This window comes from Paenibacillus sp. Root444D2 (assembly GCF_001426375.1).
GTDB lineage: Bacteria > Bacillota > Bacilli > Paenibacillales > NBRC-103111 > Paenibacillus_E.
This window is the reverse complement of sequence record NZ_LMEO01000001.1, coordinates 115343-230685: the sequence shown is the minus strand read 5'-3', so window position 1 is coordinate 230685 and position 115343 is coordinate 115343. Positions and strand designations below refer to the sequence as shown.

Annotated in this window: 115 protein-coding genes and 1 riboswitch (2 of these 116 running past the window's edge); of the genes, 101 read left to right on the top strand and 14 right to left on the bottom strand. The window is 43.9% G+C overall.

The genetic code is table 11. The annotated features are described in order from the left end of the window. The 15 genes from pgsA to ASD40_RS01015 form a co-directional block, all read left to right on the top strand. Positions 1 to 425 carry the 3' portion of a CDP-diacylglycerol--glycerol-3-phosphate 3-phosphatidyltransferase gene (gene pgsA, locus ASD40_RS01085; protein ID WP_057301502.1) on the top strand. Its footprint begins 163 nt before the window's first position, so only the last 425 of its 588 coding nucleotides appear in the window; its start codon lies off the left edge, out of view; it ends in the stop codon at positions 423 to 425. 304 nt (positions 426 to 729) lie between these two features. After that, positions 730 to 1980, top strand: coding sequence for a competence/damage-inducible protein A (locus ASD40_RS01080; protein ID WP_057301501.1), 1251 nt, complete (start codon positions 730 to 732; stop codon positions 1978 to 1980). Positions 1981 to 2155: 175 nt separating this feature from the next. Further along, entirely contained in the window at positions 2156 to 3199 is a 1044-nt protein-coding gene (recA, locus tag ASD40_RS01075) for a recombinase RecA (RefSeq protein ID WP_056832791.1), read from the top strand. A 76-nt stretch (positions 3200 to 3275) separates the two neighbouring features. Further along, positions 3276 to 3968: a regulatory protein RecX gene (locus tag ASD40_RS01070; RefSeq protein ID WP_057301500.1), complete on the top strand. Its 693-nt coding sequence runs from the start codon at positions 3276 to 3278 to the stop codon at positions 3966 to 3968. A 385-nt stretch (positions 3969 to 4353) separates the two neighbouring features. Further along, the gene (rny, locus tag ASD40_RS01065) at positions 4354 to 5895 is read left to right on the top strand and encodes a ribonuclease Y (protein ID WP_057301499.1); all 1542 of its coding nucleotides are present in this window, start codon (positions 4354 to 4356) and stop codon (positions 5893 to 5895) included. Between the two features lie 117 nt (positions 5896 to 6012). After that, positions 6013 to 6807, top strand: coding sequence for a TIGR00282 family metallophosphoesterase (locus ASD40_RS01060; RefSeq protein WP_057301498.1), 795 nt, complete (start codon positions 6013 to 6015; stop codon positions 6805 to 6807). Positions 6808 to 6921: 114 nt separating this feature from the next. Then, the gene (locus ASD40_RS01055; RefSeq protein ID WP_028558349.1) at positions 6922 to 7182 is read left to right on the top strand and encodes a stage V sporulation protein S; all 261 of its coding nucleotides are present in this window, start codon (positions 6922 to 6924) and stop codon (positions 7180 to 7182) included. A 124-nt stretch (positions 7183 to 7306) separates the two neighbouring features. After that, positions 7307 to 8248: a dipeptidase gene (locus ASD40_RS01050; RefSeq protein ID WP_057301497.1), complete on the top strand. Its 942-nt coding sequence runs from the start codon at positions 7307 to 7309 to the stop codon at positions 8246 to 8248. A gap of 204 nt (positions 8249 to 8452) precedes the next feature. Then, on the top strand, positions 8453 to 10201 hold the full coding sequence (locus tag ASD40_RS01045) for a 2-oxoacid:acceptor oxidoreductase subunit alpha (protein WP_057301496.1): 1749 nt from the start codon (positions 8453 to 8455) through the stop codon (positions 10199 to 10201). Further along, complete coding sequence (locus ASD40_RS01040) at positions 10189 to 11055, top strand: 2-oxoacid:ferredoxin oxidoreductase subunit beta (protein ID WP_057301495.1); 867 nt, start codon at positions 10189 to 10191, stop codon at positions 11053 to 11055. The genes ASD40_RS01045 and ASD40_RS01040 overlap by 13 nt, the downstream gene beginning before the upstream one ends. A 95-nt stretch (positions 11056 to 11150) precedes the next feature. Then, positions 11151 to 11720 carry a phosphate propanoyltransferase gene (gene pduL, locus ASD40_RS01035; RefSeq protein ID WP_057301494.1) on the top strand — a complete coding sequence of 190 codons (570 nt, stop codon included), beginning with the start codon at positions 11151 to 11153 and terminating at the stop codon, positions 11718 to 11720. Between the two features lie 162 nt (positions 11721 to 11882). Then, positions 11883 to 13352: a tRNA (N6-isopentenyl adenosine(37)-C2)-methylthiotransferase MiaB gene (gene miaB / locus ASD40_RS01030; RefSeq protein WP_442952623.1), complete on the top strand. Its 1470-nt coding sequence runs from the start codon at positions 11883 to 11885 to the stop codon at positions 13350 to 13352. Positions 13353 to 13461: 109 nt separating this feature from the next. Beyond that, a complete protein-coding gene (locus ASD40_RS01025; protein ID WP_057301685.1) occupies positions 13462 to 13851 on the top strand; it encodes a RicAFT regulatory complex protein RicA family protein in 390 nt (129 codons plus the stop codon). Between the two features lie 147 nt (positions 13852 to 13998). Then, positions 13999 to 14733, top strand: coding sequence for a phosphonate ABC transporter ATP-binding protein (locus ASD40_RS01020; protein ID WP_057301492.1), 735 nt, complete (start codon positions 13999 to 14001; stop codon positions 14731 to 14733). Continuing rightward, positions 14730 to 15212 carry a low molecular weight protein-tyrosine-phosphatase gene (locus tag ASD40_RS01015; RefSeq protein ID WP_057301491.1) on the top strand — a complete coding sequence of 161 codons (483 nt, stop codon included), beginning with the start codon at positions 14730 to 14732 and terminating at the stop codon, positions 15210 to 15212. The genes ASD40_RS01020 and ASD40_RS01015 overlap by 4 nt, the downstream gene beginning before the upstream one ends. A 90-nt stretch (positions 15213 to 15302) precedes the next feature. Here the strand turns inward: ASD40_RS01015 and ASD40_RS01010 are convergent, their stop codons facing one another. Both ASD40_RS01010 and ASD40_RS01005 read right to left on the bottom strand, forming a co-directional pair. Beyond that, positions 15303 to 15701, bottom strand: a complete 399-nt coding sequence (locus ASD40_RS01010) for a hypothetical protein (protein WP_057301490.1) — start codon at positions 15699 to 15701, stop codon at positions 15303 to 15305. Between the two features lie 89 nt (positions 15702 to 15790). Then, positions 15791 to 17038, bottom strand: a complete 1248-nt coding sequence (locus tag ASD40_RS01005) for a sensor histidine kinase (protein ID WP_057301489.1) — start codon at positions 17036 to 17038, stop codon at positions 15791 to 15793. A gap of 214 nt (positions 17039 to 17252) precedes the next feature. Here ASD40_RS01005 and ASD40_RS36945 point away from each other — a divergent pair, with 214 nt between their 5' ends. From ASD40_RS36945 to mgrA, 9 genes are all read left to right on the top strand, one after another. Next, positions 17253 to 17429: a hypothetical protein gene (locus tag ASD40_RS36945; protein ID WP_156389848.1), complete on the top strand. Its 177-nt coding sequence runs from the start codon at positions 17253 to 17255 to the stop codon at positions 17427 to 17429. Between the two features lie 113 nt (positions 17430 to 17542). Then, a complete protein-coding gene (locus ASD40_RS01000; protein ID WP_029195292.1) occupies positions 17543 to 18553 on the top strand; it encodes a 2-oxoacid:acceptor oxidoreductase family protein in 1011 nt (336 codons plus the stop codon). Positions 18554 to 18587: 34 nt separating this feature from the next. After that, the gene (locus tag ASD40_RS00995; RefSeq protein WP_057301488.1) at positions 18588 to 20891 is read left to right on the top strand and encodes a thiamine pyrophosphate-dependent enzyme; all 2304 of its coding nucleotides are present in this window, start codon (positions 18588 to 18590) and stop codon (positions 20889 to 20891) included. Positions 20892 to 20961: 70 nt separating this feature from the next. Continuing rightward, on the top strand, positions 20962 to 21255 hold the full coding sequence (locus tag ASD40_RS00990) for a hypothetical protein (protein ID WP_057301487.1): 294 nt from the start codon (positions 20962 to 20964) through the stop codon (positions 21253 to 21255). Positions 21256 to 21373: 118 nt separating this feature from the next. Then, positions 21374 to 21461: riboswitch (cyclic di-GMP riboswitch) on the top strand. A gap of 164 nt (positions 21462 to 21625) precedes the next feature. Continuing rightward, positions 21626 to 22579 (top strand): C40 family peptidase, encoded by a 954-nt coding sequence (locus ASD40_RS00980; RefSeq protein WP_057301485.1) that lies wholly within the window; start codon positions 21626 to 21628, stop codon positions 22577 to 22579. A 106-nt stretch (positions 22580 to 22685) separates the two neighbouring features. Then, positions 22686 to 23279: a ribonuclease H-like YkuK family protein gene (locus tag ASD40_RS00975; RefSeq protein WP_057301684.1), complete on the top strand. Its 594-nt coding sequence runs from the start codon at positions 22686 to 22688 to the stop codon at positions 23277 to 23279. Between the two features lie 147 nt (positions 23280 to 23426). Beyond that, a complete protein-coding gene (locus ASD40_RS00970) occupies positions 23427 to 23933 on the top strand; it encodes a hypothetical protein (RefSeq protein WP_057301484.1) in 507 nt (168 codons plus the stop codon). A 24-nt stretch (positions 23934 to 23957) separates the two neighbouring features. Continuing rightward, on the top strand, positions 23958 to 24986 hold the full coding sequence (locus ASD40_RS00965) for a phosphotransferase (protein ID WP_057301483.1): 1029 nt from the start codon (positions 23958 to 23960) through the stop codon (positions 24984 to 24986). A gap of 566 nt (positions 24987 to 25552) precedes the next feature. Next, positions 25553 to 26542 (top strand): L-glyceraldehyde 3-phosphate reductase, encoded by a 990-nt coding sequence (mgrA, locus tag ASD40_RS00960; RefSeq protein ID WP_057301482.1) that lies wholly within the window; start codon positions 25553 to 25555, stop codon positions 26540 to 26542. 3 nt (positions 26543 to 26545) lie between these two features. Here the strand turns inward: mgrA and xerS are convergent, their stop codons facing one another. Beyond that, the gene (gene xerS, locus ASD40_RS00955) at positions 26546 to 27628 is read right to left on the bottom strand and encodes a tyrosine recombinase XerS (protein ID WP_057301481.1); all 1083 of its coding nucleotides are present in this window, start codon (positions 27626 to 27628) and stop codon (positions 26546 to 26548) included. 205 nt (positions 27629 to 27833) lie between these two features. Between xerS and ASD40_RS00950 the strand changes: the two genes are divergently transcribed. The 7 genes from ASD40_RS00950 (at position 27834) to ASD40_RS38415 (ending at position 33288) form a co-directional block, all read left to right on the top strand. Beyond that, the gene (locus ASD40_RS00950; protein ID WP_156389865.1) at positions 27834 to 28337 is read left to right on the top strand and encodes an RNA polymerase sigma factor; all 504 of its coding nucleotides are present in this window, start codon (positions 27834 to 27836) and stop codon (positions 28335 to 28337) included. A 1-nt stretch (position 28338) separates the two neighbouring features. Further along, positions 28339 to 29214: a DUF3298 and DUF4163 domain-containing protein gene (locus tag ASD40_RS00945; protein ID WP_057301479.1), complete on the top strand. Its 876-nt coding sequence runs from the start codon at positions 28339 to 28341 to the stop codon at positions 29212 to 29214. Positions 29215 to 29278: 64 nt separating this feature from the next. Beyond that, complete coding sequence (locus ASD40_RS36940) at positions 29279 to 29614, top strand: hypothetical protein (protein ID WP_156389847.1); 336 nt, start codon at positions 29279 to 29281, stop codon at positions 29612 to 29614. Between the two features lie 298 nt (positions 29615 to 29912). Next, complete coding sequence (locus ASD40_RS00935; protein WP_057301477.1) at positions 29913 to 30932, top strand: ABC transporter ATP-binding protein; 1020 nt, start codon at positions 29913 to 29915, stop codon at positions 30930 to 30932. Next, the gene (locus ASD40_RS00930; RefSeq protein ID WP_057301476.1) at positions 30907 to 31710 is read left to right on the top strand and encodes an ABC transporter permease; all 804 of its coding nucleotides are present in this window, start codon (positions 30907 to 30909) and stop codon (positions 31708 to 31710) included. Before ASD40_RS00935 ends, ASD40_RS00930 begins: the two co-directional genes overlap by 26 nt. Further along, positions 31694 to 32539, top strand: coding sequence for an ABC transporter permease (locus ASD40_RS00925; RefSeq protein WP_057301475.1), 846 nt, complete (start codon positions 31694 to 31696; stop codon positions 32537 to 32539). The genes ASD40_RS00930 and ASD40_RS00925 overlap by 17 nt, the downstream gene beginning before the upstream one ends. Before the next feature lie 86 nt (positions 32540 to 32625). After that, complete coding sequence (locus ASD40_RS38415; RefSeq protein WP_235549127.1) at positions 32626 to 33288, top strand: DUF3892 domain-containing protein; 663 nt, start codon at positions 32626 to 32628, stop codon at positions 33286 to 33288. A gap of 152 nt (positions 33289 to 33440) precedes the next feature. Here the strand turns inward: ASD40_RS38415 and ASD40_RS00915 are convergent, their stop codons facing one another. The 4 genes from ASD40_RS00915 to ASD40_RS00900 all read right to left on the bottom strand — a co-directional run bounded on the left by ASD40_RS00915 (position 33441) and on the right by ASD40_RS00900 (position 36202). Then, entirely contained in the window at positions 33441 to 33722 is a 282-nt protein-coding gene (locus tag ASD40_RS00915) for a hypothetical protein (protein WP_057301474.1), read from the bottom strand. Between the two features lie 132 nt (positions 33723 to 33854). Further along, positions 33855 to 34718 carry a helix-turn-helix domain-containing protein gene (locus tag ASD40_RS00910; protein WP_057301473.1) on the bottom strand — a complete coding sequence of 288 codons (864 nt, stop codon included), beginning with the start codon at positions 34716 to 34718 and terminating at the stop codon, positions 33855 to 33857. 135 nt (positions 34719 to 34853) lie between these two features. Continuing rightward, complete coding sequence (locus tag ASD40_RS00905; protein WP_321166557.1) at positions 34854 to 35273, bottom strand: DUF3995 domain-containing protein; 420 nt, start codon at positions 35271 to 35273, stop codon at positions 34854 to 34856. Positions 35274 to 35470: 197 nt separating this feature from the next. Further along, positions 35471 to 36202, bottom strand: a complete 732-nt coding sequence (locus tag ASD40_RS00900) for a YqjF family protein (RefSeq protein ID WP_057301471.1) — start codon at positions 36200 to 36202, stop codon at positions 35471 to 35473. A gap of 172 nt (positions 36203 to 36374) precedes the next feature. On the opposite strand from ASD40_RS00900, the gene ASD40_RS00895 reads away from it, so the two are divergent. From ASD40_RS00895 to ASD40_RS00880, 4 genes are all read left to right on the top strand, one after another. Beyond that, on the top strand, positions 36375 to 36578 hold the full coding sequence (locus ASD40_RS00895; protein WP_029195001.1) for a YwbE family protein: 204 nt from the start codon (positions 36375 to 36377) through the stop codon (positions 36576 to 36578). A 24-nt stretch (positions 36579 to 36602) separates the two neighbouring features. Beyond that, positions 36603 to 36854 carry a YolD-like family protein gene (locus tag ASD40_RS00890; protein ID WP_057301470.1) on the top strand — a complete coding sequence of 84 codons (252 nt, stop codon included), beginning with the start codon at positions 36603 to 36605 and terminating at the stop codon, positions 36852 to 36854. A 149-nt stretch (positions 36855 to 37003) separates the two neighbouring features. Then, entirely contained in the window at positions 37004 to 37915 is a 912-nt protein-coding gene (locus ASD40_RS00885; protein WP_063860131.1) for a tyrosine-type recombinase/integrase, read from the top strand. A 106-nt stretch (positions 37916 to 38021) separates the two neighbouring features. After that, complete coding sequence (locus ASD40_RS00880) at positions 38022 to 38945, top strand: S66 peptidase family protein (RefSeq protein ID WP_057301469.1); 924 nt, start codon at positions 38022 to 38024, stop codon at positions 38943 to 38945. A 61-nt stretch (positions 38946 to 39006) separates the two neighbouring features. Here ASD40_RS00880 and ASD40_RS00875 read toward each other — a convergent pair whose 3' ends face one another. Beyond that, complete coding sequence (locus ASD40_RS00875; RefSeq protein ID WP_057301468.1) at positions 39007 to 39633, bottom strand: C40 family peptidase; 627 nt, start codon at positions 39631 to 39633, stop codon at positions 39007 to 39009. Positions 39634 to 40028: 395 nt separating this feature from the next. On the opposite strand from ASD40_RS00875, the gene ASD40_RS00870 reads away from it, so the two are divergent. The 11 genes from ASD40_RS00870 (at position 40029) to ASD40_RS00820 (ending at position 51640) form a co-directional block, all read left to right on the top strand. After that, the gene (locus tag ASD40_RS00870; RefSeq protein WP_057301467.1) at positions 40029 to 40841 is read left to right on the top strand and encodes an ABC transporter ATP-binding protein; all 813 of its coding nucleotides are present in this window, start codon (positions 40029 to 40031) and stop codon (positions 40839 to 40841) included. Further along, complete coding sequence (locus tag ASD40_RS00865) at positions 40825 to 41637, top strand: ABC transporter permease (RefSeq protein ID WP_057301466.1); 813 nt, start codon at positions 40825 to 40827, stop codon at positions 41635 to 41637. Before ASD40_RS00870 ends, ASD40_RS00865 begins: the two co-directional genes overlap by 17 nt. Further along, complete coding sequence (locus ASD40_RS00860; protein ID WP_057301465.1) at positions 41634 to 42506, top strand: ABC transporter permease; 873 nt, start codon at positions 41634 to 41636, stop codon at positions 42504 to 42506. Before ASD40_RS00865 ends, ASD40_RS00860 begins: the two co-directional genes overlap by 4 nt. Before the next feature lie 83 nt (positions 42507 to 42589). Continuing rightward, positions 42590 to 43663: an ABC transporter substrate-binding protein gene (locus tag ASD40_RS00855; protein WP_235549125.1), complete on the top strand. Its 1074-nt coding sequence runs from the start codon at positions 42590 to 42592 to the stop codon at positions 43661 to 43663. Positions 43664 to 43744: 81 nt separating this feature from the next. Beyond that, positions 43745 to 45118, top strand: coding sequence for an aspartate aminotransferase family protein (locus ASD40_RS00850; protein ID WP_057301463.1), 1374 nt, complete (start codon positions 43745 to 43747; stop codon positions 45116 to 45118). Positions 45119 to 45124: 6 nt separating this feature from the next. Then, on the top strand, positions 45125 to 46396 hold the full coding sequence (locus ASD40_RS00845; protein WP_057301462.1) for a M20 family metallo-hydrolase: 1272 nt from the start codon (positions 45125 to 45127) through the stop codon (positions 46394 to 46396). After that, the gene (locus ASD40_RS00840; RefSeq protein WP_057301461.1) at positions 46393 to 47274 is read left to right on the top strand and encodes a nitrilase-related carbon-nitrogen hydrolase; all 882 of its coding nucleotides are present in this window, start codon (positions 46393 to 46395) and stop codon (positions 47272 to 47274) included. Before ASD40_RS00845 ends, ASD40_RS00840 begins: the two co-directional genes overlap by 4 nt. A 20-nt stretch (positions 47275 to 47294) precedes the next feature. Further along, the gene (locus ASD40_RS00835) at positions 47295 to 48659 is read left to right on the top strand and encodes an NAD(P)-dependent oxidoreductase (RefSeq protein ID WP_057301460.1); all 1365 of its coding nucleotides are present in this window, start codon (positions 47295 to 47297) and stop codon (positions 48657 to 48659) included. Between the two features lie 32 nt (positions 48660 to 48691). Beyond that, the gene (preA, locus tag ASD40_RS00830) at positions 48692 to 49987 is read left to right on the top strand and encodes an NAD-dependent dihydropyrimidine dehydrogenase subunit PreA (RefSeq protein ID WP_057301459.1); all 1296 of its coding nucleotides are present in this window, start codon (positions 48692 to 48694) and stop codon (positions 49985 to 49987) included. A gap of 2 nt (positions 49988 to 49989) precedes the next feature. Beyond that, positions 49990 to 51432 (top strand): dihydropyrimidinase, encoded by a 1443-nt coding sequence (hydA, locus tag ASD40_RS00825; RefSeq protein ID WP_057301458.1) that lies wholly within the window; start codon positions 49990 to 49992, stop codon positions 51430 to 51432. Then, positions 51425 to 51640, top strand: a complete 216-nt coding sequence (locus ASD40_RS00820; protein ID WP_057301457.1) for a hypothetical protein — start codon at positions 51425 to 51427, stop codon at positions 51638 to 51640. The genes hydA and ASD40_RS00820 overlap by 8 nt, the downstream gene beginning before the upstream one ends. Here the strand turns inward: ASD40_RS00820 and ASD40_RS00815 are convergent. After that, positions 51637 to 53250 carry a PucR family transcriptional regulator gene (locus tag ASD40_RS00815; RefSeq protein ID WP_057301456.1) on the bottom strand — a complete coding sequence of 538 codons (1614 nt, stop codon included), beginning with the start codon at positions 53248 to 53250 and terminating at the stop codon, positions 51637 to 51639. The two genes, ASD40_RS00820 and ASD40_RS00815, sit on opposite strands and share 4 nt — an antisense overlap. A gap of 123 nt (positions 53251 to 53373) precedes the next feature. On the opposite strand from ASD40_RS00815, the gene ASD40_RS00810 reads away from it, so the two are divergent. The 10 genes from ASD40_RS00810 to ASD40_RS00765 all read left to right on the top strand — a co-directional run bounded on the left by ASD40_RS00810 (position 53374) and on the right by ASD40_RS00765 (position 65866). Next, positions 53374 to 54816, top strand: a complete 1443-nt coding sequence (locus ASD40_RS00810) for a CoA-acylating methylmalonate-semialdehyde dehydrogenase (protein WP_057301455.1) — start codon at positions 53374 to 53376, stop codon at positions 54814 to 54816. A gap of 124 nt (positions 54817 to 54940) precedes the next feature. Further along, positions 54941 to 55891, top strand: a complete 951-nt coding sequence (corA, locus tag ASD40_RS00805; RefSeq protein ID WP_057301454.1) for a magnesium/cobalt transporter CorA — start codon at positions 54941 to 54943, stop codon at positions 55889 to 55891. A gap of 46 nt (positions 55892 to 55937) precedes the next feature. Then, positions 55938 to 57704, top strand: a complete 1767-nt coding sequence (locus tag ASD40_RS00800) for an ABC transporter ATP-binding protein (protein ID WP_057301453.1) — start codon at positions 55938 to 55940, stop codon at positions 57702 to 57704. Further along, a complete protein-coding gene (locus ASD40_RS00795) occupies positions 57701 to 59746 on the top strand; it encodes an ABC transporter ATP-binding protein (protein WP_057301452.1) in 2046 nt (681 codons plus the stop codon). The genes ASD40_RS00800 and ASD40_RS00795 overlap by 4 nt, the downstream gene beginning before the upstream one ends. 176 nt (positions 59747 to 59922) lie before the next feature. Next, on the top strand, positions 59923 to 60594 hold the full coding sequence (rpiA, locus tag ASD40_RS00790) for a ribose-5-phosphate isomerase RpiA (RefSeq protein WP_057301681.1): 672 nt from the start codon (positions 59923 to 59925) through the stop codon (positions 60592 to 60594). Positions 60595 to 61019: 425 nt separating this feature from the next. Then, positions 61020 to 61556: a DinB family protein gene (locus ASD40_RS00785; protein WP_057301451.1), complete on the top strand. Its 537-nt coding sequence runs from the start codon at positions 61020 to 61022 to the stop codon at positions 61554 to 61556. 28 nt (positions 61557 to 61584) lie between these two features. After that, positions 61585 to 62019 carry an SRPBCC domain-containing protein gene (locus ASD40_RS00780; protein ID WP_057301450.1) on the top strand — a complete coding sequence of 145 codons (435 nt, stop codon included), beginning with the start codon at positions 61585 to 61587 and terminating at the stop codon, positions 62017 to 62019. Continuing rightward, positions 62016 to 62813 carry a lipid II flippase Amj family protein gene (locus ASD40_RS00775; protein WP_057301449.1) on the top strand — a complete coding sequence of 266 codons (798 nt, stop codon included), beginning with the start codon at positions 62016 to 62018 and terminating at the stop codon, positions 62811 to 62813. Before ASD40_RS00780 ends, ASD40_RS00775 begins: the two co-directional genes overlap by 4 nt. An 83-nt stretch (positions 62814 to 62896) precedes the next feature. Further along, complete coding sequence (locus ASD40_RS00770) at positions 62897 to 63775, top strand: radical SAM/SPASM domain-containing protein (RefSeq protein WP_057301448.1); 879 nt, start codon at positions 62897 to 62899, stop codon at positions 63773 to 63775. Between the two features lie 144 nt (positions 63776 to 63919). After that, entirely contained in the window at positions 63920 to 65866 is a 1947-nt protein-coding gene (locus ASD40_RS00765) for an ATP-dependent DNA helicase (RefSeq protein WP_057301447.1), read from the top strand. A gap of 19 nt (positions 65867 to 65885) precedes the next feature. Here ASD40_RS00765 and ASD40_RS00760 read toward each other — a convergent pair whose 3' ends face one another. Next, complete coding sequence (locus ASD40_RS00760) at positions 65886 to 67685, bottom strand: ABC transporter substrate-binding protein (RefSeq protein WP_057301446.1); 1800 nt, start codon at positions 67683 to 67685, stop codon at positions 65886 to 65888. Between the two features lie 143 nt (positions 67686 to 67828). Here ASD40_RS00760 and ASD40_RS00755 point away from each other — a divergent pair, with 143 nt between their 5' ends. From ASD40_RS00755 to ASD40_RS00635, 25 genes are all read left to right on the top strand, one after another. Then, positions 67829 to 69328, top strand: coding sequence for a DUF4153 domain-containing protein (locus tag ASD40_RS00755; RefSeq protein WP_057301445.1), 1500 nt, complete (start codon positions 67829 to 67831; stop codon positions 69326 to 69328). A 95-nt stretch (positions 69329 to 69423) separates the two neighbouring features. Next, positions 69424 to 70995 carry an S-layer homology domain-containing protein gene (locus tag ASD40_RS00750; RefSeq protein ID WP_057301444.1) on the top strand — a complete coding sequence of 524 codons (1572 nt, stop codon included), beginning with the start codon at positions 69424 to 69426 and terminating at the stop codon, positions 70993 to 70995. Positions 70996 to 71595: 600 nt separating this feature from the next. Next, a complete protein-coding gene (locus ASD40_RS00745; protein WP_057301443.1) occupies positions 71596 to 72999 on the top strand; it encodes an MFS transporter in 1404 nt (467 codons plus the stop codon). A 219-nt stretch (positions 73000 to 73218) separates the two neighbouring features. Continuing rightward, complete coding sequence (locus ASD40_RS00740; protein WP_057301442.1) at positions 73219 to 74361, top strand: acyl-CoA dehydrogenase; 1143 nt, start codon at positions 73219 to 73221, stop codon at positions 74359 to 74361. Between the two features lie 37 nt (positions 74362 to 74398). Continuing rightward, entirely contained in the window at positions 74399 to 75550 is a 1152-nt protein-coding gene (gene mmgD / locus ASD40_RS00735; RefSeq protein WP_057301441.1) for a citrate synthase, read from the top strand. Next, positions 75547 to 76995: a bifunctional 2-methylcitrate dehydratase/aconitate hydratase gene (locus ASD40_RS00730; protein ID WP_235549124.1), complete on the top strand. Its 1449-nt coding sequence runs from the start codon at positions 75547 to 75549 to the stop codon at positions 76993 to 76995. Before mmgD ends, ASD40_RS00730 begins: the two co-directional genes overlap by 4 nt. Before the next feature lie 39 nt (positions 76996 to 77034). After that, positions 77035 to 77943: a methylisocitrate lyase gene (gene prpB, locus ASD40_RS00725; RefSeq protein ID WP_057301440.1), complete on the top strand. Its 909-nt coding sequence runs from the start codon at positions 77035 to 77037 to the stop codon at positions 77941 to 77943. A gap of 85 nt (positions 77944 to 78028) precedes the next feature. Beyond that, positions 78029 to 79171: an acyl-CoA dehydrogenase gene (locus ASD40_RS00720; RefSeq protein ID WP_057301439.1), complete on the top strand. Its 1143-nt coding sequence runs from the start codon at positions 78029 to 78031 to the stop codon at positions 79169 to 79171. Positions 79172 to 79197: 26 nt separating this feature from the next. Then, positions 79198 to 82464, top strand: a complete 3267-nt coding sequence (gene icmF, locus ASD40_RS00715; RefSeq protein WP_057301679.1) for a fused isobutyryl-CoA mutase/GTPase IcmF — start codon at positions 79198 to 79200, stop codon at positions 82462 to 82464. Between the two features lie 24 nt (positions 82465 to 82488). Beyond that, positions 82489 to 83499, top strand: coding sequence for a thiamine pyrophosphate-dependent dehydrogenase E1 component subunit alpha (locus ASD40_RS00710; RefSeq protein ID WP_057301438.1), 1011 nt, complete (start codon positions 82489 to 82491; stop codon positions 83497 to 83499). After that, positions 83500 to 84480 (top strand): alpha-ketoacid dehydrogenase subunit beta, encoded by a 981-nt coding sequence (locus ASD40_RS00705; RefSeq protein WP_057301437.1) that lies wholly within the window; start codon positions 83500 to 83502, stop codon positions 84478 to 84480. A gap of 12 nt (positions 84481 to 84492) precedes the next feature. Then, positions 84493 to 85137, top strand: coding sequence for a 2-oxo acid dehydrogenase subunit E2 (locus tag ASD40_RS00700; protein WP_057301436.1), 645 nt, complete (start codon positions 84493 to 84495; stop codon positions 85135 to 85137). Positions 85138 to 85158: 21 nt separating this feature from the next. Continuing rightward, positions 85159 to 86340, top strand: coding sequence for an acetyl-CoA C-acetyltransferase (locus tag ASD40_RS00695; protein WP_057301435.1), 1182 nt, complete (start codon positions 85159 to 85161; stop codon positions 86338 to 86340). Positions 86341 to 86361: 21 nt separating this feature from the next. Continuing rightward, positions 86362 to 87216: a 3-hydroxybutyryl-CoA dehydrogenase gene (locus ASD40_RS00690; protein WP_057301434.1), complete on the top strand. Its 855-nt coding sequence runs from the start codon at positions 86362 to 86364 to the stop codon at positions 87214 to 87216. Between the two features lie 170 nt (positions 87217 to 87386). Then, positions 87387 to 87743, top strand: a complete 357-nt coding sequence (locus tag ASD40_RS00685; RefSeq protein ID WP_057301433.1) for a hypothetical protein — start codon at positions 87387 to 87389, stop codon at positions 87741 to 87743. 12 nt (positions 87744 to 87755) lie between these two features. Then, positions 87756 to 88034 carry a DUF962 domain-containing protein gene (locus tag ASD40_RS38410; RefSeq protein ID WP_327205269.1) on the top strand — a complete coding sequence of 93 codons (279 nt, stop codon included), beginning with the start codon at positions 87756 to 87758 and terminating at the stop codon, positions 88032 to 88034. Between the two features lie 97 nt (positions 88035 to 88131). Next, positions 88132 to 88599, top strand: a complete 468-nt coding sequence (locus ASD40_RS00675; protein WP_057301432.1) for a GNAT family N-acetyltransferase — start codon at positions 88132 to 88134, stop codon at positions 88597 to 88599. 109 nt (positions 88600 to 88708) lie between these two features. Continuing rightward, the gene (locus ASD40_RS39330) at positions 88709 to 88972 is read left to right on the top strand and encodes a DUF6933 domain-containing protein (RefSeq protein ID WP_414858657.1); all 264 of its coding nucleotides are present in this window, start codon (positions 88709 to 88711) and stop codon (positions 88970 to 88972) included. A 147-nt stretch (positions 88973 to 89119) separates the two neighbouring features. After that, the gene (locus tag ASD40_RS00665) at positions 89120 to 89845 is read left to right on the top strand and encodes a class I SAM-dependent methyltransferase (protein ID WP_057301430.1); all 726 of its coding nucleotides are present in this window, start codon (positions 89120 to 89122) and stop codon (positions 89843 to 89845) included. 149 nt (positions 89846 to 89994) lie between these two features. Next, positions 89995 to 90900 (top strand): S-layer homology domain-containing protein, encoded by a 906-nt coding sequence (locus tag ASD40_RS00660; RefSeq protein WP_057301429.1) that lies wholly within the window; start codon positions 89995 to 89997, stop codon positions 90898 to 90900. Positions 90901 to 91072: 172 nt separating this feature from the next. Next, positions 91073 to 92116: a rod shape-determining protein gene (locus ASD40_RS00655; protein ID WP_057301428.1), complete on the top strand. Its 1044-nt coding sequence runs from the start codon at positions 91073 to 91075 to the stop codon at positions 92114 to 92116. 15 nt (positions 92117 to 92131) lie between these two features. Beyond that, on the top strand, positions 92132 to 92512 hold the full coding sequence (locus ASD40_RS00650; RefSeq protein WP_057301427.1) for a hypothetical protein: 381 nt from the start codon (positions 92132 to 92134) through the stop codon (positions 92510 to 92512). A gap of 15 nt (positions 92513 to 92527) precedes the next feature. Next, the gene (locus ASD40_RS00645) at positions 92528 to 92788 is read left to right on the top strand and encodes a hypothetical protein (RefSeq protein WP_057301426.1); all 261 of its coding nucleotides are present in this window, start codon (positions 92528 to 92530) and stop codon (positions 92786 to 92788) included. A gap of 134 nt (positions 92789 to 92922) precedes the next feature. After that, the gene (locus ASD40_RS00640; RefSeq protein WP_057301425.1) at positions 92923 to 93273 is read left to right on the top strand and encodes a VOC family protein; all 351 of its coding nucleotides are present in this window, start codon (positions 92923 to 92925) and stop codon (positions 93271 to 93273) included. A gap of 21 nt (positions 93274 to 93294) precedes the next feature. After that, positions 93295 to 93771, top strand: coding sequence for a GyrI-like domain-containing protein (locus ASD40_RS00635; protein WP_057301424.1), 477 nt, complete (start codon positions 93295 to 93297; stop codon positions 93769 to 93771). A gap of 111 nt (positions 93772 to 93882) precedes the next feature. Here ASD40_RS00635 and ASD40_RS00630 read toward each other — a convergent pair whose 3' ends face one another. Then, a complete protein-coding gene (locus ASD40_RS00630) occupies positions 93883 to 94647 on the bottom strand; it encodes a C40 family peptidase (protein ID WP_082562011.1) in 765 nt (254 codons plus the stop codon). A gap of 175 nt (positions 94648 to 94822) precedes the next feature. Between ASD40_RS00630 and ASD40_RS00625 the strand changes: the two genes are divergently transcribed. Next, entirely contained in the window at positions 94823 to 96052 is a 1230-nt protein-coding gene (locus tag ASD40_RS00625) for an MFS transporter (RefSeq protein WP_057301677.1), read from the top strand. Between the two features lie 83 nt (positions 96053 to 96135). Here ASD40_RS00625 and ASD40_RS00620 read toward each other — a convergent pair whose 3' ends face one another. Then, entirely contained in the window at positions 96136 to 96318 is a 183-nt protein-coding gene (locus ASD40_RS00620; protein ID WP_057301423.1) for a hypothetical protein, read from the bottom strand. A 140-nt stretch (positions 96319 to 96458) separates the two neighbouring features. Here ASD40_RS00620 and ASD40_RS00615 point away from each other — a divergent pair, with 140 nt between their 5' ends. The 5 genes from ASD40_RS00615 to ASD40_RS00595 all read left to right on the top strand — a co-directional run bounded on the left by ASD40_RS00615 (position 96459) and on the right by ASD40_RS00595 (position 101751). Further along, positions 96459 to 96935 (top strand): DUF3189 family protein, encoded by a 477-nt coding sequence (locus ASD40_RS00615; RefSeq protein ID WP_057301422.1) that lies wholly within the window; start codon positions 96459 to 96461, stop codon positions 96933 to 96935. A 72-nt stretch (positions 96936 to 97007) separates the two neighbouring features. Continuing rightward, entirely contained in the window at positions 97008 to 97859 is an 852-nt protein-coding gene (locus ASD40_RS00610) for a VOC family protein (RefSeq protein ID WP_057301421.1), read from the top strand. A gap of 166 nt (positions 97860 to 98025) precedes the next feature. After that, complete coding sequence (locus tag ASD40_RS00605) at positions 98026 to 99504, top strand: spore germination protein (RefSeq protein WP_063860129.1); 1479 nt, start codon at positions 98026 to 98028, stop codon at positions 99502 to 99504. A 19-nt stretch (positions 99505 to 99523) separates the two neighbouring features. After that, positions 99524 to 100630 (top strand): GerAB/ArcD/ProY family transporter, encoded by a 1107-nt coding sequence (locus ASD40_RS00600; protein WP_162251185.1) that lies wholly within the window; start codon positions 99524 to 99526, stop codon positions 100628 to 100630. Then, on the top strand, positions 100630 to 101751 hold the full coding sequence (locus ASD40_RS00595; protein WP_057301419.1) for a Ger(x)C family spore germination protein: 1122 nt from the start codon (positions 100630 to 100632) through the stop codon (positions 101749 to 101751). Before ASD40_RS00600 ends, ASD40_RS00595 begins: the two co-directional genes overlap by 1 nt. 12 nt (positions 101752 to 101763) lie before the next feature. Here ASD40_RS00595 and ASD40_RS00590 read toward each other — a convergent pair whose 3' ends face one another. Both ASD40_RS00590 and ASD40_RS00585 read right to left on the bottom strand, forming a co-directional pair. Beyond that, on the bottom strand, positions 101764 to 102405 hold the full coding sequence (locus ASD40_RS00590) for a response regulator transcription factor (protein ID WP_057301418.1): 642 nt from the start codon (positions 102403 to 102405) through the stop codon (positions 101764 to 101766). Between the two features lie 48 nt (positions 102406 to 102453). Further along, positions 102454 to 104601: a GAF domain-containing sensor histidine kinase gene (locus ASD40_RS00585; RefSeq protein WP_057301417.1), complete on the bottom strand. Its 2148-nt coding sequence runs from the start codon at positions 104599 to 104601 to the stop codon at positions 102454 to 102456. A gap of 233 nt (positions 104602 to 104834) precedes the next feature. Here ASD40_RS00585 and ASD40_RS00580 point away from each other — a divergent pair, with 233 nt between their 5' ends. The 14 genes from ASD40_RS00580 to ASD40_RS00510 all read left to right on the top strand — a co-directional run. Next, on the top strand, positions 104835 to 105422 hold the full coding sequence (locus ASD40_RS00580) for a hypothetical protein (protein ID WP_057301416.1): 588 nt from the start codon (positions 104835 to 104837) through the stop codon (positions 105420 to 105422). Between the two features lie 114 nt (positions 105423 to 105536). Further along, positions 105537 to 106064: a GNAT family N-acetyltransferase gene (locus ASD40_RS00575; RefSeq protein ID WP_057301415.1), complete on the top strand. Its 528-nt coding sequence runs from the start codon at positions 105537 to 105539 to the stop codon at positions 106062 to 106064. 467 nt (positions 106065 to 106531) lie between these two features. After that, complete coding sequence (locus ASD40_RS00570; protein ID WP_057301414.1) at positions 106532 to 106888, top strand: hypothetical protein; 357 nt, start codon at positions 106532 to 106534, stop codon at positions 106886 to 106888. A 71-nt stretch (positions 106889 to 106959) separates the two neighbouring features. Next, a complete protein-coding gene (locus tag ASD40_RS00565; RefSeq protein WP_057301413.1) occupies positions 106960 to 107376 on the top strand; it encodes an Rrf2 family transcriptional regulator in 417 nt (138 codons plus the stop codon). Positions 107377 to 107484: 108 nt separating this feature from the next. Further along, positions 107485 to 108351: an SDR family oxidoreductase gene (locus ASD40_RS00560; RefSeq protein WP_057301412.1), complete on the top strand. Its 867-nt coding sequence runs from the start codon at positions 107485 to 107487 to the stop codon at positions 108349 to 108351. Between the two features lie 255 nt (positions 108352 to 108606). Further along, positions 108607 to 108825, top strand: coding sequence for a hypothetical protein (locus ASD40_RS00555; RefSeq protein WP_057301411.1), 219 nt, complete (start codon positions 108607 to 108609; stop codon positions 108823 to 108825). A 104-nt stretch (positions 108826 to 108929) separates the two neighbouring features. Next, positions 108930 to 109742 (top strand): uroporphyrinogen-III synthase, encoded by an 813-nt coding sequence (locus tag ASD40_RS00550; RefSeq protein ID WP_057301410.1) that lies wholly within the window; start codon positions 108930 to 108932, stop codon positions 109740 to 109742. 246 nt (positions 109743 to 109988) lie between these two features. Next, positions 109989 to 110363, top strand: a complete 375-nt coding sequence (locus ASD40_RS00545) for a Rid family detoxifying hydrolase (RefSeq protein ID WP_057301409.1) — start codon at positions 109989 to 109991, stop codon at positions 110361 to 110363. Positions 110364 to 110930: 567 nt separating this feature from the next. Then, complete coding sequence (locus ASD40_RS00535) at positions 110931 to 112406, top strand: phospholipase D-like domain-containing protein (protein WP_057301407.1); 1476 nt, start codon at positions 110931 to 110933, stop codon at positions 112404 to 112406. 133 nt (positions 112407 to 112539) lie between these two features. Next, complete coding sequence (locus ASD40_RS00530; RefSeq protein WP_235549123.1) at positions 112540 to 113097, top strand: MarR family winged helix-turn-helix transcriptional regulator; 558 nt, start codon at positions 112540 to 112542, stop codon at positions 113095 to 113097. 48 nt (positions 113098 to 113145) lie between these two features. Continuing rightward, complete coding sequence (locus tag ASD40_RS00525; protein ID WP_057301406.1) at positions 113146 to 114321, top strand: ArsA family ATPase; 1176 nt, start codon at positions 113146 to 113148, stop codon at positions 114319 to 114321. A 22-nt stretch (positions 114322 to 114343) separates the two neighbouring features. Further along, entirely contained in the window at positions 114344 to 114589 is a 246-nt protein-coding gene (locus ASD40_RS00520; protein ID WP_057301405.1) for a hypothetical protein, read from the top strand. Positions 114590 to 114643: 54 nt separating this feature from the next. After that, positions 114644 to 114997, top strand: a complete 354-nt coding sequence (locus ASD40_RS00515) for a DUF6463 family protein (RefSeq protein WP_057301404.1) — start codon at positions 114644 to 114646, stop codon at positions 114995 to 114997. 83 nt (positions 114998 to 115080) lie between these two features. After that, positions 115081 to 115343: the 5' end (the start) of a DinB family protein gene (locus ASD40_RS00510; protein ID WP_057301674.1), read on the top strand. It continues 283 nt past the right edge of the window; the window shows 263 of its 546 coding nt (coding positions 1-263); it begins with the start codon at positions 115081 to 115083; the stop codon falls past the right edge of the window.

Here is a 115343-nt window from a genome sequence, read left to right as displayed (position 1 = left end):
CAGATAGTTTAGATGGTTACATTGCTAGAAAACGTAATCTTGTAACTAACTTAGGCAAGCTGCTTGATCCTTTAGCGGATAAGCTGCTTGTTACAGCTGTGCTCGTCTCATTAGTGGAAATGGGCAAAGTAGATGCGTGGATTGTCATTGTCATTATCAGTAGAGAGTGGGCTGTCACAGGACTTCGCCAAATTGCTCTATTGGAAGGCACCGTGATGGCAGCTAGCAAATGGGGAAAAGCGAAGACGGCAGCACAGATAACAGCCATCATTGCGTTACTTATTAATAATTTTCCTTTTACGTTCCTGCACTTCCCTTTTGATGTTATAGCTAGTTGGGTAGCAGCAATTATTACCGTGTATTCAGGTGTAGAGTACTTTGTAAAAAATAAACACGTCATAGATTTTTCAGAAAAAGCGCAATAGGGCAACCTATTGTGTTTTTTCTACCACTTAAGAATTGGTGGTAAAACCTAATATAGGGATCTTTGGTCGTAGACCAAAGTCTCTCCGCATTGGGGATCTTTGGTCGTAGACCAAAGTCTCTCCGCATTGGGGATCTTTGGTCGTAGACCAAAGTCTCTCCGCATTAGGGATCTTTGGTCGTAGACCAAAGTCTCTCCGCATTAGGGATCTTTGGTCGTAGACCAAAGTCTCTCCTCGTTAGACGCGGTCGCTCAACTTTGAATGCCGAGGTAGAGGTTTTCTCATTTTAAGGAGGGAATTCGAAATGAAAGCAGAGATAATCGCAGTTGGAACGGAACTTTTACTAGGCCAAATTGTAAATACAAATGCTCAATTTCTTTCCAGAGAGTGTGCTGCGCTTGGCGTAGATATGTATTTCCAAACAGTCGTTGGTGATAATGAACAGAGATTGCTAGATAGCTTCAAATTAGCCGCTTCAAGGGCTGACGTCGTTATTTGTACAGGAGGTCTTGGACCTACGCAGGATGATTTGACGAAGGATGTGCTTGCTGCGTTTGTAGGCCGTGAATTGATTTTGCATGAGCCCTCTATGAAAATAATCACGGATATGTTCCAGTCACGCGGGATCCATATGGTGGAAAGCAACAGACGACAAGCGATGATGATAGTTGGAAGTGATCCTTTACATAACGAAACAGGGCTTGCCGTTGGTGTTGCATTTACATACGAAGGAACACATTTCATTCTGCTGCCTGGCCCGCCCAAAGAAATGAAGCCTATGTTCACCAAGTATGCGGCTCCTTGGCTGCGTGCACGGATGACTAATGAGATTCCGCTATATTCCAAAATGCTAAAATTTGCTGGCATCGGTGAATCTAACTTGGAGCATCAATTAATTGATCTAATTCAAGCTCAAACGGACCCAACGATCGCTCCATATGCCAAAGAAAGCGAAGTGACGATTCGCTTAACAACACGTGCACAGACAGCTTCGGAAGGCGAACGGAATCTTCAAGCGACTGAACTAGAGATTAGAAAGCGATTAGGAGAACATCTCTATGCCGACCAAGATGTTCCCATCGAAACGATTGTGCTGCAATTGCTTGGCGAGAAGAAACTGACACTTGCTGTGGCCGAAAGCTGCACAGGCGGCATGCTAAGTGATTTGATTACTGCAGTGCCGGGGAGTTCCCAATCTTTTCTGGGAGGGATTATTTGTTATTCTAATGCCTTGAAGCATAAGCTACTCGGTGTTCCAATGGATGTGCTGGAAGGGGAGGGTTCCCCAGGTGCTGTTAGCAGCGAGACAGCGACGCTCTTAGCGGAGAAATTGATTACTGTGACCGGAAGTGACTTTGGACTATCAGTCACGGGTGTAGCGGGTCCAAGTCCGTCTGAAGGCAAGCCAGTAGGGCTTGTTTATATAGGTTTTGCTCAAAAAGACGTAGCAACAAGGGTTATTACTCTGCAACTATCTGGTAATCGGGAGTCCATCAAGCATAGAGCGGCCAAAAGCGCACTCTATCATTTATGGAAACAGTTGAAAGATAGCTAGAGTTCGCATATAATGAAACTAAGTGTTAACGGAAGAACCGTAACAAAGCGATAACTTTGTTGCGGTTTTTTGTTTGTTCGCTAAAAAGTCGAATGTATGTTCGAAAAAATGCTTGGCAAACACCTGAAAACAAGTTATCATATACCTATAATGATAGAAGAAGGAAGTGAGTGTTTTGTCAGATCGTCGCGCAGCACTTGATAATGCTTTACGTCAAATTGAGAAACAGTTCGGAAAAGGCTCCATTATGAAGCTTGGAGAATCTACACATATGCAAGTTGAAACGATTTCATCCGGCTCACTTGCGCTTGATATCGCTCTTGGAATAGGTGGATTTCCACGCGGAAGAATTATTGAAGTATATGGACCCGAGTCTTCTGGTAAAACTACGGTAGCTCTGCATGCTATTGCAGAAGTACAGAAGAATGGTGGACAAGCAGCTTTTATCGATGCGGAGCACGCATTGGATCCTTCTTATGCAAGCAAGCTTGGTATTAATATAGATGAGCTTCTACTCTCTCAGCCGGATACCGGTGAACAAGCACTTGAGATCGCTGAAGCACTAGTGCGAAGTGGTGCTGTAGATATTATTGTTATTGACTCTGTAGCGGCATTAGTGCCTAAAGCAGAGATTGAAGGCGACATGGGTGATTCTCACGTGGGTCTGCAGGCTCGTTTGATGTCCCAAGCACTTCGTAAGCTGTCTGGTGCGATCAACAAGTCTAAAGTTATCGCGATTTTCATTAACCAATTACGTGAAAAAGTTGGCGTTATGTTCGGTAACCCAGAGACAACACCTGGTGGCCGTGCACTTAAGTTCTATTCATCCGTTCGGCTAGATGTTCGTCGTGTGGAAACGATCAAGCAAGGTAATGATATGGTTGGTAACCGCACAAGAATTAAAGTCGTTAAGAATAAAGTAGCTCCGCCGTTCAAACAAGCGGAAGTGGATATTATGTACGGTGAAGGAATTTCACGCGAAGGCAGTATTATTGATATCGGAACAGAGATGGATATCGTTAATAAAAGCGGAGCTTGGTATTCGTATGAAGGTGAGCGTCTTGGTCAAGGCCGTGAGAATTCGAAGCAGTTTTTGAAAGATAACAAAAGTATCTCGGAAACGATTGAATTACGGATTCGAGAGAACAGTAATTTAATTAAAGCAATCCCTCTTAATGTTGACGAGGAAGATGATGAGTTGGAACCAGATTTCGAATAAGTTTAAATGATCATAGATGAAAGCACCTTAAACCTTGTGTTAAGGTGTTTTTCTTCATTGAAGGAGTTGGTTAGTTTTGAATAGTGAAGAGCAACAACCATTGTTAATCATCACCAAGGTTGAGAAACAGAAGCGCGGTAAGCATCGATACAATATATTTCTAAATGAAGAATACGCATTCTCCGTTCATGAAGATATTTTAATCAAGCATCGGTTAAATAAAGGGGAATCCATACATCTCCAAGAAATCGAAAGTATAACACTTGATGAGGAACAGAATATGGCTTATATAAAGGCAATAAGCATGATAGGCAGACGACCTCATTCATTAAGTGAAGTAAAACGTAAACTGAAAGAAAAAGGATTCGAAGTGCCTATTATTGCATGGGCATGTGAGAAGCTAGTCCAGCAAAATTATATCAATGATGAGGAATTTGCGAAAATGTGGACAGATAATCGCATTATTTCGCAACGAAAAGGTCGTAATCTCATTCGACAGGAACTACAACAAAGAGGCATTGATAAAGAATTAGTCAAAAATGCTATGGAGACTATCGATCCCGAAGATGAGTATACAGGGGCAATGAAGTTGGGCCAAACGAAATGGAAGCAAACCTCAGGCAAGACAATGGATCGTAAAAGAAAGACAGGAGCTTTTCTAATGCGGAGAGGTTATACGGGCTCTGTTGTTAACAAGGTTTTGGGGGTATTAAGCAGTGAATCGAGTGAAGATGAGTTTGAAATTTCAGATGACCACTTTGATTGTTAATGTCATTAATTATATGTCAAGTTAGTTAATGACATTAAGTGTTGTGCAGGTGCTGGAAATACTTATTCTGTCATCTCAGGGACATTCGCTTGACAAGCTTCTTCGACAAAAGATAAAATAACAGTGTATATTTTCATAATGTATTCAAAATCATACTAAATTCATTGATTTTGAGGGGACAGATGTAGAAACCGCCAATTTTTACACTGTTGATTATGGATTATTAGCACTATAGTGCCTCTAACGCACGGTGCGCATTCATTTAAAAGCCATGCTCTTAATAAGTAGGGTATGTATGACTAGTCAAACAATTAAAAATCGGATTAAAAAACCGAAGGGAATCCCAGGCTAACACCTTGGAGAAACCAACGAGGAGGTGAACAAGATGATGCCATTCATCTGGATCGCGATCATTCTCATTGTTGGAGCTGCATGCTTAGGGATTGGTTATTTTATCCGTAAATCTCTTGCAGAAGCGAAAATTTCCAGTGCTGAAACAGCCGCTGAACAGATTAGAGAATCTGCAAAGAAGGAAGCAGAAGCACTGAAAAAAGAAACGGTTCTGGAAGCAAAGGACGAAGTGCATAAACTGAGGTCCGAAGCTGAAAAAGACATTCGTGAACGTCGAAATGAAATTCAACGACAAGAAAGACGATTGTTGCAAAAAGAGGAATCGCTGGATAAAAAATTAGAATCTCTCGAGCGTAAAGAAGAGCAAGTTGCCAACAAAGAGAAGCGGATCGAGGATACGCAATCACAAATTGATCAGCTTTATAAAAGCCAAGTTTCTGAGTTAGAGCGAATTTCTGGGCTTACAATGGATGAAGCTAAGAGTATCATTCTTACAAACGTAGAACAGGAAGTTCGTCACGAAACCGCACAGCTTATTAAAGAAATCGAACAGCAGGCCAAAGAAGAAGGCGATAAGAAAGCCCGTGAGATCATCACGCTCGCCATTCAACGTTGTGCTGCAGATCACGTAGCTGAAACAACCGTTTCAGTTGTATCACTGCCAAATGAAGAAATGAAAGGCCGCATCATCGGACGTGAAGGACGTAATATTCGCGCACTGGAAACATTGACGGGTATCGACCTTATTATTGATGATACGCCAGAAGCAGTTATTTTATCAGGATTTGATCCAATCCGACGCGAAATTGCTCGTACATCTTTAGAAAAGCTTGTTGCTGATGGACGTATTCATCCGGCACGCATTGAAGAGATGGTTGAGAAATCCCGTAAAGAAGTGGACGAACGTATCCGCGAATATGGGGAGCAAGCCACGTTTGAGGTTGGTGTACACGGATTGCATCCTGACTTGATCAAAATTCTGGGTCGATTGAAATTCAGAACAAGTTACGGTCAAAACGTGTTGAAACATTCCATGGAAGTAGCTTATCTGGCTGGTCTGATGGCCGGGGAGCTCGGGGTAGACGTAACTTTGGCGAAACGTGCCGGGCTGCTTCATGACATCGGTAAGGCGCTAGACCACGAGGTTGAAGGATCTCATGTGGAAATCGGTGTTGAGATTGGTAAGAAGTATAAGGAGCATCCAGTCGTTATTAATAGTATTGCTTCGCATCACGGTGACGTGGAAGCAACCTCTGTTATTGCGATGTTAGTAGGAGCTGCAGATGCTTTATCCGCAGCAAGACCTGGAGCACGGAGAGAGACGCTTGAAACGTATATTAAACGTCTGGAGAAGCTTGAAGAAATTTCGGAATCCTTCGAAGGTGTTGAGAAATCATACGCCATTCAAGCAGGTCGCGAAGTACGCGTAATGGTTCAGCCGGAGAAAGTGGATGATACCGAAGCGTTCCGTCTTGCCCGTGATATTACGAAGAAAATCGAGAGTGAACTCGATTATCCAGGACATATTAAGGTTACGGTCATTCGTGAAACAAGGGCTGTTGAATACGCTAAATAAGATACCAATGCGAAAAGTGGCTGATACAGCCACTTTTCCTTATTTTTAGGCTGGTCATTGAGTCCATAAATTGCTCGCCTTTGCATCTATGATTTATAAAGGAGCTATTAATTTGTTATGAAAATCGTGTTTATTGGAGATATTGTTGGATCTGTTGGAAGAAAAGCGTTAAAAAATATTATGCCTAGATTAAAACAAGCTCATCCTCACGCAGTGTTTATTGCTAATGGTGAGAATGCTGCTGCAGGGAAAGGCATTACATCAGCTATTGCTAAGGAAATCTATGAGATGGGCATTCAGGCTCTAACGATGGGCAATCATACATGGGACCAGAAAGAGATTTTTGATTTCATTGATCGTGACGAGAAGATGGTTCGACCCGCTAATTTTCCTCCTGGAACACCAGGAAGAGGGCATACGGTCATTAAGGTTAAGGATCAGGAATTACTGATTATTAATTTGCAAGGACGCACATTCTTGCCGCCGATTGATTGCCCATTTCGTAAAGTGGACGAGATTCTTGAAGCGGATAAGAAAAAACATAAATTTGTATTTGTTGATTTCCATGCAGAAGCAACCTCTGAGAAAATTGCGATGGGTTGGCATTTGGATGGAAAGGTGTCAGCAGTTGTTGGCACACATACACATGTACAAACGAATGATAACCGTGTTTTGCCACAAGGAACAGCGTATGTAACCGATGTAGGGATGGTAGGGCCGCGTGATGGTATTCTTGGCGTTGAACGTAATGCTGTACTCCAAAAGTTCAAAACACAGCTTCCAGTTCGATTCGTAACGGATGAAGGCAAATGGCATTTCCACGCTGTCGTAATTGAGTTGAACGATCAGACAGGTTTGGCAAAAGGAATTAACCTCATTCGTTATGATGAAGATCAAGTATTCATGGATTAGCAGATAATTCCCAATATTGCGAACATTTAAATTGGATACGATAGCATGTTTGTGAAACCTTGAGAATATGATGGGTAATGGAATCTATCCATCATTCCCGAGGAGGTACTATTCATGGATGTATTAAAAGTTTCAGCAAAGTCCAATCCAAACTCCGTAGCAGGTGCATTGGCAGGTGTTTTGCGTGAGCGTGGAGCTGCTGAGCTCCAAGCTATAGGTGCAGGCGCCCTAAACCAAGCCATCAAAGCAGTAGCTATCGCAAGAGGATTTGTCGCGCCCAGTGGAGTTGACTTAATTTGTGTACCAGCCTTCACAGACATCGTGATTGACGGGGAAGATCGGACGGCCATTAAACTTATTGTAGAGCCAAGGTAATAAACCGTACCATACCAAATAATTAGCCTGTTTACCTAGTAGACAGGTTTTTCACAATTCCTATCAAACCTCTGCTTAGGGGTTTTTGTGTTGTCTAGAAGATGGTGTATAGGAGGCTGCTAGGATGAGAATAATGGATGGTCACTGCGATGCGCTTACGAAATTATATATGAACCCTAAGCTGGATTTCGATAAGGAAGAACAAGAGTTGGATGTTAGTTATCCAAGACTTAAGCAAGCGGGAGTAAAAGTTCAGTGCTTTGCCATCTACTTATCGGATTCCATTCAGCAGCCTACATTCGATCATATTTTGCAAATGGTTGATTTATTTCATCGAAAAATTATTCGTCATCCAGGGATGAAATTTATTCAGAATGTAGAAGACTGGCGAGCGGTTGAAGCTGGGGAACAGATTGGAGCTATTCTTACTCTTGAAGGTTTAGATGCAATAGCTGGTAACATGACACATTTAAGGATTCTTCACCACCTTGGTGTTAGAAGTATTGGTTTGACTTGGAACTATGCAAATTGGGCTGCAGATGGTGTTATGGAGCCGCGTAAAAGTGGTTTTACAAGAAAAGGCAAGCTGATGTTAAAAGAATTAGAAACTATGGGTATAATAGCAGATGTATCACATTTATCAGTAGCGGCGTTCTGGGAATTGGTTGAGGAATATGCAAAACCATTCATTGCATCCCATTCGAATGCTCAAAAAGTTTGTCCTCATCCAAGAAATTTATCAGATGATCAAATCAAAGCTATCATCCAGTGTCAAGGGCTAATCGGGATTACGTTCGTTCCTTACTTTGTAGATAGCGCTAATTTAGCTGTTCCTATTGCGGCACTGCTAAAGCATATTGATCATGTTTGTTCTTTGGGCGGGGAAGGGCATATTGGCTTCGGATCGGATTTTGATGGGATTGAGCAATGGATGAAAGGTTTGAGGCATGTCGGTCAATACGGAAATATAATAGAAGCTTTATGTAAAAACTATAAGGAAACACAAGTGGAGGCATTCCTCTATGGAAATTGGCGGAAATTCATGCTCACCAATCTTCCGAAATGAAAGCAGGGAATCATTCTAATATTGATATGGATTCGATCTAAAAACTCTATGTTTTAGAATCGTTTAAACCCCTTGCAATTTACTCTGTAAAGGCATAGAATTTGGATGACAGTGAAAGAAAATTTTTATAGCGTCATCTTAAATTACTACAAATCAGCTTTTTTAGGTCTTCATGCAGCTACAATCAAAAGGAGTGGACGTACGGTGATTAGTCAGTTATCTTGGAAAATCGGAGGTCAGCAGGGTGAAGGGGTCGAAAGTACAGACCGCATTTTCTCTACTGCATTGAACCGTCTCGGTTACTATTTGTATGGGTACCGTCATTTCTCTTCACGGATTAAGGGGGGACATACAAATAACAAGATTCGCATCAGCACTAAACCGATTCGCGCAATTTCAGACGATTTGGACATTCTGGTCGCTTTCGACCAAGAAAGTATCGATTTTAACGCACACGAACTTCGTGATAACGGTGTTATAGTTGCAGATGCAAAGTTTAACCCCGTTTTACCAGAAGGAATTAAAGCACGTTTGTTTCCAGTTCCAATTACTGCGATTGCAGAAGAACTAGGAACTTCCCTATTTAAGAACATGGCCGCTTCAGGCGCTTCTTGGGCATTGCTCGGTTTGCCGCTTGACGTGTTTAATAAAGCTGTTGAAGAGGAATTTGGCCGTAAAGGCGCAGCTGTTGTAGAAAAAAATATTGAAGCTGTTCGTAAAGGTGCAGAATCCGTACTAGAATTAGCCGGTGGACCTATTGCTGACTTCCAATTGGAACCAGCTGACGGCAATCAAAAATTGTTTATGATCGGTAACGATGCCATCGCTCTTGGAGCTGTAGCAGCAGGTTGCCGCTTTATGCCAGCTTACCCAATTACACCAGCATCTGAAGTTATGGAATACTTGCAAAAAGCACTTCCTAAATTGGGTGGAACTGTTATCCAAACCGAAGATGAAATTGCAGCATGTACAATGGCTATCGGTGCTAACTACGCAGGTGCTCGTGCACTTACAGCTTCTGCAGGTCCTGGTCTATCTTTGATGATGGAAGCCATTGGTCTGGCTGGTATGACTGAAACGCCTGTTGTTATCGTAGATACACAACGTGGTGGTCCAAGTACGGGTCTTCCGACAAAACAAGAACAATCCGATTTGAATGCTATGGTATATGGTACACACGGTGAAATCCCGAAAATCGTTCTTTCCCCAAGCACGATTGAAGAGTGCTTCTATGATACGATTGAAGCTTTCAACCTTGCTGAGAAATATCAAGTTCCGGTCATTTTGATGACGGATCTGCAACTCTCCTTGGGTAAACAATCAGCAGAGATGCTAGATTACAACCGCATTGTGATTGACCGCGGAGCGCTAGTATCAGATGTTCCTGAACAAGAAGCAAATCAATTGTTCAAACGTTATGAGTTCACGGAAAGCGGTGTTTCACCGCGTGTGATTCCTGGCGTAAAAAATGGTATTCATCATGTTACAGGTGTTGAGCATGACCAAACAGGTCGTCCTTCGGAAAGCACTGAAAACCGTCAACGTATGATGGATAAGCGTCTTGAGAAACTGAAACACATTCAAGTTACTGATGCAATTAAATTCGACGCACCTCATGAGAATCCAGATCTTCTGATTATCGGAATGGGTTCCACTGGTGGAACGATCGATGAAGCAAGAAGCCGCGTTGAACTGGAAGGAATTAAGACAAATCACGCTACAGTGCGTTTGATTCATCCGTTCCCTGCAGAGCAGTTGAGACCTCTTGTTGAAAAAGCAAAAACAGTTATCGTTGTTGAAAACAACGCAACTGGACAATTAGCAGATCAAATTAAGCTGCATGTTGGTCATGCAGATAAAATTAAAAACGTTCTTAAATACAATGGTAACCCGTTCTTGCCAGCAGAAATTGAACAAAAATGTAAGGAGTTGACTTTAGCATGGCAACATTAAAAGACTTCCGTAACAATGTAAAGCCTAACTGGTGTCCAGGTTGCGGAGACTTCTCCGTACAAGCGGCCATTCAGCGTGCTGCAGCTAATGTTGGTTTAGAGCCTGAAGGTTTAGCAATCGTATCTGGTATCGGCTGTTCTGGTCGTATCTCTGGTTACATCAATGCTTATGGTTTCCACGGTATTCACGGTAGATCTTTGCCAATCGCACAAGGTGTGAAAATGGCTAACCGCGATTTGACAGTTATCGCTTCAGGCGGTGACGGCGACGGCTTCGCAATCGGTATGGGACATACTGTACATGCGATTCGTCGTAATATTGATGTAACCTATATCGTTATGGATAACCAAATCTACGGTTTGACGAAAGGTCAAGCATCCCCACGTAGTGCGGAAGGTTTCAAAACGAAAAGCGTTCCATCAGGTACAATTGAGTCTGCGATCTCACCTTTAGAAGTTGCGATGGCTGCAGGTGCTTCTTTCGTAGCACAATCATTCTCCAGTAACTTGAAACAGCTAACAGCTGTTATCGAAGCTGGTTTGAATCACAAAGGTTTCTCTTTGATTAACGTATTTAGCCCATGCGTAACTTTCAATAAAGTAAATACGTATGACTGGTTCAAAGAAAACATCGTGGATCTGGATGAAATTCCTGATTATGATTATACAAACCGTGTGATGGCAATGACCAAAATCATGGAAACAAACTCCATGTTGACAGGTATTATCTATCAAAACAAAGAGAAAAAGAGCTATGAAGATTCCATTCCAAGCTTTGCTAAAGAAGGACTTTCCAAACAAGACCTTAAGCTTTCAGAAGCTGATTTCAGCAAAATGCTTACTGAATTCAAATAATAGTTACACCTTGAGGGCATATGGAGATTATCCGTATGCCTTTTTTGCTGAGCGGCAATACTGACTACTATTATAAAAGTTAAAGGATGGGTACTATGAAAACAGTCCCGGTAGGGGTTTCAGCTAGACACATACATCTATCTCCAGTTCATATCGACATTTTATTTGGTCAAGGTTATGAATTGACGACGTTTAAGGATCTCTCACAATCCGGTCAATTTGCGGCTCAAGAAACGGTAACGATTGTTGGACCGAAAGGAAAGATCGAGAAGGTACGTATTCTTGGACCTGCACGTCCAAGTACACAAATCGAAGTATCGCGAACGGATGCTTTTTCCTTAGGGATAAATCCGCCGGTACGTGAATCCGGACACATTGAGCAAACTCCTGGGCTTCGTGTCATTGGTCCAAAAGGGGAAGTAGATCTGGAGCAAGGTGTAATAGTCGCGGCTAGACATATTCATTTCCATACTTCGGATGCAAAGAAATGGGGCATTCAAGATAAACAGCTTCTGCGTGTCAGAGTGAATGGAGAACGCCCATTGATTTTCGAGAATGTCATTGCACGTGTATCTGATAACTATGCATTAGATATGCATATTGACACGGATGAAGGGAATGCTGCTGGTGTGAAAACTGGCGATTTAGCAGAACTATTAGATTAGTTCTGTATGTAAATATTCATACATATGCTAATTTCTTTTTGTACTATGTAGGCATGTGATGCTATAATAAAAGTTGCGTCAGTTTAACAGCAAAACTCAGTTAACGCTTACGAAGTAAGTTTTCTACGAAAACTCTCAGGAGGAAAGAAAGTGGCTAACCAAGTGAAATCCGACAAGGATTATTCCCAATATTTTCAGCCTCCTTCACTGACAGATGCAAAGAAGCGCGGAAAAGAAGAGATCGCCGTACACTATGACTTCACCATTCCTGAGGACATGCAGGAGTTCGGCAAAGATAAATATTATTTGATTCGCACTTACGGATGTCAGATGAATGAGCATGATACAGAAGTAATGAAAGGTTTACTAGAGCAAATGGGCTATCAAACGACAGAGGACAAGTACCAAGCAGATGTTATTCTGCTCAACACTTGTGCAATTCGGGAGAATGCCGAAGATAAGGTGTTCGGTGAACTTGGCCATTTAAAGGCACTGAAAGCACAGAAGCCAGGCCTTGTTCTTGGTGTTTGTGGTTGTATGTCGCAGGAAGAAGCGGTCGTGAATCGAATTATGCAAAAGCATGCTTTTGTAGATTTGATCTTCGGAACGCACAATATTCATCGACTTCCGACCTTATTAAAGGATGCCTTTTATAACAAGGAAATGGTCGTTGAGGTATGGTCCAAAGAAGGCGATATCGTTGAGAATTTACCGAAAAAACGTGAAGGAATCCGTGCTTGGGTGAACATCATGTTCGGCTGCGATAAGTTCTGTACATACTGTATAGTCCCTTATACGCGGGGTAAAGAGAGAAGTCGCCGACCACAAGACGTGCTTGCTGAGGTTAGAGACTTGGCTCGTCAAGGGTTTCAGGAAATTACGCTGCTTGGACAGAATGTCAATGCTTATGGTAAAGATTTTGAGGATATTACGTATTCATTCGCTGATTTGATGCACGATATTCGTAAAATTGATGTACCGCGTATTCGTTTTACTACTTCGCATCCAAGAGATTTTGATGATCGCTTGATTGAGGTACTAGGTAAACGCGGTAATCTTGTAGAACATATACATCTGCCAGTTCAATCGGGTAATACCGAGGTTCTGAAAAGAATGAGCAGAAAATATTCCAGAGATCATTATTTACAGCTGGCCGGTAAAATTAAAGAAACGATGCCCGATGTCGTTCTGACAACAGATATTATTGTTGGTTTTCCTGGCGAAACAGATGAGCAGTTCGATGAGACCATGTCTCTTTATGAGGAGGTAGGCTTCGATTTCGCGTTTACATTCATTTATTCACCGCGAGAAGGTACGCCTGCTGCCGATATGGAAGACAATGTACCGATGGAAGTGAAGAAACAACGTCTTTATCGCTTGAATGAGCTTGTCAATAAACACAGTAAAGCGAGCAATGAGAGATTGTTAGGGCAGACTGTTGAAGTACTAGTTGAAGGCGAAAGTAAGAATAACGCTGATGTACTAGCTGGTCGCACTCGGACGAATAAATTGATTCATTTTACAGGTGATAAATCTTTAATTGGTCAAATGGTTGAAGTGGAAGTGACGCATGCACAAACTTGGATTTTGAAGGGTGAAATTGTAAACAAACACATGGAAATGTCCATTTAATTTGAAGCTGAAATAGATAGGAGCGTGTTTAGAAGTGTCCCAATGTGATCATAATCATAACGATAATCAGCCTCATGCTTTTAAAGTAGAGGAGTTTACAAATACGGAAATGATCGTACGCGAAGATATTTTAACCAAAGCCAAGGAATTGGCTGATTTGTTAACGACTTCGAATGAAGTACAGTTTTATCAAAAGGCTGAGAAGCAAATCGCTACGAATCCTGATATCCAAGTTCTAATTAGTGCGATCAAGAAGAAACAGAAGGAAGTCGTTGCTTTCGAGACTTTCCAAAATGCTAAAATGATTGAGAAAATAGAGAATGAGATTGAAGTACTGCAGGATCAATTAGATGAGATTCCGATTGTGAATGAATTCAAGCAAACACAAGATGATATCAACTATTTATTGCAGCTAGTTATGTCGGTCATTCGTGACACGATTTCGGATAAAATTAATGTAGAAGCAGGCACGGCGGAAGCTCCGACATCTTGCGATTAAGATAACATCCTTTGGGAAATAGAAAATCGCCCTCTACTCAGGCTTACCGCTTGAAACGAGTGGCGATTTTTTCCCAAAAGTGCAACTTATGAAATAAGTCTTTCTATCAGAAAGACGGAAGAAGACTTACTCGAAGGAGACATCGTCATGCTTACAGTTCGTAATTTAAGTAAAGTATATCCTCCGGACATTCAGGTACTTTCACAAGTGAGCTTTCAAGTTGATGAAGGCGAATTCATTGCGGTTATTGGGGGCAGTGGTAGCGGAAAAACCACGTTACTGCGCTGCATCAGTCATCAAGAGAAATGGACAAGCGGTCAGCTGATCTATAACTCCATTGATATATCGAAGCCAGGACCATTCGAACGCTTCAAATTAGGTAGAGATTTCGCATTTCTTGAAGAAAAGCCTGCTTTGAATCGAAATAAAAGCGCTGTCAAGAATGTTATGATGGGCCGTGTCTATCAAACACCTTTGCGTATTTTGACTGGCATGACGTCAAGAGATGAGCACGTGGACAGCATGGATTATTTAGAAAAAGTGGGGTTGCTTGATAAGGGTGAGAAGAAAGTTGGTCAACTAAGCGGCGGTGAGCAGCAGCGTGTTGCTATTGCTAAAGCGCTAATACTTGGACCAAAGGTACTTGTCGCCGATGAACCTGTATCTGGTCTTGATCCTAAATCAACGGAATATATCTTGCAGGATTTGAAATCGCTTTGCAAAGATCGAAATATGAGCGTCATTGCTACGCTGCACCAAGTTGAACTAGCGGAGAGATATGCCACGCGTATTTGGGGACTTTCTGAAGGTAAAATAGTGCTGGATATTCCGGCTAGGTCGCTCACCATGCGTGAAAAAAAGCTCATTTTTGGTGAAGTATGATCCAGGTCTTATTCGTTTGCTTAGGAAATATATGTCGTTCTCCCATGGCTGAAGCGGTTTTTCGTCATCAGGTTAAACATGCGAGTCTTGATACTGTAATTGCTATTGATTCTGCCGGAACCGGTGATTGGCACATTGGACACCCACCACATCAAGGAACTAGGGACATATTGGATCAGTATCAGATTAATTATGAAGGTCTAAAAGCAAGGCAAGTTAGGCCCGATGACTTCGTTCAATATACATATATCATTGCGATGGATGAGAGTAATGTAACGAATCTGGCATCGTTTGCTCCTGATTTAGTTGAAGGTGAGAAACGAGCTGCCATTCATAAATTGCTGGATTTTGCACCTGATCGCGCCAATAAAGATGTTCCAGACCCTTATTACACAGGTAATTTTCAAGAGGTGTACGAGATGGTAGAAGAGAGCTGCGAACGCTTACTAGCCTATATTGTCGAGAAAGAAAATCTTTAAAATCTGTAAATGATCTCTTATGAAATAAAAAAAGCAAGGGCGAGAAAAGATTCTTTCTTTTCACCTTTGCTTTTTTGTTGTAGAGGAGCTCTAAAATATAGTTATTCCGATGCGCTGCATATATTCAGATATGGCTTTGAGCATACTCGGATGGATGGGAATGATGATATCGGTTGGCCCAATTTCGAATAGCCCGCTGCGGTTATGGACGGTAGCTGCTTGGACATAAATGCGAAAGTAATCAGAACCGGGAGCTGCATGGGTGAATTCTCGATTGGCTGATCGCAAGTTTACGAAGGTGACGGCTTTAAGAGCAGAATGATCGTATGGAATAATGCTAATTATATGTTCCAACTTGAAATAATAATTAATGTGAGGTTTGTGAAGGATCAGCTCTTTGGATGAGACGGTAAGACCGAAATCCCTCTTCTTATGCGACATTTTCAAGTCGCCCTCAAGTGATTTAATCGGAATGAAATCTGAATTCATAGTAAAGCCCTCCTAACCAATCATGGTGATCGCTTGTCTTAACAGAATAGCACAGATCATCAAGGTTGTTAATGGAGAGCGTTGGATGCTCACTTTTGCTGAAATAAAATGGAGCATTGCGTGCCTTGGTTTAAATGACTGGAGAAAGAGATTTTTCCATTCATCATTTTGATAATACTCATGACCACGACAAGCCCAAGTCCAGTCCCTTGTTCTTTGGTTGTATAGAAGGGCATACCTAGCGAATTTAATTGCTGTTTACTCATTCCAACGCCTGTATCAGAAATAGAAATTTGTACGGCATTAGGCAGTTTACAGGTGCTTAATGAAATTTTACCGCCGTTAGGCATGGACTCAATCGCATTCTTAACAAGATTCATCAAACATTGGCGCAGCTTTTTGGATTCTCCTAGGATGTATAAGGGATCTTCATTTTCATGACTAATATGAATAGCAACCTGGTGATCTGCAGCAAATGGCGTGATGAAACGCAGCATAGCTTCTATTTCTTCTTTGAGTTCTAATTGTTCCTGTAAGTTAGATGACGGCTTGGCATAATTTAAATAATCACCCAAGATGGCATTCGCTTGATCCACACCTGACAACGCAAGGTCGACATAACGTTTGTGATCGTTGAAGGATAGCTCTTTCTGATCCAGCAATTGTAGAAAGCCCCTTGTTGATGTGAGAGGATTACGTATTTCATGAGAAATGGTGGCAGCGAACTGTCCGAGCATTCGATCCTTTTCCAATGCGACAAGTCTCTGTTTGTGAACCTCATGTTTTTTTACGAAAAATTGTAAGTATGTAATCATCCATAGAGAGAAAAAGGAAAAAATTACGGTGTATACAGCATACAAAGTAATAGGAGATCGTATGTACAGCATCAAAAGCGCATACAATACTTCGTACACGAGCAGCATACTTGTTGCATAAGTTAATTTCATCTTGAGTGTAGGTTGATTTGTAGTATTTCTGATGAGAAATCCACCTAATAGTAAAACAGCACTGCTGATTAGAGCGGGTTGCCAGTAGTAATTCAGGACGACCATACAGCCAATGTTAAATAAGGTCAAGGTAATAAAAGCTGGGATAAATCCGACAAAAAGAATCACTGCAATCAAGCTGACTGGAAACAAATGGAGGGAATAAATTAAGGGATCAATGTCTTCAAATTTCCAGTACAAAAAGATGAGTACGATTAAAACAATTGCGAATAGAGATCTACGCTGATATTCTTTGTAAATGAAAATAGGGGTAAGAACTAGATGGATTAATATAGCACTCATGATGTAGAAGAGACCATGTAGTTCATTGGAAATGATTGAATGGAGCATATGAAATGCCATCCTTTCCGCTGTCCGACAGTATCTTTATTATTTCTACATTATCTCACATAAACTGACCTTATCAAGAGAATTGGGGCATTTCGAATGCTAAAGATTTGATAAAGACTTATGGTGTTATTCCTATAAACCGCTGTATAATAAAGGAATACGAAGGTGCAAGCGTTTACAATCTGAGTTGGTTGTCAAACAAGGAGAGATGAGGATGCGAGCGTGCTCACAGGTTTGCGGTGTTGTCTTTAATCCGATTGATGATGATTATGTGGACGTATGTGAGGATTGTGAGGATGCCGAGAAAGATAATTCTGCTCAAGATGAGAATCCAGGGCCGAAAAGTTACTATTTAGGAGGGTGCGGCCTCATAATCGATTATTTGCTATAAGTGAACCCTTCAAAAAAAGGTTGATTACCAGAGATTTCTTGTTACAATGAGAGTAGATTTACTATTCATACTATTCATTCTTTATGCAGTTCATTTTTGAAAGGAGACCTGGCATGGTAACTTTACCTAAATTGAACGATCTCGGTTTTTTTGAGATTAGACTGGAATCCATCGGGGGACTCGGCGCGAATCTAGCGGGTAAGATGCTGGCGGAAGCGGGAGTCGTAGGGGTGGGTTTGAACGGAGTTAGCTTTTCTTCCTATGGTTCAGAGAAGAAAGGATCGGCAGTGAAAGCACATATAAGGTTTTGTGACATGGATACGAGAATTCGGGATACTTCACCGGTCGAACGACCGCATGTTGTGGGTGTTTTTCACGAATCACTCTCCAAAACTGTAAACGTTATCAGTGGCATCTACGAAGATAGTACAGTACTTGTGAATTCGACAAAAACACCGGATGAGTTGAAGGAAAAGATGAAGCTCCGGGGCGGTACCATTGCCGTTATCGATGCAATTGGAATCTCGCTAGAAGAAAAGAACCGAGTGAATATGGCAATGCTTGGCGCTCTGTTCCGGTTGTGTGATTTTCTAGATCCAGATGTTATGAGAGGCGTTATTCGTAAATCGTTGGAAAAGAAATATCCGCTTGCTGTTGCACCCGCCTTACGAACGTTTGACCGCGGTTACAATGAAGTTAAGTTCCAAACGTATGCGCTTCCAGAAGGTGAGACGATGCCCGACTTCGTTCGTTTCGATACGCCAGTGCTTGGCTATGAAACGCAGTCCATTGGTGGTGTCATAACGAATCCTGGGAACAGTATTCTGAAAGATTTAAGCATTTCGCGTGCGGGAATGATGCCGCACTTCCATGAAGATAAATGTATTCACTGTGCTTCCTGTGATAATGTGTGTCCGGATTTCTGTTTCGTTTGGGATGAACTCCCCGACAAGAAGGGGCGGCCTCAAATGTTCTTACAGGGGATCGACTATCAATATTGCAAAGGCTGCCTTAAATGTGTACAGGCTTGTCCGACCGAAGCGCTCACTAATGAGCGGGAAGAAGATGGTTATGCAGATTTAAATCGCATGCCGCATCGATTCAATCTAGCTGTAAACTCTTAGAGAGTATTTATGGGAGAAGGGTGGAACTACTCGCATGTCCATTGATATCAAGAAGGAATTAGGGCAAGCCAAGGTCGAACAGCGCATCGTGTATGAATCAGGTAACGAGATGGCGGCATATGCGGCTCATCAAATTAATTATCATGTTATGGGATATTTTCCGATATCTCCATCTACGGAGGTTGCCCAATTTCTAGATCTTATGAAGTCCAACGGACAGCATGACATCGTGCTCATTCCAGCAGACGGTGAACATGGTTCGGCAGGCATATGTTATGGCGCTTCAACTGCTGGCGGCCGCGTATTTAACGCGACAAGTGCCAACGGTTATTTGTATATGTTGGAACAAATGCCGGTACAATCCGGGACACGCTTTCCCATGGTGATGAACTTGGTATGCCGCTCCGTATCCGGACCGCTGAATATTCATGGGGATCACTCTGACTTGTACTATGCTTTAAATACGGGATGGCCGATTGTGATGTGTCGCGACCCTCAAGCAGTCTATGACATGAATATCATAGCTTTAAAGCTGGCTGAAGATCCAGAAGTTCGATTGCCAGTATTGGTTGCTTCGGACGGTTATTTCACGTCCCACCAAAAACGTAGAGTACAAACGTTCGCGCATCGTGAGGATGTGCATGCTTTCGTCGGTGAGAAGCCACAGGGCTTCCCAGATACGCTAGATCGTAATAATCCGATTACCGTAGGTCCTTATATGAATGAGCCGGATTATATTAATAACTGCTACCAGCAGTCCATGGCCATGTATAACGCTGAAGGTGTTTATGACCGTATTCGGCAGGAATATGCTGAGTTGACAGGCCGTGATTATCCGATTCTTGAGCTATATCGGATGGAGGACGCGGAAGTCGCCGTGTTCTTGATGAATTCGGCTTCCGAAATCATCAAAGACGTCGTCGACCAGCTCCGCGAGAAGGGCATAAAGGCCGGATCGATCGCGCCGAATATCATCCGTCCATTCCCAGCAAAGCAGATCGCTGAAGCTTTGCAGCATGTGAAGGCGATCACCGTTGGCGATCGCGCGGATTCCTATGGCGGCCATGGCGGCAATATGGTCAACGAAATTAAAGCGGCGCTGTTCACACACGGGAACAGAGATACGCTTGTCATAAGCCGAATCTACGGCTTAGGTGGCAAGGACTTTTATGCCGAAGACGGGCATAATTTGTTCCAATTTGCCATTGACGCTGTACAAAGCGGCAAGGTTGAGGTTCCCTTCGATTACTATGGCCACACGCCAGGTGATCCTTCAAAAGCGCCGAAGCGGGTGTTGACGCCGATGAAGTATGAGGATTTGAAGACGGGACTCATCACGGTAACACCGGATGAGAACACGGGCAAGCTGAATGTACGTATCCCGCCTTTACGTGCATTGACGAAGAAACCAAAGCGTATTGCGCCGGGGCATGGCGCATGTCCAGGCTGCGGCATTTTCTCTGGCTTGGAGTTGTTTTTCAAGGGGATTGAAGGTGATATTGTCTCGATCTTCCATACAGGCTGTGCCATGGTTGTAACGACAGGTTATCCGTATTCGGCGCACAAAGCGACGTATATTCATAATCTGTTCCAGAACGGCGCAGCGACCCTCTCAGGGGTTGTGGAGATGTTCTGGGAGCGCAAGCGACGTGGCGAGCTAGACCATTTGGGTTTGAAGGACGATTTCACCTTCGTGATGATTACTGGTGACGGCGGGATGGATATCGGCATGGGACCGGCGATCGGAGCGGCTTTGCGCAATCATAAAATGATTATCCTCGAGTACGATAACGAGGGATACATGAATACAGGTGCGCAGTTGTCTTATTCGACGCCAATGGGTCATCGCACATCGACTTCGAACGTTGGGAAGCATCAGGGTGGTAAAGTGTTCCATCACAAGGATACAGCGCAAATTATGGCTGCTACCCATATTCCGTATGTATTTACGGGGTCGGAAGCGTATCCGCAGGATCTTGTAAAGAAAGCCGCGAAAGCACAATGGTACGCCCAAAATGAAGGATTGGTATATGGGAAAATCCTCATTGCCTGTCCACTCAACTGGTTGTCGGATGACCAGGAAGGCTCCAATATCGTCGGAGCTGCGGTAGATTCCTGCTTCTTCCCGCTCTATGAAGTAGAGCACGGGGTTACGTCCATCACGTATAATCCGGAGGATAAGAGCAAGAAGATTCCACTGTCGGATTGGCTCAAGACGATGGGGAAAACGAAGCATATGACGAAGCCTGAATATGAAGGTTCCCTGAAGTCGTTCGAGACGGAAGTTGAACGCCGTTGGAATATGTTAAAAGCGAAGCATGAGAATGCTTATTTATAAGTCGTCATCATAAAAATGAAGGCACATTCACCATGATGGTGAACGTGCCTTTTTATCGGAGGAATGAAAGATGCCCTATGTACTGCAGCACAAAACATCGCAACAGATTTTCACATGTACACAAGTCAATCACTACGGTTTAGCCTATTATGGCGTTAAATTTTGGCCGGATTTAGAAACGGCTGAGCAGCAGTTTCCTGCTTTTCTACACAACATTGGGGGAATGGAGACGGATGCTTGGCATGTGACTGAGCTTGAGGAAGGGGAAATGAAGCTCTGCAATGTGAAGTTGAAAAATGACCCTAATTTGCAAGTGTTTTGGCCTCTTACACGAAAACCGGAAGTCCGTAAACCGGAAAAATAAACCATAGCGTCAATAGGTACGCAGCCACTATGATTTCGACAACAAACGCAACCTTTCGCCTATATTCGTGAAGGCCCCCTCAAACTATAATAAGGATGCGAATGAAAAAATTAACATCACAACGGAATGGCAAACCGAGCGAAAGCTTGGGACGCAAAGCTAAAGGGGCTCTCGTGCCTAAAGCAGAGTGCCAGCCAGCTGTCGAATGCGATGGGACCCTTCTACAAGAAGAGGATGACCCAGTTGAGGCAAACGGGTCATCCTTTTTACGATGAAGAGGAGGTGTCAGGTTCAAATTATCCATTTCGTCAGTTCGGTTTTACGTAACTCAAATACAGCTAGAGTGATATCAACCTATGGAGGTATGACGATGAGAAAATGGACGATGGTCCTTGGTATGCTAGTTTTAGCGCTTACTTTTGTAGTCCCGGCAGCTATTCAGGCAGATGAGGGGATAACGACGAAGGCCCAAATTGTTTCGGGCGTAAGTTTCAGAGATCAAGCTAGTACTTCAAGTAATGTTATACGGTTATTGAAAACAAACGAAATTGTCACTGTCACCGACTATGTAACGACGAATTGGTATAAAATCAAGGATGCGCAGGGTGTAAGCGGTTATGTTTCGACGAATAGCAAATACATAAAAATAATTAGCAATGCAGAAATCATTTATGGCGTAAACTTTCGCACACTTCCATCTTCTGATCCCGGCTCTAAGGTAATTCGGATGCTTAGTAAAGGGGAAGACGTCCTCGTTAAAGAAAAAGTCAACGATAGTTGGTACCAAATCCAAGATGCCAATGGAATTAGCGGTTATATAAGCACAAATAGTAAATACATAAGCACTGATTTCTCCGTCATCAAACCCAATCTACCTCTCGCCGAAGAAATTGAAGCCGTTATTGCAGCTGGCAAAGTTTACTTAGGCACTCCTTATGAATTTGGTTCGGAACGCAACGATACCACGACCTTCGATTGCTCGGATTTCATTCAAACGATGTTCTGGGATGCTTTACGATTTTCCGTACCTAGCGATTCACAAGCACAAGGCAACTATGTTAAATCGTTAGGTCCTGTTAGTAAGGACTGGACAAGTTTGAAACGTGGAGATCTGATGTTCTTCAGCAGCTACAAAGGAAGTAAAGCAACAGATTATGATAACATGAACGTTCTTACAGAACCGATCACGCATGTTGGACTATATTTAGGAAATGGGGATATGCTGCATACGTATTCGATCGAATCCGGCGGTGTTCGTATGGATACGATCGCTGGAAAGCAATGGGAAAATCGATTTTTGTACGGCGGCCATGTTTTACGATAAGTGATGGTTCGATCAGAGGAACTTTGCCATATACTATAGATAGGGGCGGATGCAGCTTCAGCATCCGCTTCTTCCTCATTCTAAGAAGAAAGGAAGAACCTTATCTTTGAAACCTTTGACGACGACCCATCCACTGGAATTTCGGAACACAACGGAAAGAGGACTAAACCTAGATACCGTACACGAGCGTATTCTCCATTTCATGCGTCACGACCCCGTAGCAACCTACAAATTTATTATTGGTACGGATTGTCAGGTACATCAAGGTCATACGAAATTCATTACTGGTGTAGTTATCCAGCGGTTAGGAAAAGGAGCGTGGGCGTGTTATCGTCAAGTCATCGTTCATCGGGCCCTACATTCGATTAGAGAAAAGCTTTCGATGGAAACTGCTCTGAGTGAAGAGATTGCGATGTATTTTGATGAGTCTAAGCGACAGGATATGGAAAACATCATTCTTCCACATCTATATCAGGGTGCTTCCTTTGATATGTTTATTCATATTGATGCAGGTGACGATGAGAATAAGAACCGGACGGCTAAATTCGTCCAAGAGATGGTAAGGAGAGTGGAATCCGTCGGCATGGTTCCTGTTATTAAACCGGATTGTTATGTAGCTTCGGCTTATGCCAACCGTTTTTCGAAGAAGCCGTATCAGCCAATTTATGAGAATCATGAGGTCATCGATGGCATCCTATAAGAGTTATAGAAACCGTTAGTTCGATGTGGTCTCCTCGATCATAGGAACTGACGGTTTTGTTTGGTTGAGAAGGTATTGAAAAGAGGATTCCTCAGCTTCTTAGCGAAATAATGCTTCTACAAGGTTAGAGAGAAAGGGGAGAACAAGATGAGCAAAACTTTTATAATCGAAGCCGTTATGCTAGCTGTGCATGGTCAGTTAATGCTGCCAGAACAGCCTGTTACTTATGTGATACCTTATACCAGCATTCAGGAGTTATACGAGCTTCAGACAGGCAGTGAGCCAATCATGTTAGAGGAAGAAGACGATGGCTTCGTGAAGCAAATGATTGGTGAGCTGATTGCTTTCTTCGAGGAATCTTTTAATAAGAAAAAAATTGAAAAAGCATTAACTGTTCCTTGGCGGAAAAGCCCTCCTTTACCAATAAATGAGCATGTCACCTTGGTGGTTGTTTATGCGATTGACAATGAGGAGTATGGGGACAATTTCGACCCCATTGAAACCGAATTAATTCTGACCGCCATCAAAGAACAGGCTGCTCTGTTAACTGATCAGTTAGATTTCATTGAACGTATGGTTCAAGCGGGGATTCCAGTCGAAGCTTATGACGTAGAGGATTTTGAATTTGCGGTAGAAGGTGACAATCAGGTTTAAGAAGAGGAGTTGAGGAATGCAATTATGCGTGTCAAAGATCAAGAGGAGCAATTAACCTCACTGCCAACCTACTGGTTTCCTACTCAAACATGGTCCATGCGTGTTGGCGCGGGAGGTATGAATAATACAACTCGGTTCGTAGAGGTGGAAGGTACTTCTTATGTTCTTCGATTGTACGAAACTCATCGTGACATGGACAAAATTATGTTCGAGCATAGTGTTCTATTGGCTTTAGATAAAGAAAAAGATAAACTTCCATTTCGTGTACCTGTGCCAGTGGAGCTCCCAACTGGGGGGACTGTTGTCCGATTAGACGCTAGGGAAGGCAAACTGGCTGCCTTATTTACGTATACAGATGGCTGCAACCCCACTTGGGGGAATACGCAGCAACTGCTGCAATTCGGAGAAGCTGTCGGAAACCTGTCATCTGCTCTGGCTGCGATTTCCATGGAGCTTGAACCTGTCTACCCACCTTATTATGAAATTGAACATATCCATCCTCGCTGCACGCCAGATGCGATTCAAAAGTTCTGTCTTCATCCACCAGAACCATTCAGGATGCAGAGCGATGAGCTTTCCTATATATTTGGACGTTTTACTGCTTTTTATAAGGCTATTCCTGATCTAAGAAAGCTTCCACATCAACTCGTTCATGGTGATATTAATGGATCTAATATGCTGGTTAATGCCGATGGACAAATTACGGCCGTACTTGATTTTGAGTTCGTAACTAGAGATGTTCGAGTGATGGAGCTGGCTGTCTGCTTATCAGATCTTATCGATCCCACTCTACCTGCAGAAGAACTGCGACGTAATTGTACTGCCTTTTATCAGGGGTATGGCCAATCGATTGATTTAGGAGAGGAAGAAATTGCGCTGCTGCCTCTTCTGATCGAGCTTCGACGGTTAGATGTATTTATCCATTTTTTGGGGAGATACTTGGATGGTGTGGATGCTCAAGGCGTACTCGTTGATATTATTCATAACACGTTTGACAAAACGAAGTGGCTGCAAATGAATGGCTCGGAGCTTGTGCTTACTTTGCTCAAATAGCATGAAGATGGGGGTAATCGTACAAGCGATAGTTCGCTAGTTGGAATACCATATAGCACCAATTGAAAAGGTGGTGTTTAGGTATGCCTAAAGGTGTTTATCTGGGGAATGCTCTCGCTGTACCGAACTGTGGTAGGTTTTGTCGTAATGTGTGTACGCGATTATTTGTAGTTGGGCGCAATCAATGTATTGCGGATTGTCTGCGGTGTGCTGGATTACGCGGAAGTGCAAAGTCCACAGTAAAATCAAAAGGAAAAATGGCTGACAAATCAAAACGTAAATGTCATTGTGGTTGTGGCAAATGTAAATAAATTTGAACAAACTGTCGAAGAGATTCGGCAGTTTTATTTCTGATTGTAGGTAAAATAAATGCATGACTAACCTCGAGGTAAGTAAGACACGTTTTTTTCAGTTCTTTTTTTGTTGCTTCAGTTAACCTATACTAGTACTTAAGAAGCCAGTTACTGGTGAAACTTTGGTGGATACTTACGAAGTAAGTTATCTGCGATAACACAAGTGGATGCTTACGAAGTAAGTTTTCTACGATAACATTTAGGAGGACAAAAATGGTCTATCAAGCAAGCTCAACGCGTTATGCAGAAATGAAATATAATCGTGCAGGTAAATCAGGGCTTAAGCTCCCGGCTATTTCATTAGGATTGTGGCACAATTTCGGTGGATTAGATCTCCATGAGAATGGAAGAGCTATGCTGCTTCGCTCTTTTGATTTAGGGATTACCCATTTTGATTTGGCTAATAACTACGGGCCGCCACCAGGGTCAGCTGAGGAAATGTTTGGTAAGGTGCTGAAAAGTGACTTGGCCGCGTACCGCGATGAGTTGATCATCTCAACTAAGGCTGGTTACCACATGTGGGAAGGACCTTATGGAGAGTGGGGCTCCAAGAAATATCTAGTATCCAGCTTGGATCAAAGTTTGAAAAGAATGGGATTAGAATACGTAGATATTTTCTATTCACACAGACCGGATCCGAATACGCCATTCGAAGAGACAATGGCTGCCCTGGATTTAATTGTTCGTCAAGGTAAGGCGTTATACATAGGGCTATCCAATTATACAGCAGAGCAAACGAAGGAAGCGGTAACCATTCTGAAAGGCCTGGGTACACCGCTGCTGATTCATCAACCTTCCTACAGCATGCTGAATCGTTGGATTGAGAATGGCCTGCAGGATGTTCTGGATGAGTATGGCGTAGGCAGCATCGCGTTTTGTCCGCTTGCTCAAGGCTTGCTGACGAACAAGTACGTGAGTGGGGTGCCAAGTGATTCTCGCGCGGGCGGGAAGAGTCAATTCCTGAACACGAAAGATATTACGGAAGAGAAACTTGCTCAAATAAATCAACTGAATGAGATAGCGAGCAGTCGCGGCCAAAGCTTGGCGCAAATGTCACTAGCTTGGGTTCTCCGCGGCGAGCGAGTAACGTCAGCGTTGATTGGTGCTAGTCGTGTGTCTCAAATTGAAGAGAACGTAGCTGCGCTTAAAAACTTAGCATTTACGCCAGAAGAATTGGCTAAAATTGAAGAAATCCTGAAGTAACCTTCAGGATTCCAGCCGTTTATCAATTGCTTCGGACATTGTTTTATCGGTGAGATGCGCATAGATTTGCGTTGTTTCAGGGGAGGCATGTCCGAGCTGCTCTTGAGTTTTGTACAAGTCATTCTGTAAGTAGTAATCTGTGGCGAACGAGTGCCGCAGCTTATGAACCGACAAGTAGGGCTTGCCGAAGCGCTTAGCGTACTTGATAACGAGTTCTTGGATAGCCCGTTTCGTCATACGTTCGCCCTCTTTTTTGCCATTAGCCATGGCAAGGAAGAGGGCTTTTTCCTTTTTGAGCGGCTTATAGCGAGTTGAGCGGATGTTGATATAGTCCGTTAGAGCTTGAATAGCTTCATTTCGGAAGTATACGGGAGTTTTGAACGTGTCATCATTCTTACCTTTGCGATATACATAGGTAAGCTTCTTCTTAAGGTCAATATCATCGACGTTTAGATTGAATACTTCGGATACTCGGAGCCCCGAATTTAGTATGAGTGTAATGATGCAGGTATCTCTTATTTTGTTCAACTCATAGGAGTAGAGAGCTTGCTTATTGGTAGCTACATCGTGCTCATAGCCATGCTGCACATACGCAATAAACTCAACAATTTCCTCTTCTTGAAGCAGCTTACCCTCGAGCTTAGCAGCACTGTCCTTGGGCCTATGCGATCGTTTGATCTCCACTTTGGCCATCACATTGCGCTTCAGAAGCGGGTAGAAATTATCATCCTCGGCAATTTGGCTTAAATAATGGAATAAGGAACGCAAAGCGGAAAGCTTACGGTTAATTGTAGTTTTCACATTAGCCTGAACTTTACGAGTAGCTAGGAACATGCGAAAGTTGTCAACGCTATCCATATGTAATTTCTCCAAATCCTCCAGAGGAACTTGGTTCATAGAGGGAGCAGAACTTAATCCTTCGGCCAACAGCCAGGATAGAAAGATTTCGTAATCACGCACATACTCAAGTAAAGACGATGGAGAGAGGTCAGGCAGCTTATAATTGATGAATTTCTCAATATACCACGGCATGGTAGGGATTCTTTTTTCTAATTCAAGGCGATCTTTGACTTTAATGATGTTCATAGGTAAATGTCACCTCACTAGCTTCTTCTTGCTGTTAGTATAGCAGTGGGTGAGGGAAATTGGTAGAAGAAGGTCGATTCGGAGTATGCGACCCTGTGCTATTATTTAGTGTACCAAACTATTCTACGCACTCGCACGTCCTAGCTCATACAAGACCAAATCTTATGCGCGCGTAGAAAAAGGAGCGTCTTTTAAACTCATGACGATGAATGGCAAGCTAGAAAAATTACTGATTGCATGTATTACGGAACATAAAGAAAATGTCTATCGATTAGCTTACAGTTACGTGAAAAATTCGGAAGATGCCCTCGATGTCGTTCAGGACGCCATACATAAGGCTTTTGCTTCAGCTGGCTCTTTGAAAGACACCGCATCCATAAAGAGCTGGTTTTACAGGATTGTTGTAAATACGTCATTGGATTTCTTGAGGAAGCATAAGAAAATTCAAGTCGTTGATGAAATCACGATGGAATCGTATGCTCAAGGCAGTGAAGATACCTATACCAATATTGATCTGGAAAGGGCACTGGATGATTTGCCCACAATCTATCGAAGTGTGATCGTACTAAGATTTTTTGAGGATATGAAGATTGATGAAATCGCCGAGGTTTTACAAGAAAACAGCAGTACAATTAAGACACGATTGTATCAAGCCCTCCGATTACTCCGGATTAAAATGATTGACGATAAGCTAGAGGAGGTCAACTAAAATGAATGAGAAAATGGAACAAATGAAACAACACTATATGGATATTCCGATTCCAAAAGAACTGGATTTTATCGTAAACCAGGCTATTAAGCAAAATAAGAAAAGAAAAAGCAATATTAAATGGGGATTTGCAGTAGCAGCGGCGGCTATCTTATTTGTCGCAGGTATCAATACTAATTCTACTTTAGCCCATGCTTTATCTGAGGTGCCTCTCGTTGGCGACCTTGTGAAGGTGTTAACTTTTAGAGAATATAAGTTCAATGATGGAACCTTTAAAGCAAATCTAGAAGTACCTGTAATCACGAATTTGGATAATAAAACGTTAGAAGATACTCTGAATAATAAATATCTGGAAGAAGGCAAGAGGTTATATACGAATTTCATCTCTGAAATGGAAAGTTTGAAGCAAAATGGCGGCGGTCATTTAGGTGTAGATAGCGGTTATGTCATTAAAACCGATAACGATCACATCCTTTCCATGGGAAGATACGTGGTAAATACAGTTGGGTCCTCCTCAACAACATTTAAATACGACACAATCGACAAGAAGAAACAATTGCTGATCACTTTGCCAAGTTTATTTAAAAATGATGACTATATCCATATTATTAGTGAAAACATTAAGGAACAAATGAAGGAGCAGATGAAGCGGGTTCCGCAGAAGATTTATTGGGTTGAGGGTGTTTCTAATGAGTTGAATTTCTACTTCAAAACCATCACGAAAGATCAAAACTTCTACATTAATACGAATGGTCAACTCGTTGTCTCTTTCCAAAAATACGAGGTGTCTCCCGGTTATATGGGTGTTGTCGAGTTTATCATTCCGACTCCTGTGCTGTCTGATGTTTTGAAGATGGGTGGCGAATATATTCATTAGGAATAAAAAAAGGAACATTTACTAAAATTAATCGGGTATGAAAAATTCAGCTGGGGGTATCTCTATGCAACAACAAACGCCGCAACAAAATCAACAAGGTTTTGAGCAAATAAAAGAAGCTGCCCAAAAAGCTGAGCAAGCTGCTGAACAAACGCTGCAAGTTGCTCAGGAGATTTATTCACAGGCGACTGAAGCTGCACTGTCCGAAGCAGAACAACAGCTGCAAGATCTTCAGGGACAAATCCAGCAAGCCCAGCAAAAGACGGAAGATTTAAAACAAGAATTACAAACGACACAAGAATCGCAGCAATCCCAACAATCTCAGCATTCTCAACAATCCCAACAATCTCAACAATCTCAGGACTCTCAACAATCTTCGCAATCTCATCAATCCCAATAATGTAACGTCTGTGAGTTAGCGTAAAAAGTCTGTGCACCTGCAACAGGCTTTTTTTGCTTGGATGGGTCGCAAAAAAAGTATTGTCTGTACATGACATCATGTGTTAATATGTGGAAAATAAACGGAAGGGCTTCTAGGGATCCGAACCTACCAAGGTGGCGAACCGAGCGAAGCCGACACGGATAAATGACGTGTTACACCGTAAGGGATAAAAGACCTTCGGAAAGTTCCGCCTGTTTAGGCGAAACGGACTGAGGTCTTTTTTGCTTTACCGAAATAAAAAGTGGAGGGAATAGAGATGGCATCGATCCGTGTGGAACAATTGGGGAAATCCTTTCAACTCAAGAAAAAAGAAGAAGGCTTTATGGCGAGTGTTCGGGCACTGTTAAAGCCGGAGTATATAGATAAATCAGCCGTAGAGGACATAACGTTCTCCGTGGATCAGGGGGAAACGCTTGCCTTTCTCGGACCGAATGGTGCCGGGAAATCCACGACTATTAAGATGCTGACAGGCATCCTTCATCCTACAACAGGTCAGGCTGAAGTTCTAGGCTGCTGTCCATGGAAGGAGAGGACGAAGCTGAGCTATCGAGTAGGCTCTGTCTTCGGGCAAAAGTCGCAGCTTTGGTATCATTTGCCTCCCATCGATACCTTCGAGCTAATGAGCCGTATTTACGAGCTGCGGCGCAGTGAGTATGTACGCCGTCGTGATGATCTCATTGAGAGATTCGAACTCGGGCCCTATCTGCATACGGCAGTGAGGAAGCTCTCGCTAGGCGAAAGGATGCGCTGTGAGATCGCTGCTTCCTTGATGCACCGCCCACAGGTGCTGTTCCTTGATGAACCTACGATTGGGTTAGACGTTGTCGTTAAACAGCGAATACGCGAGCTTATTCTAGAGTTAAAACGTGAAGAAGGAACCACTGTATTTCTAACGTCACATGATGCTGGTGATATTGAGAGGCTATGTGACCGGGCGATTGTTATTAATCATGGTCGGATTGTCTTCGATGACCGTGTCGAGGTGATGAAGCAGCAGTTTTTGACACAAAAAACAGTCCGCCTTGTACTGGGAGAGGAGCCGGATGCCATAGAAATTGTCGGGGCGAAGGTACTAGAACGAAGTGGTGTAAGAATTTCACTTTCTGTTGATATGGGTCAAACAACAATTGAAGCAGCGCTGTCCCAGATCATGGCTGAGCACCGCATCATTGACGTTACGGTTGAAGATCCACCGATGGAGGACATCATTACACGTATGTACGGGAACTTCGGTAAGGAGGAGAAAGGACATGAACAACTGGAGAAAATCGGTTAAATATGCCTTTATCGGCAAAATCACACTTCGCAATCAACTTGCTTATGTGGCCGATTTTCTAATCCGCTCGTTGTTTCTGCTGTTGATTCTTTATATTTTTCTTCAACTATGGCAGACAACGTTTCGCGGCGAGGGAACGGAAACCATAGCAGGCTTCAGCTTCAAGCAAATTATGTGGTATCTCGTTATAACGGAATCGATGATCCTCGCTAGTCCTAGTCTCTGCTCACGCGTAGAGGAAGAAGTGAAAACCGGGGAAATCGTGTTCAAATTTGTCCGTCCTGTCAATTTTGTCGCCTTTCACTATGTTGAGTATATGAGCGAAGCTACGATTCGGTTTCTAGTCAACGCGGCGCTTGGCGGTTTGTTAGGTTTACTTATTATGGGGCCGCCTGATTTTGGTTATGGCTTGCTATGGTTGCCCATTGTGGCATTATTCGGTTTCACGGTAAATTTCATGCTGAATATGGTTTTAGCGCTAAGCTCTTTCTGGGTGGAGGAGACACGCGGTTTGGAATTCGTATACAATAAATTTTTATTCACGATAGGCGGCATGTTAATGCCTCTAGAGTTATTTCCAGACATACTGCAGCGGATAGGACGATGGCTGCCGTTTCAAGCTATTGTCTACATCCCGGCCAAGACAGCAGTGACCTATGATGCAGTTCAACTACCAATCATGATCGGCACACAGCTGTTATGGGTTGTTATCATTGGCATAATTGTCTCATTGGTCTATAGAAAAGGAGTGAAAAAGCTCAATGTTAATGGTGGATAGCTGCAATTTGACACCCATTAGTGAATTTGATCAGCCAGGTAAATTCAGGCGTTTAGTTCGATTCGTCTGGCAATGCTGGAAACTTAATCTTGCTGGCGCCATGGAGTTTCGGATGAGCTTCTTTCTCACGGCAGGAATGATGATTATCAATAATGTAGTGTGGATTGTGTTCTGGGGACTTTATTTTGGCCGCTTTCCTGTATTGAATGGATGGGAGCTGCAGGATGTGATGATGTTATGGGCTATAGCAGCTGGTGGCTTTGGTGTTATGGCTACGTTTTTCGGTAACGCAATGCGAATTTCAAATCTGATCGCAACCGGACAGCTTGATATTTATTTAACGCAGCCTAAGCCAGTGCTTCTTCATGTTCTCATCAGCCGCATGTCGGTAAGTGCAATTGGGGACGTCTTATTCGCACTTATTATTTACGTAGCATTTGGTGATAAATCAATGATAGGCTTCATCAAATTTGGTCTAGCGATGCTTTTATCGACGCTGATTTTCTTATTTTTCACGATCATTGTGAACTGTCCTGTGTTCTGGTTAGGGAGTTCGGATGGGCTGAGTTTTCAGCTATATAATGGGCTCCTGACATTCACCACGTATCCAACGAGCATATTTCGTGGGCTAGGCAAAGTCGTACTGTTTACTGTGCTGCCTGCAGGGTTCATCAGTTATTTACCCATTGGGTTGTTACGTCAGGCGGACATTCCATTTATATCAGGTGCCATTGCTGTAACTGGCTTACTTTGCTTGGGAAGCATTTATTTGTTCTACACAGGACTCAGACGATACGCCTCTGGCAATATGATGGGGCTTCGGCGTTAATTGGGTTAAAAGGGATAAGCTGCATATAGGTGACGCATGCTATAGGTGGAAGCCGCTTTATAGAATTAACAAAGGAGCTGATATCTATGGCGCGACGCCGACGTGGACAACAACCGATGATGCAGAATCAACCGTACGGTACGACGAATACACAGCTTGAACCTTCTCAAAGTTACAGTAATGCGGTCGAACCAGTCCATAATGGGAATTACGCATGGAATGGTCAACCGATTCCAAACGCACAAATGTACCAACAATCCGGACAATATGGGCAGCAGTCATTTATTCCCCAAGCTCGTAACAATGGAACTCAGACTTCCCAAGGCGGAATGCCAGTTCCAGGTTCATCGGGCAACATGAATGCCGAATATGGTCAGCGTAACACGGGAATTAACCATGCAGATGCGAGAAATGTAGGCTTTCAAGGGGGATATACCGGCTATGGTGCGAATGGCCAACCAACCCAGTATGGCACATTTATGCGGGATGGAACGCAGTATGGTGCAGGTCCACACACGATAGACCCCAATAAAGCTATTATTCAATCCGTCCATTATGGAGATGGCGGCATCAGTGCGGTTCAATTCCAAGATGGCAGGGTGGTTGATATTGCTAACGCCATTGCCATGACAGAAGCAGGATTGATTGAAGATGTGAATACGGGCAAGAATCGTGAAGGTCAAAAGACGCTCAGATCTTATCCGGATGGCGATCCAAGCAACAATTTATCTAATCTACCTCGATTTTAAAAAGATGATGTGAAGCAGTTTGCCAGGGTGCAAACTGCTTTTATTATGAATAGGTGCTCCAAATGAAAAAGCCACCGTTACAAGCCGGCGGCCTTTTTGCTCTAACGTTCTAATGAGCTCATATAATAGCATTCTTTGAATGCGGATACATTTTATTTTTTAAGATTTGCCAAATACTTGAGAACAAGTCCAAGTGCGCCGACGTAATAAGCAACTAATAATACGAAGCCTGTTGGATCCAGGGACAACATGTTGGAAATTAAAAATAAAGGGAAAACATAGAACAGCATATCTTGCAGATAAGTCAGAATCAGAGTGCTGGAGAAGCTGCCGGCTTTGAGTGCTTTATATAAGCCTAGTAAAAAGCTAAGCCCCATAAAACCCAGAACTACCCACATCGAATAGAGCATCCAACCCGTAAGTGTAAGTGTCATTTAGTTTCACCTCCCCGTAGGAAGATTTTCTTTCTACTTTATCATATGCTGCCATATGACAAGTCGTACTGGGACGACACGATTATTTTATATAAAAAATTTGTTTACATAATCATGATTATGTAAACAAATTCAGAGCTGCATATTGTTTCGATAAATAAGGGGGGAGACACCGACGTATTTCTTAAATAACCGTGAGAAGTAAAAAACATCTTTATAACCAAGTGAATCTGCGATCTCCTTTACGGTATCGTCTGAATTCAGCAAAATGTTTTTCGCTGCGGCCATTTTCAAACGGTGAATATAGGCTCCAAGTGGGTAGCCGGTATATTCGCTTACGATCCTCCGGAGCGTAGAAAGCGAGATATGGTGGCGCTTAGCGATAACCGCCGCGTCAAAAGGCTGGAACAACGAATCACCGAGATCAGCCATGAGATCGATCAATTGCTGTGTTTTTGTCGTTTCTGCCGGTACTTGAGCTTTCAGAATAAATTCAAAAAGCAAGGACTCAAGCAGCAAGGCAGCACGGTCGATATTATCGGGTATACCGCTTTCCATAAGGATAAAAATGCGCTCGATCCGATTGTGCTGGGCGGCATCTTCATGCCCAACCTGCTTCACTGAATCGACTTGTGTAAGCCAACTGCTAAGCCATTCCGCAATACGGGTTCCCTCGAATGTGAAGTAGTACTCGTCCCAATAACCATCTGCATCAGGTCCGTAATTATAAACAGCTCCAGGTCGAAGGAAGAACAGACTGCCGCTTTCAATGTGTTGAACGGCGCCGTCATCGACTTGATAGGAGCCCTTTCCACCAGCAATATAGACAATGGCCCACTTGGTAAATTTAGCGTGAGCTCGAAATGATATACGGCCTGGGAGATGCCCAACAGCGAGAATAATCAAGGATTGCAGCTTTAATTTACTGGAATCAATGGGCAATGAAATGATCCGAAGCGGATAAGGACTGATCATATAGTCCATGAATCTTGGCATATCGTGTATTCCCTCCGTGTAAGCTCCATGGTATCGTTGATAAAGTGTTAAAAGCGAGAAGAATAGAAAGCAGAGAAATAACATGACAACATCGCTAAAACGTTTATTACTGATGAATATAAGCGAAAGGGTGAATTAGCTGTAAATGAGCGTGTAATAAAATGTGAAGCAAAGCCATAGGCAAAGCGGTGTGAACAAAAATGTATCATATGTAGCGAAACTAGTCTGTTTGACCCTCTTAAATAAACCCACATATTTGAAATCCCCTATTGTCCGGAGTCCAAATACGAGGACACAAAGCCAACAGCCCCATTGAACCCATGGAGACGAAGGGAGGGCTGGAAGTAAGCGCCCTTGAATAGCCAGCAGCAGTGCAGCGCTAAACAAGAGAATGGCTACGATTAAAGTCGCTATTAAGCCAGGTTTAAACGTCAGTTCTCCTGAACTGCTTGTAGCAGGGATAACAACTCTGCTTCCCCATTGACCGCCAAATGCCCAGAACACATGTAAGCCTCCGATGCAAAATAAAAGGAAAATAGAAATTCCACTGATCATCATCCTTGAATCACAGCCTCTCGTTAATGAATGCCATCTCTGTCATTATTTTAACTGAAATAAGCTTTTTCCAATAGGAAAAGGCACGAAATGATAGAAATAGCGCGTTAAAATGTGGTTTTTATATGAATTAGCTGCATTAAATATTAATATTGTTAATTATTTTATCATCACCTTGAAGTAGGAATATCGTGTTTTTATGTAAGGCGATGCTTTTCAAGTGCCCAGATTTTAACCTCTAATTTCTTAGCATAATGTAAAAGCGGTGGTGTATTTGGAAGCTGGATCCCAAAAGAGTTAGGGAGGGTATTAACGTTGATTGAAGCTTCAGCCGATTGTAAGGGCCATGGGTCATGATCGATTTCTCCTCGATAAACATTACCACGTCGATCTGTGCAATAGAGGCAATAACGTTCTGTTAGCCAATATTCTAGAGTTTCAGGATTTGTTAATTGTATGTCGGATGACGGGCGATATTCACCAGTAAATTCACCTTGTCGTGCACGGTTATCTTTTCGTAAACATTCGTAGAATATGGTGTTATCTGGTCGATGTTGAACTTGAATATGAGCATAAAAGTACGGGAGATGGAAAGCGAAGCGTGCTGCTTCAATAGCGAATCGGTTATGCGCATCTAGACTGAAAAAGTAAACGCCGGGTTTACCGTTGATGGTTACGTAGGTCCTAACATTAATTTCTGGAAAAGCTGAAAAGTAGGGTAATGGAGGTATTCCTCTAGGTGCAACGCCTGACATGTGAAAGGGGACAACACCAATCCATGCTGTTCCGTCAAAGGTATCAATAGGGATATGGGCGGGTAGGAGTGGTCTTAATGTTTCGATGGGAATGGGCCAATGAGCAAAGAGTAAATCATTCCAGATTTGGTGCATGATCCAGGGCTTGTTAGGTAACGGCCATGAGCGACTCATAAGTGGTTCTCCCTCTGTATTCGCGACTTCGAATTTATTATGTAGATTAATCGTATTGATTTAGTGAGCCGTTGTAAAGGGTTTTACAAATGTATGCAACTTGGTGGGGAATGGGGGGAAACTATGTTATAATAAAGCACACAATTGAAAGAAAGCAGGCGACTTACACAGCATGAATGGCCAAAATCGTAAAGATGTGATTCCAGGTATTGAAGTGAACATTGTTTTGAAGCAAGATCAACGCAGCGGGAAGTTAACGCGTGGAATTGTCAAAGATCTATTAACCAATTCACCTACCCATCCTCATGGGATTAAAGTAAGACTTGCAGATGGACAGGTTGGACGTGTCAAAGAAATATTATCGCCGGCAAGGTGATTTATAATCCAGGGGGAACGTGAGATGGCGAAAGCAAAAGTAGCAAAAAGACCAACGCGGGATGAATTTGTATTAGAAGAAATCGGTAATCAACTGTCCGAAGCGAAGCAGGAGAACTCTGAGATTGTTCTGACGGTCTGGGGGCGTGAAGAACGTGTTCGCGGGCTCATAGCGACAATGGATTCAAGGACCGGAAGAGTACATATGGAAGTGAATGGTGAAATTGACAAAGTACCTTTCATGGACATTATGAAAGTCGAATACCCGCGGGATTAAAACCGGGAAAACGGTTAATAAGTGTATTCTGCTGTTCTTTACAGGGGATATGCGTTAATTGACCGTTTTTTTCTATCAAAAAAATTGCACTAAATCTATATTTAACGCAACTTAGATTGTAACGGACGGAGTGAAATGGATTGGGACAAGTGTATGAGTATGATGATGAGTATTTGGAGCTATTTGACTCATGGATGAAAGATCAGGGCTTTACGAAACGAACACAACAAGCTTACTTAGGGGATGTAAGGTTATTCCTTTCCAATATAGAGAAATCTTTACCAATGGTTGAGGCAATTGATATCATGCGCTTTTTGACGAAAATGCGACAGGGCGGGGCAGGGGATGCCGCGCGTAATCGCTATCTATCTTCGATTCGGACATTTTTCGCGGCGTTGATCGAGCTTCAAATTGTGCAGAGCAACCCTTCACTTAACGTGAAAAAATCGAAAGTTGAGAAAAACCAAATTCCCACGTTTCTCAGCGAGCAGCTGCTTGCTGTGTTTTTGCAATCGATCGAGGGGAAGTATCAGATCCGGAATGTGGCCATGTTTCTATTGATGAGTTATGCGGGTTTACGTGTAAGTGAGCTGCATCGACTCAATATCTCTGATTTCAATCGTTCAACGAATACGCTGCAGGTGTTTGGCAAAGGACGGAAGTGGCGTGTCATTCCTCTTCCTGCTGAACTGGTTAAAGTTCTGAATAAAGCATTAATAGAACGAATGGATACAAGGAGCTCGGTGGAGCAGCCTTTTTTTGTTTCTCAATTTGGTCGGCGAATTAGTGTTCGTATGATTCAAACGATTGCGGAGAAGCATTTCGAGGTGCTGAAGAAGCAGTATGCCGAACTACAAGGGAAGTCGATCTCAAGTCATAAGCTTCGTCATACGTTTGCCACAATGCAGGTTTTGGCAGGGACGGATATTCGAACTTTACAGGAATTACTAGGACATGCGAGCATTCAGACCACACAGATTTACACCCATGTTGGAGACAAACAGAAGCAGGATGCAATGAACCGTGTTTCTGCGTTTATTCCAGCAGGGATGGGGATTTAGAACGGGAGAAGTAATAATTAGTTCGGGTGACGCATATAAGGCAACAGAGAGATTACAAAGTAGGTTCCAAATTTTGAATAAGTTCTCTTTGGTAGGAGGCATATTTATGGCTATAAGGCCCCCCATTTTACAAAGGGGTGATACCATCGGAATTGTTACTTTAGGAAGTCCGCTTGACGCAACAATCATTGATGAAAGAATTAAAACAATTGAAAATATGGGATTCAATGTAGTAGTGGGGAAATATGCGTATGCTTATGGAGGCATTGTTGCCTCAACAGCGCAACAACGTGCTGAAGACCTTATGAGTATGTTTGAAAATCGCAGTGTGAAGATGATATTACCTACAAGAGGAGGGACGGGGGTCAAAGATATTCTGCCGTTCCTCAATTATACGATTATAAAAAATAATCCTAAGATCGTAACAGGATACAGTGATATCACGATTTTATTAAATGTCTTGTACCAATTTTCGGATTTAATTACTTTTCAAAGTCTATTGTTAATTGACTTTAGCGCGAGCACACCAACGTATAACTTCAACCAATTTTATTCGGCTACATCAACCCTCAGTAGTCCAAGAGTGATTCAGAATCCACCCGGCATGTTGCAGACCAGCCTGATTGCAGGAAATGTTAGAGGGCCAATCGTTGGGGGGAATCTCACTTCATTTGTTGATACTCTTGGCACTCCATACGAAATTAATACGGTTGGAAAAATACTGGTTATAGAAGAGACGCACGAAGCAACGAATGTCATTTACCGATATTTGACTCGTCTGATCATGGCAAGGAAAATTCAAGATTGCATCGGTGTGGTGATGGGACAATGCACGAATTGCACCATATCTTATTCTACGACTTATAATGACTTAATTACGGATGTGATTGCTCCTTTAGGAAAACCTCTCATGACCAATGTAAGTACAGCTCATGGCCTTTATAAAGCAGCAATCCCCATTGGAGCGAATGTAAATCTTGATACTTATAATAATAGGCTTACAGTACTTGAACCCACGGTTAAAGCATAGAGCACTTTTACAACTTGTCTAGAACGAAAAAAAGCCGTTAAAAACCGGCTTTTTTCTCATACTAGTTAATTAAACGACGTGCACCCCAATAATGGGCATCATAGTAGGGAGTACCAAATAAAGTGCTAATCTTTACTTCCCTTGTTCCCATCGTTCCTGCTTGAAGAATTTTGTTATTTCCAAGATAGATACCTACATGGGAAACTCCGGTCGTATAAGTTCCTTGTAGAAATACAAGGTCACCTTTACGCAGGTCACTTTTATCTAATGGCGTTCCTAATTGACTCTGCAAGGCTGATGAATGAAGAAGGTTAAATCCGTTTTGATTAAACGCATATTGTACAAAGCCTGAGCAATCAAAAGCAACATATGGTGTATTGCCGCCAAATACATATGGTGTTCCAAGCTGCTTCATTCCAGTTGCAATGATGGCATCTGCTTTTACTTCCCAGCTTTGTTTAATAGAAGCCTTAACTGGAAGATTAATTAAAACACCTGCGTAGATATTTTGCTGATTAACATTTGGATTATTTGCGATGAGATCAGCTAATGGAACATTGAACTTCTGTGAGATGGACCAGAAAGTGTCAGTATCCGTAGCAACGTATTGATTCAAAGGTGCCGCATTTGCGATTCCGCTGATTAAGAGAGTTGTCGCCATTGCGGTTGAAAGAATAAACTTTCTCATGAATTTCCTCCTAGATGTTATATGTAGTTACCTAAACATTTTATCAGAATGAATAAATAGAGAATATGAGCAAAATATGGATAAACGTAGGGCGGGACAATTTTCGTTCTATTTGTTTACATAACATATATTATGTATTTAACAGTTTAGGAAGTCTCATAATAAACAACTTTCTTCCCCATGTATGATAAAAAAATTGAGTAGGGGCATCTAGATGATATCAATTCTATGTGGTTGTTTTGGTAATTGTTTTACACTATGTCAAATGCAGAGCTTAATTTTGGGACACTTTGTATAATGTAAATCGTCATAGAAGTAATATAATATAACATATACAGTTATGATATATTACATTTACATAACGTAATATCAAAGTTCAAATGAGGAGGGACACAATGAATTCAGATCTTTCCCCGCAGAAAGTGGAAATATCGATGGATGGCGTTTGCATGGTGTTTGGGAAAAAAGGGAAGCAAGTGACTGTTCTCCAAGACATCTCGTTCGATGTAGCCCAGAATGAATTCGTATCCTTACTTGGGCCTTCAGGCTGTGGCAAATCAACATTGCTGCGGCTGATGGCTGACCTGCTGCAACCCTCGAGCGGGCAAATTATGATTCAAAAGGAGCATCCGCGGGAAGTGCGTTTGCGCAGGAAATTCGGCATTGTGTTTCAGAATCCCACACTGTTCGAGTGGCGAACCGTACGCGAAAATGTGGAGCTTCCCTTAGAGGTAATGGGATGTAATCGCGCGGAATATCGAGGTGCGGTCGATCAACTGCTTGAAACCGTAGGTTTGACGAAATTTAAAGATTATTACCCTTGGCAGCTAAGTGGCGGCATGCAGCAAAGAGTGGCAATTGCACGTGCTTTATCGCTGGATCCGCCTATTTTGTTTATGGATGAACCATTCTCGGCGCTTGATGAGTTCACAAAGGAGAAACTGCAATTCGAACTGCTTGAAATTAAAAGAAAGACGAATAAGACGATCGTTTTCGTGACTCATAGTATTCCGGAAGCTGTATTTTTATCCAATCGAATCATTGTATTATCTGCAAATCCTGGTCGCGTACACTCCGTTCACCACGTCGATTTGGGAGAGGATCGTACTTTGCAAGCCCGAGAATCGGAACGTTTCCATGCTTTGACCGCTTCCATTCGAAATTGCTTCTACGAGGAGAGTGATGCCCTTGATGATCAAATTGGATAGACAATGGCATCAAGCTGCTGTTATTGCTTGTTGGATAGCGGCATTGCTCCTCCTCTGGGAAGTGTTGGCTTGGCTGATTCATAACGTGATTCAAGTCTCACAACCCGACTCCAAACTGCCTTATTTGCATAAGGTGATAACCTCCTTACAAGATAATCTTCCCACCCTCATCAAGCAGGGTTTCACAACGTTCGGCAATGCGATGACTGGCTTCCTGATTGGTACCATTTTCGGTGCTGCCTTAGCCATTACCATGAGCCTCTCCAAAACGGTTGAACACACGCTAACTCCCTACATGGTCGCTTCTCAAATGGTGCCCATCATCGGTCTTGCTCCGATCCTGTACGGCATCCTCCATGATCCGAGTCTTTCGCGGATCGTTATGGCAGGTTATGTGACATTTTTCCCTGTCACCATTAACTCGCTTCGCGGGCTGCGCAGTGTGCAGCCTGAACAGCTGGAGCTTATGCGCTCCTTAGCTGCTTCAACCTGGCACAGCTACCTGAAGCTCAAGCTGCCATCCGCGCTGCCGGGATTGTTCGCCGGACTCAAGATCTCAGCTCCGCTGGCGATCACAGCTTCCATCATCGTTGAGCTAATGGGGGCTCCCGATGGAATCGGCGTACTAATGGTCAGCTCGCTGTACTACGGAGCTGCACAAGTGTACATGTTCTGGTGCACGGTTCTGATCTCTATTGCCATCGGCTTTACAACCTTTCTACTACTAGTTCTTCTAGAAAGATGGTTGACACCTTGGCAGCCTGATTTCCGCGAAAGCAGGAGGGGAGGCGCATGAAAGAGGTCGTTTTAAGCAAAGACCAACAAGCTGCGGTGACGCCGCTAATGAAATTAGAAGAACCGACCCAGGTGCCAAAGGGAAAGACACGAGAAGGCTACACGGCTATGTTCGCGCAGCCAATGAAGCTATTCCCTTATGTATTCGGTCTCGTATTCTTGCTGCTTTGGCAATTCAGAGGGATACACACCTTATTCAGCTTAGAACGCTATCAGCTGCCTATTCCTTCGGATATTATCACAGCCATGCGCGAGAATGGCGATATCCTGCTCATTTATACGCTATACACGGGTGTAGAAATCATCGGCGGCTTTCTTGTTGGGTCGCTGCTGGGTTGGCTTGCTGCAGTCGCAGCTTCCTTCAGGCCACAAGCAGGTGCGGGTGCGATTTCGATCATGGCCTCGCTCAATGCGGTGCCGATCGTAGCTCTTGCGCCAATCATGAATAATTGGTTGGGGGACGGCGTCGCTTCACGAATGGGTATCGTCTCGGTCATGACGATGGCTACCATGGCGGTAAGCACCTACAAAGGGCTGCGTTCCATTGAACCGTCCTACCTAGAGTTAATGACTTCGTACGCGGCTAGCACTCGACAGCTTTTTCTCAAATTAAGATTACCCAAAGCCTTACCATCGATATTCTCAGCTCTTAAAATCAACATGTCAACGAGTATCATCGGTGCGATCGTGGGGGAGTTTTTCATTGCATCGCGCGGCTTAGGCTACTTGCTTTCGGATCAAATCCGACTGGCCAATATGCCCTTAGCTTGGGCTTGTATTGTTATCGCAGCTATCCTGGGAATTGTTTTATATACGATCATTCAACTTCTAGAGAAACGCTTTATATCGTGGTCAATTTCCAATCGCTAGATGAAAAAGAATATTTAACATGAGCATCAAGGGATGACACCATCTTTACATACATAGAAATAAATAGGAGAGGATTGGTTCGATTGAAAAAGAGAATCCTTACTGGCAAATTGGCTTTGATGTTTAGTATGTTCATGGTTTTAATTATCATCTCAGCTTGTGCTTCCGAAAAATCTGCAACAACAACGCCAGCTGCATCTACCGCAGCAGGTGCAACCAAGTCCCCTTCGGCAGAGCCGCTCAAGAAGGTCAAAATTCAGTTGAAGTGGGTGCCGCAAGCGCAGTTCGCCGGAATCTATGCCGCTAAAGAGAAAGGCTTTTACAAGGATGAAGGAATCGATGTAGAAATTGTGCCTGGCGGACCGGATGTTATCATCGAGCAGCAAGTTGTAAATGGCGCTGTCGATATTGGCGTATCGAGCTTTGACTCTTTGCTAGTCAACCGTGACAATGGATTACCTCTCGTCTCGTTGGCGCAAGTGACACAGAAGAGCTCGTACCGTTTATTATCCAAAAAATCAACCGGTATCGATGCGCCAGCCAAAATGAAGGACAAAAAGGTCGGGACATGGATGGGCAGCCAGCAGTTCCAAGTGCTTGCTTTTATGGAGAAGAACGGACTTGACCCGAAAAAAGACATTCAATTAGTGAAACAAGGCTTTACGATGGATCAATTCTTTGGGGATCAGCTGGATGTGGCGACAGCAACGATTTATAACGAGTATTATGTTGTACTTGAGAGCGGCGTGAAAGAGACAGACTTGAATGTGTTTAACTTTGATGATGCCGGTGTTGCGATGCTGGAGGATACGCTTATTGCGAAGAAGGACTGGGTCGATAAGAACCACGATCTCGCAGTTAAAGCCGTGAGAGCAACCATGAAAGGCTGGAACTACGCGATTGAGCATCAGGACGAAGTCGTTGATATTGTGATGAAAAGTGTAACGGCAGGAAGTACTACTAAACAGCACCAAACGACAATGCTGAAGGAAATGGCAAAGCTTGTGAAGCCGGATGGATTTAAAAATGAACAAATCGGTTCATTCGTAGATGAATCAGTGACACGGACAGCGGACATTGCGCTGAAATATGGCTTGATTAAGAAACCGGCCGATTTAACAGCGGCTATTGATAAAACGATTTTACAGGGCAAGTAAATTTTCGGAAAGGAAGGCGGATCGTGGATGACTGTAGTCTGCGATCCTTCTTTACATCATCAGAAGAGGGGAGCTGGGCTTATGAGCACTAACGAGGTTAGTGATCTGCTGACGAAGGAGGATTTGCTTGAGAAGGATCGCAAATATGTGTGGCATCACATGTCTGCACATAACGAGAATCCGATGATACTTGCTTCTGGTGAGGGAAGCTGGGTTACTGATGTGGATGGGAATCGTTATTTGGATGGCATGTCCGGATTATGGTGCGTGAATGTGGGTCACGGTAGAAAAGAAATTGCGGAAGCGGCCGCTGAGCAAATGATGAAAATCGCTTATGCTACGCTCGTCCAGTCCCATGTACCCGCGATTGAATTAGCGGCGAAATTGAATGAGTGGCTGGATGGCGAGTATCGGATCTTTTACTCAAACTCAGGGTCGGATGCCAATGAAGTGGCCTTTAAGATTGCTCGCCAATACCATCATCAGAACGGGAAGCCATCCAAACATAAGTTCATCTCGCGGCATCGAGCGTATCATGGCAATTCAATGGGGGCATTGGGTGCAACAGGGCAAGCGCAGCGTAAGCTGAAATATGAACCGCTTGGTGTGGGCTTTCAGCATGTGCCGCCGCCTTATTGTTATCGCTGTCCATTCGGCCAGACGAAGGGGGCATGCAGCTATCAATGTGCCAAAGCCATCGAGGATGCCATTGTTTGGGAGGGGGCAGATTCTGTTGCAGGCGTAATCGTGGAGCCCGTGATTACGGGAGGTGGGATGATTGTTCCTCCGGACGAGTACCTGCCCATGGTGCGCAGCATTTGTGATAAGTATGATGTGCTGCTCATTGTCGATGAAGTGATCTGCGGATTCGGTCGATCCGGCGAGAAGTTCGGTCATCTGAACTATGGGGTGAGACCCGACATTGTGACGATGGCCAAAGGCTTGACCAGTGCGTACTCGCCGCTTTCTGCAACCGCTGTTTCAGCTGAATTGTATGAATCGTTCAAAGTTAAAGAAGCGACGAGCCATTTAAGACATATCAATACGTTCGGGGGTAATCCAGTCTCTTGCGTTGTTGCGTTGAAAAATATGGAGATTTTGGAAAAAGAAAATCTGGTTACGCGCTCTGCTCATATCGGAAAAACATTTAGAACTCAATTGGAACCTTTGCTTGACCACCCGCATGTAGGCGAGATACGCATTTTTGGATCAGCGATGGGTATCGAGCTCGTAGAAGATCAAGTGTCGAAGGTTCCGGCAACTGCTGACCGTGTGACGAAGATTATAGCAGGCTGTAAGCAAATGGGTTTACTCATTGGGAAGAACGGGGATACGGTGCCTGGATTTGCTAACATTCTCACGCTAAGTCCACCTTTATCTTCGACAGATGAGGATGTTGCTTTTATCATCGAGACCTTGCTTGCTGTGTTTGATGCCAATCAGGAGAAAGGATGATAGGTCTTGCCTAAAGCGCCTCAGATACAAATTAACGCTTCACGACTGCAACAGCGAATTCAGGAGCTCGCTCAAATAGGGAAAATTGGCGAAACGGGCGTATGCAGGCTTGCTTTGTCCAAAGAAGATCGAGAAGGCGTTGAACTAGTGAAAAGCTGGATGCAAGAAGCTGGGATGGAAGCTTCCATCGATCCATTCGCTAACTTAATTGGGGTACTTAAGGGGAGCAATCCGGACGCGCCTGTTCTCATGCTAGGCTCTCATGTGGATTCACAACCTTATGGCGGTAGATTTGATGGCGCGATAGGTGTACTTGGTGCGATCGAAGTGGTCCAAACGCTGGTGGAGGAAGGGATAACACCAGAATTTAATATTGAAGTTGTGGCATTCTGCGATGAAGAGGGCTGCCGCTTCAACAAAGGGCTTTTCGGCGTTCGTGGAATGACCGGCAAGCTTGAAGCGAATGAGTTGGAGCGTACGGATAAAAATGGCGTTACACGCAGAGAAGCTTTGGTTCAGTTCGGGTGCGACCCCGCTGAATTCGAGGGCTATGTGTATCAAGAAGGACGAGTTGGTGCTTTTCTGGAGCTGCACATCGAGCAAGGTCCAGTTCTGGAGTCACTCGATGCTCCGATTGGTATCGTCAGCGGAATCTCTGGTCCATTATGGCTCACCGTGGAGATGATCGGCTTCGCTGGGCACGCGGGTTCGGTGCCGATGTCTATGCGCCAAGACGCGCTTCTAGGCTGTGCCAAAATCATTGTGGCGCTCAATGAGTTAGTGCGGCAGGAGCCAGGTGCTCCGACCGTCGGAACGGTAGGCTCCCTTACGGTGTTTCCGGATTCCCGCAATATCATCCCGGAGAAGGTATCCTTCACCATTGACTTGCGGGACATTGATTTACGGCGTCGCAATGCGGTAGAAGCGGAGCTGCTCAGCGTGATCGAGAACGTGTCGCGCGAGCATGGTCTCACGTATACGATTCGCGAAGATACGAACAGTGAACCCCGCTACTGCGCGAATTGGATCAAGCAAAGCCTGCATCAGGAAGCAGCTCTGATGGGGTTGACCCCGCCAGAGCTGATGAGCGGACCTTTCCATGATTCGCTAACCATGTCCTATGTGTGTGACTATGGGATGATTTTCGTTCGATGCCTCGAAGGCATCAGTCACAATCCCAAAGAATATGCTAGTCCAGAGGACATTACGCTGGGCACGGAGCTTTTATACCGCACTGCGCGACGAATCGCCACGGAAAAGGGGGGTTTCCAGCCATGAGCAAAGTGAAAATTGGCCTCATTCAAGCCTCGCATGATGTGCATGGCGATGAGGCCGTGATCAAGCACAAAGAAGCAGCGATACAAAAGCATATCGCGTTGGTTCGTAAAGCGGCGCAGCAGGGCGCGCAAATCATTTCTCTGCAAGAAATATTCTACGGCCCTTATTTCTGCGCAGAGCAAACAACGAGGTGGTACGATGCCGCAGAGGAAGTACCAAAGGGGCCAACGACTATGCTCTTCCAGGAACTGGCGAAGGAGCTCGGAGTTGTCATCATCCTTCCCATATATGAGAGAGAAGGCATCGCCTCGTATTACAATACGGCTGCTGTGATTGATGCGGATGGTACCTATTTGGGCAAATACCGCAAACATCACATTCCGCATATGGCGGCGGGAGGCGGTTCTTGCGGGTTCTGGGAGAAGTATTATTTTAAACCAGGTAATCTGGGCTATCCCGTTTTCGATACAGTGTTTGCTAAGGTTGGGGTTTACATCTGTTACGATCGCCATTTTCCAGAAGGAGCAAGGGCTCTCGGACTTGGCGGAGCAGAGATTGTGTTCAATCCTTCCGCTACAGTAGCGGGGACGTCGGAGTATCTCTGGAAGCTTGAACAGCCGGCTCACGCCGTGGCCAATGGGTATTATGTCGGTGCTATTAATCGTGTTGGTCACGAAGCTCCGTGGAACATGGGAGAATTCTATGGTCAATCTTACTTAGTGGATCCTCGTGGTTCGATTGTTTCCATCGGAAGTCGAGATCAAGATGAGGTGGTCATCGGCGAAATGGACAAAGAGTTAATCCGTGAAGTCCGCAATGTTTGGCAATTTTATCGGGATCGCAGGCCTGAAACCTATGATCAAATTGTTAGCTTATAAGCATGGGAGGGGGAGCGAAGATGAGTTCAACATTTATTTCCTTAACCGATTTGAAACGCAATTTCGCGGAGGTCAAATCCGGCATGAAGCCGAAAGAGGCGATCGAGGAATCGAACCGCTGCTTATTTTGTTATGATGCTCCTTGCATTCGTGCCTGTCCAACGGGGATTGATATTCCTTCTTTTATTAAAAAGATTGCTACCGGCAATCTCATAGGCTCCGCACGCACGATCATGGATGCGAATCCGGTAGGGGCCTCTTGCTCAAGGGTATGTCCCACAGAGGAGCTTTGTGAAGGAGCTTGTGTACTCAATCATTCGTCCAAGCCTATCCTAATTGGCAACTTACAGCGCTATGCAACGGATTGGGCTATTAAGAATGAACAAATATTGTTCAAGGCCGGGACAAGTAATGGGAAGTCAGTTGCTGTGATTGGTGGCGGGCCTGCTGGTTTATCGGCAGCTCGGGAGCTTGCCCGCTTCGGGTTCAAGGTTACGGTGTTTGAGGCGAAGGAGCAGGCTGGAGGGCTAGATACCTATGGGATCGTATCGTTTCGACTGCCAAAGGAGATTTCGCTATGGGAAGTCGAGCAGGTTAGGCAGTTAGGTGTGGAATTCCGCATGAACACGCGAGTCGGCATAGATGTTAGTGCGACTGAGCTGGTCAGCGATTATGATGCTGTTGTTCTGGCTGTTGGAATGTCGAAGGTTCCAATGCTGGGTATTGAAGGCGAAGCCTTGATAGGCGTGTACGATGCCATCGATTTTGTGGAATCTACGAAGACAGAACAGGAACTGGATACATCCCTCGTTGGGAAGCGGGTAGCAGTCATAGGAGCGGGGAATACAGCCATTGATGCGGCCACATGCTCTGTGAGGCTAGGAGCAGAAAAGGTGCAGATTGTGTATCGGCGTACGCAGGAAGAGATGACGGCTTATGATTTTGAATATGATTTCGCTAAGCAGGATGGCGTTGCGTTTCAGTGGTTGACGGCTCCAAAACGGATCATCGGGGATGCGAATGGGAATGTCGTAGCATTAGAATGCCTGCGCATGAAACTAGTGGAAGTAGATGCGGGGCGCAAACGTCCAGTTCCCATTGAAGGCTCAGAATTCATCATTGAGGTGGATGCCGTTATTAAGGCGATTGGTCAGATGAGGCATGTTTCCCTCATTGATCAATTCGAACTTGCACATACACGAGGAACCGTTACAGTTGATCCGTCAACAGGTCAAACGTCCAATCCCAAGGTGTATGCAGCGGGCGACGTCATTTTCGGAGAAGGACAGGGAGAAGCGATGGTTGTATCGGCAGCTCAGCAAGGCAAACAAACGGCTTATGCTATTTATAATCAACTGGTGAAAAGGGCACATGCATCGGCTTAATGACTTTCTAAATGGATCGGGAGGGATTCAACATGGCTGATTTACGCATTAATCTTGCAGGTATAGCTTCACCTAATCCGTTCTGGTTAGCATCGGCGCCACCGACCAACACGGGTTATCAAGTTCAACGCGCTTTCGAAGCGGGGTGGGGTGGAGCGGTTTGGAAAACACTTGGCGATCCCATCATTAATACATCTTCGCGCTTTGCGGCCATTCATTTCAACGGACAACGCGTTGCAGGCTTCAATAATATTGAACTCATCACGGACCGACCGCTTGAGATTAATCTTAAAGAGATTTATGAGACGAAGAAGCGTTTTCCGAATCATGCGATTGTCGTATCCCTGATGGTAGAGCCGAACCGGGAGAAATGGCATGAGATCGTGAAAAAGGTCGAAGCTGTCGGTGTCGACGGCTTAGAGCTGAACTTTGGCTGCCCGCACGGCATGGCTGAACGCGGCATGGGTGCTGCTTCGGGGCAGCAGCCTGATCTCGTGGAGGCGCAGACGATGTGGGTGAAGGAAGCGGCGACGACGCCGGTCATCGTGAAGTTGACGCCGAACATTACAGATATCACGAGCACTGCTAAGGCGGCGGTTCGAGGCGGAGCGGATGCGATTTCGTTGATCAATACGATCAATTCATTAGCTGGCGTGGATATCGACTCGTGGAACACGATTCCTCATGTTGGAGGCAAGGGATCTCATGGCGGGTATTGCGGACCGGCAGTTAAACCCATTGCCCTCCATATGGTTGCTGATTGTGCGCGAAATCCAGAGGTTAGCGTGCCCATTTCCGGCATTGGCGGTATTTCCAATTGGCGAGATGCCGTTGAGTTCATGTTGATGGGCGCGACGGGCGTTCAAGTCTGTACGGCGGCGATGCACCATGGTTTCCGCATTGTGGAGGATATGATCGATGGTTTGAACAACTATTTGGATGAAAAAGGTCTCGCCAGCGTTACTGATTTGATCGGGAAATCCGTTCCGCGTTACTCCGATTGGGGGAACTTGGATTTGAATTATGCGGTCGTAGCGAGAATTAACACGGATACCTGTATCAACTGCAACAAATGCCATATTGCTTGCGAGGATACATCTCATCAGTGCATAGATATATTGACCGGTGAAGAAGGTCAGTCCTATTTGCAAGTACGCAAAGAAGATTGTGTGGGATGTAACTTATGTGCGATTGTTTGTCCCGTTGAAGGTGCCATTTCTATGATTGAGGTATCAGGAACAGATGCGCCAATGACGTGGAACGAAAGGCAGGAGGCTATCGCCAAGCTGTCTGAAGGCAAAGACACCACCAAGAAGGAGGCTGTGTAACCATGTCCAAGCTCATTAAGAACGGAACGATCGTGACGGCTGTTGACCAGTACCAGGCGGACGTCCTTATCGAGAACGGGATCATTACGCAAATAGGTCTGAACCTCTCCAAGGAAGGGGCAGAAATTGTAGATGCCGCAGGTCATTACGTGTTCCCAGGCGGTATTGATCCGCATACCCATCTTGACATGCCTTTTGGCGGCACGGTTACAGCCGATGATTTCGAAACAGGCACGAGAGCGGCCGCTTTCGGTGGGACGACAACGATCATTGATTTTTGTTTAACGAACAAAGGAAAACCACTGAGTCAGTCTGTTCAAACATGGCATCAAAAAGCCGCTGGCAAAGCCGTCATCGACTATGGATTTCATTTAATGATTGCGGAAATCAACGATGAGGTACTGGCAGAGCTGCCGAAAATGATTCACGAAGAGGGGATCACCTCACTCAAAGTGTTTATGGCTTATAAAAATGTGTTCCAAGCCGACGACGGCACGCTGTATCGGACGCTGCTCGAGGCAAAGCGGCACGGAGCTCTTGTCATGGTACACGCAGAGAACGGCGATGTGATTGAATATTTGATTAAAGAAGCATTGGAATCGGGAAATACAGATCCGATTTACCATGCATTAACGCGTCCATCCTTAATTGAAGGAGAAGCGACAGGGCGTGCGGCTAAGCTTACTGCATTGGCTGGTTCTCAGCTCTATGTCGTTCATGTGACTTGCGAAGAAGCCATTCAGCAGATTGCCGAAGCTCGGAATCAAGGCGTTGATATCTGGGGGGAAACGTGCCCGCAGTACTTGATGCTGGATCAGACTTACTTGGAAAAGCCGAATTTCGAAGGGGCGAAATACGTATGGTCGCCTCCGCTGCGCCCGAAACATCACCAAGAGGCTCTGTGGACCGCTTTGAAAAATGGACAGCTACAGACGCTCGGATCTGATCACTGCTCCTTTAACTTTAACGGACAAAAAGACTTGGGGCTTAGTGATTTTAGCAAAATCCCGAATGGAGGACCCTGCATTGAAGATCGATTCTCCATCCTATATTCAGAAGGCGTAGTGAAGGGCCGCATCACGTTGAATCAGTTCGTAGATATCGTGTCTACGCGAATTGCGAAGCTTTTTGGCTTATTTCCCAAAAAGGGGACCATCGCAGTAGGATGCGATGCGGATATTGTCATCTTTGATCCGAACGTATCACGGACGATCTCAGCTGAAACCCACCATATGAATGTGGATTACAATCCATTTGAAGGCATCGTGATCTCTGGGGAGCCTGTCACTGTTCTGTCTCGAGGCGAATATGTGATTCGGAATAAACAATTCGTTGGCACGCCGGGTGCCGGGCAATTCGTGAAACGAGGAACATATCTAGCAGCTTCACGAAATGAAATAGCGAAGAAAGAAGAAACTATCAAAGGGGGAGCCACACATGTCTGAGTTTGCACAATTTAAGCTAGAAAAGCAGAAATTGGATGACTTCGTGGCTCAGAAGTTCAAAATCGTCGGGGTGAAGGAAGATCTGGAGGGAGCATGGCTCGATCTCGAACATCCCGGCGGTGAAACGGCGAATCTGCATCTAAAAACAGCAAATGCTAGGAAGTATTATGTATCCCTGCTCCTTAAACAAGAACAAACGCAAGCTTAAACGATTGCGCCATGCATGTATTCGTAGCCGTGTAGGGCCAGTTCAATGGCAATCCTTTTGTGTGGATGCATGTAATCTTCACCAAGCAGCCCTGCTATTTTGTCCAGACGATGGTACAGGGTTTGCCGGACAATAAACAGCTCCTTGGCAGTATCTTGTTTGGATCCGCATAGCGCTAAATAAACCTTCAATGTCTTCAGAAGCTGTCCATTTTTCTCTCGATCATACTGAATTAATTTCCCGATGTATTCATCAATGAATGACTCCAGCTGACCGGTATGTTTCATTTTTAGTATCACTTTGTTCACATGCTGCTCATGATAGAAAGGACTTGTAAGCATACCTGTATCTTTCTGTATCTCAATCGTTTCTTGAGCGGTCTCATAGCTTTCCTTAACGCGAGTTGGGTCACTTAATGTTTTTCCGATACCGAACCAAGGGGAGAGTAAGATTGTTTCCTGATTAGTCTCTGATTTTTGAAGTCTTTGTATGGCTCTGGAGATTCGTTCATTGCATGGCATGGCAGGCAATTGGTCAAGTAGGATGAATACGATTTGATCCTGTATGACGGTTGGCATGAGATAGAAACCTTCACCTTCGAAAAGGGCGCGGGCGATCATCTGCTTCTGTAAAAGGAGGTCTTCATAGTCCTTGGAAGTTTCGGCTGTCGGGACGATGTCAAATAGACAGACGATGGTTTGGTTCAGCTTCATGGAGGGTTTGATGGAGAACATATAATCGCGAATTTCTTGCCCTGTATGTTTACCGTTCAGCCAATCAGTGACCCAGAGATTCTGTTTGTACCGCGTTTTCTCCTCCATATATTTCGTGCGCATCATTTCTTGTGCAATGGCCGTTGCGAACCTGTCTAAAGCAAGGATTTGAAATTCACTGAGTTCTTGATCGGCATATAAAAGTAAGTCTGCGAACAAATGTTCCAAGGCTAAAATAGGGCGATGGGCCAGTTTGTTTTTGGCATTAGGAAGTTGAAAGATCTCGCCATAAATCCATTTCTCATAAAAGGCATCGGCCTTCGTTTTCGGCATGGAAGGGACGAACTGCGCCTCCGCGCCGAAAGGAAAGAAGGCGACTTGTGAGTGAGTTGTTTGATGCAGCAGCTTTAAGAGGGCTTGCAATCCTTTCCCCGAGAGGAGTAACTGATTCAGCTGGGTGGAGAGGGATTCCAGGTCTGACACCATTTTGTGATGCTGATGGATGAAGTAGGTGTGTAGATCCTGCGTGATGTCGATATATCGTACTTCTTCGTGGAAAAAGATAAGTGGAAAGTTCTCTCGGGTGGCTAGCTTCTTCATCCGTTCAAGCGGCTGTTTCGTATATGTGCCGAGCTCGATACATAATCCTGAAGCACCACTGTCGATCAACTGCTGCAAAAAGGAAAGACTTAGCTCCTCGTTATCTTGCCAGCCAATGCCTGTGCTTAGAATAAGCTCATTCCCATTGAGAAGATGGCCGACCTGGGTCACTTCCATGATATGTACCCAACGTACCTTTCGGTTCAAAGCTTCCTCATTTGCGATGGCTTCTGCTTTGTGAAATAGCGGCCTCTGCAAAATATCTTTCACTGTTAATTGTAAGAGTGTCTGTACCAAGCGAGTTCACCACCTTCATGTAAGGAAAGTTGACATATCAGAGCAAAATTGTAATTTCACCTATTATACAATGTGTCCAGAGACTTTTGGAAAAAAATTCTTCCTGCCAGGAGATGAACGAATATGAAACTCTTACAAAATTTCGTGCAGGGTGTTTGGATCGATTCAGAAAACGGTTCAGGGAGTGATGTGATTAATCCGGCAACAGGAGAAATCATCGCTCGTGTACCGCTTTCTTCATCTGAAGACGTAGAAGCTGCTGTTCTAGCGGCACAAACGGCTTTCGAATCATGGAGCAGAACTCCCGTGCCCAAAAGGGCAAGAGTATTGTTTAAATACTGGCAGTTATTGCAGGAACATGAGCAAGAACTAGCAGAGCTCATTACGTCTGAGAACGGTAAAAGCTATAAAGAAGCGTTAGGTGAGGTACTACGAGGTATCGAATGTGTAGAATTTGCTGCGGGAACACCTTCGCATATGATGGGTTTGACATTGGCTAACATTTCCGCCGATATGGATTCAGAGTTATTTCGTGTGCCACTCGGAGTAGTTGGAGGTATAACACCCTTTAACTTTCCGATGATGGTGCCTTGCTGGATGTTTCCTTTAGCCATTGCTTGTGGAAACACGTTCGTCTTAAAGCCTTCTGAGCGAACACCGCTAACTGCCATGAAATTAGCGTCATTATTTCAGGAGGCGGGGCTCCCTGATGGGGTGCTGAATATCGTCCATGGTGCACATGATGTGGTGAATGCGCTGACAACGATGCCCGCCGTGAAAGCTATCTCCTTCGTAGGCTCGCAACCGGTTGCGAAATATGTTTATGAGAAAGCTTCTTCAGCAGGTAAACGTGTGCAAGCGCTAGCAGGGGCCAAAAATTATCATATCGTGATGCCAGATGCACATGTAGAAAAATCAGTTGAAAATATTATCATGTCTTCTTTTGGAAGCGCGGGGGAGAGATGTATGGCTTGCTCGGCTGTTGTGGTTGTTGGGGATGGGGAGAATTTCGTGAATATGCTTCATCAGGCAGCGCGTAATATGGTACTTGGCAATGGGATGAATGAAGATGTAACACTCACACCGATCATTCGAAGTGAACAGCGCACCAGGATTGAGGCCTTTATTGACAAAGGGATAGAGGAGGGAGCGGAGCTTCTATTAGATGGGAGAAATGCGGAGGCTTGTTCGGCTGAAGGATTTTTCCTTGGAGCTACAATATTTGATCATGTGAAACCGTATATGACGATCGCGAAAGAGGAAATATTTGGACCGGTCTTATCCCTGTTCCGTGCTAAGGATTTGGACGAAGCGCTGCAGCTTGTAAATCAATCTCGATTCGGCAACTCGGCTGTCATCTATACGGAAAATGCCAAAGCTGTACGCAAATTTCGAGAAGAAGTGGAAGCGGGAATGCTTGGCGTAAACGTTGGCGTACCGGCTCCGATGGCCTTTTTCCCATTCTCGGGCTGGAAAGACTCTTTCTATGGTGATTTGCATGCCAATGGCAAAGATGGTGTAGAGTTTTATTCGAAGAAAAAGATGATTACATCACGTTATTTTTAAAATAAGTTTTAAAAGAATAGAGGAATGAGGGCCGCGAGTGATTGCGGCTTTTTTGCCGTTGTGTATGGACAAGCTTTAATCGTTGATGTAGGTTAATGAATAGGGAATTAAGGGGGAGACTCAAGTGATTAGAATATTGGCTGTTAACGAAGAACAGGAGATTATCCATATATCCTCATTAGACGATCTGAAACATTCAAATATAGATCGGTACTGGGTAGATTTCAATGCGCCTTCCAAGGAGGAAGCCTTACTCTTACAAAAGCACTTTCAATTTCATCCGCTTGCTGTAGAAGATTGCTATCATTATCTGCAGCGACCTAAATTAGATCATTATGAGGATACTCATTTTTTTGTTCTTCATGCTTTGCATCCTGAAACGTTAGCTGCGGAAGAAGTAGACATGTTCTGGGGCACTAACTTCATCGTTACCTTTCATTATTCACCGTCTAAGGAAATTGATGAGGCATGGCATCGGATGGCAGAACAACAAAAGTTTCGTGAGAAAGGTATCATATACACGGCCTACTTAATTATCGATAAGCTGGTAGATGAATATTTCCCTAGTCTATATCAAATCGAAGATCAGTTAGATGAAATCGAAGTAAGAGGTAAAAGTGTTCCGGTTCATATCTTAATGAATGAAATATTTGAAATAAGAGCAAAGCTGTTAAAGATTAGAAAGACAATTGTTCCTATGAGGGATCTACTCTATCGTGTTATTAATACCGAAAAAATAGATGGTCTTAAAGAACATGTCGTCTATTTTACAGACATCTACGACCATCTGCTTAAGCTCTCAGAAATTATTGACTCCAATCGAGATTTAACTGCGGATATACGGGATAGTTATGTTTCCATAAATTCCTATCGAATGAATACGATTATGAAGACTTTAACGGTGATTACGACAATTTTCATGCCTTTAACATTTATAGCTGGAATATACGGAATGAATTTTCAAAATATGCCGGAGCTTACTTGGCGTTGGGGTTATTTTATTGTTCTATTTATCATGTTCGGTATTGGTTTCGGTATGTATTTGCTATTCAAAAATAAGAAATGGTTTGATTAGTCGTATTAAATATTAATGTCATTAATTATTATCGGAGGACGCTTCTATGACGAAGCATAAACAAAAAAAGCATAACACGATGGGGCAATATACGGAGCTGCTTAGCCGATATTTGTTCCCCCAAAAGGGTACGCTCATTGTCTTGACGATGCTCTTATTCGCATCTATTGGTCTTCAGCTCATCAACCCGCAAATTATTCGCTATTTTATCGATACCGCTCAAACGCAAGGGGCGATGCAGCCACTGATTACAGCCGCGATTATGTTTATTGGCTTTGCGCTTGTTCAGCAGCTGGTTTCCGTCATAGCTACCTATTTTAGTGAAAATGTAGGGTGGAAAACTACGAATAAGCTGCGAGTGGATCTTGCCGCTCATTGTTTATCATTGGATATGTCATTTCATAAATCACATACATCAGGCTCGCTCATCGAACGTGTGGATGGGGATGTGAATGCTCTGGCCAATTTCTTCTCGAGCATGATCATTCATTTATTGGGTAATCTGCTTTTGATGGCTGGCATTATTATTTTGTTGCTGCGGGAAAATTGGCTGATTGGCGCGGGGATGGCCTTTTTCGTCATTTTTGCAGTCTTTATGATTCAATGGATTCGTAAATTTGCTGTTCCAGTCTGGGCGGGTTGGCGGCAGGCGAACGCAGAGTTTTATGGGTTTATTGGTGAGCATTTGGAAGGAACAGAAGATATTCGCGCCAATGGCGCAGTCGGGTTCGTTATGAATCGCTTCTATACCATGCTTAGAAAAATGCTGCCGCTTCGGGTGAAAGCCTTTCTCGGTTTCTGTGCGATGTGGAACATGTCTATTTTCGTTTTTGCGCTTGGCAACGCCATGGCGTTTGGTATTAGTGCGTATCTGTGGCACACCCAGCATATCTCGCTAGGTACTGTATATCTGATTTTCTTCTATACAGAATTATTAGCCAAGCCGATTGAGAAGATTCGTACGCAAATGGAAGATTTGCAAAAGGCAGACGCCAGTATTTCACGTATTCGCGAGCTGTTCGCTATCCAGTCTGAGATTATGGATGGGACGGGAGCTCCATTACCGGAAGGACCGCTTAGTGTTGAATTTCGTGATGTCACGTTTAGTTATGATGGGGATCAGCCTACGATTGAGGGGTTAAATCTGACTCTGAAACCAGGAGAAGTTCTAGGACTCCTTGGCCGAACGGGGAGTGGAAAATCAACGATGGCAAGATTGCTGCTTCGCTTTTACGATCCTCAAAGTGGAAGTATCGCGCTTGGCGGTACGGATATCCGGAGCTGTAAGTTAGTTGATCTACGCAAACGTGTAGCCCTTGTAACGCAAAATATTGAAATTATGCAAGGGACCATTCGAGATAACCTAACCTTTTACGACGATTCGATCAAGGACGAACAAATTATTGAAGTACTCAAGGAACTTGGACTAGGAGCGTGGTATGAAGCCATGCCTGAAGGGTTAAACACAGGTTTAGCTTCCGGGGGAGGAAGCTTGTCTGCAGGAGAAGCACAGCTGCTAGCCTTCGCGCGGGTTTTCTTAACGAACCCCGGACTTGTGATTATGGACGAAGCTTCTTCAAGACTTGACCCGCTGACAGAGCAGCGTATGGAAAAAGCGGTTTCTAAACTGTTGACACAGCGATCCTGTATCATGATTGCGCATCGTTTAACAACCGTTCAACGAGCGGATCATATTCTTATTCTAGATAATGGGCGCGTTTTGGAATCGGGTAAAAGAGAGCATCTGGCCGCAGATCCGAACTCTCGCTTCAGCCAATTGCTGGCCACAGGCTTAGAGGAGGTGTTGGCATGAATACGTATCAATATTTGTGGCGGCTTATTATGTACCGGCCCATACGGTATCTGGTTAACGCCATTGCTTGGACCGTTATCTATTTGGCGCCGATTGCGCCTGGACTTATAACGAAAGAGTTTTTTGATTCTCTGACAGGTACGTCGGCGCTAGGTTATGGTGTATGGGGACTGATCGCATTGTTAATGGCTGCAGCATTAGGGCGTATTATGCTGATTGTGATTGGTTTTATTACGGACGTTAATTTCCGCTTTCGTATGGGGATGCTGCTTAGACGCAACTTGCTCGAGCATGTATTAAAACAGCCTGGGGCACAAGCCATTCCCGTTTCGCCTGGGGAAGCAATTAGCCATTTCCGAGATGATGTCGATCAATCAGAAGAGGCAGCAAGCTGGTCGGTCGATGTGTTCGGAATGACCTGTTTTGCCCTTGTTTCGGGCTATATCCTGATTCGGATTGATGCTCAAATGACGCTGCTTGTGTTTATGCCGATCGTTCTCGTCATTACGGCTGCGCAGTTGGCTACGGTTCGCTTACAGAAATATCGTGCGGCTAGCCGCGAAGCTACCTCCAAGGTAACGGGAGAGATCAGCGAAATGTTCGGCAATGTGCAGGCGATTCAAGTCGCCGGTGCGGAGAAACGAGTGATCGCTCGGTTCAGCAGCTTCGGTGATGACCGTAGGAAAGCAATGCTGAAGGATCGGCTCATGGGTGAGCTGCTGGATTCGGTGTTTTCTAACTCGGTTAACCTGGGGACGGGGCTCATTCTATTGCTGGCTGGAACAAAAATGAGAGCTGGGACGTTTACCGTTGGTGACTTCGCTTTGTTCGTATACTATTTAACTTTTGTTACGCAGTTTATCACGAATGTGGGCAAATTTATTACGTATTTTAAGCAGATGAGTGTGTCGCTGGAGAGATTGACGTTTCTTTTGCAGGGGGCATCGGCTAAGGTTCTTACGATGGTTAATTCGCTGCATTTGAAGGTGGAGAATAAAGTGGCGGAAGCTACTGTGTCCACTATCCCTTTGGCTCAGGAAGGAAGAGAGAATGAAAGTCTGGGTCGGGTAAAGAGGGTGGATGGACTTGAGCATGAGGTTGCGAGTGGGCTAGTAGGGCAAGGACACGAGAGAGAAAATGCTAGTGGAGCAAATATAGGGCGAGGACTCGAGAGATTTAGCGTGGGTGAGGCAGAGCAAGAGATAGGATTCGAGCGTGAATTTTCGGATGAGGTAAAGCAAAAGGCAGGATTCCAGCATGAAATTGCGGTTGACGAGAGATACAATCGTGAAAAAGAGATTGATGTCTCGTTGCAGCGGCTAGATGTGAATGGACTGAGCTACGCTTACTCTGATACCGGCAGAGGGATCTCGGACATTCACTTCAGCTTGAAAAGAGGATCGTTCACCGTTATTACGGGAACGATTGGTTCGGGCAAGACCACGCTTGTTCGCTCGCTCCTTGGGCTTTTGCCCAAGGGAGAGGGAACGATTGCGTGGAATGGTGTGCCCGTCGAAGATCCGGGCACATTCTTTACACCGCCGCGGAGCGCTTATACCGCGCAGGTTCCGCGGCTATACAGCGATACGCTGCGCAACAATATTTTGCTCGGGCAAGCGGAGCAAGGCGATAGCTTGCAAATGGCCTTGCACGCGGCGGTGATGGAGTTCGACGTCGCGCAGCTGCCCGGCGGGCTGGACACCGTCATCGGCCCGCGCGGGGTGAAGCTCTCCGGCGGGCAAGCACAGCGGACGGCTGCAGCGCGCATGCTCGTGCGAGACGCCGAGCTGTATGTGTTCGACGACCTGTCGAGCGCGCTCGACGTCGAGACGGAACAGAAGCTGTGGGAACGGATGTTCCAGCGTCGAAGCGATGCGACTTGTCTGGTCGTATCCCACCGCAAAACGGCGCTCACACAAGCGGACCACATCATTGTAATGAAGGACGGGCGAATAGAGGCCGAAGGAAATTCGGAGGAACTGCTGCGGCAGAGTGCGACGTTTAGGGAACTGTGGTATGGCGATGAACGGCATTCATCATGAATATGTAGAGAAGCCTGAGAGAGCGGGCTTCTTTTTATTTGTGTAAAGGAAATTTGTTGGGATTTCACGAAGATATATGAACTCCTTTTCCAAAGGGCAAAGATTGTAATTCAGATATAATGAGGGCAAAATAAGGTAAGGAAAAACCTAAATTCAAGGAGTGAGAACAGAAAATGCTGAACCCCAAAAAACTAGCAGCTGAGAAAGCTGTTGAATTTATTGAAGATGGCATGGTAGTTGGATTAGGTACAGGATCAACAGCCTATTGGGCAATCCAAAAAATTGCTCAAAGAATACAGGAAGGACTTCGTATCAGGGCAGTAGCGAGTTCTAGAAACTCAGAAGAATTGGCAAATAAATTAGGAATTCCTATAGTGCCTTTTTCTGAAATAGATGTAATAGACATAACGATTGATGGTGCCGATGAGGTTGATAATGACTTGAATTTAATTAAGGGCGGAGGCGGCGCATTAGTCAGAGAGAAGATACTAGCAATAAATAGTAAGAAATTTTTCGTAATTGTAGATGAATCAAAACGAGTAGAATATCTAGGTGAATTTCTTTTACCGGTCGAAATCGTACCCTTTGCTGCGAATTTAACAATGAATAAATTAAAGGAACTAGGCTGTGACACGAGGATTCGAATGAGTAACGATAAGGAGTATATTACGGATAATGGAAACATAATCGTAGATTGTAACTTTGAAAAAATAGTAGAGCCCATAGAGCTAAATAAACAAATCAACGTAATTCCAGGTGTTGTTGATAATGGCTTATTTGCTCGCATGGTAAGTTCATTAGTCATTGGATATAACGATGGTAGGGTCATGATTATCGACCAACCATGAGGGTGGCATGAAATCACGTTATATGTATTTAGAAATGAGCTGCTGAAGTGAATTTAACAGCATGTTTTACAGCAAATATTATTCGAGGAATGCTCCAACGGGGGCTAGGTGCTGGGGGTGGGAAGTGGGAACTGGACTTGGCACTTAGAACTTGGCACTTAGCACTTAGCACTTGGTACTTAGCACTTAGCACTTAGCACTGGGAACTTGGAACTTGCAGAGGTTGTTGTTGTTGTTGTTGTTGTTGTTGTTGTTGTTGTTGTTGTTGTTTTGGTAGAGGTAGTTTCCTTAGAGTTTTTAGACTAGTGTAAAAACTCTATAGGAAGTTTTGAGCGAGGTGTCAAAACGCAAAGCAGGGAAAATCTACCAAAATAACGAATCTAAATAAGATCATTCTAACGAATAAATAAGGAGCGAAAGTACATATGCACGATACACCAAATCTACTCTTAATCTCAGACATACCTGGTTATGCGCCTCAAATTAGTAGGTTAATGTCAATGATGAATTACACGAGAAGTACTACGCTGAGAAGTGTGGAAGGACTCACAACCGAGCAATTAGACTATACAATCGACGAAACAAGCAACTCCATAGGCTCTTTGCTGCTGCACTTCGCAGCTGTCGAGGTTGCTTATCAGTTGGAGACTTTCGAGCACCGTGACTTGAACGAGGAGGAAATGAGAATATGGGGAGCAGCTCTCGAGCTTGGTGACCAAGGAAGAGCCCAGATTAAGGGGAATAACCTCGACTATTATCTCAACATCATGAGCGAAGTGCGAAGCAAAACGTATGAGGTTTTCAAGTCGTTGACAGATGATTGGTTGTATGAAGAGTATCCATTCTGGCAGAACCAGCCAGCCAACCATTATTTCATGTGGTACCACGTGTTTGAGGATGAGATTAATCATCGGGGACAGATTCGTTGGATGAGGAAACGACTTCCGGTGTTAAAGCAGTGAATTTTATCCCGATAGGAGGAGAGAAGAGATGGATACCAACAAACCACTTGGTTTGACCGCTTCGGTAGGCTTTCAAATTGGTGTAAGACGTACACTCCCCTTTTTCCAAGAGGAAGCTTGGGAGCTGTTGACTTCAACACGAGGGCGAAAGCTTTGGTTAGGAGATGCAACGTCGGTTGAGTTTGTGAAGGGACACAAGTTCGTGACGCAAGAAGGAACGACGGGAGAATTTCGTGTGGTGAAACCATTGGAGCAGCTTCGACTGACTTGGCAGCCTGTTAGCTTCCCAAATACGTCAACACTTCAAATTCGTCTGCTGTCTGCTACTAATCCAGGGAAAACAACGATTAGCTTCCATCAAGAGAAACTGGAAAGTGCGGAGCAAAGAGAAGAGATGAAAGCCCATTGGGAAGAAGTAATCAGCGGACTACTAGCTTTATCTGATGAAAAGTTCATACGATGACGAACACACTCATACTAGTCTTCATTCTGACGATGATTATCCATACAGCGGAAACGTTGTCATACTCGATTCGATATGCTGGGGTGCGAGTGAATAAGCTTGCCGTGGCACTCTCTTTAGTCGGCATTGTTGTCCTTGTATCGCGAACGGCGAATTTAATTCAGGCGCCAATGACTGCGCACTTCGTTGATTTTGCTAAGATCGAACCGACCTTCGATTTGGAACGATACCTGCGAATCAGTTTATTCGCCTCTTCGATTGGGACATTGATTGCGATTGCTTTATTCCCGTCTTTTATCAATCTCAGTGTTCGAGTCATTTCCCGGCTGGAAATCGCTGGATCGATTCCAAAACTCATAACGAGTGTAACGGTGACGCAGCTGAAGAACACGAAAAAATATTTGAAGAAGCCAAATGTCAAGCTGCTGAGCCAATTCCGTTATTTGGGGATTCCAAAACGATTCCTTTTGATTAATATTATGGTGACAGCTTTCTATTCGGTGGGTGTGCTTTCTTCCTTATATGCTGCGCATTTATTACCTGAATTTGCAACGACAGCCTCGCAAGCATCCGGACTTATTAACGGTATTGCTACTATTTTGCTTACCATATTCATAGATCCGCAGTTAGGTCTTATCACGGACAAGGCACTTCATGACGAATCCCAGCGTAGACAGCTTGGCAAAATCTATGCGCTGCTCATGACATCTCGATTTCTGGGCACATTGCTAGCGCAAGTTTTCCTTATTCCGTCTGCTCACTTTATTGGATGGATGGTCAAATGGTTTTTCTAATTGTTCGATTTCCTTTCCTTCATAGGGCTTGCTTGGTATAATAGCAAATATCATAGGAGCGCAGCTAGAAACGGAGCCAGAGAATGAAGAAGTTCAAGAAATTTTATATCGAAATTACAAGTGTTTGTAACTTGGCCTGTACTTTCTGCCCACAGACGAAGCGCCAAGCTAATTTTATTAAAATCGATACATTTACTAATATATTAGATCAAATTAAGCCGCACACGGATCACATTTATTTGCATGTCAAAGGGGAACCTTTGCTGCATCCGAAGATTGACGAACTGCTGGATTTGAGCCATGAGAAAGGCTTCAAGGTCAATATCACAACCAACGGTACGCTGATTAACAAAAATAGGCACAAGCTGCTGGACAAACCGGCGCTGCGGCAAATGAATTTCTCCTTGCACAGCTTTGATGGCCATGAAGGATCTGAGGATAAGGAAGGATATGTCACGAGTATCCTGCGATTTGCTAAGGAAATCGTTGCCAAGTCCAATGTGATTATCTCATTCCGTTTATGGAATCTAGATACGGACAATCAGACGAATCAAGAACGGCAGCGAAACCGTGAAGTGCTGGAATTGCTCGAGCAAGAGTTTGAGCTTGATTACAAAATCGATGAGAAATTCGTTCGCGGCACAGGCGTTAAACTGGCCGATCGCGTCTATCTGAATCAGGATCATGAGTTCCAGTGGCCGGATTTGAAAGCGGAAGAAATTGCAGGGCCGGGCTTCTGTCACGCATTGCGGAATCAAGCAGGCATTCTTGTTGATGGCACTGTGATTCCTTGTTGTCTAGATGGTGAAGGGGTTATTAATCTGGGCAATATCAACCAAACACCTTTCTCCGAAATTGTAGAGGGTGAACGGGCGAATCGATTGTTTGAGGGCTTTTCCAGACGTGAAGTTGTCGAGGAATTATGCCGCAAGTGCGGATATCGCGAACGTTTTAGTATGTAAAATAGGAGAGTTCATTCTAGCGGCGTGTGTGCTGCGGAATGAGCTTTTTTCTTACGTTTCTTTTTCTAGCGATTCTTTGCTTTTAAACAACTTTCGTGGGATAATATAAGTTTGATTCGATTCTATTTGTTGGGGGCACATTACGTGGGACGTTATCCATTTGCATATGATCACGCACAGCCATTCATGCAGCAGGTTTCTGACTGGATTGCGGATACATTTTATGAAGTTTTACCTGAAGCGGGTTTCGAGGTGCGTGACGAACAGATTTACATGGCGTTCCAGTTAGAACGAGCTTTTGCTGAGAAATCGACCATTTTTGCGGAAGCAGGGGTGGGTACGGGGAAAACGCTTGTCTATTTATTGTATGCGATATGTTACTCGCGTTTCATGAAGAAACCAGCTATCATCGCTTGTGCGGATGAATCTTTGATTGAGCAATTGGTCAAGCCAGGTGGGGATATTGATAAAATATCGCGTCATTTGGATCTCGTTATTGATGCACGGCTTGCCAAATCGCCTGACCAATATGTATGTCTCGTCAAGCTTGATGAGGCGCGATTCGGACACGAGGATACTGGCATATATAGAGAACTGTATGAAGGACTTCCTGACTTCGTTCACACGCGTGAAGCGCTGCAAACCTTTCATGCTTATGGGGACCGTAAAAACTACCCACACCTGAATGATGAGCAATGGAACAAGGTGAGTTGGGATGCTTATCAGGATTGTTTCGTCTGTGATAAGCGCCATCGCTGCGGCCAAACGTTATCTCGTGAAGCTTATCGACGTTCGGCAGATTTGATTATCTGCTCACATGATTTCTACATGGAACATGTATGGACTTACGACGGAAGAAAGCGTGAAGGCCAGCTTCCTTTGCTGCCGGATCATTGTACGGTTGTTTTTGATGAAGGACATCTGATGGAATCGGCTGCTCAGAAAGCACTAACGTACAAGCTGAAGCATATGGTGTTCGAGGAATTAGTGATCCGTTTGTTAAAAGGAGAAGTGCGTGAGACGTTAGCCGTCTGTATTGATCAGGCTATTGAGCAAAGCGAACTCATGTTCGAAGTGCTTGAAAGCTGCTGTCAACCGATTGTTGGATCGGATCGTAAGCAGATTGTCATCAACGACCGACTGCTGCGAGAGATCCATCGTCTAAGTGATATTTTATCGGAGATTGAAGAGGAGCTTGTCTTTGAAGGTGAAATGTTCACATTAAATGACTACCAGCTTAAGATCGTGGAAGAACATTTGGAAATGATGCAGAAAGCGCTGGCATTGTTCCGCAACGATCAAACCTTCATTTGTTGGGCCACTGAAAGCATTACAGGTCTTAGCCTTGTGATCATGCCAAGAACCGTGAAAGAAGTGCTGAAAGAGCATGTGTTTTCTTCCAAAATGCCAATCGTTTTCTCATCGGCTACACTGTCTGTTGAGGGTTCATTCGATTATGTGGCTAACAGTTTGGGCCTTGATAAGTATCTTTCATTTTCTGTGAATTCTCCTTTTGATTATGCCGAGCGGATGGAAGTGATCGCACCGAAATGGGATTCTGGCGGTACGTTTCAAGAAAAGATGGAATCCGCGGTTCAATTGTTAAAAAGAACAGAAGGAAGAGCGCTTATTCTGTTCCCAACCCACGAAGAGCTGCAGCGGTTTAAACGGGAAATCAAAGGTCGTTCGGATTGTTCGGAATTGACGTTCTTGTTTGAAGGGGATCAAGAAATCAGCCATTTGATTGCCTCTTTCCAGGGGGATGAACACAGCGTGTTGTCTGCAGTCACCCTATGGGAAGGACTTGATATACCGGGTCCTTCTTTGTCCAACGTCATTGTCTGGTCGCTGCCGTTTCCTCCACAAGATCCTGTTTTCAATGCGAAGCGTCAAGCATCAACTTCGCCGTACGAAGAGGTGGATATTCCTTATATGCTGTTAAGGCTGAGACAAGGAATCGGGCGCTTGATTAGAACCCGCGAAGATAGTGGTATTATTGCCATCTTCAATGATGAACTGCACGATAACGTGGTGCTTCGTGAGCACATTGTTCGCATATTACCCGCTGGTGTTACACTGAAAAGTGAATAGTTTATTTGGGTGGATGGTTCTATGTGAACCAAATGTCGCGAAATCGCACCCATCCAAGCGAATCGAGGGAGATGCCGCGAATCGATGGATGGTAAGCGGTTTTGAGATGCTTTCGATATAGAAATAGCAGGCTGTGGCGCTGCTTGAGCTGGGATTCCAACTGCTCGAGCAGTGCCATTCTGCGTTTCGGGTCGGCCTCGGAACGCAGCAATTGTAAGCTGTTATCGAGCATGGTCTGCACTTCAGGCGCAGCATGCTGCCGCATGCTCTTGTACATATCGTAGAGCCGCAGCTCGCGATGCTCGTCTAGCATCACGGCAAACAGCAGCAGATCGGCCGTCATGCGCAGCTCGCCCTTGAATTCCTCAGCAGGAATGAGCAGGATTTCGATTGTGATTCCGGACATTGCGTACATTTTCTGCAAGAGGAGCGCATCCTGCTCATATTGCGGGATGGTCGCAAGCTTCAGTACGTCTCCCTGATAGCCGGCAGCTTCTAGCAGCTGTTTGATTTCAATTAGCTGGTCAGCCGTGCTAATTACATGATTGGAATGAACCGTATCTTGTTGTGGCTGCAAGAAAAAGCTATTTGCCTCTTCAATCACATCGCCCGAGAGCTGTTCCAGCAAATAGGGTCGATCCAAAGTTAAGTTAAGTGCCTCGCGATTCAATGGATTCTTTAACGGTCCGTCTTTCAATTCATTCACGGTCATGAATTTCGTCGTCATGCCGGATTGCCTTACTTGCTGCCAACGCTGCGCTTCCATGTCTGAAATTCGCACGTTGTGCATGACTTGGAAAGGCTGTTTTTCAGCTGATAATTCCGTCTGTTCATTCTCCGGCAATGTCCACACTTCGACCCGATCCAAGAACCCGCGTCCCTGAAAATAAGCAGGGAATGCCTCCAAGATCCATATCCCTTGTTCGTGTCCAGTTAAACGGAAAGGTCCTGTGCCAATGGGTGACTTATCCATCAGTCCGCCGGCTGTTTCACACACATCTGCTGGGACGATAGAAGCACGATTGGTAGTTAAGAATCCGAGAAATAATTCATTGTGTTCAGACAGTTGAATGCAAACTGTTGTTTCATTTGGTGTTGTGATGTCAATGATGCCCGCATAAGCCCAGCTATACAGACCACGCGGCGCTAAGCGCCCAAGCCGTTCAAGTGAATATTTCACATCGCTCGCCAGCATCTCGCGGCCATGATGAAACTGCACACCTTTGCGGAGATAAAAGGTCCATAAGGTGCGAGAAGCATCTACATCCCACGCGTGGGCAAGATGAGGTAGGATCTGATCTCCTTTGGCATCCATCCGAACGAGCCCATCGAAGAGCTGATTCACCAGATGCGATTCCCCCGCATAATGAATGGCTGCAGGGTCTAAGGCGTGAATCGTTTGCGTAAGCGGGAAGCGCAAAATATCCGTTCGACGCTGACCTTGCACTTCAGACCGAAAGCCGAATTGCCCTGACAACCAAACTTGGAATTGTTCTCGTAGGGTAGATGCATGCTCGGCTGCTTGCAGCAGTTCAAGTGCAGAATGCAAATCCTGTTTCGCGACTAATTCCTTTGCTTCCTCCAGAAGCATATCTTCTTTACGTGCATGGAAAATAAGGGTTGAGCGATTACCGCGGCCTTTTTTTGGCAGCCAAGTGAGCCACTTCTCCTGCTGCATTCGCTTGAGAAGCAGCACCATATTACGGTGCGTACAGTCCAAATGTAACGCTAGCTCTTCTAATGTTATTTCGAGTGGATGCTCTTCATGGTCCTGGGGAAATGAACGTCGAAGTGTTAAATAATGTTTGCGTATTTTCACCTTTAGCCTCCGGAAATAAAATATGAAATTATGAAATTTAAACTTACACTTTTTGTTCTTGTTTTACAGGTTACAATAAAGGGCAGGAAATAACAAATGCTTTTGCTGCTTTACCATTTGTAAAACAAAGGAGAAAAAGTCCAATGAGAGATCCTGCTCCATGGCAAAGAAAATACGGTTTAATGCTTATGTACGCATGTTTATTTGGTTTCATGGTTCAATACATGTTTATTGACCATGCCGCCGGCATCTCTGCTCTGATTAGTGTGCTTGGCTTTTACAGCCTTTACTTTTACGCCATAAAAGGAAGATTGGGCGGCTTTGAGCCGTGGGAAGGACAAAATAAAGCGGGTTGGTTCCTTCTAGTTCCTGTTGTATTAATTGCTTTGACGTATACATTGTTTGCTAACAATCTGTTCCATACGCTTAATTTGCTTGCCTTACCCATATGCATTGCGATGCAGACGATTGTCTTGTCGCGCAATAGTAAGCATGCATGGTATCATGCAACATTCCTGCAGGATCTGCTTAGACATTGTTTTGGCAGGCCGATTGCTTACTTGTCTGTACCTTTTGGGATGATCAAAGCTTGGCTACCGAGTAGAAAGACCGAAAAGGAGTCTGCTTGGGGAAAGATGGGGAAAGTAGGCGCAGGCCTCTTGTTGGCTGCCCCCATATTGTTCATCGTTATTGGGTTATTGGCTTCTGCGGATCTTGTTTTTCAATCTTGGGTAGCCGGGATCCCGCACTGGTTCAACGGAATATCGTTTGCTGAGGGGATTGTACGTACCGGGTTTGCGATAGGGATAACCCTGTACACGTTCTGCTATTTATGGGGAATTCTTTTTCCAAAAGTCATCGAAGTCAGCCAAACGCCTCAAGAGACTATTGAGGAATCTGCGGCTGTGAGCAAAAAGATTCTGATTGATCCAATAACAGCCGGTACTTTGCTCGTGTGTGTGAATGTTGTCTACGTGCTGTTCGCGATCATTCAGTTCTCCTATTTATTCGGAGCAGCGAATGGGTTTTTACCTAATGGTGTGCTTTATGCGGAATACGCGCGAAGAGGGTTTGCCGAACTTGTTGCCGTAGCTATTATCAATATCTCTCTGCTGTTTCCAGGCCTGCATTGGATCCGCCGCAGCGGTCAAATGGGTGAAACCATTCGAAAAGGATTGCTGACGATGCTCGTCGGATGCACGATCGTGATGCTCATTTCCGCTTATGGAAGGCTTTCGTTATATGAAGAGGCTTATGGCTTCACGCAAACGAGATTACTCGTTCATGGATTCATGATATTCTTAAGTGTTCTATTTATCATTGCTTTATTCCGAATCTGGATGGAGCAGATGTCCTTGTCAAAAGCTGTTATTACAACGGCAATCCTGGCCTATCTGGTGATGAATTACATGAATATTGAGCAACGAATCGTAATCAATAACATGGAGCGGTACGAAAGAACGGGAATCATCGACCTTGAATATTTGGGGAGACTCTCTACCGACGTGATTCCGCCACTTAAAGAACAGCAAGCCAAGCACCCTGATTTGAGGATACAAGCAACCATAGATCGCATTAAAGCAAATTCCGGAGACTATTCATGGCCTTCCTGGAATCTATCCAAGCATCAAGCAAGACGGTAATTGTAAAATATTTCAAAACATTTCGTTTCGATCTCAAAGCAGCTGGGTATAAATTCCTATCAACACATAACCCACACTAAGGAGGAAGAAACGTTATGAAAAAAAATCTATCTATCGTACTTACATCTGCAATGGCTTTATCCATGTTCTCATCTGTCGCATTCGGAAAAACGTCATCTGACTTCGCAGATTTGAGCCAACTGGACGCCTCTACCAAAGCCAAATTCGATGCAATGATTAGCACAGGAATTTTTGATGGCATGACCGCAACGACGTTCGGATTAAAGAGTCCAATGAACCGTGCACAGTTCGCTAAAGTTGCGGCAATGATTTTGGATCTTCCGATTAATACTAGTTTAAGAGTTTCCTCTTATACAGATGTAAGTATATATGATCAAGCCAATGGCTATGCATTACCTTATATTGAAGCTTTGAAAACAGCTGGTATTACGAATGGCTTCAGCGATGGTGCTTACAACCCGGCTGGTCAAGTGACAAAGGAAGAGCTAGCTACATTCTTGGTACGAATCCTAGGTAAGGAAGCAGAGGCAGGCAATAAGACCCTAACGGATGGCTCCGTCTCTAATTGGGCAAAAGGGTACGTAGCTCTTGCATTGAACTTGAAGCTTCTCCCAGAAACAATAGGTGCTTTTGAAGGTCAAATGCCTGCTACCCGTGAACTGTTGGTAACTGGCGCTTATGAAGCAAAACAACAATACATACCTGGTAAAATCGCGTTAGTTAGCGCACAGGCTGTTGGAGCAAGTAAAGTGAAAGTTTGGTTTAATCAAACAGTAGATAAGACAAAAGCAAGCCTTACATTAAGCAAAGGAACGTTGAATGTTCCGGTAACTGTGACTTGGTCTGATGATGGCAAGTGGGCTACTTTACTCACATCTTCACCGATCAGTGAAGGAGATTATACAACTGCTATTACTGGGCTAGACGGATCGACAGTATCGAGAAATGAAGTCTATTTCAGAGCACAAGCGGAGCAGGTGACCGAAATCAACTTCATCAATCCAGAAGAAACTATTGCGAACAGCACAGCTGCAACGATTAGAGTGAAAGCCTTGAATCAATATGGAGAGACGGCATCCCTTGGAACCTCGGGCTATACCGCTATTGTTGCAGGATCAGCTCCGGCAGATTTTAAAAAGGATGAGTGGGGCAACTTGGTCATTATTGCTAACATCAAAGAAGCGAATAGTTCTCAGATGAAAGATTATATACCCGTTACCGTTTATGTGAATAATAGTAAACTTAGTACATCTCGAAGCTTCAAAGTAGGCAACGCACCTGTTCTCAGTTTCATTGAACCGAACAAAATAACCTATTCGAATATGAAAAATAGATTGATTGATGTGGGCGATAAAGCATCCATTTCATTGAATTTGTTTGACCAGTATGGGAACCCGATCTTCAAAAAACAGTTTGATCAAAATGAGGTTACTTCAAAGAGCTTGACGCCTGTTGTATCGCCTGAAAATCCAAACCTCGAGATTGTAAAAGCGGGCACTTCGCTAGGAACAACTGATTTATTTGATGAAAATGGGAACGCCCGCTTTGAAGTGAGACTGACTGCCAAGCCACTGAACGAAAGCACTCATAAGATTACTATTTATAACGAGGCTGCTCATGCTACAGTGAGTGTGGATGTATACTAATTGCTGCTTTTTAAAGGCTGCTTATTCTCTGGCGACAGAAAGTAAGTAGTTTTTTTTGCTGTATTGGAAATTATGCAAGATGCTGATTTGTGGATAAGAGATGTAAGCTGAGAAGTCGATTTCCGACTTCTCAGACACTGTCGACGAGCTTCGGCTCGAGGAACTCTCGTTGAAAGCGCGTTTTTCGCGCTTCTTTGTTTGGGGCAACACCATTAAGTGCGTTTTTCGCGCTTAATTGTTCTTAAGGCGAAGCCTTCCGCGAAATGGGGAAGTAGAAAGACAGGTTGTACAGTGTACAACAATTTCCTTGATATCTTGTGGGTAAGCTGAAGATGTTGTATGCTGTACAACATCTTAGCCTTTATTTATGTTTTTGGGTTAATTTGGGTATAGTATTGATGTATTTTTTACAACATTCGCGTGGAATACCCGCATAAGCCAAATATTTTTGTTGTGTAAACTACTATACATGAGAACGTGTGTTTGGTATACTGAAGATAACGCAAATTTGGTAAGAATTGGTGGGATCGAGGAGTAAATGGGATAATAAGATCGTTAAAATGAAATTGAAATTCGTAAAGAGGAAGGAAGTCAATCAAAATGAATATTGTAGAGAGTCAAACCCAATCTGAGGAGGACAACTCAGAAATAAAGAAAAGTGTCCCATGGATTTATTATGTGATCTTTTTTGCCGTTTTGAATGAATCCGTGTTCAATGTATCCACCCCAAGTATTTCCAAGCAGTTCGGTCTGGATGCTTCCGGTGTAAGTTGGGTAGTCACGATCTTTTTTATCGTCTTCGGTATGGGTATGGTTATTTTTGGGAAGCTTTCCGATATGTACAGCATCAAAAAGTTGATTACAATAGGGATTTCCCTTTACGCTTTTGGGTCCATATTGGGTTTTGTATGCCAATCGTGGTATCCCGCAGTCATTTTATCTCGGGCCATACAAGGGGCCGGTGGCTCAGCTATCCCAGCCTTGATTTTCGTCATGGTAGCCCGGTTTTTCACTGTGAAAGAACGGGGAAGAATGTTTGGTATCATTACATCGACCGTTTCATTCGCGATTGGGATCGGACCTGTGCTTGGCGGTTATATTGCAGGATCGTTTCACTGGGCCTTTTTGTTTCTTGTTGCGGTACCAGTTGTCATTGCTATTCCTTTTTTTCAAAAGTTTCTGCCAGTTGAACCTCGCAAAGAAGGTAAATTGGATGTTGTAGGAGCGGTACTATTAGGTGTGATCATATCAACGCTTATTTTGTTTACGACCGAAGGAAATTGGATCTACTTGGGAATTGTAATGATAGCTCTTGTGCTATTTATCGTTCATATTCGCAGGGCGAAGGAGCCGTTCGTCGAACCTGCACTTTTCACAAATTCTCTTTACCGAAATGGTCTCATCATCGGCTTTCTCATTTTTGGCACCGTGATGTCGGTCATGTTCGTTATACCGCTGATGCTAAGTAACATATACGGGCTAGACACAGAACATATTGGACTTATTATGTTTCCTGGAGCGATTAGCGCGGTCGTATTTGGGAAAGTAGCCGGCAATATGACGGTCAAGCGAGGAAGCCATTATGTTGTCTATCTAGGATTGATATTAATAGCAGCTAGTCTTTTACTGCAATCTTCATCGATCGGACTTTGGGTTTGGTACATTGGAGCAGCCCTCATCATGATGTACATCGGATTTTCTTTCATGCAGACGGCATTAACGGAAACGATTACGCAAATTTTGCCGGTTCAACAAATTGGCGTCGGGATGGGCTTTTTTAATATGACATCAACGATTTCCGGAGCGGTCGTGACGGCACTTGTTGCCAAAGTGATGGAGAAAGAGCTGCTTGCTTTTCCGCTTCATCCTCTACTATCAGACTCGCACGCCTACTTGTACGGCAATCTCATTCTGATCTTATGCTTAGTTGTTATAGCAAGCACAGTTCTTTATTTCGTATCTTTTGGAAAGAAAAATCAACAGCTGGTCAATGAACTGGTATAAATAATGGAATACCAATGAACTTGGAAGAGCCAACCCCTACAAAGGTCTGGCTCTTTTAATTTTTTAGTGCAGCTCCGAAGGTATAAGCATTTGTAAAAGGGTGTATATATAAAGCATAGAACTGAAAGCGTTTACAGCTTGTCCTATTCAACCCATCGACCGAATATATCCTCGGCAGAAACATGAAGGAATGTCCATCATGTCGAAGGAGGCAGTCGAATGCATGTGTCCTATACGGATGAACAGAACATGATTCGTTCCATGGTTCGTGATTTTGCGATTAATGAGGTAGAGCCGACGGCTGCACAGCGGGATGAAGAAGAGAGATTTGATCGAAATTTGTTCGATAAGATGGGAAAGCTTGGTTTGACGGGCATTCCGTGGCCTGCAGCGTACGGTGGGCTTGCGTCCGATTTTCTGACCTATGCTATGGTCATTGAAGAGCTTTCTAGGGTATGTGGTTCCACAGGAGTTATGCTTTCCGTTCATACCTCTCTAGTCAGTTGGGCGATATACAAGTATGGCACAGAAGAACAGAAACAAAAGTTTTTGCGGCCTTTATCAGAAGGCAAGAAGCTAGGAGCCTATAGCTTAACGGAAAGCGGTTCCGGCTCCGATGCTGGGGCGATGAGGACAACAGCGATAAAGGACGGGGACAGTTATGTCCTTAACGGATCCAAACTATTTGTTACAAATGGAGGGGAGGCGGAGGTTTACATTGTTTTTGCGATGACGGACTTGCAGCAAAGGCAAAAAGGGTGCAGCGCCTTTATCGTAGAAAAGGGAGCTGCTGGATTCATTTTTGGAAGTAAAGAAAAGAAGCTAGGCATTCGATCATCGCCGACAATGGAACTGAGGTTTGAGAATTGCCGTGTTCCTGTGGAGAATTTGCTAGGGCCGGAAGGGGAAGGCTTCCGAATTGCCATGAAAAGTCTGGATGGCGGACGTATCGGAATTGCTGCTCAAGCGCTTGGAATTGCTCAAGGCGCTTTAGATGCTTCAATTGCTTATGCTAAAGAGCGTAATCAAGTAGGAAAGCCGATAGGTGGGCAGCAAACGACTGCTTTTAAAATCGCTGATATGGCAACTCACATTGAAGCAGCTAGACTGCTTACCTATCAGGCCGCCTGGCGGGAAAGCAAGGGCTTAACATATGGAAAGCAAGCTGCTATTGCCAAGCTTTTCGCCAGTGATACCGCTGTTCAGGTCTGCATTGAGGCTGTGCAAATTTTTGGAGACGACGGCTATACCAAGGATTTCCCTGTAGAGCGGTTTTTGCGCGATGCGAAGGTGACCCAGATATATGAAGGGACGAACGAGATTCAGCGAATTGTGATATCCCGAATGCTACTTGCCGACTGAAGGAAGTGAAACGAACGGAGGAAGGGAGAGCGATGAGATGAGTGACGACTATTTGCCTGGACTTGAAAATGTCATTGCTAGCGAGACGAACATCTCGTATCTGGATGTGGAGAAGGAGGAAATTGTTGTTCGCGGGTATGACCTTATTGAGCTTGCCCAACATGTAACCTATGTGGACATTGTAGGGCTGCTCTTAGACGGAGCACTGCCTAATTCAGATGAACGGCATTCGATCGAAGAGAAGTTGAGATCGGAATATGGATTACCTCCAAATGTGAAGGCGATTCTACAACTACTCCCCGAGCATGCCGACTTCATGGATGTTCTGCGAACAGGCATCTCAGCAATAGCAAGTTACGATGTCGAACTTGAGGATCGTTCCAGAGAAGCCAATACCCGTAAAGCCATTCGATTGCTCGCGAAAGTGCCGGAAATTGTAGCCAACGGATTTCGCGCGCAAACGAAGCAGCCATTCATAGACCCGCGCAAAGAGCTATCCTATACAGCCAATTTCTTATATATGATCACAGGACGCATTCCATCCAAGATAGAAGAGGCTATCTTTGATCAATCACTGATCGTCTATAGTGAGCATGAAATGCCGAATTCAACGTTTGCTGCGCGTGTAATTGCATCCACACAATCCGATCTTTACGGTGCCTTAACTGGCGCGGTTGCTTCACTCAAAGGGACTCTGCACGGCGGTGCGAATGAAGCGGTCATGGCGATGCTTTTGGAGGCGGGATCGGAAGCAAATCTTGAAGCACTCATGCTTAATAAGTTAGCAAAGAAAGAACGAATTATGGGCTTTGGACATCGAGTTTATATGAAAAAGGCGGATCCACGTGCACTGCTTATGAAAGAGGCACTAGCGGAACTCGCCATAGACAAAAATCAACCAGAGCTCTACAACATGTGTGTCCTTGGGGAAGAAGTCATGAAGCGAGAAAAGAATTTGCATCCGAATTTGGATTATTACGCAGCTCCTGTTTACTATTTGCTTGGGATTCCCATTGATTTGTTTACACCGGTATTTCTTGCTGCCCGCACGATCGGCATAAGTGCGCATGTGATCGAACAACATGATAATAATCGACTCTTTCGACCACGAGTTCATTATAAGGGACCTCGAGATCTACACCCTCCTCAGCTACCGAATCACTTAAGCAGAAAGGACGAATACGAATGAGTAGTTCCAGATATCTGGAAAATAAGGAGATGACCTTTGACCCCTTAATCGAGGAAATTGCCGACTATACATTGGCAAAAGAGATTGAAAGTGAGGAAGCGTATCGCATCGCACAGCATGTCTTATTGGATTCACTTGGCACCGGATTACTCGCCTTGCGATTCCCGGATTGTACGAAGCATTTGGGGCCGATTGTACCAGGTGCAAGCTTACCGGGTGGTGCCCGTGTGCCGGGGACGAGATACGAGCTAGACCCTGTCCATGCGGCTTTTAATATCGGATGTATGATTCGTTGGCTAGATTATAACGATACATGGCTGGCTGCTGAATGGGGGCATCCTTCGGATAATCTTGGCAGTATTCTTGCCGTCGCCGATTATCTTAGCCGCAATCGAGTTGCTGAGGGGAAAAAGCCGCTTATGATGAAAGATGTCCTCACCATGATGATTAAAGCGCATGAGATTCAAGGAGTGCTTGCACTTGAGAACAGCTTAAACCGTGTAGGGCTGGATCATGTTCATTTTGTGAAAATAGCATCGACAGCCGTTGCTGCGGCAATGTTGGGGGCGAACAGAGAAGAGTTGTGCAGCGCGCTTTCTAACGCATGGATTGATGGTGCAAGCTTAAGAACGTATCGGCATGCTCCGAATACAGGTTCCCGTAAATCATGGGCTGCCGGTGATGCCACAAGTCGTGGGGTACGGTTAGCTTTGATGGCTGTAGGTGGCGAAATGGGCTATTCGTCGGCTCTTACCGCGAAAATCTGGGGCTTCCAAGATGTTTTATTTCAAGGAAAAGAACTCACATTAGGTCGTTCACTAGGTTCCTATGTGATGGAAAATATTCTATTTAAAATATCATTTCCTGCTGAATTTCATGCTCAAACAGCCGTCGAGTGCGCATTAGAGCTGTACCCAAAAGTACACAAGCGACTGGATGAGATTGCTCACATCACATTGACTACCCATCAATCTGCGATTCGGATTATTGATAAGAAGGGACCTTTGCACAATCCTGCTGATCGAGATCATTGTTTGCAATACATGGTAGCGATTGGGCTGCTGTTTGGTACATTGACCGCTGAGCATTATGAAGAAATGGTCGCTAAGGATCCTCGGATTGATGCGCTTAGGGAGAAAATGGTCGTTGTCGAGGATGAGCAGTACAGCAAAGATTACTTGGATCCTGACAAACGTTCGATCGCCAACGCGGTCCAAGTTCATTTCAAAGACGGTACGAAAACGGAGAAAGTCGTTTGCGAGTATCCGATCGGGCATCGAAGGCGTCGTGAGGAAGGTTTACCTAAGGTTATTGAGAAATATGAAGCAAATCTACTAACTCGGTTTCCTCGTCAGAAGACGACAGATATACGGAAGCTCTCCCTTGATTATGAGCGGTTGATTCAAACGCCTGTTCATGAGTTTATGGCGCATTTTATTATATGACCATCGGTTAATAAGGTCGGCGAGATGCAGGAGGTCTTTATGTCATGGCTGATTGAAGAAGAACCGGATCAACAACGATTGGCCGCTGAATTTCGTCAGCTTGTTGGTGCTGGTCCAATAGTCAAAATTCCAGGTACCCACGACGGAATGGCAGCAAGATTAGCCAAACAAGCTCATTTCAAAGCCATTTATTTATCGGGAGCTGCTTATACAGCTAGCAGGGGACTACCTGATTTAGGCCTCATATACTCTAATGAGGTGGCTGAACGTGCCCGTGAGCTGGTTCGTGCATCCGGTCTTCCTCTACTTGTCGATATAGACACCGGATTCGGCGGTATTTTAAACGTAGCAAGAACGGCTAAGGAAATGGTGGAGGCGAAAGTCGCAGCCGTTCAGATCGAGGATCAGGAAATGCCGAAAAAGTGCGGACATTTGAATGGAAAGAAGCTCATTTCGGCTGAAGAGATGATTCAGAAAATTCGAACGATCAAAGCCGTGAGTCCGACGTTATTTATCGTTGCGCGTACGGATGCCAAAAGCGTCGAGGGAATGGATGAAGCGATTCATAGAGCACAGCAATATCTTGCAGCCGGAGCGGATGCGATTTTTCCAGAAGCGCTGGAGAGTCAGGAGGACTTTCAACACTTTAGTAAGGAAGTGGAGGGTCCACTTTTAGCAAATATGACGGAATTCGGGCGAACTCCTTATTATACGGCGGAGCAATTTGAAAGCTGGGGATTCCATATGGTCATTTATCCAGTCACTTCACTTCGCGTAGCTGCCAAGGCCTATGAAAGAGTTTTTGAGGAAATCAGTCAAACAGGAACTCAAAATGGCTCTCTCAGCCGTATGCAAACCCGGAGTGAGCTGTATGATACGATTCGATATTACGATTATGAAGCATTAGATGAAAAAATTGCCAAAACGATTTTGAATGAAAATGAGTAGCGGTCTATGAACCATCCTCACTGAGCTTCTGAAATCGGTGGGGTCTTTGCGCACACATAAGTCATCTAGAGGAGGTCTTGCAGGCATGGACTTTAGCTTGTCGGAGGAACTGGAAATGGTTCGCAGTATGGTCCGTGATTTCGCCGAAAACGAGGTAGAACCGAGTGCTGCCCTTCGAGATGAGGATGAACGGTTTGATCGGACCTTATTTGACAAAATGGGAGAGCTTGGTCTGACAGGGATTCCTTGGGCTGAGAACTACGGTGGGCTTGGCTCCGATTATCTGACCTATTGTCTGGTTGTAGAAGAACTATCACGTGTGTGCGCTTCTACAGGTATTACTCTGTCTGCACATATTTCGCTTGCGGGCTGGCCTATCTATACCTTTGGGACGGAGGAGCAGAAAATAAGGTTTCTACGCCCGATGGCAGAAGGGAAGAAGCTTGGGGCATACGGTCTGACAGAGATAGGCTCAGGCTCCGATGCTGGATCTATGAGAATGACAGCCATACGAGATGGGGATCACTATGTATTAAACGGCTCCAAAAAATTCATTACCAATGCAGGTGCTGCGGACATTTATATCGTTATCGCTTTGACGGACCCTTCGCAAAAGCACAAAGGCTGCAGCGCATTTATCGTAGAGAAAGACACACCCGGATTTACGTTTGGCAAAAAGGAAAGAAAGTTGGGCATTCGCTCATCGCCGACGACGGAGATCCGTTTTGATAACTGCCGCATACCCAAGGAAAACTTACTCGGAAATGAAGGAGAAGGGTTTAAAATTGCCATGCGCACGCTTGACGGCGCTAGAATTGGAATCGCGGCTCAGGCAGTGGGGATCGCGCAAGGAGCACTGGATGTCTCGTTGGCCTATGCCAAAGAACGCAAACAGTTTGGAAAGCCTATTGCTCAACAGCAGGCGATTGGTTTTAAGCTTGCGAATATGGCAACCAAAATCGAAGCGGCAAGGCTGCTGACGTATCAAGCCGCTTGGCGAGAAAGTCAGGGATTATCATACGGCAAAGAATCTGCTTATGCCAAGCTTTTTGCTGGAGACACGGCCATGGAGGTGACGGTAGAAGCTGTTCAAATCTTCGGAGGATATGGCTATACAAAAGAATTCCCCGTTGAACGTTATATGCGCGATGCCAAGATCACACAAATCTATGGAGGGACGAACGAAATCCAGCGAGTGGTCATTTCTCGAAGCCTTCTTGCTGATTGAGGAAGGGAGGTGCAGCCGTGTCAACTGTGGGTTCGGAAACCAACTATCGTGTGAAGCATAAGGTGAGATTCGTAACGGCTTCGGCTTTATTTGACGGCCATGATGTGTCCATTACGATTATGCGGCGCATTCTTCAAGCCAGTGGAGCGGAGGTCATTCATCTAGGGCATAACCGATCCGTAAGGGAAATTGTGCAGGCAGCTATTCAGGAGGACGTTCAGGGAATTGCCGTCTCATCGTATCAAGGCGGGCATGTCGAGTTTTTTACTTATATGCTTGATTTATTGCGGGAAAAAGGGGCGACTGAGATCAAAGTCTTCGGTGGCGGAGGAGGTGTGATCCTTCCTTCGGAAATCAAAATGCTGCATGACTACGGCGTTACTCGCCTATTTTCACCTGATGATGGAAGGGAGCTTGGCTTGCAAGGGATGATTAACTTCATGATGAAGGAGTGTGATTTTAGTACGGTTTCTGGTTATGCCCAAGGTTACGAAGTAAGTGGAGTAGGGCAAATCAAAGATCATAGGTCGATAGCCCGCTTCATTACAGCTGCTGAACTAGCTTGTGAAAGCAAGGAATCGATATCGGAGATAGAGACATTAAGTAACACGCAGTTGAGTGGGGCCACATGTCCAGTTGTTGGCATCACAGGCACGGGAGGAGCGGGTAAAAGCTCCCTAACCGATGAATTAGTCCAGCGTTTCCTGCGTCAGTATCCGGATAAAACGATCGCTATCCTATCGGTCGATCCAACCAAGCAGCGAAGCGGCGGCGCTTTGCTCGGGGATCGCATCCGCATGAATGCTGTTCACAACGACCGCGTGTATATGCGAAGTATGGCAACACGGGGCTCGGGCAATGAACTATCCCTTGCAATCACTCCTGCCATTGCCATCTTGAAGGCGTCCGATTTTGATCTCGTTTTGGTGGAAACCAGCGGAATTGGTCAAGGTGATCATCAGATTACCGAAGTAGCTGATGTGTCGCTCTATGTGATGACAAGCGAATTCGGTGCGCCTTCGCAATTAGAGAAGATTGATATGCTTGATTACGCAGACCTGATCGCGATTAATAAATTCGACCGAAGAGGCTCTGCGGATGCACTTCGAGATGTGAAGAAGCAAGTTCAGAGAAATCATGGTTTATTTGATTTGAATTTTGAAACCATGCCTGTCTATGGAACGATGGCTAGTCAATTTAACGATGCTGGTGTGGATACATTATTCCGTGCACTCATCGATACCTTGAATCGAAAATGTGCCTTGCAGTGGCCTATTCAGGGCTTTTCATCTGGTCATGCTGCTGCTAAGACGCATGTCATCATACCAGCTGACCGCACACAATATTTAGGAGAAATCGCGAATACGGTACGGGCGTATCATGCGTACGCAGAAAGGGAAGCCGAACTGGCCACTGCCTGCTACCGAATTGAAGGGGCGATAACGGCCCTACAGCAGGAGCTTGGTGCAGACGAAAATATATCTGTGCTGCAAACACTTAAGATGAATGTAGAGACGCGTATGCAAAAAGAAACTCGCCATCTACTGGCCCAGTGGCCGGAGCTGCAAAGAAAATACACAAGCAAAACATTAACAACCCGAGTAAGGGATAAAGAATTTGTAACAGAGCTAACAACGTCAAGTTTATCAGGGCTGGATATCCCGAAGGTGAGCTTGCCTAAATACCGCGATGCAGGAGACCTCATTCGTTGGATGTACCGTGAGAATGTTCCGGGGGAATTTCCCTTTACAGCAGGTGTTTTTCCTTTCAAACGAACAGCGGAGGACCCCAAGCGTCAGTTTGCAGGCGAAGGGACGCCGGAACGCACTAATCTACGTTTTCATTATTTGTCGCAGAATGATCTAGCCAAGCGGCTCAGCACTGCTTTCGACTCCGTCACCTTGTATGGGGAGGATCCTGATGAACGGCAAGACATTTACGGCAAGATCGGTGAGAGCGGGGTTAGTGTCTGTTCACTAGACGATATGAAAAAGCTGTATGCCGGGTTCGATCTTTGTGATCCTTTGACTTCGGTTTCAATGACGATTAACGGTCCTGCACCGATACTTCTTGCGATGTACATGAACACAGCGATCGATTTCCAGATCGAACGCTTCTCTCGGGAGCAGGGTAGACGACCTACGGACGTAGAGGCGAACCAGATCCGCTGGCAGACGCTGAAATCGGTGAGGGGGACGGTGCAGGCTGACATTTTGAAGGAGGATCAGGGGCAGAATACGTGCATTTTTTCCACAGAGTTCGCACTGCGGATGATGGGTGATATTCAGCAATATTTTATCGATCATGAGGTACGTAATTATTACTCCGTCTCTATTTCGGGCTATCACATTGCTGAAGCAGGGGCGAATCCGATCTCACAGCTCGCTTTTACACTAGCTAACGGATTTACTTATGTTGAGTATTATTTGGCTAGAGGTATGCCAATTGATGACTTCGCACCGAATCTATCCTTCTTTTTCAGCAATGGTCTCGATCCCGAATATACGGTGATTGGACGAGTGGCGCGCCGAATTTGGGCAACGGTTATGAAGAACAAATACAATTCTAATGAGCGCAGCCAAAAGCTGAAATATCATATCCAAACGTCGGGGCGATCTCTGCATGCGCAGGAAATTGATTTTAATGATATCCGAACCACGCTGCAAGCGCTGATGGCCCTTCTTGATAACTGCAACTCACTGCATACAAATTCATATGACGAGGCTATTACAACACCAACGGAGGAATCCGTACGTCGAGCGATGGCTATTCAATTAATCATCACGAAGGAGCTTGGTTTTGTTAAAAACGAAAACATGCTGCAGGGCTCGTTTATCATCGAGGAATTAACCGATTTGGTTGAGGAGGCTGTGTTGCAGGAATTAGAACGAATTAGTGAAAGAGGCGGTGTTCTCGGAGCTATGGAGTCTCAGTATCAAAGGGGTAAAATCCAGAATGAATCGATGCTGTATGAAATGAAAAAACATCATGGCGAGCTGCCCATTATTGGCGTAAATACATTCCTTCCTACCAATCCTTCCAAAGATGAGGACATGAATATCCCGCTAGCTCGCGCAACGTCGCAAGAAAAAGAGCAGCAAATTACGAATCTCAGGGAGTTTCTCTTGAGGCACCAAGCAGAATCACCCGAGGCTTTGGCAAAGCTGCAGCAAATTGCGCTTGATGGCGGCAATATTTTCGCCGAGTTGATGGAAACGGTCAAGGTAGCAAGCTTGGGGCAAATTACCCATGCGCTTTATCAGGTAGGCGGGCAATATCGCAGAAATATGTAGCAGCAGGAGAGAGGAGGAATTCCTATGTCTTCTCAGCAAAATATGAAGCATCAACAGCTCGGTTTAACCGATGAACAGGTGCTGCAGATGTATACCTTCATGCTCAAAGCAAGGAAGTTTGACGAGCGAGCAACACTTCTACAACGTTCAGGTAAAACGGCCTTTCATATCTCTAGTTTGGGTCAAGAAGCGACCCAGGTAGCAGCGGCATTCGCATTAAATAAGCAGCATGACTATTTTCTTCCTTATTACAGGGATTATGCCTTTGTCCTAACGGTGGGTATGACCGTGCGTGAACTCATGCTGGCAGCCTTATTTAAAGCGGAGGACATCAACGGAGGCAGGCAAATGCCAGGGCATTTTGGCTATAAGAAGCATCATATTGTTTCGGGATCAAGTCCGGTTGCTACGCAGGCCCTACACGCTGTCGGCATCGCACTGACGGCCATGATGAAGAAGGAAGATCATGTCGCATTCGTCAGCTTTGGCGAAGGGGCGAGCAACCAAGGGGATGTGCACGAAGCGTTCAATTTTGCCGGTGTATTCAAACTGCCCGTTATCTTCCTTTGCGAAAATAACCAGTATGCGATTTCCATTCCTGCGCATAGACAAGTGGCTGGACGCGTTGTTGATCGTGCCGCCGGTTATGGCTTCCCAGGCCAGCGTGTGGACGGCAATGACACTCTGGAGGTGTATCGCGCGGTCAAAGAAGCGAGGGAGCGTGCCGTTCGCGGGTATGGGCCGACATTGATTGAAGCGATGCTTTATCGGATCCCGCCGCATTCCACAGCCGATGACGATATGCTGTACCGGACGAAAGAAGAGGTAGAGTACCATAAGGAGCAGGACGGCTTGCAGCGGTTTCGCCGTTATTTGATCGAATGCGGCGTTATGTCTGAAGAGATCGAACAAGTATTGAATGAGAGTGTTACAAAAGAAGTGAATGAAGCAACGAAATATGCTGAAAAAGCCCCTTATCCGGCTCCCGAGGATGTATTACGGCATGTTTATGCGGAAGATGGGGGTGAAGCTTAAATGCCAATCTTAACGTATTTGGAGGCTATTCGCCGTGCGATGGTGGAGGAAATGGAACGTGATGAGCATGTTTTTGTGCTCGGAGAGGATATCGGGAAGGGCGGCGTTTTGAATGCGACGAAAGGCATGCGCGATCGGTTCGGTGAATTGAGAGTCCTTGATACGCCTCTCTCTGAATCAGCCATTGTGGGTGTTGCGATTGGAGCGGCTATGGTCGGGATGAGGCCGATAGCGGAAATCCAGTTTGCCGATTTTATTTTCCCGGCGACTAATCAAATCATAAGCGAGGCAGCGAAAATCCGTTATCGCTCGAACAATGACTGGCAATGTCCAATCGTCATACGCGCACCTTACGGCGCGACAGGCGGGGGTGGATTATATCACTCACAGTGTCCGGAGTCGGTCTTTTTTGGCACTCCCGGACTCAAGATTGTTGCGCCATCTACAGCCTATGATGCCAAAGGTTTACTGAAAGCGGCCGTACGTGATGAGGATCCGGTCCTTTTTTTCGAACATAAGAAGTGCTATCTATCGATATCAGATGAAGTACCTGAAGAAGATTACACCGTTCCTATTGGCAAGGCAGCCATAAGGCGCGAGGGTACAGATATCACAGTGATTGCCTACGGTTTGTCGGTGCATTATGCAATTAAAGCTGCGTTTGAGCTAGAGCAAGAAGGGGTAAGTACAGAGATATTGGATTTGCGGACGCTGCATCCGCTCGATAAGCCTGCTATTTACGAGGCGGCAGCAAAAACCGGTAAAATATTGATCGTACACGAAGATAATAAAACAGGTGGCATTGGGGCTGAAATATCGGCTTTAATCGCGGAACACCTGTTGTACGAATTGGATGCACCCATTATGAGATGCTGCCCTCCCGATATTCCTCCTGTTGGCATGGCGCCAACCTTAGAGAAGTTTTACCTGCCGAATGTCGACATCGTCAAAGAAGCCATGCGCCAATTAGCGGAAATCTGAAGGAGGCTGGGTATGCAGAGTATCTCTGAAAATCCCCGCGCTTGGATGATGATCGAAGTGGATGTCAGTAACCTCGTCGCCTTGCGGCAAGAGTTGAAAGACGATTTTATGCATAGAGAGGGCGTCCCGCTATCGCTTAGCCCATTCGTAATGAAACCGATCGTGAATGCTTTGAAGGAGTTCCCCGTACTGAATTCAACCTGGCACTCGGGCAGCATCCTTGTCAAAAAGGATATCAACCTATCGATAGTTGTTGCTATTGCCAACGATACCGTCGTAACACCTGTGATCTATCATGCGGATCGTAAATCCATTGCAGGAATCGCAATTGAGCTGTATGAGTTGGTCAACAGGGCGCGAAGAAATTCTTTGCTGCCTACCGATTTAGTTGAGGGTTCATTTACATTTAGCAACACCGGCTCGGTTGGATCCTTGCTTTCCTGTCCAATCAATAATAATCCGCAGGCGGCCATACTGACATTTGAGTCCATTGTGCGTAAGCCCGTAGTTATTCAGGAGATGATTGCGATCCGATCGATAGCCAACCTTTGTCTTTCCTATGATCACCGGATGGTGGACGGATTGATATGCAGCCGTTTCATGCAGCGGGTTAAGTATTATTTGGAGAAATATGATCAAGAAACGATCATTTATTGAGAATGATGGGGGGACGAATCCATGAGGGAAAGTGTAGTTGTGGGCGGTGCCCGAACCCCTTTTGGTAAATTGGGCGGTGCCTTGAAAGAGATCTCAGCCGTCAATCTTGGTGGAACAGCGATCAAAGAGGCAATCCTCCGATCTTCGATTGATCCGGCAACGATTGACGAGGTGCTTATGGGGATGGTGCTGCAAGCAGGAACGGGACAAATTCCCTCACGTCAGGCTGCACGATGGGCCGGTTTAGATTGGGGCGTGACGACGGAGACCATTAACAAAGTGTGCGCTTCTGGGCTGAGAAGTGTGACAATGGCTGATCAAATCATACGTTCAGGAGATGCAGATGTTATCGTAGCCGGCGGGATGGAAAGCATGAGTAATGCACCATTTGCACTTCCAACCGCCCGGTGGGGAGCAAGAATGGGAGATCAAAGCCTCATGGATCTCATGATTCATGATGGCTTATGGTGTTCATTTCACAATGTGCATATGATTGTGCATGGCAGCACTGTTGCCGAAGAGTTCGGAATTAGCCGTAAAGCACAGGATGAATGGGCACTTCGCAGTCATATTCGTGCCATAGATGCGATGAATAAGGGATATTTTGCGGAGGAAATCATCCCTGTAACCTTCGAGAGTAAGGGAGGAACGATTGAGATTAGTCAAGACGAAGTCCCTAGAGCGGATACAAGTCTTGAAAAGCTTGCCGCTTTACCTTCTTTGTTCACAAAGGATGGCACCATAACAGCTGGGAACGCCCCGGGTGTTAATGACGGAGCAGCTGCCATGGTGGTCATGTCCAAAGCGAAGGCTGTTTCTCAGGGGATAAAGCCTCTGGCTAGGATTGTTGGTCACGCTGCTGTAGGTGAAAGAGCGCCATATATCGCGACCACACCAGCTCTGGCGATTCTGAAGCTTTTGCGTCAAACAGGTTTGTCGTTGGAGCAAGTCGACAGGTTCGAAGTAAATGAGGCCTTTGCGGCCGTTTTACTGACTAGTGGAAGATTACTTGGCTGGAATCTGGAGCGAGTCAACGTTAATGGGGGAGCGATTGCTCTTGGTCATCCTATTGGCGCAAGCGGGGCGCGAATCATACTGACTTTGATCCATGAACTGCGGAGAAATGGCGGAGGCTATGGCATAGCCGCGATATGCAGCGGTGCAGCTCAAGGAGACGCTATTCTTTTGCTTGTAGATCCATAAGCTTGTGTCGGGGGTGAATAGATGAATATACAGACTATCATGGTTGTAGGTGCGGGACAAATGGGGAGCGGTATCGTTCAAGTTGCTGCTGCTTCGGGTTTCAAGGTGATCTTGCATGATATTTCCATGACGTTTATAGACAAAGGATTAGCCTCAATAGATAAACAACTAACTAGAGGAGTTGAGAAAGGTGGTCTTACAGAAGTAAGGAAGGCTGAAATTCTAAGTCGAATACAACCGGCGGAGCATTTAGAACAAGCGGAACAGGTAGATATTGTAGTTGAAGCCATTTCCGAGAATATGGTGTTGAAAACTTCACTATTCCAAAAGCTGGATGCCATTTGCCCGCCTAATGCAATCTTGGCATCGAATACATCATCGCTTCCTATTACCGAAATTGCCGCGGTCACGGAGCGTCCGACCCAGGTGATTGGCATGCATTTCATGAACCCAGTACCGGTTATGCCTTTAGTTGAAGTCATCCGTGGTTTGGAAACTTCGCAGGAAGTGTTCGAAGCTGTTTATAAGCTGAGCGAAAAGATGGGGAAGACCCCTGTGGAAGTGAAAGACTTTCCTGGGTTTGTGTCGAATCGTATCTTGATGCCGATGATTAACGAAGCTATTTTTACCGTTTATGAAGGTGTTGCATCTGTTGAATCGGTCGATACCGTGATGAAGCTTGGTATGAAGCATCCCATGGGACCGCTAGAGTTGGCGGATTTCATCGGGTTGGATACATGCCTATCCATTATGGAAGTCCTTTATGAAGGCTTTAAAGATTCGAAATATCGTCCATGTCCACTTCTGCGGAAGTACGTGAAAGCAGGGCGTTTGGGGCGCAAATCTGGTCAAGGTTTTTATTCGTATCCTGTTTGAAAAAAAGGATACCAATGGACAGTCACTACACATGGGGCTGTCCATTTTGATTCGACCATAAGAATTTTTGAGAAAGAAGGGAGTTTGTGCAGGGATATTTTGGGATTTATTGAATTAAACCAAAGGAAGTTTATGATAAAAAATGGATCAACCACTGAAAGGATTAACCTATGACGATTATTGGAATTATTACAGCTATTATATTTGCAATACTGATTTCTATTTATCTAGGGCCATTTGGGGGAATTGTTTTACTTGCTGTTATTTTTGGGCTAGTTTTAAGTACACATCAAAGAAACAAAAAAATGTATGAAGATATTCAGAGAATTAAAGAACGATTAGGCATCGTGGATCGTAACGATTTTCATATGACGAATGAGGAAATTGAAGAGGAACTTGAACTTCAAGTGCATAGTGAATCCGAACAAAAGCATCTTGAAAAGATTAATGTAGAAATTGAAGATGAGCTTGAAGCGTATTTGAACAAAGTGAAAGATAAAAATAAAGATATGGACAATGATAAATGAGGAAAAATTGAGATGAGACTAAAGAAGTTCATAGTTCGAGTTCAACGCGACTTAGATTATTATCTGAAAGAGCATCAGAATAAGACCAATCGAATAATGCACTATTTTGCTTTTATGTCGGCTTTTATGGCTTGGCTATTTTTGTTTTATGACCTGAAAGTAACGCTAATCCTAGCCATATTACATTACCTTTTATCATGGGTAGGACATTTCTATTTTGAGGGGAATAAACCGGCATCGTTTCGTTACCCGCTTATAGGTTTCTATTCTGGGTTTACATGGTTTTTATAAAAACGTTTGAAATTGTAACTGGTAAAGAAATTTTGAACAAATGGTTAAATGAGAAACGTGAGGATTGAGATCACAAATAATAAGTGGAGTGTGTTACATGTCAATAGAAATTAGAGAAGCAAAAATAGAAGAAGTAGACATTGTATTTCGTACAATGCAAGAATCGTTTATGGAATATAGTGGGAAGCTGAATCCACCTTCAGGAGCACTTGCTGAAACGACTCAACATGTAATAAATACCTTTAAAGAAGGTGGGGGAGCCGTATTAGCATGGCATGAAATTAGTGCTGTAGGCTCGGCTAGATATAGATTTATTGAAGATTATATTTATATTGGGCGAGTTTCAGTTATACAGGAATATCGCGGAAGAGGAATATGTAAATCATTATTGAATTTTATAGAAAATAAAGCATTGTCATTGGGAATTAAAGAATCAAAAGTTGCGGTACGGTTGTCGATTCCAGAAAACATAGCTATGTATAAGAGGCTAAAATATGAAGTGAGTGAACATAAATTTTATCCGGATCGAACAGATAGCTGGTATGTAATGAGTAAGAAACTATAAGAAAGTAGTGAATATGAATGACTGTAATTGCATGTACAAAGAAGTTATTTGATTTAAGTAATTATCCAGTTTCGCCAATTCCGGAAGTGGGATGTAGACCATTGAATAGTTGGCATGGCAAGAGGTTAATTTGTTTTTATCGAATATGGACAAGTTTATTTACACGAAAACTCACAATAGAAGCATCGTGGGATCAATAAATGAGCAAATTTACATAACACAACATTGGATTGAAAAATATCTCCCTACTGACGAGCTGAATATTGTAGGTCTTAATATATGGCTGAATGATTCTGTTAGTCTGCAGCTAGTGGAAGGATACCCTAGGCTTGCTTTAAAGAATGCTTTGCAGGATACCAGTATTCACCAATGAAGAAAGTTAGTATGTACTTTCTTGGAACGCTCAATATACGGCTGCAAATTAGGATTGGCTTCAATTCTATTTTTAGGATAGGTCACGGAAAAGAGACATTAAAGTGAATGTTTATTTATGTGAAAAGAAAATGAGGAAACGACAACTATGGATAATAGGATCAAAATCATTAGAGATGAAGAGCGAAAATATCATGAAGCTTGTTACGATAACTACAAATTATTTGAAGAGGGATCTTGGCTATCAAAACCTGTAAAAACAGTGATGGATACGCTAACTCATTTTAAATCTAAAGAAAATCTCACGGTATTAGATCTAGGTTGTGGAGTGGGCAGAAACAGTATTCCAATTGCTGAATCACTGAAGGAGCACCAGTCAGGAAAAATTATTTGTGTGGATATTATGGAATCTGCACTTAAGAAATTAGTTGATTATAGTGAACAGAATGGAGTTCGTGCGTACATAGAACCGAAGCTATCAGACATCGGAGACTATATCATCGAAGAGAATCAATTTGATTACATCATTGCTGTTTCTGCATTAGAACATGTAGAATCAGTTCCGAAATTTGTACAAGTTGTAGATAGAATGGCCCGTGGAACGAAAGAGAATGGGATTAATTGCGTTATTATGAGCACCAACATTCAAGAAATAGATGTAGAGTCAGGAATGGAATTAGATCCATTTATGGAACTTAACTTAACAACTAGTGATGTGAAACAATTAATATCATCGGCGTATTCAGACTGGGAAGTAATCTTTACTACTTTAAAAGCATTGCAATTTAATATAGAGAGAAATGGGCGCGAGATTTTGCTTAAGAGTGATTGTTTGACGTATGTCATTCAAAGAAATAAGGAGAATAAATCATGATCTGAAGCAGAATATAGAACTTAAATTAAAGTAATTATGCCGGGGGTATTCTTCGGTTTTATTTTTTTTTATAATCACTGAAACATTTTTCACGCACGATACGTTAAGAGTGTGTAATAAGATAACCAACTAAAAGGAGAGAATTAACTATGAAAAAGATAGCAGCTTTAACTTTGACAACAGCATTGGTTAGCAGTTTGACTTTTAGCAGTGCATTTGCTTTTACGGATGTAGAGGAAGGACAAGCTGCAGCGATCTCTGCTCTACAAGATCGCGGAATCGTGAGCGGTATTGATAAGGATCATTTCGTCCCAAAAGGAAAGATTAGTTATGCACAAACCATTCAAATGATTGTTAAAGGCATGAATTTGAACTTAGATACGTTACGCTTCATTAAACAGCCATTAGCTTCAGACATTTTTACCAACATCCCTAATGATGCTTGGTATGCGGATGCCTTTATCATAGCGCACTACAACGGTATGAACATTCCGAAGGATGTAAACCCGAACGCTACAATTACTCGTGAACAATTTGGTGAAATGCTCGTACGAGCTTTGGAAAAGAAGGGCAATTTCCCATTAGTGAAAATGTTTATCCCGATCAAAGATGAAGCTCAGATCACTCCTGAATATCAAGGCGCTTTACAGCGACTGCTGCTTTACAAAATTGCTGAACTAGACAAAGCAGGTATGTTTAATCCTAAGGCTGATCTTACTCGTGGGGAAGCTGCAGGCTGGATCTATAATGCGATTCGCGTCTTGGAAACACATATCCAAAAACCGACACCTATAGAAGATGTATCCGTAACTGTGGAGAAAGTAAATGACGATGTGAACAAGGTTACCTTATCAAGAGGTCAAAAACCGAATTCAGGTTACAGTATTGCCATTCAAAATGTTCGATTTGACCAAAACGGTCAAGCGGTGATTTCATACACCCTTCAGGATCCAAAACCGGACACGATGTATGCTGAAGTAATCACGGAGGCGAAAGCCGTAACTTACGTTTCCTCAGCTTATAAAGCAGTAGCAGAACCAGCAGCTGCGAACTAAATTATACTTATTTAAAAGTGCTGCTCACCTTTATGGTGGGCGGCATTTTTTGGGTTACCCCCATAGAATGGCTGCTTTATGCGAACAAGTATGAAGATGCAGTTAAGTCAAAATCAACTAATATACACGCTACTATGGGCATAGTCTATTGAACAGCGAGAAGGAGCGAGTCATGTTAAAGAGATTGGAAGAACTGTTTGGAGTAGACCTTGGCACCTGTAACACACTTATTTATCAACAAAAAAAAGGGATTGTATTGTCAGAGCCATCTGTCGTCGCCATTCAAACGGATACCGGGGAGATTAAAGCTTTTGGCAAGGAAGCCTATGATATGATAGGGAGAACTCCAGCTAATGTGGAGGTTATCTATCCTTTAAAAGATGGGGTTATCGCGAATTTCGATATGACCTTAGCGATGCTAAAATATTTTATAGGCAAAATAAAAAGAGGTTATCAATGGTTTCGCAGCTTCCAAGTACTGATTTCCGTGCCTTGTGGCATTACGAATGTGCAAAAGCGCGCCGTCGAGGAAATGATTGTACATAAAGGAGCAAGGAGATCTATCACGATCGAGGAGCCGCTGGCTGCGGCTATGGGCGCTGGGCTGCCTGTAGCAGAACCAATTGGCAGTATGGTCCTTGATATCGGCGGAGGGACAAGCCAAGTAGCCATCATTTCACTGGGTGGAATTGTCGTAAGTGAGTCGGTTCGCCGTGGAGGCATGTCGATAGATCAGGATATCATTGAGTATGTGAAGAAAACTTATAATATGGCTATTGGAGAACGGACTGCGGAGGAAATCAAGAAGAATGTCGCTGCTGTTGTGATGCCTGTGAATGAAGTGAAGATGGATGTAAGAGGGCGTGACCTTGTGGAGGGCTTGCCAAGAATGATATCGATCTCATCGAAGGAAATTTTCGAAATTATGGATGATTTTATTAAATCCATTATAGATTGTATTCGACTCGCGATGGAGAAATGCCCGCCGGAACTTGCCGGTGATGTGATGGAGCAGGGCATCCTGTTGTGTGGGGGAGGCGCATTATTGCAAGGATTGGATAAGCGATTGCAGCAGGACATAGGCGTTCCGGTTCATCTCGCAGAGCATCCGATGGAATGTATTGCTCAAGGTACAGGGAAAATGCTAAACTTCAATGGGGCGATAATTGAACGGTCTGAAAAGATTGTGACAGAAGATCGAGAAAGCGTCCTGTAAAGGAGGCTTTTTCTATTGAAATTTAGAGCAGTATCTGATCAGACGAAAATGAATGTTATGCTTTGGAGTATTAAAAAGGAAATCATGAAAGAGAATAGGTATTTAGAATCCCTACCTTATGACCCTACGCCAATGATGGAGGTCGTGAAACACCACATCGATAGATGGGATCCCATAAAGCTTCTCGCGATGGATGGTCCGGAGGATGAGTATGATGGTGAAACGCGAACAATAACCATTTACATCACGAAACATCTAGATGATCTAGATGCTCCATCCCTCGGCAAGGCGATTAATAAGGTATTAGGTGATTCTTTTCGTGATGAATTTCAAGCAGACGAACAGTCTATTGAAATAGCTTCAAGTATCATATATTCACTAAGATCAGACGTATAGGAATGGGGTGTTGTTGTGAGCGAAATGCTTAACAAATACTGTGCCAAAATATTCGGTAAAACGGGTGTTATTATCGAGATTGGCGTCGTAAAAAAGGTTGCGAGCCGAACGGTTCACGTTGATTGGGGAACCAAAACGTGGATCTATCAGAATAAAGATTTCATCTGGGCACCGCTATCTAAAGAAGAGTTTGAAGAAAAATATAAGAAACCTAAATTTTCTGAAGGGGCGCTTGCCAGAGCCTCAGAATTAGGTTTAAAGATTACGTATAATTAATACAAAAAGAAGCCGATCTTTGGTCATCAAGGGTCGGTTTTTTTGTTTGCTCCAGAAATATTTTCATTTACATGGGAACAAATATTCGGTATTATGGAGATGGGTATAAATACCAATTAGGGAGGTTGAATCATTTGGGTCGTGTTGTATTATTTGAAATGAATAGTCAAGATCCGGAACGTGCTGCAAGTTTTTATTCGTCAGTTTTTGGTTGGAAGATTGCAGAGCCTAACTGGGGATACCATCCAGTAACAACAGGAAATGACGATAAATCTGGCATTAACGGCGGTATTTCTAAGGGACCCAGTGATTATCCACACGGAATAAGAATTCAAATCGAAGTTGACAACATAGATGAGGCACTTACGAAATCCGTTGAATCGGGAGCGCAAATTGTTAAAGGTAAAATGGAATTTGATCATTTTTATCTTGCTTATTTAGTGGATCCAGTAGGAAATGGGATCGGTTTAATACAAAATAAATAAGCAATAGGAGGGACGAATACATTGGAAAACAAAACGATGATTAAATTTCACTGTGAGACTCTTAGAAGAGAGTACCAATTAGTTGGTCAGAGTCTTACAGCCAATTTTCCAAAAGGCTTCCCAGATGCAGCCCTACAAATACAAAGTCAATTTGCTGAGAGAAGACATGAGATCACGAATGCTATGGATCAGGAAGTACTCTTTTCGCCATATATGTGTAATGGTATATTTGCTACTTATTTTGCTTGCCTTGAAGTGGACGATTTAACTTTAATACCCGAAGGGATGATTGGTTTTAAGCTCCCTACCGTCACTTATGCCAAAATAAATTGTACAACGAAAACAATAGGTGAAGCGTACACAAGAATATTTGAGTGGATGAAAGAAAATGGATATCAACAAAAGTTTTTGGATCATTCATGTCCGATCGAAATATATTACTTTGAAGAAAATGTAGAGGAAGAAAATGTTGAAATATTAATTCCTATAAGAGATTAATGACATAGAGGCGTGTTCTTTAGAAAAGAACACGTCTCTTTAATTACGAGAAGTTCCCAAGAATGTTTGAGATATGCACAGTGAAAACATAGCTAAAGGTTAAAATAAGGATTATTTAGTATTTAATATCGAACCGCCTAAGACAAAGCGATAGGTTAGATGATTATTAGCAACTTCATCAATACGTACGCCACCTGTGGCCGCTGAGGCTGTATGTATGATTTTGCCATTACCCAAATAGATACCAACATGTGTAATGTTTTCGATTGATTTATCAATTCCAGTGTAATTATTCGGATCTGTCCCTTTAAAAGGGACGAAGAAAAGTAAATCTCCACGCTGGGCTTGATCGATAGATGTGTAAGTCCGATTGGAAAAAGATTGAACATAGGATGCTTGGCTTCGAGAATCTTTTGGGATATCCATCCCAAGAGAAGAAAAATAAACCCAATGTGTGAAGTCGGAGCAGTCAAATGTGGATGGGTCCGATCGATCCGAACTGAATTCGTATGGAGTTCCATAATACATAGCGGCTTGTGAGATCACATTTTCTGCATAATTACCTTCTTTGGGCTGTATGGAGGGATTGGGCCATACTTGAACGAGTCCTTGAGTTCCTCCAAGGATTTTGACAGAGCTATTAGAGGAAGAAGCGGCATCTTGAGCGTGATAGCCACGCTTTTCTAGTTCAATGTTCGCGTCACCTCGTTGAAGCAATACGTCTTGATTTGTAATTTTAGGATCCAACAATCGACTATCCATACCGCCTTGCTGCGTGGAGACTCCAATTTTTGGAGGGGCAACATTCCCTTTACCGCACCCGGATAAAACAAATATACAGCTTATTGCAATTAGTATTTTTGTTGTATGTTTCATTATAAGCCTCCGATCGATGATACCCATATTATGTTTAGATCTGTCACATTTAATCCGATGGGCAGCATGATCGACTTGAGGTTAGATATTTGGTTTGCAGAGGGAGTGTTTTTCTGTGATGTAACACAAAATAGGATAAGGCAAGCTAATGCGATGAGGAGAATGCGTTTTGAATGTGAATAAAACAAATTTGTTACGTGAACCGGCAAAACGAAAGTTGCTTTTCAGCACAGGGATTAGCTGGTTATTCGATGCTATGGATGTAGGGATAATTTCGTTTATTGTTGCTGCGCTAGCTGTCGAATGGAAATTAGGTGCACAGCAGATTGGCCTGCTGGCAGCTATTAATTCGATCGGAATGGCCGTAGGAGCTTTACTAGCAGGCTCCCTTGCTGATCGATACGGACGTCGTATGGTATTGCTTGGGACGCTTGTTATATTCTCGACTGCCAGCGGACTCTCTGCTCTTGCCACTAGCTTTGTTATTCTATGTATCCTACGTTTCGTTACTGGAGTAGGTCTTGGCGGGGAACTTCCTGTCGCATCAACTCTTGTTTCTGAGTCATTTCCCGTTAATGAAAGGGGACGTGCTGTCGTTCTACTAGAAAGCTTCTGGGCATGCGGGTGGATCGTCGCGGCGCTTATTGCTTATTTCATCATTCCTACATACGGCTGGCGTTCGGCGTTTGTTATCGGTGCGCTGCCGGCTTTATATGCTTTATACCTCAGACGATCGGTTCAAGATTCACCTAGATTTACCGAGCTGCGTAGTCGGAAATTGTCATTCCGCGAACGTATTGCTTCCGTATGGTCATCTAAATATCGAAGATCGACCGTAACACTTTGGATTTTATGGTTCACAGTAGTATTTTCCTATTACGGCATGTTTCTATGGCTTCCAACGGTCATGGTTCTAAAGGGTTTTGGCCTCGTGAAAAGCTTTCAATATGTATTGATTATGACGTTGGCACAGCTTCCAGGTTATTTTACCGCTGCTTATTTTATTGAGAAATTCGGACGTAAGTTTGTACTCGTCACCTATTTGCTGCTAACAGCAGCAAGCGCATTATGGTTCAGTAATGCTGAAACGGAAGGGCTGCTGATAGCAGCGGGCGTTAGTTTATCTTTTTTTAATCTTGGGGCATGGGGAGCCATGTATGCTTACACACCGGAGTTGTACCCAACCGAAGTTCGCTCTACGGGTGTTGGGCTTGCCGCATCCATCGGACGTATCGGCGGTATCATTGGTCCGTACCTTGTAGGTTTGTTGGTGGCGAGTAATAAAGCAATCACCTCCATTTTTATGGTATTCTTCGTAGCGATTGTCATCGGAGCACTCGTTTTATTGTTTTTTGGCAAAGAAACAAAAGATACGGACCCCGATTATGCAGCTGATCCTACCTAAAGGATATTCCAAGATGACGGATTAACAACAAAAAACCACGCAACAGTGCGTGGCTTCTCTGTAATTTTTCTATTAGTTACTAATTACGTTGTCTCACGTTCAATGATTTCCTCTAGTTCTGAACTATGCTCGTTTGCAGCTGCAATGATTTCTTGATCTACCTTATTTTTTCCTTGCATGAGCTCTGCCGCTTGTGCCTGATTGTTCAACTGTTCTTCCTCTTGGCCGATCCCATGCGCTCCTTGATGTCCACTGTTTGTTGTCATTGTCATGAAGGCTCCCTTGCTGTTATTTAAAAGGATACAACAAACTGTAATATGCACGAGAATAAGGTTGTTTTATTCATTATAGGAGATAATGAGTAAACAAGTAATATACAATATTCTCAGGGCGGTGGGTATGAACTATGATTTATATTTATAACGATTTCGGAGGAACACATACAACAGCTTTAGCAGCAGCTTATCATCTCAAAAAATTGGACGGTTCTCACGAGCCCTCAAGAGATGAAATACTGAATACACACAATTTCAATAAGCTAGTTTATAAAGACAGAGGGAAATTTTACTTTCATGGCAAGGATGAGGATGGCAATAAAGTATACACAATGGGCAGAGGGAGGTCTAAAATCCTCGTTCCGGGCGTTTTTAATCTCATTGATATGCTGATTGAAGAAGAGGTTCTCGACGCAAAAATCATTTTATCCAATACGTCTCCAACTGTGCCTTTTGCGATGACGTGTGGTGGAATGCTTTCACGATGGTTAAAAATTGATTTCATAGGTGTGCCCTTATTGGTTATAGGGGCAAAACAAGCGTATAAAGACATTTTTAATCTCGTTCAACATACGAAACAGACCGCGAAAACGTCAAACTCCCATTAATTATGCTTGATAATAAAGAGTTCAAGTAATTATTCAAGTTTCAAAAGATAAAATCTTATGGGAGGTTCTCATATGAAGAAGTTTCATCAACGTCCAAATACATTTGTTAGTCATGTGCATTTAATCGTAGAAGAGCTTCAAAAGTCATTATCGTTCTATCAAGGGGTCTTAGGGTTTCAAATTTTGGATCGCACACGATCCTCAATTTCAATGACGCTAAACGGAAAGGATGCTCTGGTTACCCTAGAACAGCCAGTAGATGTCTTACCGAAAGAACCGCGTCGTTCAGGACTTTATCATTACGCAATACTACTGCCGGATCGGAAAGAGTTGGCAAAAGTCATTCAGCACTTCATTGATATCAAATACCCGTTACAAGGATTATCTGATCATCTTGTGAGCGAGGCGCTGTACTTGGCGGACCCAGACGGGAATGGGATGGAAATTTATGTAGATCGTCCATCTGAAAGCTGGGAATGGATTGGGGAGCAAGTCACTATGGCAACTGAACAGGTTGATTTACACAGTCTTTTGTCCGAAGCGAATGAAGAGAAGTTCACGGGTTTGCCGTCAGATTCTATTATGGGGCATATCCATCTACATGTTTCAGACCTCTCTAGAGCAGCGGAATTTTATATGGATGGACTTGGGTTTAAGGTTGTTTATCAAATAAGCAATCAAGCGCTCTTTATTTCGAGTGGAGGATACCATCATCATATCGGATTAAATATCTGGAACGGTAAAAACATACAAGAACCATCTCGTAACAGCGTTGGTCTGAAATATTTCACAATTGTATTTGCCGATGAAAAAACTAGAGATGGCGCCATAAAGAATCTAGAACTGTTGGGCTATCCTGTAAACGAATATATAGCAGTCGACCCATCAGGAAATCATATTCGGTTAACCGTCGCCATGGATTAGCAGCCAGAAGCCGCATTGGTCCTGAACGAGTCACGCCCTTAAGATCCATCGCAATTATGCGATGGTTTTTTGCATTTTCTAAAGCTATATGGGATTGTTTTCCTGACTTTTTGACATACTATGCGATATGGCATTGTGAAACGAGGGATTGTTTAACGTGCAGAACATGAATAACTACTTACCTGCCGATATTATTGAGTTGGAACAGCTGCTTCAAGAGGCTCTCAATGATAATCCAAATCTAATTGCCAAATATGTCATGCTTGGACAGCAAACGGCCGCCATCTATTACATAGAAACATTAGTTGATCAGGATTTGCTTCAAAGGGATATTATTCAACCTTTATTAACTTTAGTCGATGTACCTTCAATAAGTGAAACAGACCGATTTCCCGTTGCAGGGATTATTGAGGTTAAAGATACTCAGGCTGTTGTGGAAAAATTATTGTTCGGATGGGTGTATCTTCACTCCGATGATTCCCGTTTTAATCTTATGCTGAATATGTACAAACCTACTAATCTGAACTTTTCAAAAGCTGATATTGAAAGCCAAGTATTTGGCCCGCAGATCGCCTTCAACGAAATATTAAGGTCTAACGTTGCCTTGCTCCAAATGTATCTGCCGAGTCCAAACTTATGTCAGGAGAACTTGGAAGTTGGAGTGGATATCAAGACACAATTGGCGATGTTTTATATCAAAAATCTTACTGATAATGAGCTCATTAAACGAGTACGCGATAGGATCAATAGTCTTGAGATAGATGGTGTGGTATCCAGTGCACAATTAGTACAGTTAATTGAGGATAATAAATTTACGATCTTCCCGCAGTTTGTAATGACCGAACGTATAGATCGTACAGCTTTTTCACTATCAGAAGGGAAAATTGTTCTGTTTGTTTCCGGAAGTCCGTTTGCCATTGTATGTCCTTCGACGATGATGGATTTCTTCGCTTCCCCGGAAGACCATCAAGTTCGCTGGAATATGGCTACCTTTTTCCGGCTTTTGCGGGTTGGAGCCATGGTTTTATCTTTACTATTCACACCCGTCTATGTAGCTGCATTAACGTATCATTATGAAATCATTCCTTCTGCCATGGTCGTGCCGCTGGCTGAATCTCGAACACGGGTACCATTTCCCCCCTTAATGGAAGCTTTGTTTCTGGAAATTACGATCGAGCTGCTTCGTGAAGCAGGCGCAAGACTTCCGACCAAGATTGGTCAAACAATCGGAATCGTAGGTGGTATCGTCATCGGACAGGCAGCCGTGCAGGCAGGATTTACAAGTAATATTCTCATCATTATCGTAGCGCTTGGAACATTGGCATCGTTTATTACTCCGATTTATCTAATGGGCATTACGATTCGTATCATCCGGTATCCAATCATTATACTCGCAGGCTTTTATGGAGGAATTGGTATCATGATTGGAATCTGCTTTTTGATCATTCATCTTCTTCGTTTAACAAGTCTGGGACAACCTTATTTGTACCCGCTCTATCCGTTTCGAAAAGTGGACTTGAAAGACAGCATTTTGAGATTACCTTTCACTTTTTTGCGCGAACGCTCGACGTATATCCGTGGTGATGATACCTACAGGTTTGAGGAACAAGAAACTGCGGCTAGCCACGGAGATATTGATGAATAATGGACAAGGAGGAGTTGAGGTGAAGACTGGCAGTCCTCCAAAGAGATTGATGTTTAGTTCATTTCTCTTATTCTTTGTTATTCTTGCCAATCAGGTAGGAACTGGTTTGTCTGGATTTCAGCGTATCATTTTCCAATCGGCGGGGCATGATGCCTGGATATCCGTCTGTATGGCTGGGGCATGGTCTCATCTAACGGTTTGGGTCATGCTGCGAACACTTAAGCTGAATCCGAACATGGACCTGTATGAAGTTCACAAGGACCTTTATGGTCGATATGTCGGGGGAATAATCAACGCTTTGATTATGCTGTATATGCTAACTGCGGTCATCGTGATATCCCGCAATTATGTGGAAATGGTCCAGACCTGGATATTCCCGGACCTGCCAACATGGCTGCTGAGTGCTTTTTTGGCTATGTTAATTACTTATGGCGTTCTTGGCGGTATTCGGATTGTTGTTGGGATCGCCTTTATATCTGCAATTTTAACAATTTGGTTGATTATATTTTTGTACTTTCCTATTCGATATGCAGAATGGACACATCTTACACCGATCATGGAAGCAAGCATTTCTGAGCTAGCTCAAGGCATGGTTAAAATGTCATTGACCATCGTAGGGTTTGAAATTCTGATGTTTGTGTATCCTTTTATTCGTAACAAACACCGTGCTCCATTGTCCGCCCATTTGGGACTTTTTGCGACCACTGTCATCTATGTAGCTGTTATGTTGGTCACGATTGTTTACTTTAGTCCTGGTCAATTATCGAAGACCGTTTGGGCTACGTTTAGTCTTTTTAAGATTGTTGCGTTTCCATTTCTGGAACGCTTTGAATATGTGGCTATCAGTATATGGATGTTGGTCGTCCTTCCAAACTTAATGATGTACATGTGGGCAGCGTCCAAAGGAATTAAACGAATATTTGGATGGAAGCAAAAATATGCCCTTTATACCTTTGCTCTTATATTGGTTGTTGTATCGATCTTTTTTAAAACACGATTACAGATTAATATTTTAAATGACATCTTTTCGAAAGCTGCCCTGACCATTGTTTTTGGTTATCCTTGGGTACTTTACGCGGCGGTTTTATTCAAACAACATTTTCACAAGAAAAGAGAGGGGATCTAATGAGAAAATCCCTGCTAATTCTGTCGGTTATCGTACTACTTTTTCCTACTGGCTGTGTGCAAAAGAGGATTTTGGAAGAATTAGGACTCATTGTCATTGTTGGTTATGATCCTCAAGAGAATGACCGCATCAAGGGAACAGCACTGCTCCATCAAATTGATCCGGAAGCGAAAGAAAAGGTTCAAGTCGTCGTTACAACCGGTAACACAAGCAAAGGGATTCGAAATGCTCAAAACCGTGAAGTATCAAAGCGTGTCGTTAGTGGACAGCTCCGAATTGCCATGTATAATGAGAAGTTAGCCCGGAATGGGATCTTATCTCTTACCGATACACTATCAAGAGACCCTTCCATTTCGGATACCATGTTTGTGACCATTAGTAAAGGGAGCACGGAGAATATCATCACCCATCGATTTCCGGAAATAAGCAATATTGGAACCTATCTTTATAAAATGATTCGTCAAAATATTCAAGGAGAACAAATCCTCTCATGCACACTGCATGAATTTATTCATGATGTATATGCAGTAGGAAAAGACCCGGTTCTCCCAATTGTTGAGCGTTCTGGCGACGAAATTTCAATGCATAATACGGCAATGTTTCATAATGATAAGATGGTAGGAGGGCTTAGGGTGGACGAGGCTTTTGTGCTTAAACTTATTCGAGATCGTTACAGAGCCGGTGCGTTGGAATTAACCTTGGACGCTGAACCTTTCAAACTAATTAAGTCTGGAATTCAGACTGATAAAATTAATATCGTGATAGAGAATATCACAAGTTCCAGTAAAATTAAGCTAATTGACCCCGCTGTTCCGTCATATTCTGTTCATATATCTATGCAAGCCAGAGTTCAAGAGATTTCAAACGAGATGAATTTAGGAGAACCAAAGGTCGTTCATGCCCTCGAAAAGGAGATTGCTAAGGAATTAGTTCGGCGTGCGCAACATCTCATTACCAAAACCCAAGCGGTTAATTCGGATCCGGTTGGGTTTGGTGAGATTCTTCAATCAAAGGTGCGACACGCCAATTTGACGGATGAGAAGTGGAGGGAAATGTATCCCAAAGCCAAGGTTCAAGTGGACATCAAGGCAATCATGGTTCGCTCAGGTGTGGTTGAGTAGTTGGTTTGAATTTCAACCCTCTCGTGATTCCTTCAAAAGCCGCTTAGCTTCGTTCCGATCTACAACTTGAAGCTTGTTCAGTATCGTAGACACATTGTTGGCTACGGTCTTAGAACTAATATGCAAGCGCGTGGCGATTTGAGCGTTGGTGTCCCCTTCAGCGATACGCTCCAATATCTCCATCTCTCGCTTGGACAGCTCGGCCAAAGCAGGGTGTTCCACGGTGTTCACCAGCTTCGGCGCCGAAAAGTAATGCATCATCCGTGCCGCGATATCCGAGCTAAATACAGCTCCGCCACTGCCAACCATGCGGATCGACTGCATCAGCTCAACTTCATCCGCGTCCTTCAGCACGTAGCCCTTGGCCCCGACACGCATAGCAGTAAAGACTGACTGATCGTCCCGGAACATGGTAAGGATTAACACCTCGATATTTGGATATTTCTCTTTAATCAACCGCGTGGCCTCGATCCCATTCAGTCCTGGCATGCGAATATCCATCAAAATCAAATCTGGCTGGTATTGTTCCGCCAGCTTCAAAGCTTCATCTCCAGTGGAAGCTTCTCCAACAACTTCCAAATCTTCTGTCGTTTTTAGCAAATTTCTGACTCCACTGCGAAATATCGGATGGTCATCTGCGATTATGATCTTCATGTTTAATCATCAATCTCCTTCAAGTTTCAAATCTCTCGACACCAACTCTTACAGCGGCAGCACAGCCAAAACTCTTGTGCCCCGGTTTTCAAGCCTCTCTATTGTGCAGTGTCCACCCAATTCAGCAGCCCTTTCCCGAATGGAGACAAGGCCAATGCCGCCTTTACTGCCCGAAATCCCTGGCCGAGAGGGGAGAGCTGTGCCATTATCCGTTATTTCCACCCGCAGCTGGTGGGAAGAGGAGACGTCCAACCGGATGGCACAGGAGGTAGCTTTGGCATGTTTAATGACGTTAACAAGGGACTCGGTAACGATTCTATACACGGCCACCTCCACCGCTGCAGGCAGAGAGGGCAAGGGCTGTGGCGCTTGCAGCTCCACGTTCAGTGGAGCTGCTCCCGCTTCATCCGCAAGCAGCATTGCAGGCTTGGACAGCAGGGCGATCCGCTCTTGGATCGCCCCAATCAACCCCAGCTCATCCAGCGTAGGCGGGCGCAAGTCATGGACCAAGGTGCGGATTTCATCCACCGTGGATCGAATGACTTGCCGCAAATCCGCCAGCATCTCGATGGCGGTATCGGGCTGCTTGACGACGTATTTCTGAGCCGTCGCTGCGTTTAGAGCAAGCGCGGCCAGTCTCGGCGCCAGATCGTCGTGTAAATTCTTGCGAATTTGCCGGCGTTCTTCTTCACGGGCTAATACCAGTTTCTCCCGCGACTCCTGCAAGTCTTGAGCCAGCAGCTTCATGCCCAGCGTCATGTTTACATTTTCAACGATCGGTCCTGCTTGCCGTAGTAGGACATCTAGAAACTTACTATCTTCTAAGGTAAATGTTTCTCCAGGCGATCTACTTGCAATGTGGAGCATGCCAAGCTCTTCTCCCCTATGAATAATAGGCATTGCATGAAGGTCATTAAGAGGCTCACCGGCAGAAGCAACTAAAGTGTCCTGACCACCAACACCAATAGAGATACCGGTATAAGGGAGGCGTAAAGCATCTTTCACTGTCTTAACGACGGCATCAAGCATGTCTTCCGGGGCTAGCGGCTGAATGAATTGATTGCCGAGCTCTAAAAGAACCGCATACGGGTCATCATGTCGACCTTTCATAAGCCGGTTAATTTGGCGCTGCAGCCATTCTTTTAATGGAGCGAACGCTACTGCAACTACAGCTGTGGCCAAAAGGGATACGATATAGTTATCCCGGGTTTGAAATAAACGGCTTAAATAAAGAATAGCCAGTGTGTACAGTAGCACAACACAGATGGATAGGGCAGCATAGACAAGCGTCCGATTAACGAGCGGGTCGATGTTCCACAGCCTCTGCCGCAAAATCGCAATCATTAGCGTAATGGGAATTGCGGTTAAGGAGAGGTTTAAAATGGCGTTCAAATAAACGTAAGTCATAGCTGTACCGTCGTTGAGACTGGGGTCAAATAAAGCGCTCATCCCAACGAATCCGACGAGTCCGATCGAAACCCCAAACACCACCCATTTGGTTTGCTGCCGCTGGGCTGGCGAGGACACTTTGCGGAAACGGTGAACTTGTGAATAGATGAGTATGAGCGTTGATCCCCCATACCAGAATAGTTGAAGGAATGGGGGAATATGAACGGAATTCCACACATTTCCTTCAAAGAAGAAATTTAATACATCAACGAACACAATCAGACCAAAAACAGAACGAGTCCATCTCGGCACGAACATTCCGTCAGGAAAAAGAAAGAAAAATAGAGACAATGAAACCCATCCAAACATGGATACAAACATAAACCAGTTGTGGACGAGTGTAGAACCATCAGAGGCAACCATGACCAGTGAGGGGAATGACGTACCAAAAGAAACCATAGCTAGAGCTGCAAGCAGTCCCATCGGTTCTCGAAAACCTTTCCACAGTACAATAGCAGAAGTGGAGTAAAATACAAACGTAAAGACGCAGTCAATGAGCACAAACATTAGAGCATAGCTTTCTAAGCTTAGTCCCTGTTCGGGCAAAGGCATGGCAGGGACTAGTATGCCGCACCCTTGGACAATACATGTTTGTACCAAAGCCGTATAATACTTCGGAATGCTTCCTATATACATCGCGACAGTTATCAAGCTGAAAACAAGCACAAACAGCTGCAAGATCAACATTCTCCAAGCTGATTTTCGTACACTTCGCACTTCCGGATTACTTCCTTTGACAATCTCCATCGACATTCCCCAATCGCGTTCCTATTTGATTCCTTATTCAACTAATTATAGCTTGATCCCTGGCTTCATGAAAATAGTAATAGGATAATTTCCCATTGACTATCCTGTGTATTCCCAAAAAAAATCTAAAAGTTCCCGAAAAGTCGGGAGTCTCTGCTCTGTATTCTGTGATTTCCCACCGTGTAATCTAAATAGCAGAGAAGCACAAATTCGATTTTGGAGGATGAGGTAAAATGAATGAGAAGCAAATTATCAAATGGTTAGGCATGATCTGTATCCTGGCAGGGATTACACGAATGGGAATGACACCAGCTTCAATTATTTGGGGGACAGACAGCACGCAAGAGCTGACAACGGGCTTGATTGCTTGTATTTTAATGTCAGTCGGGACGATCGTCACCTATATGGTACAATCGCGTGAAACGGGAGTCACCGGATTCATTACGACACTTTTTATCATTGTGGGGAACATTTTAACGACTGCGATGCTGTGGTCCCAATTTGCAGCAGGCGGGGCGGAAGCGGTCATGCCAGAGAGTACTTTAGTTAACATCTCTAGAATGTTTGGCATGCTTGGTTTCATGGGCGGCACCTTGTTATTCGTGATATTGACATTCCGGGCTAAAGTGTTTCCGCGCTGGGTTCCCGGATTATTCTTGCTTATGATTCTCTCCATGGTCATTCCAGTGGCAGATAATAAATGGTTTGCCTTCTTCTGGGGATTAACTTACGTAGGGATGGGATACAGCATCTGGGCAAACAAATTAAACACATCAACTGTGAAATCAGTGAATCGTGCTTCTGATGTTATGAATACGTAAATAGTTAGTCCGATAGTCGTAGGGCCTCCATTAGAGGACTACGGCTGTTTTCAATTTCTGGTACAATGAAAGAGAACTAATTATGACATGATATCCTTACTAGGAGTGATAATGATGCTAAATCGAACGAACGATTCAAAGGTGCGGATCGAGCCATGGGCAGAGTCGGATCTTGCATTGTTGTATCGCATGAATGCACCTGAGATGTTGGAGCACTTGGGTGGTCCGGAGACGGAAGAACAAATTCTGGCGCGCCACAAACGTTACGTCGAGATTGGAGGAAGGGGGAATGGCCGGATGTTCAGCATCGTCCTGCTTCCGGAATTAGAAAAGGTCGGCAACATTGGGTACTGGGAACGTGTCTGGCAGGAAGAGACCGTTTATGAGATCGGTTGGGGGGTTCTGCCAACTTACCAAGGCAGAGGTATAGCAAGCGCGGCAACTGCGGCGGCTGTTGCCAGTGCAAGAGCGGAACAGAAGAACAGGTACATTCACGCGTTCCCGTCGGTCGACAACCCCGCATCTAATGCCATTTGCCGGAAACTAGACTTCACGTTCAACGCCGAGTGCAGCTTCGAGTACCCTCCCGGGAGCTTTATGAGATGCAACGACTGGAGATTGGACCTTACTGCAGCAACATAGGATGGAGCACCTTGAGAACTACATACATTAATGAATAATCAACAGCGGTGCATAAACTCTTTTTATAAAATGAACGTGAATAATTTGATTCCGATAAGCCATAATACTTATGACGGTGAAACAAGAGAGGTGTGGTTCCGTTGTACATTCAACGAGATAAATACCAGGGAAGTTGTTTTTGAATCCGTATAGAAGCGAGGAGATGTGCCGCAAACACTTAGTGTAGTACTTGTACTGCAATAATGGATGAGGTATAGACCAAGCCAAGTAAGGATCAAGGCATAAGTACCATCAATCAATTCACCGTCAAGAAGAACTCCGAAAGGAGTTCTTTTTCTTTTTAACAAACATAATCATGAGCCACAATCCCTAAATTATTTATAAAATATGTGAACGATTTTTCATACTCAGTCGTACTATAGGTGTTTCCACAAGAAAATCTAAAATATAAAGCGGAGGTAATCAATATGGCTAGAACAATTGAATTTTCGAATGATGCACTTATTCTTCATCTCTCGGGATTGACAAGTGCTGCGGCTTTGAAACAACGTGTTGAAATTCCGTATTCGGATATAATGAATGTTTCAATAGATGACTTTAAGTTATCCATGTTTCAAATTAGAGTAGGTACTTCAATCGCTGATATTAGAGAAGGACGTTTTCTGATCGGAGATAGATGGTGTTTCATTTCCTATGAGAATCATAAGGATGTCGTCATCCTTGAATTAAATAATCATCAATTTGGAAAAGTTGTTTTCCAAATTGAGGATCCTCTGGAAATCAAAGAACGTATTCTGGAACATAGAACGAACAAAACGATTTAACTGAAATGACAACAAGCTTGACTTTGAAACTGGTTAGAACTATACTGGTTACAACGAGTAGGTGATGATGAATGAAACAGATTAGCAGTCGCTTTTCGATAGCTGTTCATATCCTGTCGTTAATTGCGACAATTCCAACGGAATGTACAGGTGATTTCATAGCTGGCAGCGTGAATACGAATCCTGTCATCATTCGCAAAATTATTGGGATGCTGAAGAAGGCAGGACTCGTTGAAGTACGTGCTGGAGTTGGCGGAACTTCGCTGTGTAAGGATACAGATCAAATTACATTACTTGATGTATACCGGGCAGTGAAAGTGATCGAGAATGGGGAATTGTTTAATTTCCACAACCATCCTAACCCCAATTGTACGGTAGGGAGAAATATTGAATCAGCCCTTCGTGCAGAAATGCGCGATGCTCAAACCGCGATGGAACAAAAATTGTCAAACGTTTCCTTGCAACAGCTGATATCTAATTTTAAATAAAAATAGCTCTTAAATGAGCTAATTTTTATAATTTAGTTGTAACTGAAATAGTTATAACCAAAGTGATTCTAACTCATTAATAAATAATCCGATGGAGGTTTTTAACAAATGAAAATTCTAGTAACTGGTGCTACGGGACAATTAGGATCAAAAGTGGTGGAGGCTTTACTTGCATCTGTACCAGCTGAAAAATTAGCTGTTAGCGTAAGAGATACGGAGAAAGCAACCGAATTAAGTTCTCGGGGAGTTGAAGTACGCCATGGTGATTTTGATGATCCAGCATCTCTTGATAAAGCGTTCGCTGATGTTGACCGCCTGCTTATCGTTTCGACGCAAGGGGATAACGAAACTCGAATTCGTCAACATTTAGCTGCTGTATCCGCGGCTGAGCGCGCTGGGGTTGGTTTCATCGCGTATACTAGTGCCACAAACGCAGAGGAAAGCTCTCTCTTTCTCGTGCCAGTGCATCGCGCGACAGAGCAAGCGATTCGCAAAACGGGAATTCCTTACTCATTCCTGCGTAATAACTGGTACATTGAGAATGAGATTGGAACGATACAAGGGGTATTGGCGGGTGCACCGCTCGTGACTTCTGCAGGAGCCGGCAAGGTAGGGTGGGCTTCTCGTGGGGATTATGCACAAGCGGCAGCAAATGTGCTTGCAGGTAACGGACATGAGAATACCGTTTATGAGCTATCAGGCACACTGATCACACATGAAGAACTCGCGGCGGTTCTGGCAAAGGTCCTTGATCGTGAGGTTCCAATTCAGCAAGTTGACGATGAGACTTACGGTAAAATCATGATCGGCGCAGGGGTTCCTGAGCAAGTCGTTCCCATTCTTGTTGCTATCCAAAGCGCGATTAGAGATGGCGTTCTAGAACTAAAGAGCAACGATCTTCAGACACTTCTTGGTCGCCCGGTTACACCACTTAGCGAGGTGATTGAAGAGCTTGTGAGCGGAATGAAGTCATAAAGCAAGTATAATCACAAAAAGCCGCAGTCTTTTATAGATAGCGGCTTTTTGTGATTATTAGCTTCGAACAAGTTCATTCAAGCTATAATGATATTATCATGGTTCATAAGTAGTTCCTCCATAAATAGAAAATAACGAGCTAGCTTCATAAATTGGATGGTATAAATAGCACGAAAGTGGTTGATGAATTTAAAATCGAATTCCTATATAATTTTCACCGAAGGATCCATTTTACTATGAAAAGGTGGTTATTTTATGAATATGTATATCTATTTCGGGATATTTTCAATCATACTATTATTTGGTTTAGTCGTTACCTTTATGATTGGTTTTTCTCGTAAGAATCGTGAAGGTGATCAATCCTATTTCCAAAAAACAGAGGTGAAATGGGTTAGACTTACCTCTTTTTATGTGATTTCAATTGCTGCAGGATTATTAGCCTTGCTAGCGTATATTCGGTATTCGATCGGATAAAAATGACCACGTCTTCGCTGCATAATGCGAAGCGTGGTCATTTTAAAATGTCTTGAAAACAATTACTATTAAAGGGATGGCATTCGGAGGGGGATTCATAGAAAATGGAAAAGTTGAACAACAAGAAAATCGTTATTGCGGGCTCAAGAAAAACAGAAGAAATGAGCCTATTAATTGAGAAGCAGGGAGGTATCCCTGTCATTCGTCCTTTGCAAGGCCTTTTATATTTTGATGAATCGGCGATAGAACAAGAATTAATATTTTGCGTGAATAACAAGATTGATTGGTTTGTTCTTACAACAGGCACAGGAACAGATACGCTGCTGGGTGCTGCAGAACGGTTAGGAATTCACTCAACCTTGATTCAAAAAATGAAGGAAGCGAAGGTAGCGGCACGCGGATATAAGACGTATGCTTTGCTTAAGAAATTGGGTATAAAACCTGAAGTTGTCGATGAGGATGGAACGACACAAGGGTTAATTCAAAGTATGGACTTTTGCGATTTCGCGGGCAAAACAGTAGTTGTCCAGTTACATGGTGAACCTCAGCCCGATTTGATCCAGTTCTTAGAGAATCAGGGGGCAAATGTTATTCAACTGCTGCCTTATCGCCATGTAGAGCCGGAATCATCCACTTTGGAGACGCTATGTCATGAACTTTCAACGAAATCGATTGATGCTGTTTGTTTCACAACCGCGGTGCAGGTGCGATATCTGTTTGAATATGCGAAACGTCAGGGGATTACGGATATCGTTCGAGAATCGTTCAACACACGAGTACATGCAGTCGCGGTCGGCAAAGTAACGGAAGAAGCGTTGAGAGATGAAAAACTGGACCATGTAATAGTACCTGAAATTGAACGGATGGGGGCCATGGTTATTGAATTAGTGAAGTATTATGAAAATCAACTTCCTTAGAACGTTAAATAGGTGCAAATTACGAAAAAATGCAGGGATTTTTTGGGATTTATTGAATTAATCAACGGATGGCTAAATGCTTTACTAGGAAGATGGGGAGGATAGGAAATGTTATCACAGGTTTTGATAATTCATTAGCGATTACTCGTTAATGGATTTATTAATATCGAAATTGAAGAGTTTCAGGGCGCCATCTATTATTTATATTTGGAAAGCTACTAAACCATAACTGTTTGGAGGTATACCATGAAAGAAGTTATTTTTACAGAGAAAGCACAAAACCCAGGGGGAATGCCCTATTCGCAGGCAATTAAAGCAGGTAATACGGTATACGTAGCTGGACAAGGACCTTTTGATCCTGAAACTGGTAGGGTAGTAGGAAGTACTTTGGATGAACAAGCGAGAAGGGCATTAGAAAACCTGAAAGCAATTTTAGAAGAATCGGGCGCTGCTTTGAAAGATGTTGTTAAAGTAACAGTCTTCCTTGGAGAAGGAGCAGGCTTCGATGAATTTAATTTGATTTACAAAGACTACTTTTCTAAACCATACCCAGCACGAACCATAGGACCATCAAATATGGGTTTTATGGTTCAGATTGATGCTATAGCTGTGATTGAATAGTAGAGTAATGAAAGAATGTGAACTAATTGAATAAAAAGATACTGCAGATTTTAATAGGTTTATGTTGTTCGCCGTTGATATTTGTAGCAATGTATTTTGATTATTTTTATAAAATTTCATATTTTTATTTCATAGCTAGTGTAGTTCCATTCATATTTATTAGAAATTATAAAAACATACTAATAGGTTTCATTTTATCATGCATAGTTTCTATTCTACTGGTAAATATGTATATCCCAAAAACAGAAACTTTCTTTAAACCATTTGGTCAAATTCTAGAGTTGTTGGTAGTGATGGAAGCAATTATTTTTGGACTCGTGCAGTTAGTATTCTTATTGTTAATTAACTTTCTTAGGAAATCAAGAAATCAAAGATTTTGATACGGATACCGCTTAATTCCTTAAACAGGAAATAAGCGGTTTTTTATTCATCAGTAAAACTACTTTCCAATTAGTTAGTATGCAATTCGTTGCCTTTGTGAATCATAAGAAAAAGCTTTAGTGTGAAAGTTTTTGGATGTTTATTACTATATGTTGTGGCTTGAATATAACTTTGGGGGGCTATTTCATGGGGTTTATTGGACTTTATGTTTTGAATACAATCTTTATGTTAATCGTAGCGATCCGTGAAGTACGTCGTCCGGAAAAAGCTTTGAACTGGCTAGCTATAGGTCTGATATTTCCTGTTCTTGGATACGTCATATATCTTATCATTGCCAACCCAATTCATTTTTGTAAAGAGAGACTCACTTCTCCGAACAATGTGTCAGATCCATTGCCTAATTCGTTCAGTCCTGCTTCCTCCATCATCGCTCAATCTGTAAGTCAGTTGACGGTGCATGGACTTAGGAGTGGCCGAGTTCAATTGCTTACGAACGGCATAGAAACCTATTATAAACTTATCGCATCCCTACAGAATGCGCAAAGCACCGTGGAAGTGGAGTATTACACATATCGGGATGACCAGATTGGCAAACGAATTACGGATATCCTGATTGAACGAGCCGAAGCTGGCGTGAAGATCCGTTTCATTAGAGACGGATGGGGGAGTAAACAATTTCCAAAACATGTGATCAATCGGATGATGGATGCCGGAATTGAATGCCGGACGATATTTCCATTGAGTTTTCCTTGGATACCCACTTTGACTTATCGGGATCATTGTAAGATTGTCGTCATCGATGGAATCGAAGCTTTCACAGGTGGTATCAATGTAGGGGATGAGTATACAGGATTAAAGCCAGACGTAGGCTTTTGGCGTGATACTCATATGCGATTAGTCGGAGAAGTTGCAATTGATTTGCGGACAATATTCGATGTCCATTGGAATATTGCTTCGAAGGAAAAGATTCCGCAAAAGGCTAAACAGGGTATAAGAAATAGGTCAAAGCCAATCATTCCAAGTGTCAAAGTTTCACTTTCCGGATGGTCGGAAGAATGGGGTGCGGAATTGGATGCGGGCGTTGATCCCGTTTCTGGCACAGAGTCGCTGCACTATGCATACATGCAAACGTTAGAGAGTAATCCTGGGATTCCTACTGAAGTTATCCGGCAGGCTTACTTCATTTGTCTGACACAAGCGACTAAGTCCATAGATATTACCACACCTTACTTTGTGCCCGAATCAGATATCATTATGGCGTTGAAGACAGCCGTGGCACGCGGTGTGCGTGTACGATTGCTGGTTCCACGTCATGTTATTCCCAAAATCGTGGGACCTGCGAGCCGTACATATTATGGAGAATTGATTGAATCAGGAGTTCAAATTTATATGTATGAGAAAGACATGCTTCACGCAAAGGTAATGATCATTGATGAAGAAATGGCAGGCGTAGGTTCGGCGAATTACGATATGCGAAGTTTTCGTTTAAATTTCGAGGTCATTGAACTCTTATACAGTGCCGATGTGGGACGCGAACTCACAGAGCAATTCGAGCGTGATCTACTTGATTCCGTACCATTGCAAATGGAAGAATTAATACAACGCTCCTATCCACAGCGTATAATCGAGCAAACAGCACGCTTATTTTCCCCATTGTTATAAAAATTATATTCAAAAAGACACCAACGAGCAGGACGTCATGGCGACTTGCTTTTTTTGATCTGTTCAATGTATCTGTTCAATGTATATCGCAATCAAAGTTCCAATTGATCAAAAAAGATTCCAGCATGAACAGTTGACATTACTACGATTACGTAGTAATTTAACAGTAGAAATTAATTACGATATCGTAGTTTATGGTAAGAAGAAAGGAATGTTCATGCAGCAGCTGTTTGAGCTTATTTTCAAAAATGGACTTCGTCCACTTAGTATGTTTCCTGATACGACCTACCTGGAACTGCAGCTCACGAGTTCTGATTTTTCCACATTGTTGTTGCTGAAATTTCATGGGCAGCTGACAATGTCCCAAATGGCAGATCACTTGGGTGCGCCTCTTAGTACGGCGACCAGTATTGCCAAGCGGCTTGTTCGAAAAGGCTATATCTATAGAGAGAAATCGCAGCAAGATCAGCGAATCATTGTTAATCGATTGACGGAGGACGGGGAACTGATTGCCGAAGAGGCGCTGGGTACGATGAATGTCATGTTTGGGCGTATTGAAAATGCCTTGACGGCTGAGGAGCTTCAGCAATTCATTCATCTCTCGTTAAAAGTGGCTAAAGCTTTGCAGCAGAATGCAAATCCTGCCGGACCTTCGAAATCGACGCAGACGAGGACGATTGAAATCGATTAAATTTTTTTGTGTAATTACTACGAAATCGTACTATTGGAGGTGCTAAGCTTGCGCATTATTATTTACACAGGTAAAGGCGGAGTGGGAAAAACCAGTATCGCCGCAGCAACGGCTTACCAAATGGCTGCCGAAGGAAAACGAACAATCGTGATAAGTACGGATGCTGCCCACAGCTTGTCGGATTCGCTCGGTATTCCGCTGCAGCACGAACCCATTTTAATTCATGAGCGTTTGTGGGCGCAAGAAATCGATAGCTTAAAGGAAACGCAGCGGTATTGGGGAAGTGTTCGCAATTGGTTCTCGAACTTTATGCAGTGGGCCAACCTAGATGATATCGGATCTGAAGAGCTTATGGTGTTTCCAGGCTTTGAAGAACTATTTAGTCTCTTACGAATTAAGGAGCATGCCGAAAGTGGATTGTATGATGCAATCATTGTAGATTGCGCACCTACCGGAGAAACACTTCGTTTACTTAGCTATCCCCAGCTCCTTAGATGGTGGGTGCGAAATATATTCCCTTACGAGCGTAAAATTCTCAAGCTAGCTCGCCCGATTATGAAAGTGACCAAGGGCTTGGAACTGCCCAGCGACGATGTTATGGACAGCTTCAGCCAAGTTGTCGATCAATTGGAAAAGCTGCAGCAGGTGATCGCCGATCCCGAAATTACTAGTATTCGCCTTGTCGTTAATCCGGAAAAAATGGTTATTTCCGAAGCGCGGAGAGCCTTTACTAACCTCAACTTATACGGATTTCATACCGACGCGGTCATCGTTAATAAAGTGCTTTCCGAAGAAGCATCCGAAGGGTATTTCGCGCAGTGGAAACAAATTCAGAACAAGTACGAAGAAGAAATTGTCCAATGCTTTAGTCCTCTGCCAATCTTGAAAGTACCTCTAATGCCTCTTGAGGTTGTTGGTAAGGAGATGCTTGAGCGCGTTGCAGCAGCGGCTTTCCACGAACGGGAATGCGGAGCGATTCTACACAGAGGAATCATAGAGGAAGTGAAGAAAACAGACACAGGATATGAGCTCCGCATCTCGCTGCCTTTTACCGAAAAGAAACAACTCCAATTAAACCAAAAAGGCGATGAATTGACACTGCAGGTGGGCAGCTATAGACGGATTGTTGCACTGCCGAGGGTCTTGCTGGGTCGACAGGTGGAGGCTGCACGTCTTGCAGACAGCATACTTACCATACATTTCGGTCCGAACGAAGAATTGTAAATAGAAAGGGAGGAGAAGATTCATGAGTATCCGCACAAACATGCAGGATCTAGAAAACATTGCGCACCTCTTCGAGGAAATTAAAAACATCGCTATGGCAAGACTCGTTCCAAAGGAAGCAAGAGCACATTTTCGTCAAGCGGAAAAAGAAGCCCTATTAGGAGTCAAATCTCTGCTTGATGCGGCTATTATCCGGTTAGAAGAAGATGATTCCATGAAACAAGTGAGCGAATCTAATCATTTGAAACAGATTCCAGTTGAGGATTAGAGCTATGTCTATGTTCGATAGTTTTATAACAACGGAACGCTAAGGAGGTGCAGCATGGCCATTCAGAAACACAGCGGATGGATGATGGAGTGGACATCTTATCTTCATAATGTAGTCGGTTTGATTATTTTTTGGAAACCGCTCAATGAGATGGTGAAAGTGGGGGTATGGAATTCTGTTGGTCATTCCTTCGACAGGATGGCAGCTATCTGGTTTTTATTATTTGGTGTTTTATTGTGGTTTATTGGACGAATGTTGCGTTGGATGACCAAAGAGAAAGGCATTGCAATCCCCCGCTTTGTAGGCTGGCATATACTCATTTTGTCTGTTGTCGGGGCAATAATAATGCCTATATCGGGCTTCTGGGTCGCCATTCCGCAAGGAATTTATCTCATACGAAAATCTTAAAACACATAAACACTACTGACATACAGTTGTCAGTAGTGTTTGGTATACTAAAGGTACAAGATACGAGAGGAGCTAATAACATGATGAAAACAGCCGAAACTTTGAAACGAATTGAGGAACTTACTCACCAATACCTAGAGGAATTACATCCGCTAAGCATTGAGCAACTGAAGCTTCAGTCAAATGAGAATGAATGGTCGCTTGGACAGTTGTATCTCCATCTCATCAAAACAGCAATTTATATGCAGATTGGCAATATTGATAAATGCCGAAGTCAGAATGCAGATGAAATTGATACTGTAGGAGAAAAAACGGAAGCGGGAGCAGCCATCTTTGCGCTAGGCGG

Coding starts and splice junctions, on each gene's coding strand:
- ASD40_RS00905 (WP_321166557.1), bottom strand. CDS start 35,273: ATGATCAGTGGAATTTCTATTTTCCTTTTATTTTGCATCGGAGGCTTA.
- ASD40_RS00995 (WP_057301488.1), top strand. CDS start 18,588: ATGTCCATTGATATCAAGAAGGAATTAGGGCAAGCCAAGGTCGAACAG.
- preA (WP_057301459.1), top strand. CDS start 48,692: ATGGCTGATTTACGCATTAATCTTGCAGGTATAGCTTCACCTAATCCG.
- ASD40_RS00775 (WP_057301449.1), top strand. CDS start 62,016: ATGACGAACACACTCATACTAGTCTTCATTCTGACGATGATTATCCAT.
- ASD40_RS00610 (WP_057301421.1), top strand. CDS start 97,008: ATGAAGAAGTTTCATCAACGTCCAAATACATTTGTTAGTCATGTGCAT.
- pduL (WP_057301494.1), top strand. CDS start 11,151: ATGAAAACAGTCCCGGTAGGGGTTTCAGCTAGACACATACATCTATCT.
- ASD40_RS01040 (WP_057301495.1), top strand. CDS start 10,189: ATGGCAACATTAAAAGACTTCCGTAACAATGTAAAGCCTAACTGGTGT.
- ASD40_RS00720 (WP_057301439.1), top strand. CDS start 78,029: ATGGACTTTAGCTTGTCGGAGGAACTGGAAATGGTTCGCAGTATGGTC.
- ASD40_RS00820 (WP_057301457.1), top strand. CDS start 51,425: ATGTCTGAGTTTGCACAATTTAAGCTAGAAAAGCAGAAATTGGATGAC.
- ASD40_RS00595 (WP_057301419.1), top strand. CDS start 100,630: ATGAGAAAATCCCTGCTAATTCTGTCGGTTATCGTACTACTTTTTCCT.
- ASD40_RS00695 (WP_057301435.1), top strand. CDS start 85,159: ATGAGGGAAAGTGTAGTTGTGGGCGGTGCCCGAACCCCTTTTGGTAAA.
- ASD40_RS00870 (WP_057301467.1), top strand. CDS start 40,029: ATGAATTCAGATCTTTCCCCGCAGAAAGTGGAAATATCGATGGATGGC.
- ASD40_RS00575 (WP_057301415.1), top strand. CDS start 105,537: ATGCTAAATCGAACGAACGATTCAAAGGTGCGGATCGAGCCATGGGCA.
- ASD40_RS00615 (WP_057301422.1), top strand. CDS start 96,459: ATGATTTATATTTATAACGATTTCGGAGGAACACATACAACAGCTTTA.
- ASD40_RS00620 (WP_057301423.1), bottom strand. CDS start 96,318: ATGACAACAAACAGTGGACATCAAGGAGCGCATGGGATCGGCCAAGAG.
- ASD40_RS00935 (WP_057301477.1), top strand. CDS start 29,913: ATGGCATCGATCCGTGTGGAACAATTGGGGAAATCCTTTCAACTCAAG.
- ASD40_RS00675 (WP_057301432.1), top strand. CDS start 88,132: ATGTCAATAGAAATTAGAGAAGCAAAAATAGAAGAAGTAGACATTGTA.
- ASD40_RS00685 (WP_057301433.1), top strand. CDS start 87,387: ATGACGATTATTGGAATTATTACAGCTATTATATTTGCAATACTGATT.
- ASD40_RS01010 (WP_057301490.1), bottom strand. CDS start 15,701: ATGAATTCAGATTTCATTCCGATTAAATCACTTGAGGGCGACTTGAAA.
- ASD40_RS01000 (WP_029195292.1), top strand. CDS start 17,543: ATGGTAACTTTACCTAAATTGAACGATCTCGGTTTTTTTGAGATTAGA.
- ASD40_RS00895 (WP_029195001.1), top strand. CDS start 36,375: ATGAATGGCCAAAATCGTAAAGATGTGATTCCAGGTATTGAAGTGAAC.
- ASD40_RS00915 (WP_057301474.1), bottom strand. CDS start 33,722: ATGACACTTACACTTACGGGTTGGATGCTCTATTCGATGTGGGTAGTT.
- ASD40_RS00945 (WP_057301479.1), top strand. CDS start 28,339: ATGAATGAGAAAATGGAACAAATGAAACAACACTATATGGATATTCCG.
- ASD40_RS00535 (WP_057301407.1), top strand. CDS start 110,931: ATGGGGTTTATTGGACTTTATGTTTTGAATACAATCTTTATGTTAATC.
- rny (WP_057301499.1), top strand. CDS start 4,354: ATGATGCCATTCATCTGGATCGCGATCATTCTCATTGTTGGAGCTGCA.
- ASD40_RS00865 (WP_057301466.1), top strand. CDS start 40,825: ATGATCAAATTGGATAGACAATGGCATCAAGCTGCTGTTATTGCTTGT.
- ASD40_RS00795 (WP_057301452.1), top strand. CDS start 57,701: ATGAATACGTATCAATATTTGTGGCGGCTTATTATGTACCGGCCCATA.
- ASD40_RS00745 (WP_057301443.1), top strand. CDS start 71,596: ATGAATATTGTAGAGAGTCAAACCCAATCTGAGGAGGACAACTCAGAA.
- ASD40_RS00850 (WP_057301463.1), top strand. CDS start 43,745: ATGAGCACTAACGAGGTTAGTGATCTGCTGACGAAGGAGGATTTGCTT.
- ASD40_RS00910 (WP_057301473.1), bottom strand. CDS start 34,718: ATGCCAAGATTCATGGACTATATGATCAGTCCTTATCCGCTTCGGATC.
- ASD40_RS00970 (WP_057301484.1), top strand. CDS start 23,427: ATGAGCAAAACTTTTATAATCGAAGCCGTTATGCTAGCTGTGCATGGT.
- ASD40_RS00800 (WP_057301453.1), top strand. CDS start 55,938: ATGACGAAGCATAAACAAAAAAAGCATAACACGATGGGGCAATATACG.
- ASD40_RS00520 (WP_057301405.1), top strand. CDS start 114,344: ATGAGTATCCGCACAAACATGCAGGATCTAGAAAACATTGCGCACCTC.
- ASD40_RS01015 (WP_057301491.1), top strand. CDS start 14,730: ATGATCCAGGTCTTATTCGTTTGCTTAGGAAATATATGTCGTTCTCCC.
- ASD40_RS00950 (WP_156389865.1), top strand. CDS start 27,834: ATGAATGGCAAGCTAGAAAAATTACTGATTGCATGTATTACGGAACAT.
- ASD40_RS00785 (WP_057301451.1), top strand. CDS start 61,020: ATGCACGATACACCAAATCTACTCTTAATCTCAGACATACCTGGTTAT.
- ASD40_RS00740 (WP_057301442.1), top strand. CDS start 73,219: ATGCATGTGTCCTATACGGATGAACAGAACATGATTCGTTCCATGGTT.
- ASD40_RS00585 (WP_057301417.1), bottom strand. CDS start 104,601: ATGGAGATTGTCAAAGGAAGTAATCCGGAAGTGCGAAGTGTACGAAAA.
- ASD40_RS00770 (WP_057301448.1), top strand. CDS start 62,897: ATGAAGAAGTTCAAGAAATTTTATATCGAAATTACAAGTGTTTGTAAC.
- ASD40_RS00890 (WP_057301470.1), top strand. CDS start 36,603: ATGGCGAAAGCAAAAGTAGCAAAAAGACCAACGCGGGATGAATTTGTA.
- ASD40_RS00840 (WP_057301461.1), top strand. CDS start 46,393: ATGAGCAAAGTGAAAATTGGCCTCATTCAAGCCTCGCATGATGTGCAT.
- ASD40_RS00990 (WP_057301487.1), top strand. CDS start 20,962: ATGCCCTATGTACTGCAGCACAAAACATCGCAACAGATTTTCACATGT.
- ASD40_RS00555 (WP_057301411.1), top strand. CDS start 108,607: ATGAATATGTATATCTATTTCGGGATATTTTCAATCATACTATTATTT.
- ASD40_RS00750 (WP_057301444.1), top strand. CDS start 69,424: ATGAAAAAAAATCTATCTATCGTACTTACATCTGCAATGGCTTTATCC.
- ASD40_RS00980 (WP_057301485.1), top strand. CDS start 21,626: ATGAGAAAATGGACGATGGTCCTTGGTATGCTAGTTTTAGCGCTTACT.
- mgrA (WP_057301482.1), top strand. CDS start 25,553: ATGGTCTATCAAGCAAGCTCAACGCGTTATGCAGAAATGAAATATAAT.
- ASD40_RS38415 (WP_235549127.1), top strand. CDS start 32,626: ATGGCGCGACGCCGACGTGGACAACAACCGATGATGCAGAATCAACCG.
- ASD40_RS00545 (WP_057301409.1), top strand. CDS start 109,989: ATGAAAGAAGTTATTTTTACAGAGAAAGCACAAAACCCAGGGGGAATG.
- ASD40_RS00930 (WP_057301476.1), top strand. CDS start 30,907: ATGAACAACTGGAGAAAATCGGTTAAATATGCCTTTATCGGCAAAATC.
- ASD40_RS00700 (WP_057301436.1), top strand. CDS start 84,493: ATGCAGAGTATCTCTGAAAATCCCCGCGCTTGGATGATGATCGAAGTG.
- xerS (WP_057301481.1), bottom strand. CDS start 27,628: ATGAACATCATTAAAGTCAAAGATCGCCTTGAATTAGAAAAAAGAATC.
- ASD40_RS00560 (WP_057301412.1), top strand. CDS start 107,485: ATGAAAATTCTAGTAACTGGTGCTACGGGACAATTAGGATCAAAAGTG.
- ASD40_RS01005 (WP_057301489.1), bottom strand. CDS start 17,038: ATGCTCCATTCAATCATTTCCAATGAACTACATGGTCTCTTCTACATC.
- hydA (WP_057301458.1), top strand. CDS start 49,990: ATGTCCAAGCTCATTAAGAACGGAACGATCGTGACGGCTGTTGACCAG.
- ASD40_RS00965 (WP_057301483.1), top strand. CDS start 23,958: ATGCGTGTCAAAGATCAAGAGGAGCAATTAACCTCACTGCCAACCTAC.
- ASD40_RS00705 (WP_057301437.1), top strand. CDS start 83,500: ATGCCAATCTTAACGTATTTGGAGGCTATTCGCCGTGCGATGGTGGAG.
- ASD40_RS00755 (WP_057301445.1), top strand. CDS start 67,829: ATGAGAGATCCTGCTCCATGGCAAAGAAAATACGGTTTAATGCTTATG.
- ASD40_RS00565 (WP_057301413.1), top strand. CDS start 106,960: ATGAAACAGATTAGCAGTCGCTTTTCGATAGCTGTTCATATCCTGTCG.
- ASD40_RS01060 (WP_057301498.1), top strand. CDS start 6,013: ATGAAAATCGTGTTTATTGGAGATATTGTTGGATCTGTTGGAAGAAAA.
- ASD40_RS00780 (WP_057301450.1), top strand. CDS start 61,585: ATGGATACCAACAAACCACTTGGTTTGACCGCTTCGGTAGGCTTTCAA.
- prpB (WP_057301440.1), top strand. CDS start 77,035: ATGTCATGGCTGATTGAAGAAGAACCGGATCAACAACGATTGGCCGCT.
- ASD40_RS01055 (WP_028558349.1), top strand. CDS start 6,922: ATGGATGTATTAAAAGTTTCAGCAAAGTCCAATCCAAACTCCGTAGCA.
- ASD40_RS00580 (WP_057301416.1), top strand. CDS start 104,835: ATGAATGAGAAGCAAATTATCAAATGGTTAGGCATGATCTGTATCCTG.
- ASD40_RS01020 (WP_057301492.1), top strand. CDS start 13,999: ATGCTTACAGTTCGTAATTTAAGTAAAGTATATCCTCCGGACATTCAG.
- ASD40_RS00925 (WP_057301475.1), top strand. CDS start 31,694: ATGTTAATGGTGGATAGCTGCAATTTGACACCCATTAGTGAATTTGAT.
- ASD40_RS00630 (WP_082562011.1), bottom strand. CDS start 94,647: ATGAAACATACAACAAAAATACTAATTGCAATAAGCTGTATATTTGTT.
- mmgD (WP_057301441.1), top strand. CDS start 74,399: ATGAGTGACGACTATTTGCCTGGACTTGAAAATGTCATTGCTAGCGAG.
- ASD40_RS00550 (WP_057301410.1), top strand. CDS start 108,930: ATGGAAAAGTTGAACAACAAGAAAATCGTTATTGCGGGCTCAAGAAAA.
- ASD40_RS00730 (WP_235549124.1), top strand. CDS start 75,547: ATGAGTAGTTCCAGATATCTGGAAAATAAGGAGATGACCTTTGACCCC.
- ASD40_RS00880 (WP_057301469.1), top strand. CDS start 38,022: ATGGCTATAAGGCCCCCCATTTTACAAAGGGGTGATACCATCGGAATT.
- ASD40_RS38410 (WP_327205269.1), top strand. CDS start 87,756: ATGAGACTAAAGAAGTTCATAGTTCGAGTTCAACGCGACTTAGATTAT.
- ASD40_RS01025 (WP_057301685.1), top strand. CDS start 13,462: ATGATCGTACGCGAAGATATTTTAACCAAAGCCAAGGAATTGGCTGAT.
- ASD40_RS00900 (WP_057301471.1), bottom strand. CDS start 36,202: ATGAGTCGCTCATGGCCGTTACCTAACAAGCCCTGGATCATGCACCAA.
- ASD40_RS00875 (WP_057301468.1), bottom strand. CDS start 39,633: ATGAGAAAGTTTATTCTTTCAACCGCAATGGCGACAACTCTCTTAATC.
- ASD40_RS00605 (WP_063860129.1), top strand. CDS start 98,026: ATGAATAACTACTTACCTGCCGATATTATTGAGTTGGAACAGCTGCTT.
- ASD40_RS36940 (WP_156389847.1), top strand. CDS start 29,279: ATGCAACAACAAACGCCGCAACAAAATCAACAAGGTTTTGAGCAAATA.
- ASD40_RS00690 (WP_057301434.1), top strand. CDS start 86,362: ATGAATATACAGACTATCATGGTTGTAGGTGCGGGACAAATGGGGAGC.
- ASD40_RS01080 (WP_057301501.1), top strand. CDS start 730: ATGAAAGCAGAGATAATCGCAGTTGGAACGGAACTTTTACTAGGCCAA.
- ASD40_RS00665 (WP_057301430.1), top strand. CDS start 89,120: ATGGATAATAGGATCAAAATCATTAGAGATGAAGAGCGAAAATATCAT.
- ASD40_RS00660 (WP_057301429.1), top strand. CDS start 89,995: ATGAAAAAGATAGCAGCTTTAACTTTGACAACAGCATTGGTTAGCAGT.
- ASD40_RS00515 (WP_057301404.1), top strand. CDS start 114,644: ATGGCCATTCAGAAACACAGCGGATGGATGATGGAGTGGACATCTTAT.
- ASD40_RS36945 (WP_156389848.1), top strand. CDS start 17,253: ATGCGAGCGTGCTCACAGGTTTGCGGTGTTGTCTTTAATCCGATTGAT.
- ASD40_RS00835 (WP_057301460.1), top strand. CDS start 47,295: ATGAGTTCAACATTTATTTCCTTAACCGATTTGAAACGCAATTTCGCG.
- ASD40_RS00860 (WP_057301465.1), top strand. CDS start 41,634: ATGAAAGAGGTCGTTTTAAGCAAAGACCAACAAGCTGCGGTGACGCCG.
- ASD40_RS00655 (WP_057301428.1), top strand. CDS start 91,073: ATGTTAAAGAGATTGGAAGAACTGTTTGGAGTAGACCTTGGCACCTGT.
- ASD40_RS00570 (WP_057301414.1), top strand. CDS start 106,532: ATGGCTAGAACAATTGAATTTTCGAATGATGCACTTATTCTTCATCTC.
- ASD40_RS00590 (WP_057301418.1), bottom strand. CDS start 102,405: ATGAAGATCATAATCGCAGATGACCATCCGATATTTCGCAGTGGAGTC.
- ASD40_RS01050 (WP_057301497.1), top strand. CDS start 7,307: ATGAGAATAATGGATGGTCACTGCGATGCGCTTACGAAATTATATATG.
- ASD40_RS00810 (WP_057301455.1), top strand. CDS start 53,374: ATGAAACTCTTACAAAATTTCGTGCAGGGTGTTTGGATCGATTCAGAA.
- ASD40_RS00710 (WP_057301438.1), top strand. CDS start 82,489: ATGTCTTCTCAGCAAAATATGAAGCATCAACAGCTCGGTTTAACCGAT.